General features: G+C 47.4%; 73 protein-coding genes, 8 tRNA genes and 1 pseudogene (1 of these 82 running past the window's edge). 9 read left to right on the top strand and 73 right to left on the bottom strand.

Going from position 1 to position 115,343, the window contains the following annotated elements; all coding sequences use genetic code 11:
- The 7 genes from B1748_RS25470 to B1748_RS25440 all read right to left on the bottom strand — a co-directional run.
- A protein-coding gene (locus B1748_RS25470; protein ID WP_087570754.1) for an S-layer homology domain-containing protein crosses the window boundary here: on the bottom strand, window positions 1–4,606 show its 5' portion. Its footprint begins 80 nt before the window's first position; only the first 4,606 of its 4,686 coding nucleotides appear in the window; the start codon lies at window positions 4,604–4,606; its stop codon lies beyond the left edge, outside the window.
- A 344-nt stretch (window positions 4,607–4,950) separates the two neighbouring features.
- Window positions 4,951–7,653 carry a hypothetical protein gene (locus B1748_RS25465; RefSeq protein WP_143810386.1) on the bottom strand — a complete coding sequence of 901 codons (2,703 nt, stop codon included), beginning with the start codon at window positions 7,651–7,653 and terminating at the stop codon, window positions 4,951–4,953.
- 120 nt (window positions 7,654–7,773) lie between these two features.
- Window positions 7,774–9,285 (bottom strand): extracellular solute-binding protein, encoded by a 1,512-nt coding sequence (locus B1748_RS25460; protein ID WP_087570752.1) that lies wholly within the window; start codon window positions 9,283–9,285, stop codon window positions 7,774–7,776.
- A 76-nt stretch (window positions 9,286–9,361) separates the two neighbouring features.
- Window positions 9,362–10,246, bottom strand: a complete 885-nt coding sequence (locus B1748_RS25455; protein ID WP_087570751.1) for a carbohydrate ABC transporter permease — start codon at window positions 10,244–10,246, stop codon at window positions 9,362–9,364.
- 59 nt (window positions 10,247–10,305) lie between these two features.
- On the bottom strand, window positions 10,306–11,235 hold the full coding sequence (locus B1748_RS25450) for an ABC transporter permease (RefSeq protein WP_087570750.1): 930 nt from the start codon (window positions 11,233–11,235) through the stop codon (window positions 10,306–10,308).
- 187 nt (window positions 11,236–11,422) lie between these two features.
- Window positions 11,423–13,711 carry an AraC family transcriptional regulator gene (locus B1748_RS25445; RefSeq protein WP_087570749.1) on the bottom strand — a complete coding sequence of 763 codons (2,289 nt, stop codon included), beginning with the start codon at window positions 13,709–13,711 and terminating at the stop codon, window positions 11,423–11,425.
- Window positions 13,712–13,830: 119 nt separating this feature from the next.
- A complete protein-coding gene (locus tag B1748_RS25440; protein ID WP_087570748.1) occupies window positions 13,831–14,790 on the bottom strand; it encodes a DUF1861 family protein in 960 nt (319 codons plus the stop codon).
- A 216-nt stretch (window positions 14,791–15,006) separates the two neighbouring features.
- Here B1748_RS25440 and B1748_RS25435 point away from each other — a divergent pair, with 216 nt between their 5' ends.
- On the top strand, window positions 15,007–15,864 hold the full coding sequence (locus tag B1748_RS25435) for an AraC family transcriptional regulator (protein ID WP_087570747.1): 858 nt from the start codon (window positions 15,007–15,009) through the stop codon (window positions 15,862–15,864).
- 52 nt (window positions 15,865–15,916) lie between these two features.
- Here B1748_RS25435 and B1748_RS25430 read toward each other — a convergent pair whose 3' ends face one another.
- From B1748_RS25430 to B1748_RS25420, 3 genes are read right to left on the bottom strand one after another with little or no spacing between them, the layout of a single operon-like run.
- The gene (locus B1748_RS25430; RefSeq protein ID WP_087570746.1) at window positions 15,917–16,846 is read right to left on the bottom strand and encodes a Gfo/Idh/MocA family protein; all 930 of its coding nucleotides are present in this window, start codon (window positions 16,844–16,846) and stop codon (window positions 15,917–15,919) included.
- The gene (locus B1748_RS25425; protein WP_087570745.1) at window positions 16,843–18,156 is read right to left on the bottom strand and encodes an enolase-like domain-containing protein; all 1,314 of its coding nucleotides are present in this window, start codon (window positions 18,154–18,156) and stop codon (window positions 16,843–16,845) included. The genes B1748_RS25430 and B1748_RS25425 overlap by 4 nt, the downstream gene beginning before the upstream one ends.
- Window positions 18,157–18,202: 46 nt before the next feature.
- Window positions 18,203–19,207 carry a Gfo/Idh/MocA family protein gene (locus tag B1748_RS25420; protein ID WP_179215826.1) on the bottom strand — a complete coding sequence of 335 codons (1,005 nt, stop codon included), beginning with the start codon at window positions 19,205–19,207 and terminating at the stop codon, window positions 18,203–18,205.
- 365 nt (window positions 19,208–19,572) lie between these two features.
- Here B1748_RS25420 and B1748_RS25415 point away from each other — a divergent pair, with 365 nt between their 5' ends.
- A complete protein-coding gene (locus B1748_RS25415; protein ID WP_087570743.1) occupies window positions 19,573–20,763 on the top strand; it encodes a coenzyme F420-0:L-glutamate ligase in 1,191 nt (396 codons plus the stop codon).
- Between the two features lie 99 nt (window positions 20,764–20,862).
- Here B1748_RS25415 and B1748_RS25410 read toward each other — a convergent pair whose 3' ends face one another.
- Both B1748_RS25410 and B1748_RS25405 read right to left on the bottom strand, forming a co-directional pair.
- Window positions 20,863–22,473: an S-layer homology domain-containing protein gene (locus tag B1748_RS25410; RefSeq protein WP_179215825.1), complete on the bottom strand. Its 1,611-nt coding sequence runs from the start codon at window positions 22,471–22,473 to the stop codon at window positions 20,863–20,865.
- Between the two features lie 93 nt (window positions 22,474–22,566).
- Entirely contained in the window at window positions 22,567–23,901 is a 1,335-nt protein-coding gene (locus B1748_RS25405) for a sensor domain-containing diguanylate cyclase (RefSeq protein ID WP_256975925.1), read from the bottom strand.
- Between the two features lie 447 nt (window positions 23,902–24,348).
- Between B1748_RS25405 and B1748_RS25400 the strand changes: the two genes are divergently transcribed.
- Together B1748_RS25400 and B1748_RS25395 are read left to right on the top strand one after the other, a co-directional pair.
- The gene (locus B1748_RS25400; RefSeq protein WP_087570741.1) at window positions 24,349–25,779 is read left to right on the top strand and encodes an extracellular solute-binding protein; all 1,431 of its coding nucleotides are present in this window, start codon (window positions 24,349–24,351) and stop codon (window positions 25,777–25,779) included.
- Window positions 25,766–27,343: an extracellular solute-binding protein gene (locus B1748_RS25395; protein WP_087570740.1), complete on the top strand. Its 1,578-nt coding sequence runs from the start codon at window positions 25,766–25,768 to the stop codon at window positions 27,341–27,343. Before B1748_RS25400 ends, B1748_RS25395 begins: the two co-directional genes overlap by 14 nt.
- A gap of 67 nt (window positions 27,344–27,410) precedes the next feature.
- On the opposite strand, the gene B1748_RS25390 is transcribed toward B1748_RS25395, so the two are convergent.
- The 10 genes and pseudogenes from B1748_RS25390 to B1748_RS25350 all read right to left on the bottom strand — a co-directional run bounded on the left by B1748_RS25390 (window position 27,411) and on the right by B1748_RS25350 (window position 45,191).
- A complete protein-coding gene (locus tag B1748_RS25390) occupies window positions 27,411–30,542 on the bottom strand; it encodes a glycosyl hydrolase family 2 protein (protein WP_087570739.1) in 3,132 nt (1,043 codons plus the stop codon).
- Window positions 30,543–30,602: 60 nt separating this feature from the next.
- Window positions 30,603–32,795 (bottom strand): family 78 glycoside hydrolase catalytic domain, encoded by a 2,193-nt coding sequence (locus B1748_RS25385; RefSeq protein WP_087570738.1) that lies wholly within the window; start codon window positions 32,793–32,795, stop codon window positions 30,603–30,605.
- Between the two features lie 14 nt (window positions 32,796–32,809).
- Window positions 32,810–34,255 carry a hypothetical protein gene (locus B1748_RS25380; RefSeq protein WP_087570737.1) on the bottom strand — a complete coding sequence of 482 codons (1,446 nt, stop codon included), beginning with the start codon at window positions 34,253–34,255 and terminating at the stop codon, window positions 32,810–32,812.
- Between the two features lie 111 nt (window positions 34,256–34,366).
- Window positions 34,367–38,005: a DUF4838 domain-containing protein gene (locus B1748_RS25375; protein WP_256975924.1), complete on the bottom strand. Its 3,639-nt coding sequence runs from the start codon at window positions 38,003–38,005 to the stop codon at window positions 34,367–34,369.
- 15 nt (window positions 38,006–38,020) lie between these two features.
- Window positions 38,021–38,257, bottom strand: a pseudogene (locus B1748_RS38130) (S-layer homology domain-containing protein); the annotation flags it as partial.
- A 35-nt stretch (window positions 38,258–38,292) separates the two neighbouring features.
- A complete protein-coding gene (locus B1748_RS25370) occupies window positions 38,293–39,129 on the bottom strand; it encodes a carbohydrate ABC transporter permease (RefSeq protein WP_087570735.1) in 837 nt (278 codons plus the stop codon).
- Window positions 39,130–39,165: 36 nt separating this feature from the next.
- Window positions 39,166–40,113 (bottom strand): carbohydrate ABC transporter permease, encoded by a 948-nt coding sequence (locus B1748_RS25365; protein ID WP_087570734.1) that lies wholly within the window; start codon window positions 40,111–40,113, stop codon window positions 39,166–39,168.
- A 78-nt stretch (window positions 40,114–40,191) separates the two neighbouring features.
- The gene (locus B1748_RS25360) at window positions 40,192–41,694 is read right to left on the bottom strand and encodes an ABC transporter substrate-binding protein (RefSeq protein ID WP_087570733.1); all 1,503 of its coding nucleotides are present in this window, start codon (window positions 41,692–41,694) and stop codon (window positions 40,192–40,194) included.
- Between the two features lie 232 nt (window positions 41,695–41,926).
- Window positions 41,927–44,191 (bottom strand): AraC family transcriptional regulator, encoded by a 2,265-nt coding sequence (locus B1748_RS25355; RefSeq protein ID WP_087570732.1) that lies wholly within the window; start codon window positions 44,189–44,191, stop codon window positions 41,927–41,929.
- 238 nt (window positions 44,192–44,429) lie between these two features.
- Window positions 44,430–45,191 (bottom strand): sugar phosphate isomerase/epimerase family protein, encoded by a 762-nt coding sequence (locus B1748_RS25350; RefSeq protein WP_087570731.1) that lies wholly within the window; start codon window positions 45,189–45,191, stop codon window positions 44,430–44,432.
- A gap of 248 nt (window positions 45,192–45,439) precedes the next feature.
- Between B1748_RS25350 and B1748_RS25345 the strand changes: the two genes are divergently transcribed.
- Window positions 45,440–46,540 (top strand): SGNH/GDSL hydrolase family protein, encoded by a 1,101-nt coding sequence (locus B1748_RS25345; protein ID WP_087570730.1) that lies wholly within the window; start codon window positions 45,440–45,442, stop codon window positions 46,538–46,540.
- 510 nt (window positions 46,541–47,050) lie between these two features.
- Here B1748_RS25345 and B1748_RS25340 read toward each other — a convergent pair.
- From B1748_RS25340 to B1748_RS25250, 19 genes are all read right to left on the bottom strand, one after another.
- A complete protein-coding gene (locus B1748_RS25340) occupies window positions 47,051–48,223 on the bottom strand; it encodes a M24 family metallopeptidase (protein ID WP_087570729.1) in 1,173 nt (390 codons plus the stop codon).
- Between the two features lie 42 nt (window positions 48,224–48,265).
- Complete coding sequence (locus B1748_RS25335) at window positions 48,266–49,171, bottom strand: polysaccharide deacetylase family protein (RefSeq protein ID WP_087570728.1); 906 nt, start codon at window positions 49,169–49,171, stop codon at window positions 48,266–48,268.
- Window positions 49,172–49,219: 48 nt separating this feature from the next.
- Window positions 49,220–49,591, bottom strand: coding sequence for a sensory rhodopsin transducer (locus B1748_RS25330; protein WP_087570727.1), 372 nt, complete (start codon window positions 49,589–49,591; stop codon window positions 49,220–49,222).
- A gap of 25 nt (window positions 49,592–49,616) precedes the next feature.
- Window positions 49,617–50,690 (bottom strand): LacI family DNA-binding transcriptional regulator, encoded by a 1,074-nt coding sequence (locus B1748_RS25325; protein WP_087570726.1) that lies wholly within the window; start codon window positions 50,688–50,690, stop codon window positions 49,617–49,619.
- Window positions 50,691–50,714: 24 nt separating this feature from the next.
- Window positions 50,715–52,859: a hypothetical protein gene (locus B1748_RS25320; RefSeq protein WP_087570725.1), complete on the bottom strand. Its 2,145-nt coding sequence runs from the start codon at window positions 52,857–52,859 to the stop codon at window positions 50,715–50,717.
- Window positions 52,860–52,887: 28 nt separating this feature from the next.
- Window positions 52,888–54,012 carry an ROK family transcriptional regulator gene (locus tag B1748_RS25315; RefSeq protein ID WP_087570724.1) on the bottom strand — a complete coding sequence of 375 codons (1,125 nt, stop codon included), beginning with the start codon at window positions 54,010–54,012 and terminating at the stop codon, window positions 52,888–52,890.
- Between the two features lie 361 nt (window positions 54,013–54,373).
- Complete coding sequence (locus B1748_RS25310) at window positions 54,374–55,231, bottom strand: sugar phosphate isomerase/epimerase family protein (protein WP_087570723.1); 858 nt, start codon at window positions 55,229–55,231, stop codon at window positions 54,374–54,376.
- Window positions 55,232–55,236: 5 nt separating this feature from the next.
- On the bottom strand, window positions 55,237–56,262 hold the full coding sequence (locus B1748_RS25305) for a TIM barrel protein (protein ID WP_087570722.1): 1,026 nt from the start codon (window positions 56,260–56,262) through the stop codon (window positions 55,237–55,239).
- Window positions 56,263–56,301: 39 nt separating this feature from the next.
- Window positions 56,302–57,504: a Gfo/Idh/MocA family protein gene (locus B1748_RS25300; RefSeq protein WP_256975923.1), complete on the bottom strand. Its 1,203-nt coding sequence runs from the start codon at window positions 57,502–57,504 to the stop codon at window positions 56,302–56,304.
- 17 nt (window positions 57,505–57,521) lie between these two features.
- The gene (locus tag B1748_RS25295; RefSeq protein WP_087570721.1) at window positions 57,522–58,778 is read right to left on the bottom strand and encodes a DegT/DnrJ/EryC1/StrS family aminotransferase; all 1,257 of its coding nucleotides are present in this window, start codon (window positions 58,776–58,778) and stop codon (window positions 57,522–57,524) included.
- A gap of 29 nt (window positions 58,779–58,807) precedes the next feature.
- Window positions 58,808–59,995 carry a hypothetical protein gene (locus B1748_RS25290; RefSeq protein ID WP_087570720.1) on the bottom strand — a complete coding sequence of 396 codons (1,188 nt, stop codon included), beginning with the start codon at window positions 59,993–59,995 and terminating at the stop codon, window positions 58,808–58,810.
- An 832-nt stretch (window positions 59,996–60,827) separates the two neighbouring features.
- Window positions 60,828–65,498, bottom strand: coding sequence for a carboxypeptidase regulatory-like domain-containing protein (locus B1748_RS25285; RefSeq protein ID WP_179215823.1), 4,671 nt, complete (start codon window positions 65,496–65,498; stop codon window positions 60,828–60,830).
- Window positions 65,499–65,784: 286 nt separating this feature from the next.
- Complete coding sequence (locus B1748_RS25280; protein WP_087570718.1) at window positions 65,785–66,978, bottom strand: glycoside hydrolase family 88 protein; 1,194 nt, start codon at window positions 66,976–66,978, stop codon at window positions 65,785–65,787.
- Between the two features lie 2 nt (window positions 66,979–66,980).
- A complete protein-coding gene (locus B1748_RS25275; RefSeq protein WP_087570717.1) occupies window positions 66,981–69,053 on the bottom strand; it encodes a family 20 glycosylhydrolase in 2,073 nt (690 codons plus the stop codon).
- Between the two features lie 54 nt (window positions 69,054–69,107).
- A complete protein-coding gene (locus B1748_RS25270) occupies window positions 69,108–70,001 on the bottom strand; it encodes a carbohydrate ABC transporter permease (RefSeq protein ID WP_087570716.1) in 894 nt (297 codons plus the stop codon).
- 49 nt (window positions 70,002–70,050) lie between these two features.
- Entirely contained in the window at window positions 70,051–70,947 is an 897-nt protein-coding gene (locus B1748_RS25265) for an ABC transporter permease (protein WP_256975922.1), read from the bottom strand.
- 171 nt (window positions 70,948–71,118) lie between these two features.
- Entirely contained in the window at window positions 71,119–72,744 is a 1,626-nt protein-coding gene (locus B1748_RS25260) for a type 2 periplasmic-binding domain-containing protein (protein ID WP_087570715.1), read from the bottom strand.
- Between the two features lie 255 nt (window positions 72,745–72,999).
- Entirely contained in the window at window positions 73,000–75,276 is a 2,277-nt protein-coding gene (locus B1748_RS25255) for a helix-turn-helix domain-containing protein (RefSeq protein ID WP_087570714.1), read from the bottom strand.
- A 103-nt stretch (window positions 75,277–75,379) separates the two neighbouring features.
- Window positions 75,380–76,246, bottom strand: a complete 867-nt coding sequence (locus B1748_RS25250) for an AraC family transcriptional regulator (RefSeq protein WP_087570713.1) — start codon at window positions 76,244–76,246, stop codon at window positions 75,380–75,382.
- Between the two features lie 161 nt (window positions 76,247–76,407).
- On the opposite strand from B1748_RS25250, the gene B1748_RS25245 reads away from it, so the two are divergent.
- Complete coding sequence (locus B1748_RS25245) at window positions 76,408–78,087, top strand: DUF4091 domain-containing protein (protein ID WP_087570712.1); 1,680 nt, start codon at window positions 76,408–76,410, stop codon at window positions 78,085–78,087.
- A 440-nt stretch (window positions 78,088–78,527) separates the two neighbouring features.
- On the opposite strand, the gene B1748_RS25240 is transcribed toward B1748_RS25245, so the two are convergent.
- The 23 genes from B1748_RS25240 to B1748_RS25130 all read right to left on the bottom strand — a co-directional run bounded on the left by B1748_RS25240 (window position 78,528) and on the right by B1748_RS25130 (window position 110,390).
- Window positions 78,528–79,406, bottom strand: coding sequence for a carbohydrate ABC transporter permease (locus tag B1748_RS25240; protein ID WP_087570711.1), 879 nt, complete (start codon window positions 79,404–79,406; stop codon window positions 78,528–78,530).
- 12 nt (window positions 79,407–79,418) lie between these two features.
- The gene (locus B1748_RS25235) at window positions 79,419–80,372 is read right to left on the bottom strand and encodes an ABC transporter permease (RefSeq protein ID WP_087570710.1); all 954 of its coding nucleotides are present in this window, start codon (window positions 80,370–80,372) and stop codon (window positions 79,419–79,421) included.
- A gap of 90 nt (window positions 80,373–80,462) precedes the next feature.
- The gene (locus tag B1748_RS25230) at window positions 80,463–82,103 is read right to left on the bottom strand and encodes an extracellular solute-binding protein (RefSeq protein WP_256975928.1); all 1,641 of its coding nucleotides are present in this window, start codon (window positions 82,101–82,103) and stop codon (window positions 80,463–80,465) included.
- Between the two features lie 188 nt (window positions 82,104–82,291).
- Window positions 82,292–84,640, bottom strand: a complete 2,349-nt coding sequence (locus B1748_RS25225) for a helix-turn-helix domain-containing protein (protein ID WP_087570709.1) — start codon at window positions 84,638–84,640, stop codon at window positions 82,292–82,294.
- A 96-nt stretch (window positions 84,641–84,736) separates the two neighbouring features.
- On the bottom strand, window positions 84,737–85,663 hold the full coding sequence (locus B1748_RS25220; protein WP_179215822.1) for an acetylxylan esterase: 927 nt from the start codon (window positions 85,661–85,663) through the stop codon (window positions 84,737–84,739).
- Between the two features lie 97 nt (window positions 85,664–85,760).
- The gene (locus tag B1748_RS25215; RefSeq protein WP_087570708.1) at window positions 85,761–87,860 is read right to left on the bottom strand and encodes a tail fiber domain-containing protein; all 2,100 of its coding nucleotides are present in this window, start codon (window positions 87,858–87,860) and stop codon (window positions 85,761–85,763) included.
- Window positions 87,861–87,865: 5 nt separating this feature from the next.
- Complete coding sequence (locus B1748_RS25210; RefSeq protein ID WP_087570707.1) at window positions 87,866–89,146, bottom strand: right-handed parallel beta-helix repeat-containing protein; 1,281 nt, start codon at window positions 89,144–89,146, stop codon at window positions 87,866–87,868.
- A gap of 23 nt (window positions 89,147–89,169) precedes the next feature.
- On the bottom strand, window positions 89,170–90,357 hold the full coding sequence (locus tag B1748_RS25205; protein WP_087570706.1) for a glycoside hydrolase family 88 protein: 1,188 nt from the start codon (window positions 90,355–90,357) through the stop codon (window positions 89,170–89,172).
- 41 nt (window positions 90,358–90,398) lie between these two features.
- The gene (locus B1748_RS25200; RefSeq protein ID WP_087570705.1) at window positions 90,399–91,220 is read right to left on the bottom strand and encodes an amidohydrolase family protein; all 822 of its coding nucleotides are present in this window, start codon (window positions 91,218–91,220) and stop codon (window positions 90,399–90,401) included.
- Window positions 91,201–91,938, bottom strand: a complete 738-nt coding sequence (locus B1748_RS25195) for an amidohydrolase family protein (protein ID WP_179215821.1) — start codon at window positions 91,936–91,938, stop codon at window positions 91,201–91,203. The genes B1748_RS25200 and B1748_RS25195 overlap by 20 nt, the downstream gene beginning before the upstream one ends.
- A gap of 68 nt (window positions 91,939–92,006) precedes the next feature.
- A complete protein-coding gene (locus B1748_RS25190; RefSeq protein WP_179215820.1) occupies window positions 92,007–92,867 on the bottom strand; it encodes a carbohydrate ABC transporter permease in 861 nt (286 codons plus the stop codon).
- A gap of 1 nt (window position 92,868) precedes the next feature.
- A complete protein-coding gene (locus B1748_RS25185) occupies window positions 92,869–93,771 on the bottom strand; it encodes a carbohydrate ABC transporter permease (RefSeq protein WP_087570702.1) in 903 nt (300 codons plus the stop codon).
- A 57-nt stretch (window positions 93,772–93,828) separates the two neighbouring features.
- A complete protein-coding gene (locus B1748_RS25180; RefSeq protein ID WP_179215819.1) occupies window positions 93,829–95,169 on the bottom strand; it encodes an ABC transporter substrate-binding protein in 1,341 nt (446 codons plus the stop codon).
- Window positions 95,170–95,255: 86 nt separating this feature from the next.
- Complete coding sequence (locus B1748_RS25175) at window positions 95,256–97,010, bottom strand: glycoside hydrolase family 2 protein (protein WP_087570700.1); 1,755 nt, start codon at window positions 97,008–97,010, stop codon at window positions 95,256–95,258.
- A 121-nt stretch (window positions 97,011–97,131) separates the two neighbouring features.
- Entirely contained in the window at window positions 97,132–98,082 is a 951-nt protein-coding gene (locus tag B1748_RS25170) for a carbohydrate ABC transporter permease (protein WP_087570699.1), read from the bottom strand.
- Window positions 98,063–98,914: a carbohydrate ABC transporter permease gene (locus B1748_RS25165; RefSeq protein WP_087570698.1), complete on the bottom strand. Its 852-nt coding sequence runs from the start codon at window positions 98,912–98,914 to the stop codon at window positions 98,063–98,065. The genes B1748_RS25170 and B1748_RS25165 overlap by 20 nt, the downstream gene beginning before the upstream one ends.
- Before the next feature lie 3 nt (window positions 98,915–98,917).
- Window positions 98,918–101,200 carry a DUF5696 domain-containing protein gene (locus B1748_RS25160; RefSeq protein WP_256975927.1) on the bottom strand — a complete coding sequence of 761 codons (2,283 nt, stop codon included), beginning with the start codon at window positions 101,198–101,200 and terminating at the stop codon, window positions 98,918–98,920.
- Complete coding sequence (locus B1748_RS25155) at window positions 101,193–103,277, bottom strand: YIP1 family protein (protein ID WP_087570696.1); 2,085 nt, start codon at window positions 103,275–103,277, stop codon at window positions 101,193–101,195. Before B1748_RS25155 ends, B1748_RS25160 begins: the two co-directional genes overlap by 8 nt.
- A gap of 12 nt (window positions 103,278–103,289) precedes the next feature.
- Complete coding sequence (locus B1748_RS25150) at window positions 103,290–104,150, bottom strand: carbohydrate ABC transporter permease (RefSeq protein WP_087570695.1); 861 nt, start codon at window positions 104,148–104,150, stop codon at window positions 103,290–103,292.
- Window positions 104,147–105,124, bottom strand: a complete 978-nt coding sequence (locus B1748_RS25145; protein ID WP_256975914.1) for a carbohydrate ABC transporter permease — start codon at window positions 105,122–105,124, stop codon at window positions 104,147–104,149. The genes B1748_RS25150 and B1748_RS25145 overlap by 4 nt, the downstream gene beginning before the upstream one ends.
- Window positions 105,121–108,165, bottom strand: a complete 3,045-nt coding sequence (locus B1748_RS25140; RefSeq protein WP_087570694.1) for an extracellular solute-binding protein — start codon at window positions 108,163–108,165, stop codon at window positions 105,121–105,123. The genes B1748_RS25145 and B1748_RS25140 overlap by 4 nt, the downstream gene beginning before the upstream one ends.
- 80 nt (window positions 108,166–108,245) lie before the next feature.
- Window positions 108,246–109,388 carry a Gfo/Idh/MocA family protein gene (locus B1748_RS25135; protein ID WP_256975913.1) on the bottom strand — a complete coding sequence of 381 codons (1,143 nt, stop codon included), beginning with the start codon at window positions 109,386–109,388 and terminating at the stop codon, window positions 108,246–108,248.
- A gap of 36 nt (window positions 109,389–109,424) precedes the next feature.
- The gene (locus B1748_RS25130) at window positions 109,425–110,390 is read right to left on the bottom strand and encodes an aldo/keto reductase (protein WP_087570693.1); all 966 of its coding nucleotides are present in this window, start codon (window positions 110,388–110,390) and stop codon (window positions 109,425–109,427) included.
- A gap of 133 nt (window positions 110,391–110,523) precedes the next feature.
- Here B1748_RS25130 and B1748_RS25125 point away from each other — a divergent pair, with 133 nt between their 5' ends.
- Window positions 110,524–111,390: an AraC family transcriptional regulator gene (locus B1748_RS25125; RefSeq protein ID WP_087570692.1), complete on the top strand. Its 867-nt coding sequence runs from the start codon at window positions 110,524–110,526 to the stop codon at window positions 111,388–111,390.
- A gap of 95 nt (window positions 111,391–111,485) precedes the next feature.
- Here the strand turns inward: B1748_RS25125 and B1748_RS25120 are convergent, their stop codons facing one another.
- Entirely contained in the window at window positions 111,486–112,370 is an 885-nt protein-coding gene (locus B1748_RS25120; protein ID WP_179215818.1) for an AraC family transcriptional regulator, read from the bottom strand.
- A 152-nt stretch (window positions 112,371–112,522) separates the two neighbouring features.
- On the opposite strand from B1748_RS25120, the gene B1748_RS25115 reads away from it, so the two are divergent.
- Entirely contained in the window at window positions 112,523–113,530 is a 1,008-nt protein-coding gene (locus B1748_RS25115; RefSeq protein ID WP_087570690.1) for a Gfo/Idh/MocA family protein, read from the top strand.
- A gap of 27 nt (window positions 113,531–113,557) precedes the next feature.
- A complete protein-coding gene (locus B1748_RS25110; RefSeq protein ID WP_087570689.1) occupies window positions 113,558–114,382 on the top strand; it encodes a sugar phosphate isomerase/epimerase family protein in 825 nt (274 codons plus the stop codon).
- A 238-nt stretch (window positions 114,383–114,620) separates the two neighbouring features.
- Here the strand turns inward: B1748_RS25110 and B1748_RS25105 are convergent.
- The 8 genes from B1748_RS25105 to B1748_RS25070 all read right to left on the bottom strand — a co-directional run bounded on the left by B1748_RS25105 (window position 114,621) and on the right by B1748_RS25070 (window position 115,342).
- A tRNA-Leu gene (locus tag B1748_RS25105) sits at window positions 114,621–114,702 on the bottom strand.
- 15 nt (window positions 114,703–114,717) lie between these two features.
- Window positions 114,718–114,794 (bottom strand) — tRNA-Arg (locus tag B1748_RS25100).
- A 14-nt stretch (window positions 114,795–114,808) separates the two neighbouring features.
- A tRNA-Cys gene (locus B1748_RS25095) sits at window positions 114,809–114,882 on the bottom strand.
- A 12-nt stretch (window positions 114,883–114,894) separates the two neighbouring features.
- Window positions 114,895–114,969: transfer RNA gene (locus tag B1748_RS25090), tRNA-Gly, on the bottom strand.
- A 5-nt stretch (window positions 114,970–114,974) separates the two neighbouring features.
- Window positions 114,975–115,049 (bottom strand) — tRNA-Gln (locus B1748_RS25085).
- Between the two features lie 30 nt (window positions 115,050–115,079).
- Window positions 115,080–115,155, bottom strand: a tRNA-His gene (locus B1748_RS25080).
- A gap of 23 nt (window positions 115,156–115,178) precedes the next feature.
- Window positions 115,179–115,252, bottom strand: a tRNA-Trp gene (locus B1748_RS25075).
- A gap of 6 nt (window positions 115,253–115,258) precedes the next feature.
- Window positions 115,259–115,342: transfer RNA gene (locus tag B1748_RS25070), tRNA-Tyr, on the bottom strand.
- Window position 115,343 lies beyond the last annotated feature (1 nt).

The raw sequence follows: 115,343 nt of genomic DNA, 5'->3' as shown, positions 1-115,343 counted from the left end.
GTTCGGCTGCCGGAACACGTCCCGTCACCCGGTTAAGTATAGCTATCGTCTCGGCTCTCGTAATGGATTGGTCCGGACGGAAGCTGTCATCGCCGTAGCCGTTCCACCAGCCTGCAGCATGTCCGGCCTCAATCGCGGATTGTGCCCAATGTCCATTGGTATCCGCGAACAATTGCACCGGGATCGCAGGAAGGGAAAGATTGTTCCAGCGCGTCAGGATCGTCGCCAGCTCCGCCCTCGTTACAGCTTGATCCGGTCTAAAGGTGTCATCCGGATAACCATGGAATAATCCTTTGGCGGCCCAACGCTCGATCGCGCTCTTGGCCCAGTGGCTTCCCACATCCTTCCACAGCGCCGAACTTTGAGCATCCCCTTCTGTTGTATCGTCCTTTGGATCCTGGCCCCCCAAGCGGTCCAGCAGCACAGCCAACTCCGCCCTTGCGAGGTTGTTATCCGGACGGAAGGTGCCGTCCGCGTAACCGTTAATATAAGCGTCCGGCTTATGCGGAAGAGCAACGACCGTAAAGATGCTGAATTTGTCGACCGTGATTTGCACGCCAGCCGATTGGCCGGATAAATCATTGACAACGGTGCCACGCCGGAACGTAACGTCGCCATCGTTGTGCTCGATATATACGCCTAGTCCCGCTTCCAGCTTCGTATATTGAAGCCGTTCCTGGGCGTTGCGCGGCAGCAAGGCCAGGATGATCGGTTCGCCGCTGAAATTGGTTTCTACAACCAGAGGATCAGAATGCCACAATGGTTCTCTACCGCCCAATTCAGAACGGACTAGCGGCGAGGAGGACATCCGGCTTATCGCAGCTTCGTGCGCGGCAGCATCCAAATCCGCAATATGAATAACTATAGGCTTCTTATGCTCTGCCAGACCTGCCATTGCCTCCAGAGGAATAGTCAGGCTCCAGCCCGGTCCAAGCAGCTCCAGCGTTAAGCCGGCAGTATTCAGCCGCGCCAATGCTCCCGGATCCATTTGCAGCTCCCATCCAGCGGCTTGCCCTTCGCTCTCCCGCTCGCCTACAGCAACTGTCATGCCGCGTAGAGCGGAATTAGACTCGGCCGCTTTGTTTAAGGCATGGCGGACAGCTTCTTCCTTTATGTCAACCTTGCCGATTACGTTTCCATCCTTTTCCGTAAAAGTCACGTGAGGCGTAGCTTGAATTTGTCCCTCTGCCACTTTAACATCCGCGAATGATATCGGAATTACGACGCTGCCCCCGGAATAATCGGATCCTGCGCTTTGCCGTACAACCTCGACGGTATAATGCTGTTCGGTGCCGTCCTGCGCGGTCACATCTATTCGTATCGCCGGATTTTCTCCCAGCTCTAACGGGATTTCTTGCGATGGGGTTCCGCTTAACACCGTTTCGCCATTAACCTCGATGACGGCGTGCTTATTCGTTGCGACAGGCGTAACCGCAATCCGATCAACGCCGCTTACAACCGCCTTATATGCCAGCAGCTCGGGATCGAATGGCGAATCAAGGCTGCCGCTGCTTAGCGCAAGCTTGGAGAGCGTTGCGTCCGAAGATGGATTCACCAGCACATACGGCTGATTGTCAGCATGCTCGCGCGAGTGAAACTGGACCAAAGCACCGGAGGAATTCGGAATATCGTTAATAATGAAACGCAAGGTCACTTTCTGATCGCCCCCGGTCCCCATTCTGCTCTGGACGAATGAGGCGATGTCGAACGAATACCAACCGGCATTCTGCACCTCCATCGTACCCAGCGCTTGGGGCGTTTGCAGCGGCCTGTTGTTGAACACAATCGTATTTTCATTCCAGTTGCTGCCCGGATAACCAATGACATCGATTTTCACTTTTTTGGGAAGCGTTTCAGCTAAATAGACATGCACGTCCGCCGATTGTACGGGCTCCGTATATCCGGTCAAATCGAATTTCAAGTAGGCAAGCTGATCTCCGCCGCCATCCGCATTCAGGATATCCATAACGTTCAAGTATTCCGAAGTGCCATAATTGGTTGATGGATGATTTTGATGCACATGCGCATCCTCGACGGCAACGAATACATTGTCCACCGATGCTTCCGACCGCTGTACGGTGATCGTATAGCTGTCCATAGCCGCATTAGGCGCAGTCGTTTGCACAACGATAATGGTATCTTCTTCTCCCAGCGATATAGGCTGGGATGCGGCGCCGCTTGCAACCGGAACCCCGTTTACCAGAATCGCGGTGTCCGCATCCTCCGCGGTCGGGGTAATACGAATCGATGTTGTTTCGGCGTCTACCTGCAAGTTGTAGTGAGACTGATCCGGCGCGAATCCCTCCGACAGTTCTCCGTCGCTTACGGCCAAGCTCTGAAGGCGAACGCGCGGATACACATTGGCTGCTCGCGGCATGTCGTAGGCTTGCGCCCAGTAATAGCCGCTTGCGGTGACGCGTCTTGGCATAAAGCCTGCCAGATGGTTTTCGCCAATCGTTTCCGAAGTGAAGGATACGGAAGAACCGCCCGTCTGGCCCGATACATAGCGGCCTCCGGCATAAGTAAATCTCCCCTCGACATTGGCCGCGATCGGCGCTCCGGTCGCGTAATCGGAGATTGCGATAGCGGCTGACACCGCAGTCCCCGACCGTTCGACCTTCATCGAGGACACGATCATCGGCTTGAGCTCCGTATGCCGGGTTGTTGCCGCCGCTTGCTCCGATGCAGGACCTACATTGCCTCGCAAGTCTACGGCAGCCACTTTATAATAGTAGGTCGTATCCGGCAGCAGGCCCGTATCTTTATAGGACAACGATCTGGCCGTGCCGATCGCATGTTCGGCGCTTGCCGTGAAATTGGGCACTGTGCTGCGGTATATGACATAATTTTCGATTTCCGAATTATCGTAAGCCCGACCATAGGACAACGTTACGGTCTGATAATCAACAGCCTGCGCGGAGGGTTGGCGACTGACGACAGAGGGAGGTTCAGAGTCGTCAGACGGCATCCATAACACTCCGTCCGGCCCCCAATGCGAAGGCAGCCATCGGATGGAATCATAATGGTGCATGGCAATTCCTCCGAAAGCGGGATTGCCGCCAAAGGCCGTGTGCACCTTGTCGAGCTCGGACTCCATATAGGCTCTGCCTTCTTCGCGGAAGGTGATCGTCTCCGGATCTCCGCTATTGGCAATGTCGAGCGTCTCTACGCCGATCACGACCGAATTCGGCTTGCCGATCGCATTGGCATAATCGATTTCCCCTTGCGCTTGCTCAATCAGCCCGACGGAGCCTTCGGCCTGATCCCTATAGTTCATAATCGAAATATAATCCACCATATCCTGAATATGTTCGGAGAGCCATTTGGTTTCCCCGTTGAATGTTATATCCTTTGCGCGATCCGATGTGTCGTACCATCTCGGAATCGCGGGTCCGAACGATAGATTTAATCCGGATGCATCGCGCCTCTCCATCATTTTTTCGACCAGCTCCAAATACTCCACCTGCAAAAACTTGCTTGCATCCGCAAAATCCGGCGAAATATAAGGTTCGATATCTACGTTGACTCCATCAAAACGTTCGGCCGGGTCGGAAGACAAATTATAGTTCAGCACCTGCTCGAAATGCCCGATCGCTACGTCATGGAACGCTCGATAAGCCCCCATATAAGGCGGTGAAGTTCCTCCCGCGATGCAGGCCTGCACCTCAAAGCCATGCTCGTGCGCCCATGCGATAAAATCGCGCAGCAAATCCGGTCTGTCCTCCATCACATCCATGCCGGCAAACGGGCCAACTGCAAAATACAACACCTTCACGGGCTCGGATTGAAAGGTATCCGTATCCTTGGCCATCTCCAGCAGAACGTTTCTGGAGCCGGGATTCAGCAGCATATTATACGACGCTGCTTCCCAAATCCACATCGCTCTGTCCTGACTGTTAACGCTTACAGTTTCATATATGCCTGACCCAATCTGCGCATAAGTCGTTAAGCTTCTGCCCGTTGCCCCATGCTCGTTAAAAGCCCGAGCCTCTAGGCTCACGATACTATCGGATAAGCTGTCCGTATCCCAGTTCAACGTATAATGCCCGTTATTCTGCCCCGCCTCCTGCCACGGTCCGCCATTGATGCGTACCTCCACGCGACTAATGCCAGCCGTCGATTGGACTTCTACCTCTATCGGCACGACGCCGCTTAGCGAAGTCCCTTCCTGCGGACTTGCAATGGTTACAAGCGGCGCTTCCGATGCGGCATTGCTAACGTTAATGTGCATATCCGGACTCCATATGCCGTATCGGGTCGACGTATCGAGCCCCCGCGCCCTCAACTGAACCATTCCGCTATAACCGGTTGTATCCAAATCATAATGCCAGGTGCCGGAATCGGTGCCGCTTGGATCGTATGTAAGAGCGTCCACCTGTCTTGTACCATTAATGAACAGCTTAATATCATATAGCCCTGTATAAGTACCCGATATTCTAACCGTACCGCTGTTTACCGTTGCGCCGTTCTCCGGCGAATCAATCGTGATTGCCGCAGCCGCGCTTGCCTTCTGCGGCTCTTGCAACAGCCCGGAAAGCGCCATCGTCCAGACGAGAATTGCAGCGACCAGCATTTTTGCTTGCTTCCTATACCTAATACCAACCATGCGAATAACCCCTCCCTGTTATTGTTATCATCGCTGAGCATAACAGAGCCCGGGTGCATGTAAAATAAGCATTATTGCGGGTTTATCCTCCTTTCCTGCCGCACCTGACGTAATGCGTATAAATCCTATGAAATGAATATGGGGACAAGGGAAAATGCTCAAAACAAAAAACCTTAGGATGCACAGGATCCTAAGGTTTAAACCTGTCTACGCTTAATCCACCCGGAAGCCGATCAGCCCCAGAGCAAGCTGTTCGCATCGAATCAGTGCCTTGTCCGGGTCGGAAAGCGCCTGATGAATCAAACAAAGCGTCCCTTTCTTCCTAGGCTTCATGTTTCAATCTCCTAATCAACCGTTACGGCTATGGCAAATGCCCCCACTGCCTCATTCGTCGCCTTAATTCTCAGAATATGGGTCAGCTCGTCAAAGGTATACTCCAGGCCGGCGGTCAGCGGCTGCCCATTCAGTCTTACTTCGGCAAGTCCGGCGCTGCCTGTATACACGCTTAACTCCTCGAACGGCCGATTGAAGCTCATACTCAGCGTTGCTGTTCCGGCATTCCAGCCGATCTGGGTTAATTGAACAGGCTGATGATCATGCGGCGTGTCGGTGCCGATCAGAATCGGGTACACCCCGCCGTATTGTTTCTCCAACGCGTCGAATACGATCTGGCCCCATGCCTGCGACTCGCCCATCCCCGCATAACCCAGCGAATTGCGGATAATCAGGGCGTCCTGCGTGTCCCACTGCGGCAGCTGCAGGAAGTGGCTGAGCGCGTTCAACGCCGCGACGCTGTGCCTGTCCGCATAGCCCAAATACGTCTTGGTGGTGTAGTAACCTTGATTGTTCGCCTCGTTAATGGTTAGCAAATGGGTCTCGTAATTGGCCACTTTGGCATCAAGAATGCCTTTAAATTTGCGGATGCCGTAGATCGCATTGCCCAAACCATCATTATCGACTGCGAACAGCCCCGTTGCCGCGGGCGGCAGCCTGTCGTATACAAACTGGGCAAGCTCTTCGTAGGTTTTGCCGAAGATCAGCGTAACGGAATCCTGCTCGGCCATAACCGCCAGACCGTACAGCAGCGGACCCAGCTCGCCCCAATACAGAGAGCCGTTGTCCTTGTCCTCGAAGGAAGACCAGTTATGGGCAGGATAGCTCAGCATATTTTGATACATAATGCCGATGGCGCTGTCCAGAAGCACCTTGGCTTCCGTATCCGCCGGGTGGCCGACGCTCCAGGATGCCAGTCCCATAACCGGATAGCCGTAATTCATCAGCCGTCCGAACAAATAATTGTCATATGTCGCGGAATCATATTCCGTCGGTTCATAATGATCGGCGGTTCCTCCCAGCATATGGGAGCCAAATCTGATTTTCTCCAAATATTCCTGCCAGGTTTGCCCTTGAGCCAGCGTACCGTTGTATTTGAAGTAAGAGCTGCCGTTGGATTGCAAAATGCCTTCGAAACGGGCCGGGTTGTTTTTGGCCAAATCCTCGCCCCGAACAAAACCTTTGCCGTCATCGTACAACAGCCACGCATCGCTGCCCCATTGCTTGACCGATGCAAAAAAGTCGGAATCGCCGATGCCGTCGTCATTGCGCGCTTTGACAATGAGGCGGGGATTGGATACGGAGCCTTGAATAGGCGTAAGGCTGCCCTCCACCTCAATTACTCCTCCACGAATGCTGACGTCAAACTGAACGCGCACATTATTTTCTTGTTTGGAGAAGCTGACGAGCATCGTATTGGTTTCTTCATCAAAGTCCACCGTCCTGACATCCGGATTCGCGACTTCAATCGGTTCAAGACCGTCATAGCCGTATGCGAAACGAAGCGCTCCAAGCTCCTTGGACCCATATGTGCTTTCGAAGAAGGTCAGCCGCGGTACGGACAAATCTCCCGTCACCTCATAGACGCCGTTGTCAAATCGCAATTGCGGATCGACATATACGCTCGCGCCCTGTCCATACATAAAGTCGGTCCAGCGATGCGTCGGCAATCCCCGCGGCATGCTTTCCTTCACGAAATCGGCCAGCTGCTGCGTCGATGCAAGCGCATAGGTTTCGGGAAGCGTCTTCAGGCTGAGCAATATTTCCGCTGAATCGGTGCTCCAGCGCATGTTGCTCTCAATGTACCCTCTGGTTTCCGTATTGCGGTAATCGCCCAATTGCGGATCGTAATAAAGCCTTTGTCCCCTTTCCTGGGGTTTCACGGTATATCCGGACACATTGCGCGCCTCTAGCTGCTCGGACCGGGCGATAATGTTTCCGCTTACATCAATGACATCGACAATATACACATAACTTTTGTCAGCTTCTATCGAGCTGAGATAGGACAGCGCATTGACATCCGTAACGGTCCGGTCCAAATAATAGGGGTGCAATTGCGGCAAATATTGAAAATTTTTGCTCCAGTCGCCGCCGCTGTAATACTTCAGAGCGGGATACGTTTTCGGAAACTTGTAAATGCGGTAGGAACCGAAGTTGTTGGCCGTGGATTTGGCCCAGCTCACCGCTGCCTGATTGGCGACAGGCGATCCGACGGATGCCGCGTGTTCCGGGTAAGGCACGACCGTAATATCCACCCAGATGCCGAGATTGTTCAGGAACGTTCCGTCCGCCCTGACCGGACGCAGATACATGCGAGTTGTGCCTATCTCTTCCTGACCCGTCACCTTGAATTCAAACCGGCCGATTCCGCCGCTCTGAATGCCCGCATAGTTAGGCGCTGCCGGCCTGCTGTACGTCAGCCAACTATTGTTGCCGCTGTACATGGAGCTTGTTTCATGAGAATAGCTGCTGTCCGTATGGGCCAGCACCACTTCATGGCTCGGCCATCCGAATAGCCACGTCTCTGTACCCGTATTTCTGAGTTCGACCCAAAAGCTTTTTGTTTCACCCGGATGAAGGGTAATCGACGATGTGCTCTCCGCAACGTATTCGGCGGCAAAGCCGTTATTTGCGGAAGCCGCAACGGCAAAAGACAACAGTAGCGCCAAGCCCAATAATCCGGTTATTGCCGCTCGTTTGCATACAGCCATCATTTTCATCCTCCCACTTAATAGTCCTGTTTTCTCCTCGTCTGTCGAGGCGCGCAGCGTCTCCTATTCTCGTCCCGCAAGGTGCAAGGATAAGAGACGCCGCGGAAATCATATACTCTCCTATCATTCAAGAAAGGCGTCAACCTGCTTCTGGAACTCCTCCATCACCTTCGACAGGCCCGCTTTCTTCAGCTCCTCGCTGTATTGCGGAATCGCCTCCTCGGGATCAAGCACGCCCGATGCAATACCGTATTTGTATTTGTTTTCAATCGTGCTGAGCGCGGCAATCTCCGTTTTAACAGGCGTCTGATCGAAGTTAAAGCCCATAATGGGACTCATGAGTTCAGTTGACTTGTCGAAGTCTTGCAGTTGCTGCATAAAGTCGGGAGCATCTGAGGCTTTGGGCTTCAGAAATTGCGGATTTTGCCACATCCACTCCGGCGGCGCATACCCGATCAAGGTCGCGTCCACGCCTTCGGGCACCACAACGGCTCCATCTTTAACGTCGAAATGAACGCCTTTCAAACCGTTGGTCATCATATCGTAGTTTTCTTCATTTTGTTGAATCCAGTTCAGGAACATAATCGCCCGGTCCATATTTTTGGAGGTGGCCGCTATGCTTTGGAAGTTCCATGTCGTGGTCGGCATGTACGGTTCCTCAGTCAGCAAAATCTTGATAAATTCCACCTCGGCTCCTTCCACGGCGATATTGCGATAGTAGTTATTGTATTCATAGACATCGCCGCCGCCAATCGCCGCTTTGCCGGAGTTAAAGTCAGCGCGGATATCGCGGCCCACCATCACGTCCTTGTCAATATAACCTTTGTCGTACAGCATGCGCAGGAAGCTGGCGTCCTCCATTGCGTCCGGGCGTTCATACTTGGCTTCGGCCTTCAAGGTCTCGTAATTGAACACAATTCCGTCAAGGCTTGTGCTTTGCAGCACTTCTCCCATATGGAAGGCCGCTGGCGGCTCATTGAATACAAGCATCTCCGGATTGTTGGTTTTGACTGCCTCCGCGAAGGCAACCAGATCGTCCAGGGTCCGAATTTCCGGCAGCCCGTATTTCTCGCGCAGATCCTTGCGTATTGTAGCGGTGTAGTAGCCCTTTGTTGTACCGAGCGCTCCCGCCGGCACGCCGTATTTCTTTCCGTTCACCGTAACGGGCGGCCAATATTTGGAGTCCAGCGCAGCCATAATATCCGGCCCATATTGCGCTAACGCATCATCCAGCGGGGCGATGGAATTGGACTTGACGAACGTGCCGAGCAAGGCGGGGTCCGTCCACATAATGTCCACCTGATTGCCGGTCGACAGCATAATCGGAAGCTTCTGGAAGTAATCGCCCCAAGGAATATATTGATAGTTCAGCTTGACAGGGATACCGTCCTCAGCCAATTTTTTCTCCAGCTCGGCCGTCACATTGTCCTGATCGGGCTGCGGATCGCCGGGGTATACGATATTTAAGGTAACGGTCTTAAGCTCCTCCTTCTCTCCTCCTGTTGCCTGGCCGCTGTTAGCGGTGCCGGACGGATTATCCGCCGGAGCGCTGTTGCCCGAGCATGCTCCCAAGATAATTGCAAACGACAATACAACCATCAAACAGAACCATTTCTTGCTGACTGACTTTTTCATCCTTTGACCTCCCGAATTATTGTAAAAGCATGATCTATACAAATCCTTGCGGATTGCATATTCGATTGAATCTCTGCTAGCCCTTCACGCTTCCGATTGTCAAGCCCTTAACGAAATAGCGCTGCAGGAACGGATACAGCAAAATGATGGGACCAATCGTCAGCACCGTCGTTGCCATCTTCACGCCTTCCTTCGGAATTGCGGCGGCGGCAATCGAGGAGTTCACCCCGCTGGATGCGGCATACGAAATATTGGACGTAATCGCCCGGATGAGAAGCTGCAACGGGTACAGCTCGCGATCGCTGACGAGCATCAGGGCAAGCCACCAGTCGTTCCAATAGCTGATCGAATAAAACAGGCCAATCGTCGCCAGCCCCGGCATCGCAAGCGGCAAAGCGATGTTGAACAGCAGCTTGATGTCATTCGCCCCGTCTATTCTCGCCGCCTCGAATATAGCGTTGTCAATCGTCGAGAAAAAGCTGCGGAGCACAATCAGATTAAACGCATTGATCGCATACGGCACGATAAGCGCAGCCAGGCTGTCATAAAGATGCAAATACTTGGTGGTCACAATGTACCAGGGTACAATTCCGCCGTTAAACAACATCGTGAAATAGACGAAAAACGAGATCGGCACGCTCATCCTCCATTCGCGCCTGGACAGCGCAAAGGCCATCATCGTCGTAAGCAACAGGCTGAAGGCTGTGCCTGCAAAGGTCACGAACAGCGTAACCTGATAGGCGCCCAGAATCGAGGAGCCGCGGCCAAGCACATATTTGTAGGCGTCCAGCGTAATCGCATGGGGGAAAATATCAAAACCGTTAGCGCGAATATACAGCTCGTCCGTCAAGGACGTAGAAACGATCGTCATAAACGGGATAATGGCGGCAATGACGAACAAACCAATCGCCACATAGGCCAACCACGCCACTAATTTGTCGCTTATCGTGTACGCTTTCATCGGTCACAACTCCAGTCTGATTGCAAGCTATTAGTGCATGTTCAAAAAATCAACCTCTATTAGAATAAGGCGGAATCTTTATCATATTTTCGCACAACGGCATTGGCCGCAAACACAAATAGAAAGCCGATAAACGATTGCAGCAGACCGATCGCCGAAGACATTCCCACATCGTTCAGCGTGCGCAGCGCCCGGAATACATACGTATCGATGACATCCGTTGTGGAGAAGAGCAGGCTGTTATCCCCCACCAGTCCGTATATCATGCCGAAGTCGCCGTAGAAGATGCGTCCGATCGCGAGCAGCAGCAAAATAATAATCGTTTTGGAAATGCCGGGAATCGTAATATGCCGGATTTGCTGCAGTTTGTTCGCCCCGTCAAGCTCGGCCGATTCATATTGCTCCTGATCAATACCCGTAATCGCCGCCAAATAAATAATGCTGCTGAAGCCCGCCGACTTCCAGACATACAATAGCACGAGAATGGCCGGCCACCACTCGGCGCTGCTGTACCAGCTTATACGGGGCAATCCGAGATTGCTCAGCCATCCGTTCAAGATGCCGAAGTCGGTATTCAGGAAATTGTAAGCGAAGACGGCAACAATGATCCAGGATATAAAGTTGGGAAGAATGATCAGCGATTGCGATAATTTTTTGAACCAGGTCAATCGGATCTCATTGATCAGAATAGCCGTGATAACCGCAAGCGATGTGCCGATGCCGATAAACAGAATGTTCAGGAACAACGTATTGAAGATTACCTTGAGCACGGAGGCCGTATCCACCGTAAGAAAACGGAAATTATCGAGGCCGTTAAAAGGGCTTCCGAAGATGCCCAAATCCATGCGGTATTCCTTAAAAGCGACAATAATTCCGGCCATGGGCAAATAATTGAATAATAGAAAAAACACAATTCCCGGCAGAACCAATACGTACAAAAACCTGTTTTTTATCAAATCCGTCATAAACCATTTTGCAGACTTCACCATCCGGCACACCTCATTTTTTGTATCTGCTTGCTGCTGACAGACTAAAATATAGCGCTTCCAGTTGGGGGCAACAAGTTAACAAACTAAATATTGTTTAGAAAACTATAGCTTTTCGCTTTAGAAAATCACAGATTCCGCGGATATATCGCAAAACAAACGAAAAAACGCCCCTGCGGGCGTCTCTCGGTTAGTGCGATTGGCTTTTGCGATATTCGGTAGGCGCCAATCCCGTTTGCTTCTTGTACCATGTGACAAAGTAGGAGGCGTTTAGAAAACCGACCTTTTCCCCGATCTCCTTGACCGTCAGCCTGGAGCCCGTCAGAAATTCGTTCGCCTTGCGAACTCTCAGCTGCGTCACGTATTCCAGAAACAATTGATTAAACAGTTCCTTGAACAATCTGCCGAAATAAATGCCGTTATAACCAAAGCGCTCGGCAACCACCTCAATCGAGAGGTTTGAATTGCCGTATTGCTCCTCCAGAAATTCGGCGATCTTGTCCGCCAAATCCGACCTGCTGTGCTGCTTGCTTTCCTTTGTCCGATGGATGGTATCCTTGCAGAAATGAACAAACCACTCCTCTATCTCTGACAGCGTTTCCATTTGTTGCAGACGCTCAAGCATATTCATAAAGGCGGCAGAGGCGGTGGAAACGACGGAATTGGCATTGGCGCTCACAATCGAAAACAGCAAAAAGTGAACGGAAGTGCGAATCATCGAATACGGAGCCTCGCGAAAAACGTCAAATACTTCCGCAACCGCCGCATCGACAGCCGCTTCCTTGCCCGACCGGATGACTTCAAGCAGTTGCTTCTGCCTGGACTGCGGGTATTCAAATTCCGTCTCCGCCTCTCTAAGCAGTTGCTCGTACACCAATATATGCCCCGTTCCTTGCGTCAAACGATAGTGGACCGCTTCCCTCGCTGTCAAATAGGCTTCTCCGATTCCCGAACCGGCGGCAACAGGGAGGCCGACGCCAACGGTGGTCGATATGCCGTATGCCTCCGCGATCTCTTGCTGCAGGCTCTTCAGCAGCTCCAGCATCGACGGACATTCACTCTCCTCGCCGCCCAACAGAAGCACCGTTTCCTGCTCCAATCTCACAACCTCGCATCGGATTCGGGCATGCATATACTGTTCTGTCAAGCTGTACAGAACTGCGCTTACACGAAAATCCATCTCGGCCCGGTGCTCCTTCAGCTCTCGCAGACTGTCCGGCCTGACTACAACCACGCGCAACTGATCGCTGCCCATAATATCCAGACGCAGCTGGAAGGTATCGCAATCGGACTGCTCGGGCTGCCGATTGCCTTGCAGCAGCTCCTTCAAATATTCTGCTTTCATCGTTACGCGCGACAATCGGTTAGTTGCCTCCAACTGTTCGAACCTTGTCGTTACATTGGCGTAGAAACGGGTCAATATTTCCATTTCGCCCAGCTTCTCGTCCGACATTGCCTCTTCATTCGGCAGTTGAAAGCGCTGCGCCTTCCGCGCAAGCTTCGACAATGGCGAAGACAGCATGCCGCTCAGCACAGCCGATGCTCCCAGAGCCAGCAGCAGCAACAGCAAGCAGGCCGTGATGGCCGTACGGCGTATATCCGATATTTCGGCCGTAGCAGTCTCATAAGGAAGCATCGATACCAGATACCAGCCCAATGACTCCGAATAGATCGAGGATACCAGCGTCTTCTGCTTATTCTCCATGGAAATAAAATTGCCGCCGGTCTGCTCAGACATGATGCGCCTCACATCGCTTCTGCCCGACATGTCCTCCAGAAAGCCGCTCTCATATGGCGAATATACCGCCTGCCCCTGCCCGTCCAGCACTAGTAGATTCATATCAAGGGTCTGCTTATCCCGAACCGGGACAAATCCGTCCAGCGTCACATTGACTATAATCGCGCTTGAGATTTCCCGATTGTTTGCATCCCGGTCATAATAAAATACCGTATAGACATGATCCGCTTCGCCTTCGGCCGGATTGACCCTAAGCTTGCGGGGCAACAGTTGCCCCAGACTTTGCACATTCTCCTCCTGCAGCCAGGCGATCGTATCCGTTTCGGCGTACATTTTATCCCGATCCGTCCCCGTCCATATGCCGCTTTGACCATTGTACAGGGCGATAGAATACAGAGTGGTATTCGTAATCAGCAGATCATTAAGCCTGCGCATCGCCTCCGCCTTCAGGAAGTAGTCGCTGTCCGCCTCTCTCCCGTTTATCACTTGAATAATGTAAGGATCCAATGACAGTTGCAGCGTAATCAGACGAGCCTGCTCGGATATATGCTCCAGAATGGCAGAGCTTTGCTCCAACCGTTTCTGCGCGATATCATTAATTTGCGCTGCCGAACCTTTCGAGAAGGCTTGGAACAGCAACGCGGCAATCGTCAAGGCTACGACAACCAGCAGTACCACGAATGAAATAAAAAACCGAAAAAAAATCGATTTGGGTACTATCTTCTCTCTGATACGTCTCATCTGCTTCTCCCCCGCCTTCCAATGCAACCCAATGTTGGCTTCGCTGCAACTTCAGTCTACCCACCATAATGACACCGTCATGGCTGATTGACAAGAAAAAAGACTATCCTTGCGGACAGTCATCTCGGGCTTATCATTCTCCCATATCCTTCGAACGGATAATCGATCACGATGCGGCCGGCCTCCGTATCGCCGATTCCCGCATACAGATCGCATCTGCCGTCCTCGCGCAGCACAATACCCGAGGTGAAGGTGCAATCGGTCAAATCGGGCTTTTTGCTTGGACCGTCGGGATAGCAGCTCCGAGTGCCAATAATTTTTTGATCCAGAGCCACATGATTGTCTACATCGAATACAAACGAAAAATTCATGTAAACCTGCTGCATCTGACCGTCCGCCGCATATGTCTTATAGCAAATATGTCCGATTACGCCAATCTTCCCGCTGTCCAGGCTGTAAGCTTGATTGCAGCCGCCCCATTCATCCCGGGCGAACAGTCCTGGAATATAGCGCGCACGTTCGATCGACTCCGCCGTCAGCTCGTCCAGATGGTCAATAATCGTAAATCCGATCATCGATTCGCTGCCGAATTCCCGCCGGATGTCCTCGCTCCTTGGCCGTGAAAACACGCCGATTCGTCCATCCATCAATTGCACCAGACGAATATCCTTCATATATTCAGGGCCGGTTGTGAAGTAGTACAGGTCATCCAACTCCGTGCCTCTATAAAAATATCCGAAATAGGTGTCGACCTGGCCTTGCCGATAACGTACATGCGTCCCGCCCATAACGACCCGGTCGTCGATTATGCTTACATACGGGTCCTCAAGCTGATAGCTCATGCTGTCCGGCGCCAGCATCCATTCGTCCGGTCCAATCTGCTCGAACAGACGAACCCACGAACGCGCCCATTCGCCCCGTCTTTCTACACGACCGTAAATATACGACCGGTCCCGCCATACAAAAGGAATCGAAACATTATAAACATCGAAACCTTCCACCCCATGGAAAGTTAGCTTTGCGCTTTCATAGATCACTTTGTTTTGTTCAAATTGCTCGCGTTTTTGCAGCAGCAGCATCTGTCATCGGCCTCCATCTCATCGCTTGAATCAGCTATGATCTTACCATGGCGATGTGTGGGAAATCCTGCCGATATTTCTCATCGACTACGCTAGATTGACATTTGTGTAAACTTTCATTTACGGATATAAGATTTTCCTTTTAAAAACAGGACTTTAAAGCAACGGCACTCATGATAGAATTATACTGTATTGATCGAAGGGAGAGGATGAGCAATGGAGAGCCCCATTCAGCTGTTCAGAGCGGAAGGTGGAATTGACGAGGAAGCGGAAGGACATTATCGCGATCTTAGGGGCATCGGAAATACGGCTGGACCGCATACGCACGACTTCTTTGAATTTTTTCTGATCACGTCAGGCTCGGTCTGTCATTGGATCAATGGAAAAAAGGAGCAGTTGGACGAAGGCTCGCTGGTTTTTATGAGACCTCAGGATATTCATTTCTACGAGAAGCTTCCTGGCCAGGATTTCCGTCTCATCAATCTCTCCTATTACAGCAAGACGGTCATGGAGCTGTTCGCCTATCTGGGCGATGGTTTCCCGCAAGATGCTTTTTTGTCCGCTCCTTATCCCGCTGCCGTTCGGCTTTCCCAACAGGATAAGCTGCTGTTGCAACGCCGTATGGAAAAGCTCTATCGTATCCCCCAGCATGACAAACGGTGGTTTCGTACAGAATTGCGTTCCCTGTTGTCGGAGGTATATGTCAGCCATATGATGCCCAACGTTGTCGCCAAGCCCGACGAACGTCCCCCTTGGTTTGTACAGCTCTGCTTGCAAATAAAAAATCCCGCTTGCTTCCACGAGGGAATCGCTGCCATGTTGAGCTTATCCGGCAAATCCCATGCGCATCTTTGCCGTGTGTTCCAGCAATGGGAGCAGTTGACTCCCCTCCAATACTTGAATCGCGTAAAGCTTCAATATGCGGAAAATCTGCTGCTCCGCTCCGACTGGAGCATTCTCGACATTTCCCTGGAGGCTGGCTTTCATAATTTGGGCTACTTCTACAAATCCTTTAAAGCACTTTATGGACACACGCCGCTTCAATATCGTCGGATTCACCAATCGGCGTTTTAATAACAAAAAGCTCTTAAGATAGGTGGAACCTCATCCTAAGAGCCGCCGAAACTCACTTCTGATCGGGAAATTTCATCGCTTTGTACTGTTGCGCAAACAAACCTCCGTTATAGCCAACTTCGCTTAATGGAATATCTTGAATACGGATAAGCGCCCCGTCCCGTTCCGCAGACATTTTGGCAGCAATTGCTGCCATTTCCGCCTCTGCCAGCTCATCGAGCGAGATCGGCGACGGCGCTTCTCCCGCCATGTAAGGCAGAACGTTTTCCAATATGGCTTGATATAAGCGATTATTGTCCGCCTTTATAAACTCGACTTGTTTTTGCGTCGTTATCGAGGCGTAAAAAGGCAAGTAACCCGAAGTCTTCCCGATGCTCACCATTGCGCGCCTGCCGTCTTTCCAAGCCAGCTCGATCTGTTGCTGTGTGGTCTCCCCCACGTATCTGGCCGATTCGATCCCCGCTCCCATAAGACCATGAAGCATGGCATAAGCATGAATACCGTAGTTAAATTCATCTACCGCGCAGCCGACAAGTCCATACACCCATTCTTCCGTTCCTATGCCTCTTTCTCTCCACTCTTTCACTTCATTGCAATAACGGAGTGCAGATCCGCCTGTAAGTATGGCGCCATCCTTGCCCCAATCGATGAGCTGCTGCAGGTCCCTGGCGTTGCCGGCTAAAGGTTTGTCGATAAATACGGCTTTCCCCGCTTCTATAAAAGGCCTTGCGTGTTGGACATGCAAATCCCAATCGCAGCTGTGAATAAACACCGCATCTACCCGCTCGACCAGCTCTTCTATCGTTTCGCAAGCATGATCAATGCCATGCTCGCGGGCAAATGTAGAAGCATATCCAGGAGGATAGATCGTTCCGCTATCGAACACTCCGGTGACGTGATGTCCCATCTCGCGAACAATGGGGACAAAGCTGCCAGGATGTGATGTATCGAGGTCCACCAAACCGATTTTTAATGATGTCATTTCGTTTGCCCACCTCTGCCATATAAGCGATTTTCGTATTCGGAGCCTATTTCAAGCGCCCCTCCCAGTACGTTAAAAAAAGAATCGTCCAATGTAAAAAGTCCTTTATCAGGTGTAATCCATGACGCATCGGAATAGGGATGCCAGCTTTTCATCCGTTCCCAATTGCGGTAGTTCTGTTGACCGTTCGCTTCTAAAACGCCGATCTTTAATTCGGGAAGCGGAGGCAACTGAGCGGCCAATGTTTTGTTCCAATCCGCTAATACGGGATTAGCGGTTAGATCGGCGCAGAAACAATGAATACCTCTATCGCGAGCTAGCTTAGCGATTTTTAAACTCATGCTCATCGTCTTAGCGATCGGCTTAAGCGCAATCGCCTTATAACCCATCTCAATCCTCAGTTGCGCATCACTTTCGTTATGGATGCTTTCGTCGGCTGCAAATCGAACGGGCAAATCCGACACATCGATAACATTCGTTTCGTTAAACGGCTCCTCAAGCAGCACTATGCTCTCCAGTGCGCCTATCCGATCGGCATGTTCCAGGAAACTTATCATGCGACCTTTCCCGTCATACCTGCCATTGGCATCCAAGTAATAAGCGATTTTCCCGTTCTGCGTGTATGGCGTATCGAAGCGAGAAGCAATGCGGTGGATCTGTGACAGCCTCTGTTTGTCCCATTCCAGCATTTTGGCAGGATCCCCGTTTTGTTCGGGATCGGCGCCGATTTTAATTTTCAAAATAAAATAACCTTCTCCAAGAATCTGTTCAATCTTCTCTTCTGACAGATTGTAAGACACAAGAGGGATGCACCCTAGCTGTTGCTGCCGAGCCGATAAGGCCGAACGGTATGGCTCAGGAACCAACTCCTGGAAGCCGCCTCCCGCGCCCTTGCCTTTGCTGTACAAGGACCAAGCCGCTTGATCCAAGGCAACAAGCGAATTCAGAGCAAAGGTCGCACGAAGATCTTCCCTTCCAACACTTCGTTGCGCGAATGCATGCACTTCCGGAAATAATCGATCCATTAAATCAATTGGCGTATCAAATTCCGAGTGCTCCGCAAGCATCAATGCATATTGGGTCGCATTAGCCATCAAAGCGTTGCCGGTTTGCTCTCCATATTGCGAAAATACCCGGTCGTCGGACCATAAGACGCTTTGAACGCCTACTCCGATGCCGAGGGCGCCGTCTTGAGAACAAAGCCCTGCCACCGATTGCCATAACTCCGTCAAGTAGTCCCCTTTAAATCCGAAAGGTTCCAGCAAAGGTTCTTGGATCGATAGATGCTTGGATTCGGCGATTGTTATCATTTTTTATCCTCCAATCGATAAGCTCTCCCCGTCAATACGACCTTCCCTATCCTTGGTTAACCCTCTCGCTTATGGACTCCTCGACTACGGCTTGAATCAGCTCCGGCTTGCCGCTTTCCAGCGAAGCAATCGCTTGCAAGATCATCAGCGTGGCGTATAAGCCGTCCACATGATCGATTGTCGCTTTGGCGTTTTCCTGCAAGCATTTTAGAAACGCTCGATTTTCTTCCATAAACCCGCTTTCCGTGCCTTGGAATACTTGCGGCTCTTTTCCTGCCTCGGTATAGGTCAAAGTAGTGAGACGATCGGATATGGTAATCGATTTGCCTTCTGCAAACATTTGCATAAAAAACTTGCTCGTTAATGGGGGACAATCGCTATCGCCCTGGACCAAACAGCCCGCCGCGCCGTTGTCGAATCGATAGACGGCAACCAGGTTGTCAACAACGCCGCTCGGTTGATAGTAGTTGCCGCCAGCCGCATATACCTCTACCGGATCGCCTCCTGCCATAAATCGCATAATATCGGTGGAGTGGCATCCTTGGCTGATGACGTTGCCTCCGCCTTTAACGGGATCATTGGGCCATATGCCGTCCCCCCATCTGCTGTCCATCATTTGCATGGTCACCATAATAGGATTAGGGATCAATTCTTTCGCCTTCCACAACATCTCGTAGTATCTCATCTTAAACGCCGTAAATAACATTTTGCCTGTACGCTTTACCGTTTCTCCCACAGCCACACATTCCTCTACCGTCATCGCCAGAGGTTTCTCTACGAGCACATGCTTGCCGCTCTCCATAGCACGGATGCAGTATTCGGCATGCGTATCATGCATGGTACACACATACACAACGTCTATCGATGGATCATTAAACAGTTGATCGGGATCATCCGTCGCATAATCTGCGCCAAACTCCTCCATCAATTTTTCTGCGCTTGGCTTGTAAACGTCGAAACAGCCTGACAGCCTTATTCCCTCAAGCTCAGCGATACATTTGGCATGCGTTCGTCCCAAGTTGCCGCATCCGATCATTCCCACTTTAATCATCGTAAATCCTCCAATCTCTTTTAACTGCTGTATATACGCTTGAAATAAGATAAACAAATCCATATCTGATGTATAAACTGATGTATTTATCTAACATTAAAGTACAGGATTTAAGCTATTTCGTCAATCTATAATCGTATATTTTATATTTTCACTAACATTGATGTACACTAAATGGTTTTTGCGAACGATATACATCAGAGTGGTGGTGAGTGAAACCAAACTAAAATTCGCTTGTCACCATATAATCCCCGCTTATCCCTAGTATTAGGAATATTCATTTTACTTCTACCAATAAACACATGTATAGTACAGTGAGATGCACAACATAACTAAACTTTATATTGTAGTAAGGAGCGATCCATGTGGAAAGAATGGTTGGAACCGTCGTTAGAGGACTACGTTGCCCTATTATAAATCAGGGGGACATTATAGAGGAAATCGTTGTAGAAAGTGTGTTGAAAGCTTCCGAAGCCGAAGGGTTCACAATAAATGATAAAGATATCGTTACGATTACTGAGTCCATTGTTGCTCGTGCGCAAGGTAATTATGCGACTATCGACAATATTGCCAAAGATGTTCGTTCGAAATTTGGAGAAGAGACTGTGGGAGTCATATTCCCGATCTTAAGCCGCAATCGATTTGCGAACTGTCTCAGCGGGATTGCAAAAGGCGCTAAGAAGATTGTTTTAATGCTAAGCTATCCATCTGATGAGGTTGGTAATCACTTAGTTGATATTGACATGCTTGATGAAAAGGGAGTTAATCCATGGACAGATGTTTTGACTGAAAAACAATTCCGCGATTATTTTGGATTTAATAAGCATACGTTTACCGGTGTTGATTATATCGATTATTATAAATCATTAGTTGAAGCATATGGCGTGGAATGCGAGGTTATTTTCTCCAATAATCCAAAAACCATTTTGAATTACACAAAACATGTTCTAGCTTGTGATATACATACACGATTCAGAACAAAGAGAATACTAAAAGCAAATGGCGGAGTCAACGTTTATAGCCTTGACAATATACTGTCTGAGTCTATTGATGGCAGCGGATATAACGAAGCTTATGGTTTGCTGGGCTCAAATAAATCGACAGAAAGCAGCGTGAAGCTTTTCCCGCGTAATTGCCAGCCTGTAGTTGATGCAATACAACAGAGGCTCAAAGAAGTAACTGGAAAAAACCTGGAAGTCATGGTTTATGGAGATGGCGCCTTCAAAGATCCCGTAGGTAAAATATGGGAGCTTGCTGACCCTGTAGTATCGCCCGCCTACACAGCAGGACTGGACGGAACCCCTAATGAAGTGAAGTTAAAATATCTTGCCGATAATAATTTTGCTGAGCTAAGAGGCCAGGAACTGAAAGATGCTATATCGCAATACATTAACAATAAAAATTCAGATCTTACAGGTTCAATGGAAGCGCAAGGCACTACACCCCGAAAGCTTACTGATCTTATTGGATCCTTATCCGATTTAACTTCCGGAAGCGGAGATAAAGGTACGCCTATCGTCTTTATTCAAGGTTATTTCGATAACTATACGAAATAAATACGTTGCGTTATTTAACAATCCTTAAAGAGGGTGTCCCAAAGCCATTAATTTGGCCAGGGCACCCTATCATGTTATAAACCTGATGCGGAGCTCGCCCTACTTTGAGAACGAATAATCATAATAGGTCTCCGCATTGCTTAAGCTTGCCCATATATCCTCACTTTCACCGCCAATATACCAATAGGCTACCCCAGCTAATTTTTTGTCTACGGCTAGGCGATATTTGGTTATTAGGGAACGAGCATCCTCAAACCAGATCGTATGCTTCAAAGACTGCATCATATAACTAGCCACATATTGCCCTATTGCTTCATTCCATACGGGCTTAAGTGCGTAGGTTTTGATCTTCTGATTTTGTTGGGTAAGGGTAATAAATTCGGAGGTTGAAACGGTGCCATTCTCATTTAAGGTCCAATCCCGATTATAGAAAGGGAGGGCGAGAATTACCTTCCCGCTTGGTACGACCTTAAGGAGTGTATCAATGGCATGTTCGTCATACGGCAACGAAGCATTCGAGCCTGGGTATAAGCTTCCCCCATAATGCTCATCGTATCCCATCATCACGACATAATCCGCTTGCTTGCCAAGCGCGGCATAGTCGAATGCTTCCGTCCAATCCGTGCCAAGATCGGGAGACACATCAATGGAGAGCACTGCCCCAAGCGTATGCAGCTGCTCCGCTAAAGAAGTAATGAATGTCGTAAATAATGCGCGATCCTTTGGGGCGACGTTCTCGAAATCAATATTAAGTCCTTCCAGGTCGTAACGCTTCACGATTTCCGATAATTGCTCAACAACTTTATTTCTTACTGTAGAATCAGACAACATAAGGTGGGTAGCTGATTGATCGGATCGATTGCCAACCATTGCCCAAATCTGCTTGTCATTCTGCTTCGCCCATGTAATAAGCTTCGTGTCTGTAGAATCGGACAATTCACCTGTTTCCCCTACGAAATACCAGCGAGGTGATAACGTGTTTACATTCGATTTCAAAATATTGTTCTGATATTGTTCCCTTGTCTGGGCATACTGCCATCCGATAACGATTCTTTTTTCCGGCAACGCCTTAAGCTCCGCAGCCCAGCTCTTATTTTGTAACACTCGATCGATAAGCACGGCTGTTTCCTGCCTTGTTATGGGCTCCGAAGGTCTGAACTTCCCCTTATTATCGCCTTTCATTAATCCTGCTTTATGGACCGCGGCAACGGAGGCGATTGCCCAGTCTGCAATTTCTTTACCATCCTTAAAAGCTGTATGGAGATCAGTAGAGCTTTCCCCGTTCTGTTTCAAAGCTCTTGCTACCCAGACCGCCGCCTCTTGCCGCGTTACCGCCCTCTTTGGAGCAAAGGATGTAGCTGTTATGCCTTTAGCTAGTTCTAGTTGAACAGCAGCCTGTATCCAGCCATAATACCAATCGTCCAGCGCTACATCAGTAAAAGATGTTACGGGACTTACAGCTGGATTAAGCCCCAACAAGCGATCCAATACGGTAATAAATTCAGCTCTAGTAATGGACCTGGTAGGCGAAAAACTAGTTTTCGACGTACCTGTCATCATCTTTTTGTTATATAAATTTATGATTTTATTTTGTGCGTAGCTAGTACTAATATCATCAAAAGGCAGAACTTTATTAGCTGTTGCTGCCTGAAATGCGCCGCTTGCTAAAAAAACGACAATAAATGTCGTTATTGCTAATCTACCCAGCATGGATTTTTTGGAATGCTCCTCTCCCAATCTCAATTCTCGAAGCATACCAAATATTAAGATCGTAGTCATCGCTAAAATAATGGCAAACAAGCATTACGGTTGTTTGAAAACACTTTTGTTTCTTCCGGTATTTTTTGCTTCATATAAGCATTGGTCGGCCAATTCGAATAAATGGGCAAGATGAGTCGCGCTAGCCGGATAAGCTGCAATGCCGGCCGATATAGTAATGGTGTCACCACATGGACTCACGGTGCTTTCTACTAGCATTCGTAGCTTCTCGGCAACTTGATACGCTTCATCGCCACTCCTGTCATGGAGAAGCAACACAAACTCCTCGCCGCCATAGCGGCAACAAATATCTTTTTCTCCTGATACTTCCTTCATTTTTTGGGCTAGAAATATCAAAACTTCGTCACCTTTAGAATGGCCATAGGTATCATTAACCTTCTTAAAATGATCAACATCTAATAGAATGACGGAAAATGCCACCCCATCCTCCGACCACTTCTGAGTTTGTTCATCTAATGTCCGTCGATTTGCAAGCTTCGTCAAAGGATCTGTTTTAGACTGGTAAGTAAAATAGTCGACTCTATCATGGAAAAAACCAAGACTATAGGTAAGTGCTTTTTTTAATTGTATGGCTTCATAATACCAAGTACTAACCTTCTGCATACTTTTCTCTTGATTATTTTCCGTGCTTGACTCCGTAAAATGCGCTAGTTTTTGTAAGGGTTGAGCAATCAGCTTGGAAATAAATGAAATAAGTATTAAAGAAATCAATAAATACGGTAATGATTTAACAATCATTCCATTCATCATGTCCGAGGTGGGGGCTAATGAAACTGCCGCTGGTCTCTGAGATACAATCCCCCATCCAACAGACGGAACATAGGCATATCCTGCAAGCATATCAATGCCTTGTGTGTTTAAGACGCGGGCAGTTCCGCTTTCTTTGTTCATCAGTTTTTGCACGACCGGGTTATGCGACACCAGCTCATTGATCCGATTTGGCATTTGATGATAAATAATACGACCGTCTTCGTCTACAACGTATACATAAGATCCATCATTGTAGAAGTGCTCTCCTAATATCATGTTCAAAATATTGGCTTCCTTTAAATACAAGCTGCCGCCAACTAAACCAAGATATTCCCCATCTTCAGCTACGATCGGATGCGAGATGAAAATAATCAAACGCCCGGTTATGGATAAATAGGGCTTCGATATAAGCGGCCGCTTCCCTTTTAAAGCTTCCTGTCCGCCCGTAGAATCCAGAAGCTTCCCAACTACATCCAGCGTTTGCGGTGACGTCGCGAGAATTTCTCCGTCGGCAGCTACAATCACAACAGAGTTAAACGTGTTTGTTTGCTTTTTCAGACGATCAGCCTCTTGAAGAAGCTTTGTCTTGGAATAATGATCTCCTTTCATGTATGACGAAATGTCCTTGGAGCTTAGTTCCAAGGTTTGTAGAGTCATGTTAAAAAAAACATCCGGTTGTATTGGCAAGTTTTTGTGCGTAGACTCGGTTAGTTTCCAAGGTGTTTTCAATAAGTGTTTGCTGGCTGATCCGATACCCCGATGAGATGCTGCTAAATAGAGTGAAAATCATTGAAAGCAGTGCCGCTGATAAAATTAAATACTTTAACGAGAGCTTCATGGATGTGACCTATCTCCTTTTTCATATCTAGAACAAATATATCATATTCACAGACGAAAAAGAGCCACTCCCCCGTATAATTACGCGGTGTGGCTCTCCGATTCATCGCATTCCGGCACATTCCTGTTCATTCGATGTTGATGCACATTAAATAACATTTGTTGTATGATATACAGTAGATTAACGGAGATTGAGGACAAACTAAAGGATGATGAAAAATGAATCGCGATCAGCCCCAACCAGGACGGAAAAATTATCAGCTTCGGCTGCAAAATATGATCGATCATTTGCGTTCCGATATATTAAACGGGGTGTACGCGCCCGGCGATTTGCTGCCCTCCGAGCTTAAGCTCACAAAACTATTTCAACTTAGCAACAAGTCGGCTCGAAAAGGACTCGACGCTCTGGTTGAGGAAGGTTTGATCGTCAAAGTGGACCGGGTTGGCAGCCGAGTGACGGAGCAATTGCCTGGCTTCTTTCAGTCGATATCATTTGGCTACAGCTCTTCTATCGAGCGGGATTTTGCGCTGCCCTTGCTCATCGAAGACTTCCGCAAGCTGCATCCGACAATCCGGGTCAAGGCGCTGCCCTTGCAATCGGTGTCCAATTATTTGGGCACCGTCAAAGACTATATGAACAGCGGGCTGCTGGATGTGTGCACGATTAACAATCTCGACTTTCAGCATTTGGAGGAAAACGACGACATCGATATGCTGCAGCCTCTCGTTCCGCAAACCCATACATACCGTTTTGCTCAGAGGGCCTTCACCCAGGGACAAACGCTTTTGGCTCAGCCTATCGTCTTTTCTCCGTTAGTGCTGGCCTATCATCGCACGCACTTCCAGGAAGCCAACGTGCCTGAACCCGACGGCAGCTGGACCTGGCAAGATATTATACAGCATGCCCATACGCTTGCTGTCCCTGGCCAGCGGCACGGTTTTTATTTCTATCTGCTGTCGGATAATCGCTGGCCCGTCTTTTTGCTGCAAAGCTGCATGGACTTTGCGATGAAACAGCCGGGCGCATTCCGTCTGCATGGCACTCCTCTGCTAGAAAGTATTCGGCTCTGCAAAGAATTGATTAATAATCGCGAGGTTTTCCCTCGTTATTTGTCCGAAAGCAACGACGATGTCAACGAGCTGTTCCTTCAAGGAAAGGTATCAATGATTTTGACCACCTACACGTCGCTAAACGATTTCAAAGATTTGGATATCCAGTATGATATCTCCCCCGTCCCTTATTTGTTCGAGCCGCGAACGCTTCTAAACGTCATTGGCGTGGCGGTAAACCGGAATTCCAAGCAACCTCAAGCCGCCGCCGCTTTCAGCGACTATCTGGCTTCGGCGCGGGCGCAGCGTATTTTGCGAAATCAAACCATCAGCCTGCCCGCGCTGAAGCCGGTCGCCGAGGAGCCTTTGGAGGATGCCAACAGCCTAAATCGACCTTCGCGCTACGATTTGTTCCGCGAGACGATCTCCTCTTTTCGTATGAATCGGGATTTGAATATGCCTTTACATTCGTTTTTCACTTTAAAAACGATTCTAAAGCAATATTGGTCCGAGTTCATTGACGAAGAGGCGTTATGCGGCCAGGTCGAAGAGTTATTGAATTCGCCATCGGCAAAGGGGGGTGTCTATGCGGAGGAGTAGAATCGGAATCGCAGCAACAGCGGTGATATTGCTGGGCGTTTATGCGCTGTTTCGTTTTGATTTGCTAAACACGAACGATAGGCAGGATGTTTCCGCTAAATCCGAGGGGCTGGATCTTCATTTTTTGATTAGCGGTTCTCCTTCGTCGTATTCGCTTGCATCGGATAGCGATTTTATCAGTGCCATAATCGAAAGCAAATTCAATGTTAATCTTAAGCTCACCGTCATAGCGCCGGATGAAGAATACAACGTTGCGATTGCAAAGATGCTTGCGGCCAACGATCCTCCGGACATGTGGCTGAACATCAGCAGCGACGGCGGCGCCCAGTATATTCTCGACAACGTGCTCGCAGATTTGAATTTTTATGTAACACCTTCCACGATGCCGAACTACTTCCAATATTGGATTGACGAGAAGGAGTTTCGGGAGTATCAAGTGCACAACAAATTCGCACGAGCTCCTCTTCCGTATGATGACAACTCATACCGCGTTTACTACATCCGCAAGGATTGGTTGGATCGATTTCACTTGGCTGTTCCGCAAACATACGATCAATATGTAGAAGCGCTGCGAGCGTTTACCTATCAGGATCCGGACGGCAACGGCATTGACGACACTTACGGATTTACGACATACGGCAACGGGAAAAGCATTTCCCAGGAATGGCCGGAGTATGGGAAGAATGGGCTTGTTTATCCCTATTATTTTGAAAATAATAAATTAGTCGATATGCAAACGGACCCCCGCGTCGGGGATGTCGTCAACGATATTCGAAAAATGATCGACGAAGGACTGGTAGATCCCGATTGGTTTCTAAACTCGGGCAGCAAACATATCGAAAAGGCTGTTCAAGGCAAGGTTGGCGTAATCTTGGGAGATACAGCAGACTTCGCGCTTGATTCCAATCCCGAAAGCCTTCAATCGAGATCAAAGTTTATTAATCCTGAAGCCGACTGGGTACCGTTTAATCCATTGATTAATCAACCCTTGCAAGTAGCGGTTTCCGCTGGCTATCCCTTTGTTTTCTCTAACAATACAGCAGGACTCTATCCGGAGAAATTAAAGAAAACCGCAGCGATTCTGGACTGGCTGGCCAGCGAGGAGGGTTTTCTTTTGACCCATTACGGCTTAGAGGGAACTCATTATTCGCGTAAAGGAAACACCATCTCCATTGTTTCGCCATCCCTTGAGCCAAACGACAAAAATATGGAGACACTAGTAGACATATGGAGCTTCTTCACGCCCAATAGACCCGACGTTCTGGGATTAACCGTCATCGATCCGCTCGTCACCGAACGCGACAAAAGAATGTTGCAGATGATCGGGAAAATCCCGGTATACGAAAGTTTGGGCACGACGCTAACCCCTCCTCTGGGCATCGATGTGGAAGAGATGCGGGCGGCACAAAATAAGATGCAAGTAAAAATGCTCTTTTCGGACAAATCCGGCCACAATTGGCCTGCGTATCGCGAGAAATTAATGACGGAGCACAACGGTGAATTGATATTTAATCAATACGAAAACAAAATACGCTCCTCCAGACGAAATGCCGCTTCAAACTAAACAAAACCGCAGTGATCTTATACAATCACTGCGGTTTATTAGCGTTTTCCTTTTGGCAGCTATGACGTTACGGTTCGACAAGCTTTCGCCGAACAATTTGCGGAGCTTCAAGAAGACCCGATGGAATCAGCTCATAGTTATTCGAGAAATGATCTCCTTCTGTCACAAAGCTGTATGGCCCATATTCGATCGTATACAAGGGAATTTCGTGGAGCGGACCAAACGTATTTCTTCTCGTCAGTACAACTTCAACCTGGGTGGTCTCCCCCTCCCGCCATTCCGAGGTGACATCGGCTTCATACGGACGCCAGGCGATCATCCGCGGCGATTTATTAATCGCGGATTTTATTTTCACGCATGCCCCGGCAAAAGAAGGGAAAGACAACATGACGCTAGCTACATCCTCTTTGGCGACTGTAATGGAATCAAACACATTCTTTTCTATCTGGTAAGTTAGTGCGCCACTATAAAAAGGAAGTCCTTGCCCGGTGAGGCAGCCGACCTCCAGCTTTTCCGGGAGCCTGCCCAGCCGTTTACGATTGCCGTTAAGATATACTCCGAACATACCGACTAAATAGATCGCCTCCAGATCCAAGTCCGCATGGAAGTCCGTGACAAGGGTAATGTCATTGTCCCCTGCCTTCAGCATGTCCAATGGTATTTCCACTTTTTTTAGGCTGAAGTCGATCCACCAATCTGGATGTTTTGGTATGGCCAGCTCATGATTGTTCAATAACACACGGAATCGTTCAGGACGTTCCATGACCAAATAAATACCGTTTGCCCCCAGCTCTTCAACGAAAAAGCTAAATTTCAATTCAAGTCTGCACCGCGCGGCAGTGGCGTCTTTTTCATATTTGCGCTTATACCACGGCTGAATCATAGCGCCTCCCCGATAGGGGAGCTGCAATGTGTCGCGAACGGCACGATCCACCTTTAAAATTTCCGATTCTGTATTCCAATCGCCGCCCTCTATGCGATAGGAGGCTTGGTCAAGCACGCATACGTTAGACTCCTCCAAGGTATAGGCGAATGGCCCATTGATTTCGCCGAGGATATGATCCTCGTATTTCCCCACCAAACGCAAGCCCTCCGTCTTCTCCAGCCTGATGGCATACACATGCTCGCCAGACGGTTCAAAACAAGCTTCGATCTCGATAAAACCGCCACTACGATCAACATTTACCGACCGTCGTTCGCCCGAAGCGCAGTCCCACTCTTCTACTGATCCTTGCGCCTGAACGCCCACTCTAACGTTCGGATACCTACGTTCCCGATTCATATTCATCAGCACGACATAGATGGTGCTATCGTCTCGTCTCATCTGGCCATAGATATCTTCGATTGGCATGCCTGTGTTGGCATCCACAACCGATATGCGATGTTGAGCGGCTTCGCGACAAGCGGATATCAATGGTTCTTTGGCTAGTGGTATCGAGATGCAATCTGCGGACAGCTCCAGACAAGCGCCATCTTCTATAGCGTCGATATAAGCAGGGGGAGCGCCGGCAAAAATGACCTTTCCCCCTGCCTCCCGAAACGAATGAAGAAGCTTTAACGTTGATAAACGCATCGTCGTCATACCCGCCACGACAACAGCCCTGTAAACAGATTGCCCCAATTGCAAGATGGTTCCGTTCGACTCGTCCGCAGCTACCCGGGCCATTCTCCCCATCATCTCCTCGTCCCCGTAGTCGAAGTCGATTTGAGCACCTGCCAGCCACTGAAACGTCTCTTTGTAAACCTCCTCCAACTGCTGTACCTCTGGTGATTGGACAAGTAAGCCCTTGGACCAGCCTGGATACACCTGACACCATAAACTCTCGATTGGATTAAGCACCAAAATATCGCAGATCGGCTTTCCTGTCGTCATGACAACGCCTAACCGGGAAAAGTAGGTCTCCACATAACTATAGTCGCGCCACCATGCGGAATGGTGAGACAGGCTTGCCGGATAGTCTCGCTTTGCTTGGCCTTCCATCGTATACCATGCCAGATGGGGGCAGCGCAAATTGATGCCAAACAGCGCCTGCCAATTGCCTACCGCCTTGTGCGCCTCCAACGGCATTTGCCAGCCCGTACAGCCGTACAATTCCGATAACAGCCACGTTTTGCCTAGTTGTCTGGCTGCCGAGGAAAGCTGTTTTACAATCCAATGACTCGAATTGCTCTCCGATAACACATCAACGCCGGGATACTCCATGTGCTCATAATAACGCATCACCGAACCGCACATCGCAGCCTGCGACGTCAAGTTGTCTTCGTGAAGGACATGCCCCGTAAGGATGAGATTATGGCTTCGGCACCACTCGTTGATCGGCTTTGCGAAGTTGTCCAGAAACATGACCTGCAGCAGCTCCACATAATGCCACTTCACTTGAGAGATCTTTTTCCCTTCCGGCCATAAAAATAGTTCTGGCAAATGCGGGATAAGATCATAACCGAAGGTTTCCTGAAACTGTTGGAACAACGTGTACGTCCAGGGTGCATGCCATTCCGGATTCGCGTTAGTAATGCCGAACCCATCCATGAGGGCGCCCCTATGCGGCTCGTCTGTAAAAATACCTTTAATGGCGTTTCCAAACAGCTCTCCGCATGTTTGCTTATATCGCTCATGAGTCAGCTCCAGAAACTTGTCCGTTGCTTCCCGATTTAACGTATCGACATACGTATGTCCGTTATAGAAGCTCTCTTGCTCCATCTCCGCTATAGAAAACGTCAATACGACATAACCGGACTCTACTGCAGGCAATTCACCGACAGCAAGCTGCCGGCAATTATAATAAGACAACCCTTCCAGTTGACAGGAGAAAGCGGCAATTAATGAATCACGCCATTGAAAGGTTTCTGCCGCTTCCACATGCAAGGAAATAAATTTTAATCGAAAGCGAGGCTCTGTGGTAACCAATCCTCCTGCCGTACCGCTTGGCCATCGATCCTCGTCATAAAGCCATGCTTCCATACCCAGCCTCTCGGCTTCCTCGGCGCAAAGCCGGATAAGCTCAAACCACTCTTCTCCCAAATATTCGGTGGCTAGCCCCGTTCGAGAATGCATAAAAAAACCGCCATAGCCCATTTCTTTAAAAATGTGAATTTGCCTTAACAATTCCTCTCGCTCCAACTGGCCGTTCCATGCCCAAAATGGCTTGCCCCGAAAAGCCGGTGTCGGATTTACAAACAAATCGTATGGGTTTGACATCCTCTTCCCCTCATCCTTAAACGAAATAATGATCCATCCGTTTGATACTTGCATTCACTTTTATTGTTCGATCACCGTTACGCCTTCGGGCACAATCAGCTGAATATCCCCATCATTTGCAGTAAAGGATATTCGGCCGGATGGCGTCTCGAAAGCCAGCTTTACCTCGCAAAGCTCCTTCGGCAAACGGGGAGAAAAGGAGATCGATCTCCATCCCGGCTCCGCAGGCTTTAATCCGATAATATGCTCGATTAAAATCGGAATCGGGGAGCTCGCCCAAGGATGGCATAAGCTCGTATTGGCCTTCAAATCTTTGGACCACGCTTCAAAGCAGGTCGTTGCTCCTTCCTTGATCATGTTTGCCCACGAATGGAGATCATCGGAAGTGATCAGGTTGTAAACCAGCTCATATTCTCCCGCCTCGGCAAGAGCGTTTAAAACAAAATAAGCCATGTATACGCCGCAATTTAATCGCTTGGCCCGGATCAGCTCTACAATCGGCTGTCTTGCTTCTTGCGTTGTCAAGCCGAATAATAACGGCAAAGCATTGGCGTGAAGAGAGGAATGTTTTGAGTCTTCCGAATCTACATAAAGCATGGTTTCGTTATCGTAGAACACCTGGCTAAAGGAACGACAAGTTTGGACCATATTCCGTTGCAGCTCATCGGATACTTCTCCCGCTACCAACCGCTGAATTTCGGCCGTCGTCTTCATCGCCCCATAATAGAACGCATTGAGTACGTTGTGACATCGATCCGGCTGATCAGCACTAAAATCGTAGCCATCACGCATATTTTCCGGCCAATCGATTAAGTTCCACTTGTCCTTAACGCCCGCTATCAAGCCGTCTTCCCGGCGAAATGCAGAAAAATATCGGAGCATATTTTCCGCTACCGGGCACATCTCTCTCAGAAATGCAATATCACCGCTTTGCCTGTAATATTGCAGAAGCTGTATGGGCCACTGAAAGGAAAAATCCGCGATTTCCTGCATGTAACTCCCCGAAGCTACCGCCATTAGGCCGGGGCACACACGTTCTGACAGAGTCGCAAAATCCTGCAGCGACTTGCGAAACAACCGCAAATCGCCGCCCAAATAAGCATGAGCATGCGTAATGACCGTATTGTCGCCCAGATATTGCCCCTTCTCTCTCGACGGACAATCGACGTACGTTTCTTGCGATCCGTATTTGACGCCATTGCTGCAAATCGACCAAATCCCATTAAGCAGCGAACTGGAGGAGCTGAACACACAGGCCTGATCCTGCCATGGATAATGCCTTACGATGGCTTTCACGCTTCCAGTGTCGATCACGATATCCGGATCGGTCAGCACCTCTACATACCTAAAGGCTTTATAGTCAAACCCCTCGAAGCTGTCATCGTTTCCCGACAAGGTCCAAAACTCCTGGAAGAGACAATTGCATCTCATATCGTAACGGACTCGCCCGTTCTCCAGACATTCCTCCCCGTAACGAATCTCGATCCTTCCGCCTTCCCTGCCAATAGCGCTTAAACGGAGTTGACCGGTTACTTCTTGACCAAAATCAATCCAATAACCGTCCTCGATTTGGACGATTGAAGTCGGATCCACTTCATAAACAGACAAGGGCGGGGTTGGCTGTAAAAACAGTTGATAGTCGTTGTCGCCCAGCTCGCACGCCATTTGCCAGGTTTGGTCGTCATCATTAAGGTTCTGCCAGCCCTGCACGCGAAACCGATTATCTAGATGTTCCACAAATTGTGTGTCATAACCGGTCAAATGTCCGTCGCCGTATTGATTTGTCATCCTGTATTTCCAAGACTCGTCTGTCTGGACCGCAACTTTATCACCCAAAACGATTTCTGCGATGAGCCCTTGGCGGTAATCTCCACTATTAAAGGAATGACTGATTAATCCATGGTAATAGACATGCACCGCGATTACATTTAATCCTTCTTGCAGAAAGTTGGAGACCGGAAACCGATTATAGTAATAATGGAAATGAGGCGATTGTGCCGGTCCTTGGCCTACAAATTGTCCATTTATATACACCTTATAATAATCGTCGCCCGATATGTCCAGATATGCTTCGGAGCTGCCCCCCTCCCCCTGCACATCGAATACTTTGCGGAACAACATGTGGCGGTTCCTGAGATCTGCCCTGTGCACGTAAGGCTGAGCGGGAGCCAATTCCTTGCGATACAGATCGATCGGGACCAAACCATCAAACTCGCGATCCGTAATCCATTTGGCCGTCCATTGTTTATCCATCGATTTTTTCACCCTTACAGCTTTCGCAAAATGTCATACGCTTTGTCTTCATAAACCTGCTGCCACTCTGGCCCCAGCATACATTCCGTCACTTCGTAACCGCCTTTATCGTAATGGTAAACGGGAGGCGCATAATGCAAATATCCGTTGGAAAACGCTGCAACGATCGTGTGCGCATGCGGCGAGGCCTTTTTCAAATTTAAGCCGATCTCGGCAAGCAATTCCGCAGGAGCCGTAATAATTGCACAATCCCCAATCTTAATCCCTTGCACCTCGGCCGCTACGGTCGGTTCGTCCGCCTCCTCCGTCAACTGCTTATGGAAGTTCAGCGTATCGATGTCCTCCTGAATCTTCACCAACTGCTCCATCGCGAAGATATTGTTTAAATATTGATCGATATTGCCGCGATTGTGGACATCCATCGTAACCAGCTCATTCGAGCCGATCCGCTCCTCCTGCAAATATCTGTACTTGTAATCAGCTGGATAGTCGCCGTTAAGCGCATATTTCAAATACAAGGGCAAAAACGTTTTGAAATTTAAACAAGTGTTTCTTAAAGAAGCCAGCAGTTCCGCCTGATCGCGCAGTCTCGCCGCAATTCTGTCGTCAAAGTCCGATTTTCTTTGAAGCTGGACCGTCTCGGACATCACGCTGAGACTAACCTCCGCGGTCCGAATCCCGTTAATGGCCTTTAACGCGCTCAGACCCAGCATCATCCCCATCTGCTCACTGTTTCTTGGACGATTGATATCTTTGAAGTGCAATTCCAGGATGTCTCCGCCTGCTCCTTGGAAAAAGAATGCCATCGCGCCGTGGCCCAAGCTTTCTTCGATAACCTTGGAGGAGAAGCCTGGAAAATTGGCTGTTACCCCCTTGTTCGGCACACCGATGAGAAGATGGCAAGCGAAATTGTACACGACCGCCAGCACCGTTCCGTCCAAACGGTCGATTCGAATAATACCGATATCCGGATCGATAGGCCCGACGTCTGCTACGTCCTCGTCCGGGGGACTCGGGAAAGCGTAACGAACCGTCCAATGGCTGCCGTCCTTCATCTTCATATTGCGGTTAAACGTAATACGGTCTTCATAACCGTAACCGGAGCCGGCTCTCGCCTCTGTTCTATTTTCCATCGCTTCTTTTACGGCATCAAACGTACGATTAACCTGCTCGTCATCATCGCATAGCAGTCGGCCCAGCGGGTGCGTGTGAGACGCGTTTACCAGCACATGCGAGCCGGGAATGCCCAGCTCCGCTTCGATTTTGCTTCGCAGCTTCATCATAAAATCATCTTTGACGTCTCCCAAGCCGCCAATCGCAAGCACATCCATCGCGATGATGACCACGATTTTGCTCCCGTCATCCAGCACCAAAGCTTTGGCGTAAAGCGGATCGTTAACTAAAACTCCGACGTCGTTTGTTGTTATATCTCTTTTGGCTGTGCCAGCAAGTAAACTCATAATAAAGCCTCTCCCCATCGGATCATAGGTACAGACGGGCTACTGCTATGGACGTTCAATCCCGTAGACATCAGTCCCGCCTGTATAATTATGCTTAAAAATTATGGAAGTCTATTGATTCTGGTAGAACACCGCATCATCTAGATACAGCGTATTGCCTTCGCCCACTTCATGCACCAATACAACAAATTGTCCTTGCGCAATGTCGACATTGCCAACTGTTTCGGGGATCGAGCCTATCCAGTCGACGGATGCCCATGAGCCGGAAACAGCCTCAATCGGTTTAATTGCCGATCTTAGCGTATCCAGTACATTGCCCTGCTCATCCAGCAGGTTCAAGGTCAACTCGACGTAACCTCCGCTACCTCCGCTTGTTGCGCCTTTCTCGAAGTAATAATGAACTCGCGCTGCAAAAGCTCCCTGACTGACGGGGATTGGTTGGAATGGTCCGCCGTGATACAAATCATTAATACGCAGACTCGCTTGCCCCGTACGGGCTACTTCGATATCCCGTTGCATGCCTCCCACACTATGCACCCAGTACGCCCAAGGCGGTGCGGATACTGTGCCGGACTCGAAAGAAAAGTTGCCGTTAATCGGCAAAGCGTTGCCATCTGCGATATCCATCAGTAAACGAGCATACTCGCGATCTTCGGAAGCTTCAGCGTTTTGAACAAACGATTCCAGATCTTGGCGCAATTCCTCATTTCCCATATCCGATCCCGTAAGTTGATCAAAGCGACTCCAGAATGTATTCGGGAAGTTCCACCCTTCCTGCGCCTGATAGAGCTCTACATCATCGATATAAAGCGGCGTGCCGTCCGTCAAATTATTAACGATAACGACGACTTGAGCAGTTCCTACTTCCTTGCCGTTAATCTCCTCGGGAATACTAATTAATTGATGAAGCGATGCCCACTCTCCTGCCGTATCCTTTAATGCCTCTACATCAAACTTTTGAGCGTACAGAAACGCCCCTTCCGTATCGAACAGATTGAATCCATACTGAATTGAACCATCCGTTTGCGTACCAGCGGGGGTATAGTAGAATGCTCTGGCAGCGAGTAGACCTGGCTTGACTGATGCCATCTGCGCCGGCCCGCCGCGATCAAGATCGCGGATGACCAGACTTGCGTTGCCGGTTCGCGAAAAATCCGTTGTTTTTTGCATGCTGCCACTTTCTCTAATCCAATAAATCCATGATGTTGCTTCGGTGGTTGTTCCAAATTCAAAAGAAGTATTATCATTAACCGGGAACAATCCTTCGCTGCTTGTAAACAGCAATTTGCTATAATCGCGTATGGGCGCAGACTCGCTGCTCTCCATAATTTCATTAAGCCGTTCCGTAACAGGTCCTCCTGAAGGCTCGTTCTCATTCATGTAGTTCGACAAACGCCAGAAGGAATGTGGATTCCATCCCGACCACCTAAGTTCAAACGGCCTGGGATCAAGCTGGTGTATCAATACGGGATCGTTTTTAAATTCGTCAACCAGATCGTACCGGGTATTCGCCCACTCCACTTTTTCTTCTCCATGTTCAACAACGTCTTCCAGCATAGCGAGCGCTGATTCGACATCCGCTGGAGGTGCCGCGTCCTTCGGATAACTAAGCGCCGATGCTTCATAATATTCGAAAGCGCGAAGCAACGAATTGGCTCTTGCTTCCTGCTGATCCGTTTCCGTCTTGCCTACGACCGATTCAAGCAATATTCTGCTTTCGGAAATCTCTTCATCCGTGACCAGCTTTAGATAAGAAGCGGTGTCAAAATAAAAGTAAGTCAACACTTTGTTCACTTGGAACCACGGCGAATCAACAATTCTTTCCGTCCAAAAGTGCTCCCAGTGCTCGTAATACGCAATCAAGTCGGGTGCTGCGGCAGCGCCAACCGCTCTCACTGCCCATTCCTCAAGCAACGCTTCCTCATCCAGGTCCGGATTCCATTGCAACTTGGCTGATATCCATGCCTTCGGCCCTTCGCCCCAGTTCGGATACAGCTCCGAATAATGCGCAATGACCCCTTTATCCCGGGCAAAGCGGTAGTTGTCCGCCATGAGTCCTGTGTAAATACGAGGTAATGTGTAAGGAGCGCCGTAATTGTAGTCGTACCAGCCCAAACTATCGGCAACGAGACTCCACTTCTCCATCTGAGCTTGCCCCGCATCCCTTATATCCTCATCAACCCAGGCCATACGATCTTTTGTAATGAGCGGAACAACTCTGGAATTAAGCTGGATGCCAACAGGCGGGTCCGTTACATTTTCATAAGCCAGCAGGCCAAACCATTTATCCGGGTACACTTCAAGAACACCTTCGACTACCTGGTTTATCCATTCGTAATAAATATCCGACATATCGACCAAACCGACGGAGTTAAGCTTGTCGGGGTAAGCCGGATGTGCGGGATTTGCTTCGCAAAATCCATTGCCATCATTAATGCCTAACGAATAGGAGGATTCGTCCGGATGATCATAAAAATACTGAATGATATTGTCGATTGCCTCTTCGACTATCCCTGGCGCAGTAAAGCATGGTTGCCATCCAATATCGTTGTTGTCATCCGGCACGATACCATTTGGATAAAACTCCGGGTGACTTTCTCGATATTGAGATGGAGGAAACAGGTTCGATAAATTATGATGGAATTCAATTTGCAAATGCATGCGGTTTTTCTCCGCCCATTCACTTTGCAGCGGATACGGACGCTCAGGCGTTGCAGGTGTGTGTATCGGACTAAAGACGCGCGACGCAAAGGCAGGCTCTTCCCTTATATCTTGTTTGGGGACCACAATATTCGACTTCTGCGGCACGTCCTCTCCAGCCGGGCCTGGCATTAGCCACCGCACGTCGACATACCGCTCCAGAAACTCTAGCACTCCATACATGGTGCCCCAAGAAGTAGGACCTACAATACTAATGGCATTGCCGTGAGGATGTATAACAAAGCCATCCCCGCCCAAGCCTTGCATCAGTTCGATAAGTTCTGGGCTAGTCTGGCCGCTTCTCTCACCCACAAAAATGCGAACGTGGCTAATAAGCTCCTCATGATTGCCCGATGACGGTTCTTCCGACAACACTGGCAATAACACACCTGTAGATTTTTCTACATACTCTGCCAAGGTGCTCGCTGCTGCCTGAACGCGCTCATCCGCCTCGGAATCGACGATGATAACCGCATTCGCTTCCTGATTGTTTATAATAGACAATGTTGTTGGCACTGGCACTGGCACCGTAACTGGCACCGGCACGGTTGTTTCTTCTGATTCCGAACCTTCTGCCGGTTGCTCATCTATTGGCTTAGTCGCTATACCGGCTTTCTCTGTATAGTTAAAGAAATTTACGGCAAATTCGTAAGCGAGTCTTGCGACCGCCTGTCTTTGCGCGTTCCCTTGCGGATCAAAGTACAGCAGCCCGTCCGCGCTTGGTATTCCATTAACAAATCCGATATGAAAAGCAAGCGATATATGAGGTTTCGCCCAATCGGATATCCGCTTGTCATCAGAGAACTCAGATGTGGTCGACCGAAAAGCTTTTGCCGTCTCTTCCATACCAAAAGCGCGAATAAAAAAAACGATCAACTGCTCTCTGGTGACAAGTCCCTCTGGCGAAAATCTCGATTTCGATGTTCCGCGTGTTATACCTGCTTCTACAAGCGCTCCGATATACCCGCCATACCAACTCCCTTCTTTCACATCGGTAAAGTGTTTGGTATTTCCAAAGTTTTCCTCCAACTTTAAAAGCTTAGCGATCACTTTAGCCATTTCAGCCCGAGTGATTGGCTTACTCGGTCCGAAAGTTCCATCCGCATAACCCGATAGAACACCCGATTCTACCAAAGCTTCAATTTCACTCTTTGCATAAGATGATGAGATATCCGGAAAACCGGATTTGTCTGATACAGTTCCGCTTTCTGCAACAATTGCCGACGATAGAACAGAAGTAACTAAAGCAACAACAAGAAGACAGACCGCTATATGACGCAGTTTCCTTAAACGCTTCAGCATTAAACTAGCCTCCCATTTTTATACAAATGATGAAACTATCCTTTTACCGCACCTAGCGTCGCGCCTTCCATAATCGACCGCTGAAACAGCATATAGAACACAACCGATGGTGCCAGCGTAATCATAACCCCAGCGAAAAGCGTTACCCAATCTGCGGAGTACTGCATCATACTGTTGGCATGATACATATTGACCGCCATAGTGTATTTGCTCTGATCGCTTAAGTAAATAAATGGACCGAGAAAATTGTTGTATAATTCCAAAAATTTAAAAATGGCGACTGTCACAATGCCGGGCAATGCCAGCGGAACGATAATTTGCAGAAACACACGATACAGAGAAGCGCCATCCATAAATCCGCTCTCCTCGAGCTCTTTTGGCAGCGACTGCATAAAACCGCCAAGCAGCATGAGGTAGAATGCGCTTTCGCCAAAACTATCCAGAATGATAAGTCCAGTCAAGCTGTTGGTCAGGTTCAACTCTCGCATCAATACGTACTGGGGAATCAAGGCAGTAAGCCCAGGCAGAAACAGCGACAGCATGATAATGCCCCAGATCAGCTTGCGTCCTTTAAAAGTGATGCGGGTCAATGCATATGCATTCATCGTCGTAAGGGAGACACTAATGATTAAGCTAAGTCCGACATAATAAGCCGTGTTCAACGCGGCGGAACCCACATGAAATTTGTCCCACGCCTTAACATAGTTCGACCACATCCATACTTCCGGCAGCGACCACACATCCTGAAAAAATTCGCGGTTCGTTTTAAGCGACTCGTAAAGTATCCACATGATAGGAAACAAGATGGTTATAGAAAATGCGATGAGAATACCCCACCAGATAAAATCAACGGCCGTTCTGCGTTCAGCCAAGTTTCTCTCCTCCATTCCAACGCTCACAGCCTAAGGTCAATACTCAGAAGAGCGGTTAGCAAAAAGTTTATCCGTAACAAGTTTAACGATGACAAGAAAAACAAACAAAAACATGCCTATTGCCGAAGCGTATCCATAATTATGAAATTCCTTGCCAAAAGCAAGATTAAACATATAGAGACCGATAACGTCTGTCGACCCCGCCGGCCCGCCATTAGTAAGCACAAGCACGTTCTCGAATCCTTTGAGCGCTCCAAGGGTAAGAAACAACACGCTTACCCGAATAATAGGCATAATCAACGGTATCGTAATCTTAAACAGCCGCGTCATATGGTTTGCTCCTTCCAATATCGCCGATTCGTAAAGCGATTTTGGTATGGTGATCATGGCATTTGAGAAAATGACGACATATAGTCCGACTCCTCCCCATACGGATGGCGGAATAATCGCCCATAACGCCGTGTCCGTATTTCCGATCCAGTAGAAATCCCCGATCTCGATACCGACAAGACGCAGCAGCGAATTAAGCAATCCAAAGCTGCCATCGTAAATAAATGCCCACAACAACGCAATGACGACGCTCGAAAGCACATTCGGGAAAAAGAACAGTACCTTTAAAACCCCGACGCCTTTGTACGATTTGTTTGTCAACAGATAAGCCAGCAGCAAGGAGAATAATATAACCAATGCGGGAACAAAAATCATAAGCACGGCATTGTGCGACAACGCGCGCCATACGTATCGATCTTGGAGCAAGTTGATGTAATTTTCAAAGCCAACAAACTTAGGCGTCGAAATACCATCCCAATTAAGCAAGGAATAATAGACGGATACGAGATTCGGGTAAAGTGTAAACAATAAGTAGCCACCAAAAGCCGGTACAATGGCGATCAACAGAAAAATATATTTTTGCGTCTGCGATCTTTGCGCCCATGCTTGAAGCCATGTATTTTGGCGAATCCCTACTCCAATCCGATCATTCAAAGCTGCAACGCCTCCTTTAATTCCGCGTTGCGAGAAACGAACGTCCCCGCACCGCGCGGCCTTCTTCTTTTCAAGTATTTACTTCTGCTGTGCTTCGAGAGCTTTCTTTAAAAACTCGTCAGCTTCCTCGAGAAGCGGTATTGGATCCAGTTTGCCTTCGGTAACTTCCGTAATCATCTCCTGAATAATTTTCCCCGCTTGCGCCGCGGCAGGATCTGTCAAAGCGATATGATGGGCTTCTGTTTCCCCTTGCACTTTATTTTTATCCATATACGCAAGCATGTTTTTTACGGCATCCTGCAAAGTATCGGCTCTTGCCGTATCCGTCAAATAATCGTTTCGCACAGGCATGGCACCGCCTTTTTCTGCGATCATTTGCTGGACGTCCATGTTCCACAACCACACATTAAACTCTTTGGCCCATTGCTTATTCAGCTCCGGTTTGTCTGCCCAAATATAATTGCCATTGGCGGCAAAAAATCTAAGCCATTTCGTGCTGTCAGGTTTATCCCCCATCGGCACAACCATGAAACCCCACTCAAAACCTTCAGGCGTAGAATCTTTCATTTCGTTGCCTACCCAAACACCCGTGGCAACTGTTGCGGCTTTCCCTTGCAGCACCTGCATCTGCGATTGCGTATGATTGAGCCCTGCAACGCCTTTCGGGAAAAACCCTTTTTTGCCGAGCTCTGCGACGCGGCTCCATACCGCTTTAAATTCCGGGGACGAATAATACGGGAGCTTATAGTTCCGGAACGTATCCTCAAAACTTTCCAAATTACCGTTAATTTCGGCCATCTCGAAAAATTTCCATGCGCCAAATGCATTATGAAGATACTCAGGGTACACGCCCGGATATGAGATTGGAATAATATTTTGTGCTTTTATGTCTTCTCCAAGCTTAACGAATTCCTCCCAAGTGTTCGGGTTTTCATTCCATCCATATTGTTCGAACAGCTTTTTATTGTAGAACAGGCCAGTCCCGTAACCTGCGTTTGGAAGAGCATACGTATCCCCCATAATTCGCGGGGCGCCCTCAAAGTAACCGGGATAAGCAAGCTCCTTCACTGTGTTTCCGCTGCCGTCGTAAACTTTGCGATCCCATAAATCCTCTTGCGATTCCAGCTTGCCCGACTCCACCAACGCGTTAAGCGCGTCGTTCCCGCCCGGCAGACCGCCGGAGAACATATCGAACATATCTTCCGTATTGTTCGCCGAAATTTTCGTACTCGTTATACCAGCGATTTCCGAAGAATATACAACGTCGAAGCTGACGTTCGGAAACTTCTGCTTAAACGTATCCATCGCGTAATCGAACCATCCCCGGCCCATGCCGCCTTCAAAAAAACCAACCTTCAGCGTAACCTTTTGATCTTTAGGAAGACCATTCTCTTCATATACATCTTCCGCCTTGTCATTGCCGCCGGAGTTGTTAGCTCCTGCCGCCGGAGTGCTCGAAGGTTGGTTTGAAGATTGATTTCCGTTGTTCCCCCCGTTGCTGCAAGCAGCGACTACTAAAGTAAGAAGCAGACAAACAATTATTGCTTTTGAAGCTTTCAAAGCGGCTTTGCTTTTTTTCATTTAAACCCCTCCATTTTTTATTTGACACCCTGACTAGTGAGCGCGGCTGTCGTCCATAAAACTAGCACAAGATCGAATGGACCGTAAATCATCGCTATTATAACCATAATCAAATTTCTAATCGCATCAAAAAAAGCCCGAATCCACTGAACTCAAGGGGGGGCCTTGACGAACATTCGATGCAGGCTTGATCAAACAGGCAATAATCGTTTTTGAGGCAATAATCATTATTCTACTGCAGCAATTCCTTGCGATAATTACCCGGAGTATCCCCCATCGTCTTTTTAAATGTCCGTATAAACGTTAACGTATTCGTAAACCCGACGGCAACGGCAATATCCTGCACTGTTATTTCAGTGTTCTCTTTTAGTAAAGGCAATGCGGCATTAATCCTTTCCCGGGCCAAATAGTCGGAGAAGTTTTCGCCAAATTCCTCTTTGAACAACCGGCTTAAATAACCCGACTTTAATCCGAATTCGTCACTCAAACGGGTAAGAGACATATCGGGATCCGCGAAATTTTCGCCGATAAACCATTTGACCTTCTGGATGAGTTGATGATTGTTTTTGCTTTGTCTGAGCTGACGCATCTGCTCGAAGGCGTCTTGCATAACCCGTTGGAATTCCTCACAGCTCTCATCGACCGTTTCCTTCTGATCCAACACCGCTTTTAACCGGTTATGAATATCTCCATTCCAAATCGTCTGGAATTCCAGGGGCAGATCCATCATTTCCTTGTGCAAATGAAAGACAAGGTAGTTCAACAAGCTGTGCAAATCGTCTAGCGAATACATCTGACTTTTAACGGTCCGATAGAGCTCTTGGTAGTGATCCTGCCAATCCTCTTCGCCTGATCGGAACGATTGACAGATGGCCCGAATGTTTTGAAGTTGCCTGAACATTTCTCCTTGCGGCATCGAAATCAAATCTTCCGGTCCAATAAGCCGGTTCATGCCCAGCGAAGCCTTGTATTGGAGTGTGTTCAAAGCGCATGTATACGATTCCTGAACTTTTCCTATGTCATCCTGGCCGTTCCCGATACCGATTGTAATCGTGTACGGCAAGTTTTGTTCCACCCATGACCGAAGCTTTTCGCATAGCTGTACAATTTGATCAACCGACACCTCCGGACTCTCCGACATATAGATAACGGCCATCTGCCTGCGGTTCAACCACTCCGACCAGCTCTGGATGGATTCGATTTCGCCAATCTCCCGGTTCGCTCCGCTTAAAGCAAATTTGAGCAACTGCTGATCTCTATGGTTGTATCGATCGGCAAATTCCATATACCGGTCGATCTCTATAACCGCAACGATTAAGGTATGGACGGAGATGTTCATCCCAAAAAGCTCCACTTCGTCTTTCCAGCTCGAATCGCTTTCGTTTACTCCTCCCTCTAGCAGGTTGAGAAAGATTTGTTTTTTGCGATAGACTCTATTTTTATTATTTTCTTCCTGAAGGATGCTGGAGGTATCCATCAAATCCTCTATCGCTCTGGCTATATAGTTGAACTCGTCTACTCCCTTGTCCCCTGGTAAAACCTGCTTCTTTTGCTTGGAATAATCCGCGATCCGATTTGTAATCGTTTGAATTGGCCGATAGTTTCGTCGCGTAACATAGATAAGCCAGAACACTCCGATGGCGATAATTAGAAAACCGAAAGCGATCCATACGTAAAACAGGGACGAAACCCATTCGGCAATGCCATTTTTGTATACGCCGCTCCGCACGGTCCAGCCTGTATAATCGGATGTCACCTTGGACATCACTTCACCCTGATTCGGATCTCTCTCCATCTCCTCCGCAAGATTGCCCGGCTTGCTGCTCGGCAAATAGCTGGAAGCGATTACATGTCCGTCGTCATTTACCAATTCAATAAAATTGATAGGCGAAGGAGACATTCGCTCTATCATCTCGCTCAAGCTATCCGTTTTGACATTGACAACGACCAGGCTGCGGGTCGACAATTGTACAAACTTTGCCAGACTAATGACACCTCTGCCTGCTTCATGCGATTGCTCGCGATACTCTCTTGTTCCTTCCCATTTAAAAGGTTTTAAATTACCTATTGCACGGCCAATATATTCCTTGTCGTCGAAGTTTTCAATTTCAATAATAGCCGTGGGAGTGAGAACCGTCTCGTCGTTTAAACGATACAAATAGATCGAATCGATAAAGCGATTGCCCTGTAACAGCTCTCCAAAGATGTTGATCGTTTGGTAATCCGTATAGAGCCGTTGCTCGCGAGGGAGGGGTTCAAAAAAAGTGTTGATTATTTGATTGTTAACAATATTGAGGAATAAGGATTCGTCGATGACACGTAGCGTATCATCAATCGTTTGCATAATGGTTTGCGCCAAAAAATCGTTTGCCTTCATAGCTGATCGCTTGGACATCTCGCTTAATGTTAAATACGTGATAAGCAACATGCTCAAACTGATCATAAAGAAAATGGGCAAATAGGATAATAGCAACTTGTTGAACCAGTTTTTTTTCATAGTGCTCCCCTGTCTACTATCACTGCAGAATTAATAGATTGACTAAATCTTACTCTGCTTTTGTCGAAATTGTAAACCAGTTTAAACAATTTTCGCATTTACCACTGCTGTTTCTTCTAGTTTTTTGTTAAGAGTAGGGGGTTAACCCCCGCCATTGTTGCGCGGGGGAACTTTATATCATAGGAAGCCGTGAACGAGGATGGATACAAGGTGGGGGAGTCAGGAGATGGTGACGAAGCTACGATTTAACCAATCGAAGCAACTCGGCGGCATCCTCCAGGAACTGCTCGGGATCGTCGTTCCGCACAAATTCCAGCATCGCAAAGCGAAGGTTCCCCGCTATTGGACGAAAGTGCTGGACATACGCTCCCCATTCCTCCGAGCCAGCGGAGAGCGGAAGCCGCTCGCCAAGCTGCCAATGATACACATGAACATCTGCAAGATACGGCAGTACGCCTTCCAGAGATTCGAGCCGCTGTTCTACCGACAGCGTTGTTGGGGGCTGCCAGTTCGTCCTGACATTAGGATGGTCTGCCGCCTCAAGCAGTGCGATCGTCGATTCAAGGGTATCGGTCAGCGTATTGGCATGGTACTCCAAATGAATGCGAATATTCTCCTTCTGAGCTTGATCGGCAATACGAACGATGTCTGCGGTTACCTGATCCCGCCAGCCTGGATCCGCCGCTTCGCTGCCTTTGTTGCCCGCCCAAATCCGTATGGCCGGCGCACCCAGCGCCACCGCGCTGCCCAGGACATCCTCGAAAGACGGTACATCCGAATCAAGAACGCCGGCCTTGTAGTACGAACCGTAGGATGCGATGATGAGTCCCGCTTCTTCCGTTACTCTTTTTACATGATGCGCAACCTCCACATTGCCATGGGGCACATGGATGTCCCCTCCCCATTCGATGGCATCCAGGCCGGCTTGAACCGTCAGCGCAACGATCTCTTCGGGCTGTAATTGGCGAAACGTAATGGACAACATGCCAGTATGCAGCATTTCAGCTCACTCCTTCTATCATTTTTTCCAATCCGATAGACCTAATATAAGCCGCACGCTCCAAAATGTCTAGAAAACAACGACGCACGAAGCGCATAATCAGCAAGGCCCGCCAAAAACAAGCGTGCATTAACTTCCTTCCTATCAGTCACTATGCCAAAGGGCTTCTCTGTGTTAGTATTTGAGGTATCGTCAGGAAAGCGCACTACATTAGCAATTATAGATGGAAGGGAGATACAAGACTGATCATGAAAATACGGGAGAACAGAATTGAAACTTATGATAGAAATATGAGGCCCGACGAGGCAAATCAAGACAACATGAAATGGCATTCGCCCAAAATGAGTCCCTTCCACGTCTCAGGTCTTGCCTGGTTTGCGGAAGAGGGCAAGTATCGGAGACTGCCAACTGCGCCAAAGGCCGTGCTGCCTGCTGCTGTAGATTATTTGGCCAATCATCCGGCGGGTGCGCAAGTTCGTTTTCAAACTGACTCTCCTTCTTTGTCGGTAAGAGTAAAGCTTGCAGATAAGGCAAATATGTTTCATATGCCAGCGACAGGACAATGCGGAGTGGATTGTTATATCGAAACATCGAATGGACTGCAATACTGCAATACAACGAAATATGATAGCGAACGGACAGAATATGATAGCGTTTTATTCCAAGACTGGCATTCCGAAATGCGCAATATCGTTCTCTATTTACCGTTGTACAAGGGCGTGGAAGAAATAGAGATTGGTTTGGAGGAGAGTGCCTCTATATTGCCCCCGCCAGACTATTTAACGGATAAAAAAATCATTATCTACGGAACTTCCATTACCCAAGGGGGTTGCGCATCGCGTCCGGGTATGGCGTATTCCAACATTTTGAGCCGCAGAATCCCGATGGAATTTTTGAATTTAGGATTTTCGGGAAGCGGCAAAGGCGAACCGGAGGTAGCTGAGGTTATTGCCAGCATCCCTAATCCTGCCTGTTTGGTTCTGGATTACGAAGCGAATTGTGTCAGTACCGAGCTTTTTCAACAAACGCTTCCTGAATTTATCCGAATCTATCGAAGCGTCCACCCTCAAACAATAGTGCTGGTCGTTTCCAAAATCCGTTACGCCAGAGAAATCTTCCCGGATCACAGGGAACTGTATCAGACAAGAATGGAGTGCAAGCAATTTCAGCAGTCACTCGTTCATGAGCTTCGATCCAAAGGCGATCCAAATATTTTCTTTATCGACGGCTCTGACTTGCTCGGCAGTGATTTTCATGAATGTACGGTAGATGGCACGCATCCAACTGACTTAGGTTTTCTCAGGATGGCGGATCGTCTCGAACCAATATTTAAATCTCTGCTGCTATGAGCGGTAGTTCGCTCGCACTCTGTTCGAGGATGAGCGACCGCGTTTAGTAGCAACAAGAGGCTGTCCAATAAGTCTCAAAAATAAAAAGTTGGGCGGAAAAATGTCCGTCCAACTTTTGTGTACCTGCTTTTTCAGGAAAGTGGCGAGGTGGATGCCTGCCACTTTTAAACATTCTACCAAAACGGGGCGTCCAGCATTCCGTTTTCACTGACTTTTGGAATAACCATTTTTCCAGGTGCCGCCTATTTGCTGGATTGTGTATGAATTTACATATACGTTTGGCCAGATGCCGGCCTATTTGGTGAATTGTGTATGAATTTTCATACACGTTTAGCCAGGTGCCGGCCTATTTGCTGGATTGTATATGAAATTTCATTTACGTTTGGCCAGGTGCCTGCCTGTTTGGTGAATTGTATATGAATTTTCATACACGTTTGGCCAGGTGCCACCCTATTTGCTGGATTGTATTTGAAATTTCATACACGTTTGGCCAGATGCCGCCTTATTATTTTAAAACTCCAATTCGTGTATTGTGCCTACCGGCTGGCACATAAGCTCGCAGCCTCCCGGCGTAATGACGACGCCTTTCTCCCAACGGATGCCGAACGTCGGCGTCATGACAAAGGTATCGATCTGGAACGTCATGTTCGGCTCCAGCAAGTACTCGGACGACGTCTCCATCCAAGGCGCTTCCACCTCGATCATTCCCGTGCCGTGGCAAGGACCGTACAGGTAATTGTCCGCATAGCCGTTATCGCCAAAAAATTTAATAAAACCTTTCGCCACATCGCTCGCTACGACGCCCGCTTTGAGCTGGGCTTGCGTCCATTCGTGCGCACGGAGGCCAAATTCGATAACATCGCGGCGCTCCGAAGTCAACTTGCCAAGGCTGATGGGCAGTCCGACTGCCGCCGAATAGCCGTCGACTTTGGCGGACAAGTTCAATTGCACGATGTCTCCCGCGTTAATGACGCGGTGCGAAGAACGGGAAATCGCATGGCTCGTCGACTTTTCGCTGAAAATATACATCGGCAACCCTTCGTATTCGGCGCCATGTTCGTAAATAACGCGCTGGGCGACGCCAACCATCTGTGATTCCGTAACGCCCGGGCGGATCGTCCGGATGACTTCTTCCGTCGCAAGCTCGGCAATACGGTAGCCTTCGCGCATGCACGCCAGCTCGTTGACCGATTTGATCCGGCGCAGCGAAACCATAATGTCGTCCGCACCGACGATTTCCGCCTCAGGGTAGTTGTTCTTCAACCCTTCCATCATAACGACCGTCGTGTCGAGCAGGCTGGCGACGCCGATTTTCAGCTTGTCGCCCGTTAAGCCAAGCGCCTTAAAGACGTCCCGATACGTGTTGGGCTTAAGCTCGGGATACGCAGGGTTGGCCGACTCGCGGTATTCCATGAGCGTGAAAATTTTATCGATTTTGCCGAAGTCCGAAGCATAGACGGTGCTCTCGGGTCCAACAAGCAGCGCGGCGTCTCCCGCAGCCGTAATAACGACGCCAGCCCGCTCGAACAACGGCCAGAAGCCGCTAAAATACCGCGCGTTCGCATAGTCCGCTTCGTTGGAGTTGACAAGAAGCGCGTCCAATCCTTTTTGCTGTACCAGCTTTGCCGCCCGCTGAATTCTTTCCTTATACTCGTAGTCCGGAATACAGATCCTCGTTGACATTGTAATCCTCTCCCTTGTCCTTTTTTTTAGTTGCGTGGGCGATTATCGGATTTCACCCTTGTTCCACAGTCTGGCGAAATCATCTGCGCGATGGAAAGTAGAGCCCATATCCTTAAGCCGGTCGATCAGCAGCGAAAATTCCTTCATCGCTTTATCCCCGCAACCAAGCGTCAGGAAGCGATCCGGCGTAACGGTTGCTTCGCCGTAATGATAGCTTTCCTGAATCGGAATGAACTCCCACGGGTGGAAATAGAAACAAAGCACGACCGGCAAATTTCTATCCTTGAGAAATTTCACAAACCCGTCGATATGCTTCATCAGCGCGTCGGTCCCTTGCGTACGGAACAACGGCCATTGATCGCGGTCGCGCTCCAGTCCCGGGTCATTGCTCTTCATGACCATGTCGGCGAAGTTGGGAATTTCGACGATGTTCATATCGCCTTCCTTCGTCCAGTCGGCCGAGCTTGGATTGTACGGAACATATCGCTCCCGATAGAAGTACATCGGATAAGAGGCGTCCGACACATAATTTAGTTTCTCCAGTGAATTAAGCAACGCCGTGGAGCCCCACAGGCGGGGAGCGCGGAACGAAACCGGCTGCTCTCCGAGAACTTGCTGCACCCACTCCGTTGCTTTCTCGATACGAAACGGAACCTCCTCCGGAAGGAGTGGAACGACCCCGGGAATCGGGAACAACTCATCTCCAACCGTCTCATGGAACAAAGAATGGCAGCCGACTTCGTTGCCGCTTTGCTTTACAAGCTCTACGCTCTCCGGATTTCTCCGTGCCGCATCCCCCGTATAATAGAACGTTCCCTTAATGCCCTTCTTATCAAATAGCTCGACAAGCGGTGCTGTCGCATTCTTAACCCCGTCATAATAGGGCGTAAAGCTTCCTACGTCCGTCTCCATATCGAAGCCGAATATAACTTTGATATTATCACTCATCTATTCATCCACTCTTCTCCGTAAATATAATTGCGAAAATAAAACACTTTACTCGCTGAAGCCCATCGTCGTATAGAAAGCCATATTGTCCTGTCTCGTATCCAGTCTGCCGTATTGAACGACGACCGGCGTGTCGCTTTCGACTTTTAGCGCATACTGCAATTCTCTTGGAATAATAAATCCTTCCAGATCCTCCGGATTATCAAGCCGCAGACAGCGAACCCGCTCTCCGCCGACCTTTACTTTAATCCCCTTAACAGGCTCGCGATCCGTAAAATAAAGCGTCAAGCTAATGTCTGCCTCTTTGCTCCCCAAGTTCAGTACAATAACCGACTCATGTCCTTTCAGCAGGGAATCTCCCGCCGGCGGCAATTCGCAATCCGGGTAGATCCACAACGTATGGCCTTGACCCTTGCTCATCTTTTCACTTCCTCTATGCGTGTTGTCAGCCCTTATTCCCCATGCTTGATTGTTTCAGCAGAAGTACAGGCTCCAGCTCGATTTTCTCGTACTGCTTTCGCCCTTTATCGTGTTCTCTGCGCATAATGATTTCGGCGGCGATCGATCCGATTTCATAAGCGGGTTGAATGATGGCCGTGATGCCCGGCGAGATCAATCCCGTTTCGTCATTGGCATCGAAGCAGGCAACTGCAATATCTTCAGGAATTTTCAGCCCTCTTTCGTAAATCGCCTTTATAGCGCCGTACATGAGGAAATCGTTGGCGGCCAATACCGCAGTCGGCCGATCTTCGTTCAGCAGCCATTCGCGCATCATTCGGTATCCGTACTCCTGCTTAAACGTTCCGACGCCTATCCAACGCTCCTCGGGCGTAATGCCGTTTTCCTCTAGACATTTTCGAAAGCCAAGCATTCGTTCCGAAGATGTGGATTGGTTTAGCGGCCCCGTCATCATCGCTATTTTGCGGTGCCCCTGATCGACTAGATGTTGGGTAATGCTTCTGCTCGCTTTAGCGTTATCGATCGCTACCAAATTAAAATGATCATCTAACGAAGGCAAATTGTCGATAAAAACAAACGGAATGCCGGAATCGATATAAGGCTGGAACAGCCGGACATCCGAACCTACGGTGGCAATGACCAATCCGCTCACCTGATTTTGCAGCAGTACCCGAATGTACTCCTCTTCCTTGCCCACTTCTTCATCCGTATTACATACGAACACGTTATAACTGTTCTCGCTAGCCACCTTTTCGACGCCTTTGATGACTTTGGAATAGAAACTATTGGATAAATCCGCGACTACGACCCCGAGTGTACGAGCGCTCCGACGTTTCAAGCTGCGAGCGACTTCATTCGGTTGATACCCGGTCTGCTTGATCGCATCCAGTATGCGTTCCCGTGTCTTGGCGCCTACCCGCCCCGTTCCGTTAACGGTTCTGGAGACGGTGGACACCGATACATTTAATTGTTTGGCAAGATCTTTGAGCTGCACGGCATCTCTCCACTCCTCTTTTAAAGGTTGAGACAACGTTTGCGCAAACAGCAAAAGTTGGCTCACATCCGCTTCCCATGCGGAATCTCGTTATTGCATGCTATCCGTTAAAGCAAGCGACTTGCGGTATTGTGCAAATTCGCTGTCCAGCACGCTTTGCACTTGGTTCATTTTCCAGCGCAAATGCGCAGTGTCCGTCATATACTCCATGCTCGGTTCCCAGCCAAGCCGCGAATCGGCTTCCACCAGCGGGATCGTAGCCTCCGCATTTGCGATTTCACGGCGGGCCAACTCCTCCATCCGCTCCATCAATGCCAATGCTTTACCGGTATCCCCTTCGCTCAATAGCTGTCGTTTCAGCTTCCACCACTGCTTGACATGGATCGTCGTCTTAATCGACCTGGCAATAAACTGCCCTAGACCAAGCATTCTCACGCCGTCTTCTCTTTTTCTATCCGGAGTCCTTTTTAGCGCTTCTTCCAACAACTCGTTACCGGTCTCCATTAGCTCAAGCATCCGCTCGAGGCTCCTGATTTCCACGTCGATGCGGGTTACGCCAAGCGATTGCCGCGGATCTTCTAGCGGATCGTAATCCGTCAATACGATTTCGTTGCCGAACATCGCATGTTTGACAGCCGGCATTTGCACCGCTTTTTTAAACATAGCATTGCGGAAAACGAGTGGATAAGACGGCCCGACGCGAAACGGTCCGTACTGGTCTTCGTTTGTCGGGATATAATGGGTGATCGCTTCGCTCCATGCGTTCCAAGCTTCCACTGCAAGAGGCGCAGCCGCTTCGCCGAAGTCCCGCTTGGCTATCATCGCGAGCGCTTCCTCATACGAAGGGCTCGGACTCCAGTAAGCCCACTTTGCGAGCTCGCTAACAAAAGACGGCCACCAGCCGAAATGATGGGATTCCATTAGGCCGCTTAAACCCCAATCCTCGCTAGCCTTCTTTAATGCCTCATGTCTTTTGTTCCACTGCCCCGGAAACGGCTCGTAAGGAATGACGCCGAAATCCCAAGTGAGTCCGCCCGTATTGCTCATTGCATGCAGCTTAATGCCGCGTTCGCGAGCCACTTCCGCCTCGCTGCTAAAATACGCGCCAGGTCCGACGTTTGAAAGCGTATAGTCTACGCAAACGTGAGTGACATGCTCATTGCGTATTTGCTCGAACATCTCGAACGTCACTTGCAGCGTAATATTTTCCGGCAGCGCGCGGATAAGCTTCAGGCGATCTTCCTCCGGCGCCCACCCCCAGTTGTACGTCCAAAATACGATGTCCGCATCCGGGTTATGCGCGCGAATCGTTCCCGACAACAGGTTCAGCCACTGCGGAAAGTCTTCACACGGCCACCAACCTGGACTCGGCTTCGTTTGCGGTTGATCGGCCGGCCAATCAAGCCGCAGCTTGCCCGTCGTATTTGTATCCTTGCTCGGGAATTCGCATGATTCCCCGACGAGAATAACGCCTTTGAACCTTGGGCACGCCTTGAACACCCGTCCATAGGTGCTTTCGTAATATTGTTTCGCATCCGGATCATCCGGATGGAGGCGGCTAATCAAGTAGCTGTAAACATAGACATCCAGTCCATAGAGCTCAGCGCGATCGACCAAATAGTTGAAATCCTGATAACCTTCCGGCGTTTCGTCAACGTCCTTCACAAACACCATAATCGCGTCGATTCCCGCATGTGCAAGCGCATTCAAATGCGAATCGGGATAACGATCCAGCCCCCAGCCGGAATGGGCCATACGCGGCGAGAACAGCGGTTCGCGTGTAACATCCGTGCAAGCCAGCACCGGCGCTTCGCGCAAATTCATCTGATCCTCGAGAAAATAGCTGCCCTGCGCCGCCCCGCGTTCATTATAACCGCATATAATAATGCAACTTTGTTGAACAACGATTCGGTAACTTCGCGGCTTCGCAAGTTTAGCGCCAATCGCTGGCAATTGCTCGCTCGTCGCCAGTACGATTACACGCTCTTGCAAAGCAACCGTTTCCGCCATATCCTTTACCCGCAACAAACGAACGGAAACGTTCATGCTTGTAAACAGGTAGTCCTGCAAATCCTTGGCCGTATGGACCAGCAGCGGACTGGCTGCCTCATCGACAACGATGCGCCAGTCTTCCGAAATTTCCAGCTCGCCCGTTTCGGCGCGGACGCTGGAATCACGGCGATTCGGCTTATGAACCACTTCCAGCCGCTTGCGAAAATCGTAATTTCGCTCCATCTTCCGCCCCCTCATCTTTTGTGCTCAGTCATCCAATCAACGAATTTCGAACCAGCGTCAAGGCTCCGATCATCCCCTGCTTATCTCCGAACGAGCTATGCTCCAGTTGCATATCTACTGCAGCATAACGATTTGCTCTAAGCAAGATCGTACGTTTTGTTTCTTCGAAAATGATAGGCAAATGTTCAAAAACGGGGCCTCCCAAATAAATCACTTGCGGGTTAAACAAATTAATAACGTTGCTTAAAGCGATACCGATCGCTTTGCCTGACGCAATACAGACATCAAATGCGATTTTATCATTTATTCGATAAGCTTCTGCAATGGATTCGAGTTGGCCGCCTTGGCGCTTATAAGCATCCTCGATCATCGGATAAGTCACAATATTTTCCAAACAGCCATAATTGCCACACGAACATCGACCAGCTTCTTCATCTGCGGTAATATGTCCGAGCAACCCGCCTACATTATTAGCGCCTCTAAGCAATTGCCCATTAATAAATATGCCGGCCACTATACCGTAAGCAACGTGAACGTTGATAAAGTCCTCGACATCTTTGGCTTTACCTTCTATTTTCTCGGCTAGAGCCATCGTTCGGCCGCTTTCGTCCAAATAAACGGGACAATCAAACCGCCGGTTCAGCCTGGATACAATATCCAGTTCTCCCCAAGCATTGAGGTTTGGAATATTCAATATCCGCTGCATACTCCTATCCACGATACCCGTAACACCGATCCCTATGCCATCAAGGTCATCTGGATTCAATTCCGACTCGGACAAAAATTGTTCAATTTTCTCCAGCACACGCTCTATGACATCCGCTTCTCCGTCAAACTCATCTACAAAGTACTCCCGCTCATGCGTAATTCTCATGAGGTTATCCGCCAATGCAATGCGGATTCGGTATCCCCCAATATCAATTCCCAAAAACCGGAACTTCTCGGGATTTAAGTACAGCAATACTTCTTTTCTTCCCATCCCATTGCCAACACGATCGCCTTCGACAACGTAATGATGCTCGATGAGCATTTTTGTAATATTAGTAATTGTCGCTTGCGAAAGGCCTGTCATTTCCGCTAACGCTTTACGGGAGACTCCTTCGCATTTCTGTATAGCTTTCAGAATTTGATTTTCCAATGGATTCAATTTCATCCTAAACTATCCTCTCACACGCAATAATAAAATCACCTACCCATTCTATCATAAGTATTCGCTGTGCTTACAGGGTAAGGCTTTTGACTGAATGATCATGTTGTCTCCGCTTGAATGGCTGTTTTGCTCTTATATATTTTACTCATTAAATTATATAACTTAAATTCCTTATTGTAAATACATTAAAAAAATTCATTCAATCATTTCCGACTAACCAATTACCTTTACCCAAAGTAAATCGACCATATAATCTACTTGATGAATTATGTTATCGGCATAGTAGCGTGAAATGTGCGGCTTCTATCGGCATAGAACCAGCCACGGCTATTAGCCGTGGCTGTTCTTCTTTCTTATCACGAAATCAGCTTCTCACCGGAATCTTAAGCTCTTGCTCAACAAAATCGCGGCATATTTCCAAGCTGCGTAGAGGCGTATGCACAGAATAGTCGATTTCGACAGTCAGCCATCCATCATAGCCAATTTCATTTAATGCGTCGATAATAGGCGGGAAGTCGATCACCCCCGTACCAAGCTCGCAAAAATCGGTTAATGCTTCATTGCCCATCGACATGGTAGTGGCTTGGCTGCTTGCTTCTTTCGGCGCAAGATCCTTAAGATGCACATAAGCAACCCGCTCCTTATGCCGACGAATCACGCTGGGTACATCCATGCCAGCCCCCGATAAATGTGCCGTATCAGGTGCAAAGAACACTTCGGCGTCGCATAACGCAAGCAAATCATCGAGCTCATTCTCATCTTGAATCTCCGTCCACAAATGAGGATGCACGCACGACTTAACTCCAAATTCCAACGTTCGTTTTGCGGATTCGTTAATTGTAATTGCCGCCTGCTTTAATTGTTCCGGCGTCATAGCTCCTTTACGAGGGGCCCCTGGACCGAACACGATATGTCCAGCTCCGCATTTGGCTATTATTTTGGCTAGCCGAACGTTAAAGTCAATGATACTCTGTTGCTTTGCCGGATCAGCCAAACAACGCCCCGCTTCGCCCGAAGCTCCTCCGTATACTCCTGCAAGGGTAAGACCATATCGATCGAGCAATTGCTGCAGTTCGCTCTCGCGGTTTTCAAACCCTAACACGAAGGAGGGCCACGGCTCGATGGCCTTGTAACCTAACAGCGCTGCTTCCTCAAAGCTTTTTTCGAATTTGTCGCCCCAAGTAATGCCATGGACGGCTACTTTACCTTTAAAAGCGCTCAAGACATTCATCTCCCCATTAAATGTTCTAAAACATGCAAATCCAGTCCTTCATAATCACGCGCCGCAATAAACTGACGCTCTGCTTCTTTGTCGTAAGTACGCACCTTATCAACGAGATGCAAAAACATTTTTTTGCTATTTTCCAAGTGTTTATACGAAATGTCGCACGGCTGCGTCCTCATGACCTTTACATCCAAGCCGACAAATTCGCCGTTTTTGCCATATCCATTCTCTTCAAGCACACGCACCTGATTAAATGCACGCCGTAAATTATCAGATCCGAATGACTTATCCTGATCGTATTTCAGCCCATTCTGGTCATTAAGATGTACGCTCCACAGCTTGTCAAAGGAGAGCGCGTAGCCCATTTCATCCGATGGGTCAAGACCTGCCAGTATGCAATGTGCCGTTTCAATTAACCCGCCCACTCGCTTCGGATCTACCGTCCGATAAGCAAGCGCTAATGTGTGTCCAATAGTCGGTATGTACGCATGATCCATTGGCTCATTTGGTTTCGGTTCAATTAGAATTCGGATATTGCTGTCATATTCGAGCAGTTGATTCATGGCATCTACAATGTAATTAACCGAATCAACCGGATTTTTGGCTTCACGAATATAGGTGCCCTCTCTAGCCAGCCATAACACGAAGTTGTTCGTTCCCATCTCTCGCGCAATATCGACAGCTTGTTTGGAACGTTCGATTGCGTAGGCGCGCTCCTTCGCATCATTGGAAGTAAATGCGCCATCAATCGTGCGCTCGCTTTCCCATAGCCGTGGAGCAACAATTTCCGCGACCAATCCAAGCTCATCTAAACCACGACGTACGGCACCGGCTTCCTTCATGATTTCCGCATAAGATTTCTTTTCAATATCCGGTACAATATCATCATCGTGGAATTGGATGCCTTCGAATCCAAGCTCGCGATAAACGGCTAGTTTCTGTTGAAAATCATAGGATTGACGAACCGCGGGACCAAACGGATCTGCCCCCTCATGAATATTCCAAGGTCCAAATGAAAATCGATACATAGTCAAGCTCCTCTCAAGTGAAAACGGCTATTAACCGTTCTATGGCGTAAGAATAGTTGTTGTCGGTATTTTTACCCAACTTTTGTTTACAGATGAAGTTTCAACTGCTTCCAGGACCAGTTGATTGCGATATCCATCCTCGAAATTAGGCGATGGACTTCTATTTTCGGCAATACCATTTGTTAGCTCATGCAAAAGGTTGATAAAAGTATGCTCATAACCGATAATATGACCTGCAGGCCAGTAGGCCCCCGCATACGGATGGATTCCCTCCGTACAAGTGATGGTGCGGAACCCTTGATTGCCTTGCTCATCATCTTCCAAATATAATTCCAATTCGTTCATACTCTGCATATCCCAACGGACAGAGCCCTTGGATCCATTAATCTCGAACTGGTTCGTATTGCGGTTCCCTTTGCCGAAACGAGTCGCTTCGAAGACGCCGAACGCCCCATTGTCAAAGCGGCCTAGAAACGCTACTGCATCATCAACGTCAACATCGCCCATTTGATCCCCGTGAATCTCGGCATTTAACCCGCCGCTCATTTCTCCCAGAGGACGTTTCTTGATAAAGGTATCCATCATTCCGGACACTTCGCTGATCTCGCCTACCAGATAACGTGCCAGATCAATAGAATGAGCCATCAAATCTCCATGCGTGCCGGATCCGCATACATCCTTGCGCATCCGCCAGACAAGCGGAAAGTTGGGGTCCATAATCCAATCCTGCAAATATCTAGCTCTAAAATGATAAATATGTCCAAGCTTCCCACTGTCGATTAGCTGTTTGGCATATCGAACGGCCGGAGCGAAACGATAATTGTGACAAATCATATGCACAACTCCGGCTTTTTTAACCGCTTCCAACATGCGCCCGGCCTCTTCGACATTCATCGCCAATGGTTTCTCGCATAAAATATGTTTGCCGGCATTTGCTGCCGCGATCACGATTTCCGCATGCGTGTTGTTCGGTGTAACGATATCAATTAAATCGATGTCATCTCTTTCAATCAGACGACGCCAATCCGTTTCATACGAAGCCCATCCCATCTTTTCCGCCGCCTCTTGCACTCCCTCTTGATTGCGTCCCGCAATCGCCTGCATGACAGGTTCGACTTTGGTATCGAAATAGAAAGGCAAGTCGCGATAAGCGTGGCTATGGGCTTTTCCCATAAACTTGTATCCAATCATGCCGACGCGCAATTTCTTTTTCACCGTTCCGCCTGACAGCATTTCACTCATCCTCGCTCACTCACTCCTTATAGGGTGGCTGCAACTTTACGAATCGCTTCAATGACATCGTTACAATCTTCATCCGTCATATTTTGATGCAGATTTATCGCGATAGCACGGTTTAGCCAGTCAATTGTTTGCGGGCACATGTCTTGCGAATATTGGACATTGCCTTTGTAGCTCTGACAGTTCCAAGGGGTATCATTTTCCGAAGCCCCCTGCTTCTCCATTACGTATTTCCAATTTTTAAAAATATGCCGATCGGCAAAACCATTGTTGTTAATCGTGCCGTTTGGAATGCCTTCTTTGACCAACAGCTTCGAAAATTGTTCGGATTGCTCCAATGTATCCAAGTAGAAAACCAAGCTGTAAGAGAGGTCGCCTTGTGGATCCGGAATACGTTGCAGCTGTATTTGTGCGATATCCTTGATCCCATCAACAATGACCGACTTGACCTTCTGAAGTCGAGATACAAGAGAATCGATCCGCTGTGATTGAGCAAGCGCAAGCGCCGCGTTTAGCTCGCTGAGTCTGTAGTTCTCGCCAGCAAAAGGAACGGTTTCGGCCATTTTGTTCATATCCCAGTACACGAAAGCAGAATCATGATAAATCATAGCTCGCGCGTTTATCGATGGATCATTGGTAACGAGCATGCCGCCTTCGCCCGCAGTAACCAGTTTATATTGCTGAAAGCTAAAGCAGCCGGCATTGCCAATCGATCCGAGCGCCTTGCCTTTGTAGGAACCGCCGTTTGCTTGTGCCACATCTTCGATCACAATAAGGTTATGCTTTGTCGCGACCTCCATAATTTCGTCCATCTGGCAAGGAACTCCACGCATATGGACGGGAATAACCGCTTTCGTATAAGGGGTAATGGCCGCCTCCAGCGCTTGCGGATCCATCGTTAATGTGTCATCTACATCTACAATAACTGGAACTGCGCGGGCAATTAAGACGGCAGCCGCAGTAGCAATGTAGGTGTATGCTGGTACGATTACTTCGTCTCCCGGTCCGATGCCTGCTCCAATCAACGCAACTACCAGCGCCGAAGTACCGGCATTAACGCCTAGACAATATTGTACGCCTAGCCGATCACTGTACAATTTCTCCAATTGATACGCTTCCGAAAGCTCGTTATCGCTACCGCTATATCGGAATACTCTCTTTTTGTCCAGGACACGCAGTACATACTCTTTTTCCAGCTCGCCAATTTCCGCTGTACTGACTAAGCCAAAGTCCCATGGTTTCGTACGTACCGGAGTATGATTATCATGTAATTGCATCGAGTTCCCTACTTTCCTACCGTTATTTTTTATAAACTCTCGACTAGCTCTGCCGCAGCCCGAACAAATAGATCAGAAACGGTTTCGTCGTAAGGGGTCACATTCATTTCGTATCCTCCCAGCCCATCACGGAACGCCTCTACGGTCGGAAGATACCCATGGCATCCATTTGCAAGTCCGGACATCAACGTAAACGACGCTGGGGAATACGGTTTGATCAACTTCTCATACCCATTAAAAACCTCGCAGGATACGGCAAGCAGCAGCAAATCCCCAATTCGGAAGCCTTGCAGCGTCACGTCGATCGTTGGCTTATAATATCCTTGACGCGTTGGCAGCGTAACTTGCTTATCTGCCGCTTTCATCGGAAGTATGCCAATCGGCTGCAGGTCTTTCGCTGCGCGAGCAATATCCAGATGCAGCACTTGAGCCATCTCGAGCACCCAAGGATACGTATCTTCTGTTTCTGTCCGGTAATGGTCTCTCGGACCCACATTTCCAGAAAACCCTTGAATGAACAACGACACAAAACCTTCTTTAAACGTCGATTCGTACTCACTCATCGCCAGTCCGACAAATTCGCTGGAAACCCGATTAAACGGATTGGCCAGCAAGGTTGGATGCACCGCACAGTTGACGATCGCCCCCAAAGCCTCGCCGTCTACCGACTCAATCATAATGAGATGGAGCGAAGGATCAATGGGCAATGTATCGTTATGCTGCAGATGAGGTCTACGATTTACCGATACGCTGCATTGTCCGGCAGCCGCACGAATTTGTACGTCCTGCAGCCTTTCGGCCGTTTCTGCAATCAATGCCGCGATTCGGGAAGTATACTTCCCACTAAAATGCTCGGGGGCGCTATGGGTATGCGTGGCATGCACGGATACGGTAAATTCCTCTGTTTGAGCGGCATCCGCCCATAACCGCTTAGTCCCTTCCGGGAACGTTTGGAGCAATTGACGATAAGGCTCCATTTGCCCATCAGGATTAGGTGACAAGTAGTCCTTTTCGTTTGTAAGACAACAGTCGACACTAACAATCACTTGCCGAGATCTTCCATCGTCCAAAATCAAAACCCGCGCATACAGTTCATCCAGTATGTCTTTGTCAGGATTCGCAATGTATAAACCAGGATCATAACCTTGCAGCGGTGCCGGCTCCTCTGGCGTTATCTTTACTTTTCCAAACGCCGCCTTCACTCCTCCATCTTTCATCGCTCGTATCCCTCCCGATTCGGTGCGTGAGTTCTATATAATTCATTAAGTAAATTATATAACCGATATACACGTTTGTAAACCCCTTCATTAAAATATTTATGTGATCAATATAGCAGTTCCAATCCTAGTAACAGTTGATTCTTCTATATAATTTATTAACTGAATTATGTAGCTGAGAATTAAGCAAATTGAGAACTTCAAGATTCAAATAACAAGCTATCGACAAGGGAGTAATGAGAAAAACCGTCAGGGACAAATCACCCTAACGGTCCCTTGCGTCTGCACATTTGTGCATTTCTCCCCAATTTCCGAAACAAATTTGGCCCCTGCACAGCGATTTGTACGAAAACACACAAATTCTCGCTTCACATCGTCGTTCGGAACCCCTCTGAACCAAAATTTAAGTATATATGTACAAATATATGAATGAATGGCTCTTACCTCACCATAATTGTGTATTTTCGCTCAATTGTTGCGTAAACAGCGCAAACGAATCTGCATCTGAGAGCGCGCGTTTTAACGACGATCAACCGTTTAACCATCGAAATAGAAGATAACGGCAAGGGTGTTTCACCCTGAGCATATGGGAATTCCCCCTCAGGAGTACAGACAGAACAATTCATAGACAATTAACAGCAAAGCTTTGCGGACTTTTCAAGCAAAACGCCGCCCAATTCTCCCTTTTTCGGAAAATACGGACGGCGTATGCTTTACGACCGTTTATAATGAATTGTACTATTAGGTTCATTACTCCGGTCAACAGTATTGGATAAGCCTTGCCAAGAGTACCGTTTGAAACGGAATTCAATGAGGCACACCCGGATATCGTTTACCAGTCTTCTACAGCTTCTACCTCCGTCTTCAACACATCAAAGCGAATAAGTTTATCGGAGGACAGCTCGTTTTTATATCCAGTTCTGACCATTTTAATCGTATGAATACCAAGCGGAAGCTCTCCTGTATCCCACATCAGCGCTTGTCGTATCACAGTAGCCGAATAGTTATCATGTTGTCCCTTCAATTCTCCATCGACGTAAACGTCCGCGATCCCTCCGTTAAATGCGGTACTTCCGTACAAAGTAGCCCGCGTACCATAAAACATAATCTCAACGGATCCGCCATCATCCAGCGCATAACGCTCACTTCCCCCATGCAATGAGGCGTTAGCTAGTGTAGACCAACGTTTGCTGTAAGTAACGAATGGGCTTGTATCGTCAATAACTGCAGGCTCAGAGCTTAATACTGTTATTGGAGCTGATCCCGGCGAAACAATGCCTGCCATGTTTACTGCGTATAGCTGGTACTTCCCAGGCTCCATATGCGAAGTGTCGAACGATACTTCTATCCCCGCTGACGCATCTGCCTTCAATCCGTATACCGTGCCATCTACTGCCGACAAGACGACTTGTTCAAGCTCGCTTTCGGAAGCATACGCTTTTGCCGGCACCAAGTATAACTTGCCTGGCACCGAGCTTGTAGCCGTCACCGCAGTTCCGGTAACGATTAGTGCAGCGGAGTCGGATGTGACGGCCGGCGGCAACATTGTTGTTAACGTGATGAATACAGCAGCGGTCTCTCCATACGCAGCGTACACCGACGTTGACACTGCTCTCGCATAGCCATTCGCTGAAACTGTAACACGATGCTGTCCTGCCGGAACCTGGAGCACAAATGTCCCATCTGCATTCGTAGTCGTTACAATATTGGCATATCCGCTCAAATTGACAACAGCTCCTGACAATGGACTGCCATCTCCATCCGTTACCGTGCCAGAGATAACACTGTCTCTGACGGGGGGAGCGCCAATCACTTCAGCGCTTTCCTTGCCGGATATTCTCACCGTATGAGTTCCCGTCCAACGACGCCCCGGGTAATAGGTTTGCTCTGAAGTGCCGTTATCCCCGATCGAAAATCCCGGATCATGTTCGGCCAGAAGGAGAACCGAATTTCCAGCTTCATACTGAACAGCTCCGACTTTATATCCCGACGTACTTTGATCAGGATGACGCACGATAGCGTATTGTCCCGCGATATCTTCTGGTATATGACCATTTACGACTAGCGCGTCCATATCGTCTCCATGCGCTGCGCTTCTTGTCTCCATGATCTCCCCCGTCACATAACCGTCGCCCTCGATTTGCTGCTCTCCCATTCTGAGCAGCGTACCGCCAACAAGCGACATGCTCCGCACCTCTCCGTCCACAAGACGGATGAACCCCATCTCTCCTACCATCGTCACACCCGCCGCCGTCACAGGTTCATTCGGATAATCCGGATTGCTCAGAATAATGTCTGTCGTATTGCCGTAAACCACTTTAACTGCGACAGCTCCTGCCGGTGCCCCGTTCAGTTGAAGGCGGTCGATCGCCTCTACACGAGACTGCTCACCGCTGTATGGCTCCATAAGCGTTACAAAGGTGCTGTTCAAATTCGTGCCTTCTCTGCGCAATACGAGCTTCGGCATTGTGTGTTTCACTGCTTCGTCATTATTGTCTACCGAGGTTCCTTGCAGACGAATGGATCGGAGTGACGGCGAACGTCCCAAGAACAGCTCGTTCTGACCGGGTTCAAGCAAGCCGGTCACCTTCATCCTCGCCCCTTGTACGCCTTTATCCTCCGTTACAAGCGTCAATTCATACTGCTCGCCGTCGAGCTCCGCTTGCTGCACGTCCCGGACATAGATATAGCCAGGATAATGCCCTTCCGCGCTGCCGCTATCGCTATTATTCGCCGGCAGTACAACCTCAGTACCCGGAGGCAGCAAGTATGGACCGTAGTCCGTGAGCTGCGCATTGGTCTCGAAACGGGCATCGCGATTCGCATCGCCTTGCAGCGTATATTCGTGTCGGCTGCCCCCTTGAATGCGGAACAAATCCAATACATACCCTTGCTCACCGCTTCCATCCGCGAACGGGACGAACCATGGCTCGCGACTGTACTTCTCCGTTACTTCGTAGGCGGAATCATATTCGGCGCGCAGCATCCGAAACGGATATCCTTCCGATACGAAAGCCGAAATATTGCCTCCGTGCTTGGTCTCTTCCCCTCTCGCCATATTCGCGCTGTCCACAACAACCGTGTTGTGCGCCATCGTAGACAAGGAAAACCAGCGATAGAAGGTATTGTGCGTATAGCCGAGATCCGGCATCAGCTCCTGCCCTTGCGAATACAAGCTAAGATTGAGCGGATCATTGTGAGCGTGTCCGTACTTCGGTTGGAAGCCCATATACAATTGCGTCTGCTCTGCTCCGAATCCTCCGGTTAATCTCCCGACCTTGGCTGCCGGCAGCAGGAAGGAGCCTGCATCCAACAGCGGGTTCGGTCGCACTTGGTTCGCCCATGTGTCAGTGATAGGTAGCACTTTCCCATCCGGGTATGCCAGCTTATCGGCATTTTCGATGATGCGGCCAATACTTGGGAACTGCTGCAGCACATTCAAATTATCGAATCGCTTACCGCTTCGAGGCGATACATAACCCGCAGGATCGCTCCATCCCTGCAGCATTTCCGCTACTGCCAACAGTCCGTTCATGGTCTGATTATGATAGCTTGGAGTAACCTCCTGCCAGTAGCCATCGGAGAGGAACATTTTGTTCACAAGTTCCTGTACCGATTCCAGGACAAGATGAATATAATCTGGCTCGTCTAGCGCCATCCCAACCTCAATCAGTCCTTTCCACGTCTGAAACGACATATTGCCTAAGTATTCGGGACGCGACAGCACGAATTCCGCTGAAGGCACAATCATGTTCTGAACGATGCGCTGTTCGACATCCTCGCCGTACTCCTCGCTGAGCAATTGGAATGCATTCGTTCCTTTCAGTTCCTTATAGAGATGAAGCAATGTTGTGATTCTCGGTAGTTCGTTATACCACCAACGCTCCCATATCCCACCCCAATATGGAAACGGCGGTCCGGATCGCTTGTCAAGAGACAAGTTAGCATGATTGTTCCCGCCAACCCGGTCAACGGTCGGATTGTAGCCCTCATAAGCTTCCGTGAAAGCATATAGCAAGCGAGCTGCCCCAAGCGGATCGGTCTGTCCTAGCGCCCCAGCCTGACCAATCGCCCGAGCCTTCTGCAAGTACCACATATGGGCAGTGATAAAAAACTTTCTTCCTTCATTGTCCTCGTAATAAGGGATTGTAACGGTTTCACCCTTTCCGTTCTCCAAGGTTAGCGACTTATCTTCCGCATATTGAGCATTCGGATAGACAGTGCCTGTACGAGGAGCTTTCAAGCTATGCCCGTCTTCCGAAAGCTGATATAACCCGTTTGGATAAAGCTCCGGCATTTCAGGCAAGCCGACAAAAAGGAAGCCGGGCTGCGGCGGGATGAGAGCCTTGATTTGTTCTACTTTTTGGGACGGAGCGCTCCATGCCAGTTGTTCTAGCGGCCCGGCATCTCCGCTGCCGCCTCCCATGTCGTACGCGGCTTCTCCGGCAGCGATGATGGCTTCCCGGTCGAAGCTTAGTACAGCAATCTTTCGCGCAGTCGGATGATTCGGCAATAAATGGATTCGCAACTGGTATAAGCCACGCTTCACAGGGGCGGGATGCTCGAATTCCAGTTTTAATGTTTGCCCACTCCAGTTCAATCCACCATGCTCCAGCCTGCTCCAGGACTGCCCAGGTTCTTTCCACTGAAGCTCCACATCCATATGCTTCGTCTTTTTCAATCCGTTCAGTCTTTTCTCCCTCTGAAACAGGGAACTCAGATCCATAGAAAACTGTTTTTCTGTAAAACCATTATACAAAAGCTGCAATTGATCTGATTGTTCTGCAAGGAAACGATCTCCGGTATCATCAACCAAGCTGTCAGATAAACTTGAAAATACAATACTGCCGAATCGCTCTTCATTAACAAGACCAATACGGACTAGTACATCATTCGGCTGATTCTCATGCCATTGATCGGAAAGGCGTATCGGCACCCAAGAGCTAAGCGGGCGAGTGTAAAGATTATGCAGATGTACGATATTCATCTGCCACTCATCACCCGGCCCGACTCCTGCAGGCATAATATCCGCAATGGGAACAGCCAGCTCTACGTATACCTCTTCCCCATCTGTGGACGAAGCATGTTCAGCGGCGTCAATGGCCACTTTACCTGCATCTTCCCACAGCTTGGCCACATCGGGCGAAGGATTCCAAATCGGCAATAAACTTGGAGCCTCAGCCGTATTCATCGGAATTTCAACGGTGTAGAAACTCTCACTGCCCTGCGGCTTCAGAATGACTGCAATTTGTGCCAGGCTATCTGCTTCCTCCTTTGCAATCCGGCCCCCGATGTAAACGTAGCCTTGATCGTATGCCACTTGATACTTCACGCTTTCGTGCAACGATTGATTGTAAAAAGCCGTTTGAAAATTTCCGATTTCCTCCGCATTTGCCCACATTCCCTCATCAAGTACACCATCAATTACTGGCGCGCTATTCACTTGAGGCAGGACAGCCCATTTGTCCGCTTCATAAGAAATCGGCTGCGGAACTAACTCCATTGTCTGAGCTTCATTTCCAGCATTTGCGTCAGCGTTCACATTTGGAGCAAGTCCGAACGATGATAGAAGCAGGATACAGCTCAAACATGACATTATACTGATTTTTAGATACTTTTCCATATTGCCACTTACCTTTCTTTTTATAATTTTTTAATTCCAATGTTACAGCCCTTCTTTTATCACCTCCCATCATTTGTAAGCGCTTTTATAAAATTGCGATAATAACCTGTAAGCCAGGTTAGTCTGGAGCAACTGCTCTGCCTGAGCAGTTGCTCTATCTACCTACCTACCAGTACAACTCCCACTCCCTTGTCACTCTTACCAGAGCCTCAAGGTAATAGTAGCACCCAAACAGGCATGCTTCATCAATGCCCATATTGTGCGGTATACTCCCTACCACATGCAAAAGCAGCGCATTGGAATCTTCATTATGGATTGTAGAGTAATTGTCAACCAAACTCTTCAATATCTTAAAGGCCGCATTAGTGTAATACTGCTTTTCCTCTCCTTCCGGAAGCCACTTGGCCAGCTCCAGAAGACCGCACACCGTAATCGCCGAAGCCGATGTATCCCTCAATTCGCCACTGCCGTCAGTAAAATCAAAATCCCAGTAAACGACCAGGTCTGAAGGACTCCTGTTCAGGAAATAATTCGCCAAGGCCTTGCAGCTCATGAGTAAATCTTCATTTTTTGTATACCTATAATTCAGTATTGAACCGTAAATGGCCCATGCCTGTCCCCGTGTCCAGCAGGATGTATCCGAATGTCCCTGAGCCGTTCTTCCAAATCTCGGTTCACCCGTCTCCGAATCAAATAAAAACATATGGTAGGTTGAAGCATCCTCCCTGACGATGTTATCCAATGTTCTTTCTGCGTGGGATTCCGCTCTTTCCCTGTATTCCGGATTTCCGGTAACCTCTGAAGCCCAATACATGAGGGGCATATTCATCATGGAATCAATGATCACATTCCCTCGTTTATCCGGTTCATCAAATTCTCCCCCTGACCAGGAGCGTATGATCCCGGCTGGCTCCAGATAGCGGTTCGAGAGCTGGTCTGCTGCTTTCAAGGCTGCCGTTTTTGCCTTTTCGCTTCCTGTCAGTTTGAATGCCGCAACACAAGAGAGACTATATAAAAATCCCATATCATGGTGATCGACCGCTATTTTATTGTCTATTCTATGAATAAACCTATCCACTTGCACTTCCGTGGCTTTTCTGTATCTTTCATCTGCGGTGATTTCCCAGGCAAGCCACATCATCCCCGTCCAGAAGCCTTCCGTCCAGTTTCTATTCTCCTCTTTAGGATAATAAACATTATTTTTACTCCAGGCATGCGGGAAAAAATCAGTGAATTGTTCCACATTGCCTTCCAATTTTTTTAGAGCAGCCTCTAGCGCTTCTTGAAATACTCCTTTATCAAAATCTGGCGCCGTTTTAAATACATCCATTTTCAAGCCTTCATCCAAAACTTTTTTCATGCTTACTTCTCCTCCGAATGAATAAATCTATCATTCCAGTTTGTTAATTGCTCAACTTGCTTCCGCATCGCTTCGCGCAAATACATATATTCTCTCCAGCTAACAGCCACCAAGTAGTCAGGCAAGATGTCCTGCACCTCGATCAGAAAGGCATCCAGCTTATCTAATTCCAACTGCAATTGTGCGCCTATGTCTGCAACAAGCTCGCTTCGTTTCTCCACAGGAGAGTCCTGCGTGTCTTCCAGTGCCTGCACAGCATCTGCAAGTCCAAGCAGCGCGTCAATCAACGCAATCACTCTTCTGCACTCGAAACGAATGACTTGCAGCTCATACTCCCGTCCCGCTACCGCTTTCCCTTGCTCAAACAATGGCAAAATATTGTGAGCCAACGTCCGGGTGATCCGATACGCTTTGTGAGTTCCATCCGTCGAAAGTATACTGCGGATGATCGGTTCAGGATACAGATGCGCTTTTTTCGGTTGACCGAAAAGCACACCGATCTCCATCAACAAAGCAAATGTAGAAGAGTACTCAAACAACTTCCGCATATCGCCCATGCCCTTCGCCCACCGCTGTGTCTCGTCCGCTACAATCCAGTTCGCATACAACCGATCAAATTCGGTTGCATCCCGTCTTTGCGCATTCCAGCCTTTCTCTGCCAAACTGGCAACATTCCTCCGATAATTTGGAGAATAGACATGATAGGCCATCACCCCTTGGAACGAATGCTTCATCCCTTCATTAATGCGGTTCTCTATGTTCTCCACATGATCCTGGTAGATCATCCAAGGCAACCATCCAGTACTCGGCGCCGTCCAGCCTTCAGCTCCGCGAACGGCTCGAACAGGACATACGGGCATCGTATAGTCCCACCAATGAATGACAACTTTCCCAGACAGTTTATGCTGTTCCAAAAAGACTTCAAATGATGAATCAAACTCTGTCAAATTTTTCGCCATGTCATGCCAAATAATAATCTTTTCCATACCGCTCGACAGCAAATATTGGCTGATTTCCAGCATATACAGTTCAAACAACTGGCGCTTTGAATAAACAGCCAAATCCGCAGCGCTCCACTCTTCTATTTCATCCATGCCGATATGGAACCATGTCTGACCGTACGGCAACATATAACGTTCGACGATCCGTCCCAGTAGCCGCTTCAATGTAGGAAAGGTATCCGGATGCGTTAAAGAATAACCTTTGTACGTAGGTTCCCCCTGCTCATTGACCGACGAAATATTCGGGTACAACCTCGGCAGCAGCGACGAATGACCAGGTCCGTTAAATTGCGGAACGACGCGAATTCCCCGCTCCGTCGCATAGGCAATAAGCTGCTCCAGTCCATCCCCCTCGTAAATAGGTGCCTGGTATGTCTTCGTAGTCAGCTGCTTGGCGACAGGATCAAAATAATGAATCTGTCTTTCCTGCAACTGCTCCGGATCATCGAGAACGGGGGCGAACAAAAATTCCGAACGGCTATTACTATCCGTAGGATAGCAGTGCCCGTGGGGCCAGCAGCCGTATATACCGATGCCGAATATGTTCAGCTTGAACGACACCATATCATCGATCATGCTTTTCCAATCACTGAGCTCCATCCTGTCAGATCCCCAGTAGCTTTCCGCAAAGAAACCTCTGATCGGCACATCCGGTGTATCTTCGATCTCCACAAGCGGCACACTCAGCAAATTGCTGCTTGCCCCGGGCTGAAGTAACTGAATAAGCGTTTGTACGCCATGAAGTAACCCGACCGGCGACCCGGAGATACGCAATTCCTTGTTCTGTGCGATGAGGTTGTATCTCTCGGATTCCTCCTTCGTATCTTCCAGTCTAATTCGGTAGGCAGGCCCGCTTTCTATCTTTTCATCCCTATTCCTGCCGTTTTCACGGGCAAGTGCAGTTCCGTGCCAACGCTCCGCAAACCAGGCGATCAGTTGGCGAACAGCCACTTGTATGATCGTCGATGCCGACGTATCTGGTTCAACCGTAATCGTATAACTTTTGTCCAACTCTAGCATTCCGTTACAGCGCATCTTCTTCGGCGCCGGTATCAAAATCGGAAGCGCATTCATATATTCAACCTCACTTCATATCCATATCCATCTTCATGCGAACTTTCTTTCAACTTATCCTTTAATTGCCCCTAAGAGCATACCTTTGATAAAATACTTTTGCAGAAACGGATAGACGATAATAACCGGCAAAATTGCTACGGTCACGGTCGCCATCTTGATAGTCTCCGGCGGCAATTGCTCTACTATCTGCACAACGCCCAATTGAAGTTCGCCCGAAAGATCCGTTGATTGGATCATATTGCGAAGCACAACTTGCATCGGCTCCAAATGTTTGTCGTTCAAGTACATAATTCCTTTAAAATATTCATTCCAGTGGCCAACTCCATAAAATAGCCCTATTGTCGCGACCATCGGCATAGACAGCGGAAGCACAATGCTGACAAGCGTGCGTATATCGCCGCAGCCGTCTACCTTGGCCGCCTCCTCTACCTCGTCCGGCAAATTCTCGAAATAGGTTTTCATAATGAGCAAGTTGAATGTACTGACCATGCCCGGAACAATCATCGCCCATACGGTGTTATACAATCCAACTCCCCGCACAACCAGGTAAGTCGGAATAATTCCACCGGTGAACAGCATCGTGAATACGACTGCCATTAACACAATATTTCTACCTTCAAGATGTTTTTTGGATAAAGGATACGCGAGCAGAACGGTTACCACCAAATTAAGCAAGGTACCGACAACCGTGATGAACACCGTTATTTTGATCGCATTCGGTACGCGCACACTGCCGAAAATTTCCTTGTACGCGGACCAGGTAACTTCACTCGGCCAAATAATAAATCCACCGTTGCGCAACACCTCCGAATACGGAGTAATGGATACAATAACGACGTAATACAGTGGAAATAAAGTAGCCAGCGCAAACAGCCCCAGAACAATATACATAACAGCATCCACAATGCGATCCGAGAGTGTGTTGTTTACATTCAAGTGATTCATGATTGATTCTCCCTATGTTTCATGGTTTCGAGATTCGCAGTGATATGCGTCACCAGATACCTGAGCCACCGAGCTTTTTCGCAAACTTATTGGCGCCGATGACAAGCACCAATCCGATGACAGATTTAAACAAGCCGGCAGTAGCCGCAATACTGAACTCCAGATTTTCCAAGCCGCGGCGGAACACCCAGGTATCGATAATATCTCCGACATCGTACACCCTTGCGTTCAAGAAGATATAAACCTGGTCGAATCCGGCGTCCAGTATATGTCCCAATCTGATTATCAGCAACAGGACGAACACCTCTCGAATACCCGGCAATGTAATATGCCACATGCGTCTCCAGCGCCCGGCTCCATCCACAATAGCTGCTTCATACAACTCCGGGCTGATAGATGCTAGAGCCGCCAAGTAGATAATGGCTCCGAAACCGGTACTTTTCCATAACTCGGTCATAATAAGCAACGGCCTGAACCAATCCGAATTCGTCAGAAACTCAGGAGTCGCCCAACCCATATCGCGGAAAAAAGTAGTAATTAATCCCGATCCGGGGGCGAGAAAAGAAAACACAAGTCCGTAAACAATAATCCATGACAAAAAGTGCGGTCCATACGTAATCGTCTGCACGACCCGCTTGAACCAGCGAACGCGAATTTCGTTGAGCATAAGCGCGAGAATGACGTCCGGCAGCATATTAAACAACAATCTGTAAACGCTAATAATGAGCGTGTTTTTCATAATAATAGGAAAATCATCAGACTCGAACAAAATCCGGAAGTTTTCTAACCCTACCCAAGAGCTGCCCCAAATTCCTTTGAACAAATTATAATCCTTGAAAGCGATCAGAAGACCGCCCATCGGCAAGTAGTGAAATATCAAATAATAGAGTAAACCAGGTATCATCATGGCATATAACCAGCGTTTACGAATGAGCGTCTCCAACACCCTGATCTCCTCTTCCTATGCGCTGCCCCCTGCACTCACGATTCAGAGGGCAGCGTTTTACTTAAAATATAGGAAAGTATATAATTTTGCTGCACTTTCTCTATATTTCTCGGAACGAAACGCACCCCGCCGCCAAATGACGGCGTAGCCGTTTCGCCTTGCTTTTGTTTATTATTTCAGTGCGCCTGCTGCCCGCAGATCTTCTGTATATTTGTCAAGCAACTCCTGCGCTCTGTACTTTGTAAGCAATTCTTCGCGGTACGCCATCCAGTTCTTACCTGACTTATCATCAAAGATCGCCTTAGAGAACAACTCGTTCTGTCTCTTACGGAAAGCGGAAATATCAAAGTCTTGCGGCGGCAACAATGGAGCTCCTATATAAGGATTAAGCGGCTGCTTCAGCAAAAATTTAACAATTTCACGGTCACGATCAGTCTCGTTCGGATCAATCACAGTTAAGCCATATACTTCAGGCTGTACGATAGGCTGCGTGAAGAAAGACCATATTTGCAAGAAGTTACCTTGATTCAAAATATCATTCTGATAAGCTTCCTTGTTCAGCGTAACTGTTCTGCCTTCCATCTTATAATGCTTACCTTCTTGTCCGAAGTGCGTAAGCAAATAACCTTCCTCTGATGCCAGCCAGTCAAGAATTTCAATGGTACGTTTTACTTTCTCCGGATTTTTCTCTGCTACCGTTTTAGGGAACAAAAACGGAGCGCTCGGAGCAGACTGATTGGCCAGCGGTGTATCTCCAACCATCGTGAATGGACGCCATTCCGCTTGCGGATGAATTTGCTTCGTCCGATATTGAATGCTGGTCGGTGCATTATCAAACGCGAAATCTATCGTTTGACCCATTACAACGCCAACCTTTCCTTGAATCGCTTTCTCGATATGCTGCGGAGATTTGTTCAAATACCAGTCCGGATCGACAACCTTCATATCGATCAACTTGGTCACATCATCCAAAACCGCTGTCATATTTTCGCTCATCGTTCCGTCAACCCACTTGCCATCCTCGAAGTAAGACGGGAATTTCACACCATTTTTCGCAAGCTCCGGCCAATCCCAGCCGAGATTCGCTCCTCCGCCCGAAGTGGAGAATCCATAAGTATCCGGCTTGCCATTTTGATCCGGATCATTGAATGTGAATGCCTTCAGTACCTCTATATATTCCTCATACGTTGTCGGCATTTTCAATTTCAAGTTATCCAGCCAGTCCTGACGGATGTAAAAAATCCGGTAGCTTTGCTTGGCATAAGGAATCGGCGCGCGATAAAACGCTCCTTGAACTTGGTAACGACCTAATAGTTCTTCCGTCATCCAATACTTGAAATAATTCGGCATCGTCTCTGGAGAAAGGAACGGCGTTAAATCTGCAAGCAAACCGTCAATCGCGTATTTGATACCGCCATCCGCATTTCTGTCTACCCACATATCGGGCGGTGTCGATGCCAGCAAAGTGTTCAGTTTCGTATTGTAGTCGCCTCCGGCAACCATATACGTCAATTTCAAATCAACATTAAACTTGTCCTGTATCATCTGAAGGACGAAATCTTTGCTCGCGTCCGGTAATGACGTATTAGCCGGAGCGCTTACAAACCAATTCAACTCTATTTTTTCTTTTTTGACTTCCTGATTAACCTCCTCGGCAGGCTTCGAGCTTGCACTTGCATTCGGTTCCTTACTTGCACTTATCGGCGGTTGCTCCGCTGTCTTTCCGCATGCGCTCAGTATGCCGGACAATAACAACACTACCGCGACCATGCTTTTCATCAAAGTCTTTTTCTTCATTGATTCAATACCCCTTCCGCATAATTGTAAATATCATTTCCGGCCGAATCGATCTGCCGACAGAATCAGCATGGCATGCAGCGCAACACACTGCAATTATCACTTGGTAAGTCCTTTGGGAACGAAAAGATAAGCTGCTGAACAAAAAGATAATCGGGCAGAAACAACAAAAAGAGGGCGGTCAAAGTCAGTATCTACTGACTATTAGACAGCCCCCTATCTTTCCTATATTCAACATAATTCTTTTCGATTCGATTAATCGCTCTCTCCACGAAGCAAGTTGCGACAAGCGCCCGGTGTCATGCCCGTAGACTGCTTAAAGATTCTGGAGAAATTCGGAACAGACGTGTAACGCAAGCGCTCAGAGATTTCTTTGATCGACATCTCCGAATGCTGCAGCCATTCCTTCGCTTTCTCCATCCTGATGCGGATAAGATACTCGCGGAAATCTTCCTCTGTTTCTTCCTTAAACCACTTGCTGAGTGTAGGTCGGGAAACTTGCAAATCATCCGCGATTTGCTGCAAGGATAAATCGCTTTCAAGTTGTTCCTGGATAATCGCCAGCGCGGATTGAACTGTTTTTCTGCGCTTTGGAACCTGAAGTTGTTCCACATGCAGCCTGATTGGTTCAATTATTCGTTCATCCATCCAAACCATTAGCTGCTCGGATCGATCCAATCCATAAATTTGCATTATCGCATCAGAATCGACGATCTCTGCGAGCTCTACTCCATTATCCTGAAATGCCGTCTCGATCTCGCCAATCAAATGAACAAGCAATCCCGCCATCGATTCCAAACTATGGAGCGACTGCATCGCTTCCCGAACCAACTCTCCAACGCCAGCGCTTGCTTGATCGTAAGCGCCTTGTACCATGCTGGATACAATCATTCGTTCAATTTTGGTCAGTTCGCGAAGGGAATGATTCATCGTTGTTCGAATCTGCTCCGGCAGCAACAAGGCATCCGGCCCCATCGTCAGTCGATAGATCATAAAAGAATGAGCCTCTCGATAGGAAACATGAATGTTTTCATATCCATGTCTCGGTTCTGCTAAAGCAACGGATACGGAGTAGGAGAAAAACTTTTTGACCTGCTCGCCAATATTTTTGGCAAACTGTCTAGTAAGCTTGTCTGCTTCTTCTCCCGGCTCATCTAGTCCCACCAAAAAAGCAATCTGGCCAGGTTTGGTTGAAATACCAAGCACGGGGCGATAGGCTTCGCCGATCTCTTCTACCATCTTCCGGAGAGCATACATAATCAGCCATAAATCATTCTCTTTATACTGCTGCTTTAATTCCAGCATTTGATCAATTTCTACGATACCAACACAGAACCAGTCTCCTTGCAGTGATTCCACATGGGTTCGCCAGTTGTGCTTCGCATCACTATCGCTAGAAAGCACTCCTCGCATCAAACTGAGCAATGCGTGCTCCTTCAGAATAGGCGTCTGCTCATTGATCTGCAACATCAGCCGCTCATTTACATGTTTCATATCCTGCATAGTCCGGTCAAGAGTCGTAATGATGTCATGCTTGTGATGTCTCTCGTCTTGCCCGGTAAATTTGGCGACCAGTCTCTGCAACGGATTAAACAATGTTCTGGTACCCCATACAGCAACGGCACCCCATACTAAACAGATGCCCAGTATAAGCGCCAACGACACTTTTTCAATTTGATTCGATTTGGCCGACAACTCTTGCGCGGAAGTTACCGCCACATATGTCCAACCGTTAGCTATTGATTGGATAGATGTCAGTAAATATGTTTTCCCTTTCTCCTCAATGCGGTCAGGCAATTGTTTCATTCCGGCAAAAAGAGGCATGATGGCTTCCTTCAAATCAACTCCGTCATCCGTCCTCTCCCAGCCCCCGCCGCTGGCGATAAGACCACCCTGATCGTCGAAAACGAGCAGTCCGCGACTGGCGGCAGGCAACGTCTGCTCAACCATTTCAACGAGACGAGCCATATTTAGATGAAGCACCAGAATTCCATTCGGAGACGGGGAATTGATTGGAATAGGGCGCACAATTAACAGATCGCTTTGGTTTTGATAGGTAAAGGGCGGAATTTTGTAAAAGGTGTTGCTGCCCGTCCATCGCAGTTTGAGAATTTCACTATTCGGATATTCAATTTGCCTCATTATGCCGGTAAGATGAGAATAAACTGCATTATGCCTGTTCAGGATAACGGTTATGTTGATCGGGATATCCGTATTGGTAACCATATTTTGAATTTCGTTAATAAATTGCACGGAAGTATTTATCGAATCAGCCGAAACTCCCTCTTCAGCACCTTTGAGAATGAGCGCATTGGTAGCAAGTGAAACCGACATATGATCAAGACGGGTTATGTATGAATCAAGCTGAGTTTGAAAATGCTTTAAAATGCTCTGCTGATGCAAATCAACTTCTTCCTGCATGAAGCTAGCAAAAAGTTTGAGCGATACACCACCCAAAATAAGCACAGGAAAAATACCTATCAAGAGCGAAAAAACAAGCAGTTTCTGTTTGTATGATAAATTTTTAGGCATCTATATACTGCTTCCCCCTATGAAACTAACGCTCTTTCGATTCGCTTCATTTCTAATATACTATAAGTTGCCTGTTGGAGTGAACAAGCGATACATCTGATAATCAGTCCAAATAAATCGTATCAAATGGATAATTCACTCTTTGCACGCGATATGCGCGGGGGGAGAAGCCGAGATAAGCTTTGAAGATTTTACTGAAGTAGCTGGGACTTTCGAAGCCACATTGTTTGCCAATATCCTGTGCGCTCATTTCTGTTGTACGTAGCATGGTGACAGCAGCTTCAATTCGGCGCCGACGCAAATATTCCAGCGGCGAAGAAAGTTTGTTCCGTTGGAACAAGCGGCATAAATAGGCGCCTGATACCCCGCAATATGCCGCAATATCCTCCAAAGTGACCGGAGTGGTAAGGTTTTCTTTGATATAATGTTTGGCTTTTTCTACTATAGAAGAATTCTCTGCCTGTGTATTCAAGCCTGCATCGGGAGTAAATAAGGAGAGCATGAAGCGGTATAACATAACGGACAGCTCTGCACAATCAGAAAGTTTTTCTTCGGATACAGCTTTATACATGTCCCAGAAACTGGACAATGACAAGCTGCGTTCGCGCAAGGCAATAACTTCACCTCCATGTTCGATAATGCGGTCCCACATGCGAAACGCATCTTCACCTTTGGCATTCAGCCATATAAACTCCCACGGTTCCCCTGTATCCACCGGATAGTAATAGCGGTGATCACTCGGAATTTTTACGATAAAAGCTTTTCCAGGCGTGAGTCTGTATGTCTGGCCATCCAATTCAAGCCTGCCTTCCCCACTCAAGGTATATTGAAAAATAACATGACCATTGTCGGTGCGGGTATGCCCATTATTGCCGTAATAGGGTGAATCAGTAGATTGCCAACCAATAGAATCGAGCAGCAAGTAAGGGAGAGCTTCTGTATATCTGAATGCAAACGCGCCTTGTTCCATGGTTAAACCCTGCCTTTCTGCAATCTTTCTCTATTTGAGTATACCGCAAATTTTTTCTGAAATTAAGGTCATTATTGTTATAGTTTATTCAATATTCTTAGATTGCGAACAATAAGGTCTATTGATATGATGAAACCATCATAGCTAGAGGAGGTCATATCGTGACCAATATTTCACCAGTATTCGAGACACGCTGTCTAAGTTCTCTGAGTAAAGTGTTTGCAGACTCGGATCTACTTGATACAGAGATCAATAGCGGAACAGCTTTGTGGAATGAAGTATACTCCTTTCAAGTAGCTTATCGCAGTGGCACCTTGTCAAGGTTTCTTGAAGTATCTGTCAAATCCGAAATGAAGCCTTACATCACTTTGCGGTCGGTAGGCTTGGCACCGTCGGATATGCCGACTTTCGCGCAAACAGATGATGATTATACACGCACAACTCCCGGTCTGTATCCGGATATTTTGTATCCTGTCGAGCAAGGTGTGCATGCACTTCCGCATCAATGGCGTTCGATTTGGGTAACGGTTGCGTTGCCGTCTATCGCAGCGGTGGATGCAGCGCAAGACAAGAAATCTTTTGCTATCACACTTGCCTTTGCAAGCAGCGAGGGTACTCACTTGGGAGAAGAACAGTTTACACTGGAAGTTCTTCCGGCTGAGCTGCCGCCACAGCAACTGATTCATACAGAATGGTTCCATACGGATTGCATAGCAACACAATATAAGGTAGAGATGCTCGGCGAGGAGCATTGGGAGCTTATCGAGAAATATGCGAGCAATGCTGCCAGACATGGTGTGAACTTGTTACTTACCCCGCTATTTACACCGCCGCTTGATACGGCAATTGGAGGAGAACGTCCGACAATTCAATTGATTGGCGTGAAGCAAGTCGCAGAACATACGTATGAGTTCAATTTTGAGAAGCTTGAGCGCTGGATTGCGATGTGTGAGAGAGTCGGCATTCTCTATTACGAGTTCTCACATTTGTTCACCCAGTGGGGGGCGAAGCATGCTCCTAAAATTATCGCGGAAGTGGATGGAGAGGAACAGCGCATTTTCGGATGGGATACGGATGCTGGCGGAGAAGCCTATTGCGCGTTCCTTGATCAATTTTTACAGGAACTTGTTGCGTTTATTGAAAAGCGCGGTATCGAGAAGCAAGTGTACTTTCATATTTCGGATGAGCCGCATAAAGAACATTTGGAGCCTTACCGCCAAGCCAGCGAAATGCTGAAGAAGCACTTGGGTAATTTTGCTTTCCTTGATGCTTTGTCCGACTATGATTTTTACCAACATGGATTGGTAGATGTGCCTATTCCGGCGACTAATCATATCGAGCCGTTTATTGAGAATCAAGTGGAGCCGCTATGGACGTACTATTGCTGCGGACAATATATCGACGTAGCCAATCGTTTCTTCGGCATGCCATCTTATCGTAACCGAATTATCGGTGCACAAATGTACAAATTTAATGTAAAAGGTTTCCTGCATTGGGGCTTTAACTTCTGGTACAGCCAGCATTCCCTTAAAGCGATTGATCCGTTCCGCGTGACGGATGCCGATTGCGGTTTCCCTTCCGGTGATGCCTTTGTTGTGTATCCGGGCGCTGACGGTCCGCTGGACTCCTTGCGTTGGGAAGTGTTCTATGAAGGATTGCAGGATATGCGCGCGCTTCAATTGCTGGAGAAGCTTGTGGGCAGAGAGCAAACAATGACGTTGTTAGAGCAGGGTTTGCAGGAAAAGCTTGCTTTCGATCAATATCCAAAAAGTTTGGACTGGCTGCTTCAGACTCGTCAGTGTATTAATGCCGCAATAGCAGATGCCGTGGTCTTAGCATAATAAGGACTTTGGGAAATTGTAGACTAACCGCATGAAAATTTTCTTATTTTACATTGCCGGAATCAAGTAAGAGGGGGCGTCTAGCCCCCGTCTCCGGGTAGTAGGACCACCCAACTGGTGGCCCGAACCCCCACAGAACCCGGCTTGCGGCTTTCCCGCACCGGGCTCTTCAGAAATGGATTCACAGCATAGCGTAGGTCTTCAATCGATTATAAGGGATGAAGAGTTTCGGTCGCTTAAGGGGAAATAATGTGCGAATGTGGCGGTATTCTATGATTCCCATTCCTTGCGCATGCGATTGATTTCCGATTGCAGTTCCTTGGCTCTTAACTGATCCGCCTTCGAAGATTATTGCTCGCGACTGGCTGACGCGGTGGGGCGGTACGGGTGTCACCACTCCCAGGAAGAACCGGACGGTCAATATACTGACTGATGCTTAGCTACTCCTTAAGCGCACCGATTAATACACCCTTATTAAAATATTTTTGTAAAAACGGATAGATAAAAAGAATCGGCAAAGTAGACACGATAATGGTCGCGTATTTAATCGTCATCCCAATGGAAGCCTTATCACCGGCGATCTTGGTCATCATCGCCCTGGTATCATTGGTGATTAAAATTTCGCGAAGCAACAGCTGGAGGGGAAACAATTCCCTCGTTCGTAAATAAACAAGAGCGCTAAACCAGGAGTTCCAGTGTCCTACTCCATAAAACAATAACATGACCGCAATAACAGGAAGAGATAAGGGAAGGATTACCTTATACAAGATAACGAAATCATTCGCGCCATCTATTCGTGCTGCTTCCTCAAGACTGACAGGGATCGACTGAAAGGATGTTCGCATAATAATTAGATTGTAAGCACTCATCGCCGCGGGTAATATCAATGCCCAACGCGTATCCATCAAGCCAATATTCCCGATAAGAAGATAGGAAGGGATAAGTCCTCCCTGAAAAAACATTGTAAATACAATCAAGAACATAATCGGGTTTCTCCACAACACGCCTTTTCTCGATAGGGCATACGCTCCCAAGGCAGTCATCACTATGTTCAATAAAGTACCCAGGATCACATAAAACATTGTATTCATGTATCCAATACGAATCATTGGATTATCAAATACATGTACATAAGAAGATAATGAAAATCCTTGGGGGAATAACAGAAGTCCCCTGTGTCGCATCATCAGGTCGGGATCACTTAAAGAAGCAAACAATACATATAATAATGGATATAAGGATACGATGGACAAAACGATCATGAACATCATGTTGCCGATATCAAATATACGTTCGCCAGCAGATCTTTTCATCAGCATGTAAGCCTCACCTCACCATAATCGATTTCCCGTATACTTCTTGCTTGTTTGATTGGCTATGACGAGCAGAACAAAATTGATAACTGAGTTAAACAGACCGACAGCTGCGCTGTAACCGAAATCCGCTCCCAAAACACCTTTACGGTATACATAAGTGCCGATTACATCTGCCGTCTCATACGTAGAAGGTTTGTACATTAATAAGATTTTCTCATCGCTAACAGCCATCAGCATGCCAACTTCCAAAATTAACAAGATTGTAATGATAGGCATTATTCCGGGTAATGTAATATGGAGCAACTGCCGCCATCTTCCGGCGCCATCCATTTTTCCTGCCTCATATAATGTTGGATCGATACTGGCTATCGCCGCTATAAATATAATGGAGTTCCATCCAACATTTTGCCAAATACCCGAGCTAATAAACAACGTCCGGAACCATCCCGGCTCAAGGAAAAAAGAAATCGGTTCAATTCCAAATACGAAAGACAAAATTTGATTGATCAAACCATCCCTTGATAGAAAATCAACCATCATGCCTACAACGACTACGAGCGAAATAAAGTGAGGTACATAAGTAATGGATTGAACGGTACGTTTGAAAACCTGATTCTGAATCAAGTTAAGTAATAAAGCTAAAATAATACCCGCTGGAAATGCCAGAAGCAGATTGTATAGACTCAGCAAAACCGTATTACGAGTGACCCGCCAAAAATAATAGCTGTCAAAAAATTCAATAAAATACTTAAATCCGACCCAGTCGCTATTGGTTATTCCCTGAAGTGGCGAAAAATCTTTAAAGGCAATTTGCACACCATACATCGGTACATAATAAAATAGGAGGTAATAAGAAACGACGGGTAGTAACATCAGATATATATATTTATTGATTCTGAAATCTCTGAAAATCCGTTGCATCAGATTGCCGTTAGTCATGTTCGTATTTCGTTTATTTATTACTGCCATTCTCACACCCCCTGGATCTCAATGATGCCGCTAAAAAAATAGTCGTGTTCAGGGATAGGCCTGAACACGAATAATAACAAAGAGATTACATTAACGTTTGTTATACCGATCCAATGCAGCCTGTTGCAGTTCGACAGCCTCTTCAATCCCCATCCTGGTAATCGTCTCGATAAAGTCATCAAACTGATCGATCGGTTCAGCGCCCATAATAAATTTATCAATCATTTCTGTATAATAGGTGCTTACATCGTTCATAATGGAAGCGAATTTCGAACCGTCATCTGCAGTTAATGTAACCGGCGGCATTAACTTCTCGTTTGAAGGCTGCGTCCACGTACTAATGGCTGCCTTCTGCTCCGGTGAACCTGCATATTGTTCATAATAACGGCGATCTTTAACAAACGGACCGGAGAAACTGGCCAGAACATACTTCGCCATAGCCTGTCCGATCGGTAAACCATCAGGGCTCTTCATGATGACATCTGTATAAGTCGGATAGTTGTCTACTAACGTGTAGCTTTCTCCTTCAATCCCAAAGTTGAACAGCATATGTCCTGCTTCGCTATACTTGTAATCCAACCACTTTACTATTTGTTCAGGGTTTTTGGCACTGGTCGTAATCGCCGCTCCGATTCCTGAGAAGAATGCATCCCTTTGACCAATTTCAGCCTTTTCTCCTGCGTTTAACGAAGGGTATGTCGCCCCTGCCAAACTAAAGCTCCCATTAGGTGGATTCGTATCAAATTTACCAGCCTGGTTGCCGCCGATCATTAACGATCCGACCTGGTCGTTGATTACCCTTGAGTTCGTCACGTTATAGTCAGCCGCCGCATACTCCCTATCAATCAAGCCCTCTTTGTACCATCTGCTCATCGTTTCCAGATATTCTTTAAACTGGGGTTGAATCGGTCCATATTTGACCTTTCCATTTTCTTGATAAAATCCAGTTGTAATTCCCCATGCGCCTACAAATGCACCAGAAAAAGAAATAAACCAATTATCTAGAAAAAAGGGAATCTCGTCTTTCTTATTATTGCCGTTAGGATCCTGATCACGAAATGCAGTAAGCACTTCTTCCCATTCGTTGATTGTAGTCGGCATCTGCAAATGAAGTTTATCTAACCAATCTTGTCGAATCCCTGGACCGATGTAAGTCAACAAGTATTTGTCGCCGTTGATGTAAGGGAATACATATATATTCCCATCATCCGACGTAACCATTTTTCTGAATTCAGGATTATCTTGTAACACTTTAGACAGATTCGGTGCATGTTCTTCAATTAATTCATTTAGACGAATGATTCGCTTTTCCTTGATTGCATTATCCGGCCCTTTGGGGACACTAACCCAGTCGGCCTCGATGACATCTGGAAGCTTGCCGGAAGCTAATAGCAGATTTAACTGATCCGCTACTTGATCCGCAGATACATGCTGAAACTTGACCTTAGTTCCCGTCGCTTTTTCCAATTCCTTGTATGCCGCAATGTCATTATACGTTGTCATCGTTGCCGCAACGTTCGTATTCAAGCCTGCCCAATAGGTGAGGGACTCCGGGTATCCGCTCTCGCCGTTTACTGTCGCTTGACTGGCTTCAGGCGAATTCCCCTTGTTCTCCCCAGTGCTTGCATTGCCATTTCCATTCGTGCCGCTACAGCCCGCCACTACACTACTGCATAGAGCGAAAATCAGACAACTGGCGACAATCCGTTTTTCAGCCATTTTTCTAATCATTTTCAACTTCCATAAACCTCCCTTTTTATCGTTAGCAGTCTCTCGACTGTCCCTAATAATAAAGAAATGACGACTATCTTTCTATGGACAATACATAATATTAACTATCATTAGATAAGATATGGAATAACAATTTTGCAACAACAAAGCCGAGCTCATTCTATCTGAATAAACTCGGCGCTCCAGCTTCAATTTTCATCTATCAATTCTCTGTATTTTCCAGGAGTAATCCCTTCGATTTTTTTAAACGTTCGAATTAATCCAATATCGTAAGAATATCCAAGCTTCTGCGCGATCATGGAGATGGTAAGCGATCGATCGGCGAGCATTTCCTTTGACCGTTCGATTCTCAAACGAGAGATATAGTCCGATATGGTCTGTCCACTATGTTTTCTAAAAAAATTGGATAAATATTGTGGTGTAATACGTACATGATCGGCGATAACGATGACAGTTAATGAACTTTCTTTATAATTTGCATCAATAAACTGTTTAATTCTGTTGTATAGCCTGTCACTATGATCTACTTTCTCTTCATTAAAATAACTGCAAACCAGGTGAAACAATTCTTTCATCCGTTCAAGCATTTCCGTAGTCGAATTACAACTCATAATCAATTTAATGGGAGCTTCTCCCTCCGCAAATAGAACCTTGCCGCTTAAATGCAATGTGTTTTGTAACTTAAGGATCGTGCCAAGCAAATCAAATATAAAACATTTCCCCATCTCCGGAGAAACGCTCCTTGTGAGAAAGTTGAGCTCAAATAGATCTTCCAGCTGTTTTTTTACAGCGTTAAAGTCACCACTTTTGGCCAAATTCAACAGTTGGGTTTCCAACTCATGCGGATAATGGTAATGACCTCGATCCAGATCCTTGATCTCCTCAAATGCAATATTCGTGCCCTCTCCCCGGATCATCTTATAATCCATAGCAATTCGTGCTTCTCTATAGCAATGGCCTATCATGTCCATTCCCAGGTGAAAATTGCTTATCGCCGTTGTCATTTTGATATTAAATCTTCTCTCGACGATCCCTCTCAACTCCGCTATGAAGTTCTCTGTCTCGGAACACTGCCGCTCCTGTTGTGTGTCAGAATTAATGAGCACTGCCAATTGGTTGCTGTCTAATTCTACGATGTACCCTCTGTCCCCCAAAATTTCCGAGCCAATATTCGTGATGATAAACGGAATTAAAGTAGAGTCACCCACTCGACTTCCATCTAAATGATCGTCGGAATCCCCAATGTCTATCAGAATAATACGGAAAGCTTCCGAAGTGAAACAAATACCCAAGCTTTCGAGTTTCCTCCTTGCTTCCTCTTCTACATCCATCTGGCCCTTAATTAAGCGAATGAGATAGTTGGCTTTAATAACGGGTGCCTGCAAGTGCAAGGCGGTTCGCATTTTCTCTTCTTCTTCAAATGAGTTTTTAATTGTATTCTTAATAAAATCAAGTTCATTTACAATTCTATTTGGCTCCTTGTGTTTGCCTGACATAATGGACGTTACCACCTCCCTGAGTGGACGATAATATCTTTGCGTCAGGGAAAAACATGCAGCCACTCCAACAATCAAATAAACGAGCAGGATCGCAAAAGCTATCACTTTCATTTCATTCACTTTAGACATCAGTTTATCTTTCGGAGTAACCGCTATATATTTCCATCCATTTTCGCTCGATGAAGTGTAAGTCAGAAGCATTACCCCGTCATTCTCATCTTCAAACGTTTGGAATCCTGAGGAAATACGCGATAGAACCTGATCGATAGGTTTAGTTGACTCATTTGTTGTCATAATCAGTTGATTATTCTCATCCACTATATAAATGATCGAATCGCTTGCCGACTCGATCTGTTTCATTAATTCATTAAAGTGCTGCTCGTCAATCAGCAGGACGAGAGACCCTTTTATGTCCTCAACTTCACCCATCGGCAGCGATTGAATGAGTGGAATATAGCGATTTTCGGCACCGGTTTGGTTAGAGATCGTGACGGAAGGAAGAAATGTCCGATTATGGTATCCTGTTAACATCGTTTCTTTAATCTCAGCAAATTCCATTCCCTGATAAACTTGACTCAGCTTGAAGTAGTCCTCTGCAACCGTTTTCGCTTTTGGCGTCAACACCATATTGGTATTGGCCAAGTAGATGAAGAAATTTCCTAACGTGCCATTAACCTGGCGATAGCGGTTTAACTCATTGATGTATTCAATAAATTTATACAAATCTTTTGCAGATTTCGCGCTGTCCCCATTGCGCAACAGCCAGTCAAGCTTAGGATTATAGGAGAGTTGAACAATATCCTGATTGAGTTCCCGAATTTTAAGATCAACGACTTGTTTAACTTGCTCCAACATCGCCGCATTGGAACGATTTACATTTTCCACCATACCGCTGCTCATACGCGTATAAAGAAATGAACCAAAGACCACAGGAGAAATCAATACTGTAAGGAAAGATAAAAATAGCGCCCAAAAAATGCTTGTTCTCCATCTTCTGATAGCTGACTTATTGTGCCACCAATGCCGCATGATCCCCATCCTTCCTCATTCCTCCTGTGCTCAAAGAGACAGTGTTTGGCAGCACATGCGTGCTGCCCAAGCTATTGCTTTATGACATCAGCTTCAATCCATAGATCAGGCGTAGATCCGAAACCATGCTGATGCCAAGTGCATAAATTCTCGCGTGTATCGATGACCGGTGTTCTGCAGCATCGTATAAGATCGGGTGCCCGGCAGACGTTCAAATAAGGACTCTATCGTATCTGCTGGCGTACTTAGATCTTCTCCTCCGCCAGTCAGAAGAACCGGCATCGTCAATCGTCTCACATGGGAAAGCGTATCGATAAACCCCAAGCTTCGCCAACCGGCAGCAGGGTTTTGGAGTTTAGTGAAACCAGGGGCAGTTAGCGCATAGGCGCCTCGACCTGCGGCAAGTGGGAAATTGGTCAAGAAAGGTACATCCGCTGCTACACAGCGCACACCTCGATCACGGAATATAGATCCGAGCAAGAGCGCCCCTCCGCCCCCTTGACTCGTACCAAAAAAAGAAAGGCGCCCCTTTACCGTACCTTCCAGCTCCTCCGCCCAATTTATTGCCTGAATACAATTCAATAGCCAGCTTCTGTATCCCTCCTTTGCCCCGCTGCTTACAGTGTCGGGAAGCACCGGCCACTCTCCGTCCACCTGCAAAGCTTCGTTAGGCCCATCGGGAGTAGTATAGCCGAGTGGAGAAATATGCAGGACATGATAACCTTGCTGAACTAAATCCGGGTGCGTGCTCATTTCGGCGCCATAGCCCGGTACATGGATCAGCAGAGGGGCGGGTTGAGACCACGCGGGTTGCCAATACCCATAGAACGGCGTCCCCTGCTTCGGCGTGAACTTGACATAGCGAAACTCATTACTGGCGTAATGAACCCCCAGATGATGTGAAAAGCTGTTGCGACCCAGAACTTCGACTGTGCAGGAATTTACTTCAGCCTCGTCCATAAGAGAATCAATCCAATCATCTACTTCTTCTATTGTTGGATAATGCTCAAACCCATTCTTTTGCTGGGACAATTTATATTCCTCCTTGCAGACTGGTTGTGAGGGCAGTTGACCCCAATCCCGACTCCCCGAAGGGGTTGTTGAGATTGGGGCAACAGGCCCTAAGTAATTATTGACGATTAAGCTTAAGGGCATCCACTTCTGCCTTTAACTCCTGAATCGCTTTGATAAGCGGTCCAATCAATTCGGTATAACCAATAGAGAGAACGTCCTCCCCTCCATTGACGGTATGATCTTGATAGCCGCCCCAATCGACGCCCATCCCATCCAGAACCTCTTTGACCTCTTGGGCGATAAGTCCCTCATGGAACCTCTTCCGCTGCTTGCTTCCATCCTTTGAAAGCTCCGTGAACGATCCATCCTCGTTAAGCTTGACATAATCCTGACGATAATCCCAATTGAATTGTCTGGGTCGAAGCTTCATAATAAACGGCAGACCGAGCTGCGTATCCCTGATATTGGCCTTGTCTCTTGCATCCGAACGATCTTGTACCGCACCGTATGCATATGAAGTTATGCTGCTATCACCCAATTGAAGCTGATTGCTTCCCGTGACTTGGGAGCCGACGCCTAGACAAGTTATATTTCCGTATGACACCGGGGTTGCAGAATAACCGGCGGCAAATCCGAGGAAGGTGCCATAACTGCCCATTTGATTCGTTCCGGACTGCGCCCCTATCGATGTTGTATAACCCGCATTGGATGTCGCGCGAAATCCGACAGACACCCCCTGATCGGATGAAGAAAAAGCCCCTTGTCCGATTACGCTTGCCCGCAAACCGTGCTTATCTATGTGTGCTGCATCCCCCACTGCCGTTGCACTCTGAGCCTCGACCCGCACACTTGTGCCGATTCCCACCGAGTTGCTGACCGGAGTCTCAGCCGTCCCAACACGCGAACGCCACCCAAGCGCAACTGTTTCACTGCCATGAGCCAAAGATTCAGCGCCTACAGAAGTTGTATATTCATACTTATAAGTCACATTCACATTGCTATTTAAGCAACCAGACAAAGCGCCAACGAACGTATTGGCTTTCCCGCCTCGACAGTTTAACCCTGCCTGACTTCCGAAGGCGGTATTGTAGGAGTCTGTCCAACTATTGTACATGGCCTGAAACCCGACTGTCGTATTTTGATGGCCAGTTGTATTTTGGAATGCAGCGTGAAAACCGACGGCGGTATTATAGGAGCCCTCCGTATTCATTACACAGGCTTTATAGCCGATCCCCGTGTTCGATATTCCATTTCCGTTGTATCTCAGTGCGCTGTACCCATAAGCGCTGTTGCGATGCGCTTGATTGAATTGCAACGAGAAAGCCCCGACAGCAGTATTTTGGAACCCGTGCTGAGAGAACTGCTGCGCCCTGCCGCCGATTGCAACATTAAAGGCTGCGTCATTGTACCAGCATGAAGCAGTCAAACGATCGCCTACCGCAACGCTTCCTGATAAATAAGGACCAAACTTAATCATGTTAGGCACTCTCATCGGGCTATCTCCCGTGGAAACATTGATCTGGCGATCTCCCTCTGAAACATTGAGAAAAGCAGGTTCCGTTTCTTTGGCAACTTTGATAAATGATATGCTCGTTATCGTACCAGCCCAACTTGTATCCGTCGAAAGCTTAAACAACATAGAGCCGTCATCAATAGGGAAGCAACCTACGTTTACGACTTGACTCCCTACTTCCAAGTAGTATTCCGGAATCGAATCCAATATGGAGGAGCCGCCCAAGCTAGGCGCAATACTCCCGGCTTCGGTCGTTGTAATTTCTATCAACAGAATATAGGTCGCATAGGAATCAATTGTCGCATACTGCTCTGCAGCACCGACAGTCCCAGCGGTATGTGTGATGCTATTGGACCCGTAACTGAAATTATGGAGTGTCCAGCCTGTTGTGCCACCGGTAAAACCGGGATTGGTCAACCTCTCATCTGTGCCAATTTCCGCACCATTGCTGTGGCTGACAGTAACATCAATAGAAGGTATTACTCCGTACTGATACGCAATTCTTCCACTTTGCCGCATGACCCCTCCAGCGCCCACTGCATTCAATGTGGTCGCTAAAGCAGTCGTATCATTGCTGGTACCATCTGCAGCGCCGCCAAAATCCTTAATACTTAGATTTTCTGCATTTTTGTCTTGCTGAGTTCGAGGGATCGCGCCTGTAAACGGTTGCAATACAACAACATCATTATCCGGAATAGTCATTTGCTTCAACTCCCTATTTTTTTTAGATGCAGGGTTGCTTCATGCGGTATGCTTTGATGTTCTACTGGAAGCGGGGTTTGAGGATTTTCAAACACCACGCCGCTTAAGAAGGATGTTTCGGAAGCCCGAACGAGCTCCAACCCGGAGAGCGGATTTTCATGCAGATGCAATACATTCCCCGGCTCTTTAATATAAACAGCAGTACGCGGATGCTCCGGTTTAGTTGAGTTCATAAATTGATTGCGAACAATATGCATATCGACTGATGCGGCTTCGAGCATGATCTCCGCACTTTCGTGACCGTTATCCCGAAACACATTTTCACAGATCAGGGTTCGATCCCCCGAACGACCCGCTGCGTCATAACGGGTAACCAATCCAAAACCGCCATTATTCGAAATCGTATTATGACGAATGATTGCATCCGTGTCTGCATGCCCGATAGAGATTCCATTCCGTTTATTGTTTTCGAACAAACACTCTTCGCATAATGAATACGAGACTCTAAGACAATAAAAAAGTCCGTCATGCTCATTGTCAATACTGACAATACGCCTCATAATGAACCCGACTGAGCCGCTGCCAGGGTGAAGTCCGCTTCCTTTATTGCTCTGTATGAGACTATTTTCAACACTTGTATGGACACAAGCTTGAAAGCTGATTCCATCTCCATTATAGTTTCTGACTGTCAAATTCCGCATGTCAATGTTACGGCCACGAAGAAAATAAACGCCTCCTCCGCGACAACCGTTAATAAATTCATTCTCCTCAGCATTTCCATCTACAATAAAATTGTCCAAGACAACATCTTCCACATCACATCCGCTAACGATCGGATAGATGGAAACCGCCGAGCCATCAGAAACTTCAGCTATATCATGATTCAGTTGCCGAGATATTCCCAGTTCATTTCCCCGCTTCCAACACACCGTCGCAACTGTTGTATAGAAGGCTGTGGCAAACTTGTCAGAGATATGAATGCCCATACCGATTGAGAACTTCTCCGGCTCCTTCACCTTAATGGAATACATACCGTATCCATTTACTTCTATGACTGGTGTTGAAACACTGGCAGGCTTCCATAGTATGGTTTCGTCCCCGCTCCCCTGAATATGTACATGGGATCGAAGATGTAACGAATCGTGCATGATGTAGGTACCTGGCAGTAATCTTACCACTCCCCCGCCAAGACTAGCTACCCGATCTACTGCCATTTGAATACTAGTATTTGTTGTTCCGACAATATCGGCATTTTGATGCCCCACTGTTACCTCAACAATCTCCATCACTATGCGCCTCCTCGTTGTTCCTACCAGTAACAATTCCAATCCTTTTTCAGTCGCACAAGAGATTCCAAATAATAGTAATCGCCGAACACATTCCCTTCGTCTATCCCCGAATCATGGGGTACGCTGCCTACGCCATGAAGAAGCAGGCATCGATCTTGAGAAGAAGGACTGCTGGCATAATTCTCCGTCAGACTTTTAACAATATGTTCTGCCGCATTTCTATAATACGTCTTGTCTTCTTCATTTGTAACCCACTTTGCCAGTTCCAGCAAGCCGCAAACCGCAACCGCAGAAGCTGAGCTATCTTTAAGCTGACCACTTCCTTCCGTAAACTCGAAATCCCAATAGGCAACCATGTCCTCCGGAGATCTATTTAAAAAATAATGAGCCAGTCTCTCGGCAACCTTAAGAATATGTTCATCCTTCGTGTAAGAATAATTAATAGCGAGTCCATAAATTCCCCATGCCTGCCCGCGTGACCAGCAAGAAGAATGGGAATATCCCTGTGCCGTCTCTCCGAATTTGGGTTTCCCCTTCTCATCGAAAACATAGACATGAAAGGTCGATGCATCTTCTCGAATAATATGGTTAATGGCCTTCGTCATATGGCGCTGTACGGCATCCCTGTATTCTAAATGTCCCGTTTGCTCGTAAGCCCATTCCATTAAAGGCATATTCATTAGAGAATCAATGATCATATTGAATCGATATTCATCTTCATCAAACTTTCCGCCCGACCAGCATCGGATAATACCTGCTTGTTGTTCATATCTGGCATCGTACAAATGTTGGGCTGCTCGAAGCGCAACCTCTCTTGCCCCAGGATCTCCGGTTATCTTATTTGCCGCTACGCATGATGGGCTGTACAGAAAACCAATATCGTGATGATCTAGGTCGACACGCTGATCGAGACGGTCACTAAAGCTTATCACTTGCTTCTCGGCAGCTTGTTTATATTTAGGATTCATCGTGAGCTCATAAGAAAGCCATAAAATTCCTGTCCAAAAGCCGGTTGTCCAACCTATGTTCGCAGAGTGCAAATAGCGATTTTCACTTGTTACTGGACTAACAAATCCATCCCCATACATGTCCATGATCTGATCTACTTTAATAAGCGCCTTTGTGATCGCTTCATCTATCTTTAATTCTTCTCGGCTGACCCTTGAGTAAAAACGGGTTTCCCTTTTGTCTTCATCTCTAATTAGCATTCCGTTCTCTCCCAAAAGATATATATTGCACCTCTTATTTTTTACGGTATAGCAATGAATTTACTAAGCAATCTCTTCGCATTCAAACCCAACACTTTTAATTTAATTTCATCGGAAACTCGCGAATACAATATGTTTCCAATTTCCCATGCCACATTATTATAAATACTATCGCTTGAAAATAAGAGCTTGTCAGAACTGGTCTGCTGGACAAAAAAATCGAGAGACTTTCCGGAGTATATAAAAGCGCCTGTTAGATCCAGGTACACATTATCGTATTTATTGGACAAATCAATTGCAGTTGTAATCCCATGCCCCATGCCGCCGGAATGCCCGACCAGTATGGTTGCATCCTTGTATGTCCTCGCGATGTCATGCAGTAATTCAGGATTAGCAAACGGACTTTGATTCCAGGTATGAACGAGTACGATCAGCTCTTTCTCATTGGCGTACTCCCACAAGGGCGTATACCCGCTTCCGTTGATTGGGTATTTATTTACATCAGGATGGATTTTCATGCCTACAAACCGATCGGATAGACGAAAGCATTGTTCTGCAATCGTTAAACTTTCGCCAATCATCGAAGGGATATAAGTAATATAGCCCAAAATTTTGCGATAGGTCTGCATCAATTCAGCCAAATATAGATTGGCCTCCAGCTCACCGATATTAAGCCCCTTCAACATAGACACAATGATATAATCTACCCCTACTCTTTTAAGTATGGGATTCAATAATCCAGCCTGAATCTTCTCGTCATGTTCCGGAACAAACGGATCCGGATGTACGCCCAGATGACCATGAACATCTATGACCAAAACATCGTTCAAGGGAATTCCATGTTTACCGGCATCCTTTATCACTCCCTTCCCCCCCTCCTTCTATTAACCTTTGCAAATTGCCATAAGCGATCTTCTCTTTATCACGTTCGGATATATCTGCGTAAGACAACATGGTAATCGCGGACCCCGGTTTGTTGAATGGCATATTGCTTCCCCAGAGTATCCGGTCAGACCCATAGCGATCTATCGCTTGTTCATAAGCCTTCCAATTGTCGCATAGTGAAAGCTCTGTGTAGAAATTAGAGTGATTTTCCAAATAGCTATACATCATCATGTTTCGACGATGCCGAAATGCCGTAACAATAACTTGAACGGACGGAAAATCACTCAATAACCTGTCAAATTCCGGCATTTCTCTGTCATCTGATGAAGTGATCTCCTCATAATCGATAATCATATGTGTGCCCAACTTCTCTGCCATACCGAATATTTCATGCGTAAGCTTGCTGCCGAGCGTATATCCTTGCTCCTTGGGGAAGATACGAATAAATTGGATCTTTTCCTTAACTAGCAGATCCTCAAGGAAAGACCATCCATGGACGTATTTATAATGCGGCGATACGACCATGCAAGGAATCATACTTTGATTGCTCCGACAATAATCCAATAGCCGTTCGTTTCCGTACATCGGGTTGGAGCTTCTGGCCGTTCCATGATACGCAATGACTCTGTCAATATCATAATAATGCAGCTCATCTTGAACCTGATTTTCCAGTAATGGCTCCACATCCTGCTTCACCCAATTACCGATCATACAGTTGACATCAATCTTTCGCATTGTTCACCGCCGCTCGATTTCGTATTCTTTTACCCTTTGATTCCGGTTGATACGACGGCACCTGATATGAGTTTTTTCTGGGCCACCATAAAGATCGTTATAACCGGCAAAATAGTTAGTGAGCAAATCGCCATAACATGGGCAGTATTGGCATATGGTGCAACACCAACCCCGGCTGGAGATATGCTAAGCAGTCCTAAAGCAAGCGTAAATTTATCTTCACTGTTCAAGTAAATAAGCGGCCCCATAAAATCATCCCAAGCTCCCTTGAATGCCAATACCATGACTACTGTGAGCGCAGGGGCACATAACGGCATGCATATGCGCCAAAATATCGTCCACGTGCTAGAACCATCCACCCTTGCCGCTTCGTCAAAATCCCTAGGCAAAGATGCAAAAAACTGTCTAAGCAAAAAGATATTAAACGCTCCTCCGCCAAAAAATGCGGGAACGGTGAGCGGATACAACGTATTAATCCAGCCTAAATTACTGAAAAGCACATAGAGCGGAATAATGGTTACCGCTGCGGGAAGCATCATGGTTGCGAGTACCATCCCGAAAATCATATTGCGTCCGGGAAAGTTTAATCGCGCAAAACCAAATGCACAAATCGCAGATGTTAATGCAGCGCCAATAACCGTAAACAGCACAACAATCATCGTATTTTTGAAATATAACAAGAACGGCTTTATACTCCAAATTTCAGAATAGGCCTGAAAGCTAACCTGTGTCGGAAAAATAAGTGGTGGATGCGTATATAGATCCGCGAGTCCCATGAAACTTCTTGAGACCATCCAAACGAGCGGAAACATAAAAACAAGCGCTCCGAGTGACATACATGCATATTGGAGTACAAAAGATAACGTTATCCTGGATCTGATGGATTTCAAATTATCTCGCGCCTCCTTCATAATGCACCCACGAACGGCTTGATCGGAAAATGATTGCGGTGCATATGCTAATCAGAAGAAATAGTATCCAGGAAATAGCTGACGCATAACCCATGTTCAATCTTCCGAATGCTTCGCTGTATATCATGACCATAAGGAAGTTGCTTGCATTTAATGGACCCCCGCCTGTTGTAACCGCCACTTGTCCGAACACTTGAAGGGCTGATATTACACCCATGACAAGGTTGAAAAAAATAACGGGCGTGACCATCGGAATCGTAATATGCCAGAATCTTCGAATGGGCGATGCCCCGTCTACAATGGCCGCTTCATACAGATGTGCAGGGACCCCTTCAAGTCCGGCTATCCAAATGATCATAGCTCCGCCAGCCTGCCATAATGACATGACGATCAGGGAAGTCATAACGGTGTCGGGGTTAGAGAACCAAGGATATGGGGAAAGACCAAGCCACCCCAAAAGCTGATTGGCAAGACCTGCGTCCGGACTGTAAATTTGCTTCCAAAGTACGCCCAAGGCCACAACCGGCACAACAACCGGCAAATAAAAGATGGCGCGAAACCATTGGATTCCCAGCACTGTTCTCTTAAGCAGCAACGCCAGAAAAAAACCTGCTATCAATCCAAAAGGAACGGACAAAAACGTATAAATAAAGGTGATTTTCAGTGAATGCCAAAACAGACTATTCTGCATCAACTGGCTATAGTTTTCAATACCGATCCATTCCGGGGATTTTATTACACTGTAGCGGGTGAAACTATAATAAAAAGATTGGATGATCGGCCACAACATAAAAATTAATATGCCTAAAACAACGGGAGAAACAAATAAATAACCTTCTACCGTCTCTATTCGCTTCCTTGAATACGAATTTGATTTGATCATCAGGCAGCCCCCATTTGTTTTGTAAGGGCGGAAACGTGATTTCCGCCCGGGAAACTACTATTCGGCAGCGTTTGCTTTCTCATCTACTTCTTTTAATGCATCTTCTAACGTGGCAGCACCTAACATGTATTTCGTAAATGCATTGCCGACCTCTAAATTAATCGTATTCGCCTTATTTGTAGAGAGTACGAGCTCATGTTCACGCAAGACATCATTTTCAGGAAAGGCTACGAACGCATCTGTATTTTTACCTGGAACCGGATTGTCTCTCCATGTCGTATCACTTTCCATTGATTTCAATACAGGTACTGCGTTTCCAGTTTTCCCGAATTCGATTTGTCCTTCTTGTTTAACGAACATAGCTACAATGCCTGCCGCTTCTTTTTTATGCTTGGATTTGGCACTTACACCATATCCGCTCGTACCTGTACCTACAGCAGCTTTTACGGGAAACTGAGGGAAAGTCGTTACATCCCATTCAAATCCCTTCGCCTCGGCAGCAGCATGGATTCCTGCGGCAAATGGCTTTGCCCCCGCCATGAATGCGGTTTTCCCAGCATAAAATGGATCTTCAGAATATTGCCCCATCGGATCCTGCGCATTGCCGTTTTTCACTAGATCCCAGCAATCTCTTAATCCAGCAACAACTTTAGGATCCGAAAAGTTAACGGTTTTCTCTTCTTTATTTAAATACTGCCCGCCTCGTCCTTGAGCACATGCCATCCACGTTCCTATTGCAGTTGGGTTCAAAGAAACGGCCCATTGGGTTGTTTTTCCAGAAGCATCCTTCTTCGTGAGCTTATCGGAGTATTCCATAAAAGTATCCCATGTCCAGCCGTTCTCAGGCAGTGTCAGTCCTTCTTGTGCCAGCAAGGTGGTATTTGCATAAAACACAATATGATTATAATCACGGGGGAGCATATAGGTCTGACCATCGATAATGCCATAACCAAGCATAGCCGGATAAATATCATTGACATCAACATTGTTTTCTTCCAAATAACCATCCAGCGGCTCTAAAACTCCCGCTTCAGCGAATTCCTTCACGTATCCATCCGCCAGCCACGTCACATCCGGCAGGTCTCCAGAAGCCGCTTGAGCCAACACTTTGGTTTTAGGATCGCCCACATATGGTTCTATCTTTATCGTTACATGCGGATGATCTTTTACATACAATTCGGCAACGGCTCTAGCTGTTTCTTGTTCAAATGGATCATCAAACGTTCCTATCCGAATGGTAATCGATTTTGCAGCTTCCTCCTGGTTTCCGGGACTCGGGGAAAGCGAGCTTGAGCTCTCCCCATTGTTGTTGTTACCGCTGCAACCTGCAAGAACAGCAGTCATAGTAAACACAAGCAACATCCATGGTATTAATTTTCGGCTTGTTTTTTTATTCATTGCTTGACGCCTCCTTGTTTGATAAGCCATATTGTCGAACGGTTTTACACACTTCAATTGCACACAATGTCTTAGATCCCGAGCTGCTATTCACCTCCTTTAATCGAGTCTGCAGTTAGAAACAACTCCTGCAGCATCTTAAACGATTCTTTCTCTTGCCGATCAACTGTGAGCACGCCATATCTTCCCAGCGGAACATCCCAATACTTTCTGCGATGGTAATAATCCGCCCAGCACCACAAGATACCACCCTGTACTCCATTTACTCCCATGATGGCCTCCCAGACCACACGTAAATATTGAGCCTGAAACGTTTCGGAGTGGCGTTGATCTCCCTTTAATCCTTGCAAACCAAGTGTGCCGAACTCCGTAATCAACAGGGGCTTTCCCGGGAACTCTCTGACAAAACGCTGAAGGTGCTCCATAGTCGGTTGCATGACCTTGTGGTGGATCTCGCTCAGTTTCAGTGCAGGATCACCATACATGGCTCCATAATATACATTGAAACAGACGATATCCGCTTCTTCGAAAGCGAGATGCCCCGGTTTATTGCCTTCGGCTACAAAGCTCACTAGACGACTCTGATCCTCCTCGCGAGCGAGTCTCATCAGTCCCCGCATAACATCAATGCCGAGCGGCGTGTTTGTTTCCGATTCGTTGCACATGCTCCAGATCACAATGCTGGGATGGTTGCAATGTTGCTTGATCATATCCCGCAACGCCCGTTCCGCGTCCTTGGCAATTTCTTCGTTAAGCTCTTCATTTGCCGGAGCGGTAGGATGCCAGTTGTTCATCCACCAGTTCAGCGGAATTTCCTCCATAACGAGCAATCCTAACTCATCCATCAAATTCAGCTGAATGGAATCCAGTGGATAATGCGTACGGATCAAGTTAACCCCTGCCTCTTTGGCTTTAATCAAGTCATCGCGGATTACACTGGCCGGTGCTGACGGACCATAGTCTAAAATTTCGTCATAGCGATTAATCCCTTTTATGATCAAGGGTTGTCCGTTTAATAAGATATGATGGTCATTGACCTCTACCGTCCGAACTCCGAAACGACTTGCTGTGCGATCTGAAAACCTCCCCTTTGTTTCCATAAAAACAGCTTCAACTTCGTATAAATTGGGGGTGTCCGGCGACCAATATTGAGCCTGCGGCACACTGTACGATCGTTCAATCTTTTTGAATCCAGGCTCTACGACGATGTAGTTCTCCTTGTCGCAACTGAAATCAAGCTGCGGGATGTTTAGTATCAGATTTCCCTCCACTGGATCCTGTGAGTGATTAACAAGATGAACATCGAACGTCAATACATGGTCTGCAACAAATCCATGAGTTCGCACACCCACCCGGTCAATATAGCAGTGCGGCGTAGAGATGAAAGAAACCTCCCGAAGTATGCCGCCATATTGCATCCATTCTACGACTGCGTTGCCTGGCAATCTGTTGCCCTTCGGTTCATTGTCCACACTCATCACGATGTAATTCGTCATTCCTGCCCTTAAATAATGGCTTGCTACAAACTCAAAAGGAAGATAGCCCCCCACATGCTCTCCTACCCATTGTCCGTTAATCCATACCTTGGCATGACCGCTTACCCTTTCGAACATCAGCCTCTGCAATAAATAAATATCAACATTTTGGGCAGGCAATTCAAGGCAAAACCAACCCGTTCCTTCATAGCTCCACAGCGACCGGTTATATAAGTCCCAGCAACCTGGGACATCCACCTTCATCCATTGCTCTCTGTCATATTCTGGAGAAAACCACTTCTCAGCCTCGCCATGGCGATCTATATCAAGCTGAAACAATGCCTCTCGGAAAAAAAACGGATCCATTATTCCAATCTCCTTCCACTAATGTAAGCGCTAACTGCACCTTCTTTAGTTAGAATTATAGCAATGAGTGCAGTGCTGGTGTTTAAAAATAGAGCGATGAAATGTTGTAATCGTGCGTTTATTATTCGCCACCAAAACCTGTACGTTCAATACTTTCCGATAAGTAGCGCTGCCCGACTAGATACAAAATAAATACGGGGAGCACGACCATCAAACACGCAGCCATATGTATCGGCAAATTCAAACCGCCATCCGCATCCAAGCCTAGAGCTCGGTTAAACACGGAGCTAAGCGATTCCAAACGCAGGGGCAATGTAAAGAACTCTTCCCGATTCAAGTAGATCATCGGCTGGTAGTTATCGTTCCAATGCCATACGAACGAGAACATCGCGACGATTACGATTGCCGGTTTAGCCAGCGGCAGCATAATCTGTACGAATAGTCGAATTGGACCTGCGCCGTCAATACGCGCCGCTTCTTCAAGCTCTCGAGGCATATTGCGAAAAAATTGCCGGAAGATGAGCACGAATAACGCGCCCCGCAGTCCCTGGCCAAAAAACGCAGGTATGATAAACGGCAAATACGAATTAAGCCAACCGAATTTATGAAACAGCGTAAATAAGGCGATGATGATGGTCTGCGGCGGTATAAGCAAGCTCAATAAAACGAGTAAAAACAAGATGTTGATCCCCGGAAATTTGTACCGCCCAAAACCATAACCGGCGATCGCACACGATAGCACCTGACCCAGACAAGCCAGCACGGTAATCATGAGTGAATTCGTCACCGCTTCTGTGAATTTGATCAAGTGAAAAGCTTTAACAAAATTATCCCAGTGAATGCCACTCGGCACCCAAACAATCGTCGAGTCGAGCAAGTCTTGAGGTGACTTGATAGCCGTTACAAACATATAAAACACCGGCAGCAGAAAAATGAACGACAGTTCCAGCAGCACAAGGTACGTCAGCATTTTCATCAACAAGGTGCGCGTTTTGCGGCCATACCGTTGAACGAAATTGCGATTCTTGTATTTCTCGAGCATTTGCTTATAATTAACGGACGTCCCCGCCATAGTATACGAACCTCCTTCCAATGATCATAATAAAGGCGATAAACAGCAAGACGACCCCGAAGTACATCCAGCTTAATGAAGCGGCATAGCCGAAATCCAACTGTTCAAACACTTTCATCTGCATAAACTTCATGATCGGATTCGTAGATTCGGTAAAAGAATCGATCGTGGCATAAATGAAGTTCAACAATATTACACCTGAGAGATATGGCAACGTGATTTTCCAAAAACATTCCCAAGCCGTCGCTCCATCCACTTGAGCCGCTTCATATTGCGTTCGCGGAATACTTTGCAGTCCAGCCAAGAAGATAAGGATCTCAACGCTGCTTCGCCAAAATAAGAGGCCAATCCGGTTGAATACATCGGAACCGATCATATCGCTCACAACCATCATGCCGCCGGCCAGTTTGTCGAAGATGCTATAGTCGGTCGGATTGTTTGCAAAAAGCAAGTTCATGACTGCACCGGCAATAAACACAGGTACAAAGAAAAAGGCGCGAAAGTAGCTTTGTCCGATAATTTTGCTGTTAAGGAGTACCGCAATAAAAAGAGCAAAAATAACGACGACAGGAATGTCAATCAGCGACCGGGTAATGGTACCCAAAAACAGTTTCCCAAAATTGGGATCGATGGTAACATTTTTATAGTTGGTTATCCCAACGTAATTACCGCCCATGAGATTAGACAGCGTGGACGATGTAAAGCTGATCTTCAGGGAAGAGTAGAGCGGGTACAACATAAAAACCGCAAAGCCTAAAACCCATGGCGAAACAAAAAACATGCCTTCGAACATGCGTCTGCGTTCATAGCCGAACAACTTTTTTTTGCGCATGGATTAACTCCCCCCCGCCCGAACTGTGTAATGACCCGGTTCGACTCTTATGTTATCCGCCATAAACACAGACTCGCCATAATTCACCCAGACAGTAGTTCCGTCCTCATACATCGTGCGAGATACGTCTTTGTTCAGTTTTAAATGATCAATCATCTCCTGCCTCACCGTTCGCGCCCCTACATCCTGCCACATCTTGTAGGCAAGCAGCACCGTATCCCTCCATTCTTCATATTGGGCGCTGAATAATTTGTCATAGTATGTAAACTTCAAATCAGTCGTGGCCAAATAGGTCAGTTCAAAAGACGGGAGTGCTCCATATTCCACAGCGCGCAGCAGCTCTGTTTGCGGCAGATCCGCCAGGTTGATCGCGCTCGTATAATAAGGTTTAACGCCGTGATAAATGAGTTGGACAAACGGAATTTGTTCATCCAGCAAGTAGTCAAACGAGGTCGCTTGCGTCATGTCGAGAATGCGATCGGCATGCTTTAATGCATATACATGACCGCCATACACGCCTGCCGATCCAAGCTTCTCTTTATCCTGCGCCAGCCATTGTTCGAAGTACGCGGCCGTCTGCGAACGGCGCAAAGGCTCATGCATGCTGTAATCGCTAAACAATTGTTCGCCTAGATTACGTTCATTGATAGAACTTATACCAAGCATTTTCAGTTTCTCCAGGTTGTTGATACGCTCCTTGTCTGCCATTTCCGGACGTAAAGTGTGCCAATCCACCTCACTGCGATACCAACCTGTTGTACCTATCGGATGATAGGAGTAGACGCTGCCATCCGGTTTTCGCACCACATCATTACGCAAACTCACATTTGCTTTCTTCTCGTGGTACACATCCAAATCGTTATTTTCAACCGACAACGGAATGTTTGATTCGTTCGCCCACTCGATCAACTTTTTCATTCCGGAGTTTCCGCCAATCTTACTTTCTACTGGAAATTTACCAGGGAGTCTGCCAAAGTAACCGCCATCGTACCAGCCCTTCAGCTCCAGCTCGAAATGCTCAACTCCTTGAGCTTTGTAAAATTCAGCGATGGTTTGCGCCTCGCCGAACGTCGTAGCCGTCTTAAGCTTCTTAGAAAGTCCGCCACCGCGAGTCTCGACGCTCATAAACAGACGAAGCAGCACAGCATTGTTTAGTGAATCTTTTGATAGATTGACTTGATTTGCCGAACTGGCCAGCCCCAATAGTGGAAGTAAACGGTTTTTGACTGCCTTGGCCAGTTGAACGTAGGATACTTCTTTACCGGAGACGAAATCGAACCGCAGCTCCCGGTTGGCGATAATCATGTTCTGTTCAATGCGAAGAATGTTATTTTGTACACCGCCCACACGAGTGTAATACGACTTCCGGATAATAAACTCAACTCCGCCGCGGTAATAGTCCAGACCTAAGACTCCGGGAGGATTCATATAAAGCTTCGCATCTTCCGAGCCTTGCGTTGCTGTCTGCACATATCCGACATGTTCCTTTACCATGCCGATAGCGGGAATTAAGATTTGTTCCCCTTGAATCGGCGCAGTTTGCGTATCGAATGTCGGGTCGATTCCATAAATCCATTTTTCATAACCTCGGTTATCATACAGCTTATGTGATTGATCAAAATGAGTAATCGCACCTGAGCCATCAGGAATGACCATATAACCGCTCTCGCCTTGCTTTGCCGCACCGAACATCGGGAAAGCGATAATCGAAGTCAAGAAGTTGCCTTCCTCAACGATGCTTTCATGGGGGAAGCGAACACTTAACCCGTCATCCTCCAATACAACCTCCATCACAAACGAGATACCCAATTGATCTAATCTGTAATGAATCTGAAGCCCCTTATCGATCGCATTTACTTGATAGGATGTCTTTTCTGCGAATAAGCTCGTCGTTTTCAATTCTTTGAACTTAGTCGTATAAGTAAACATGACCGGTGAGTTGGCAATATGGCGTGACGCCTCTCCCACCGTACTTTCTTGGCTTAAATCCGGACTGCTTGTCCAGACATAACCGCTTTGCTTATCCGTAATCATAAATAGTTGTGCGCCGAGATCGGCGGATAAACGATGTCGGTCATCTTCGGCATACACGATAAGCCCATCTTTCTGGGACAGATCGGCTCTTACATGCTTCGCAGCGGGAAGAAGATCAGATTGTTCGTGGGTGAACACAATTGTTTTTTCCCCCTGCGGCACCATGTTCCAAATCATGATTGACAGCACAAGCAGAAAGATGACCGTTTTGACAGCCACTCCAATCCGTTTGCGAGATAAAAAATTATGCACCAATATACGACACCTCCTTGACAATCTGTTGCGCAAAGTCAGCCAAATTGATTGCCATTCCATACAGGACAATGTACAAAGTGATGACGATGACGCAACCTATTGCTGTTGCTAACGTAACCCCTATTGCTTTTCCGGTGTCGTAACTGTGAGTTTCACGGACTTTGATGAAAATCAGTAAGATCGTCCAGAGCAGCATCACTTGTTGAAACAAATCATAAAATTTCATTTCGTTTAATGACAGCACATGAGTCAGCAGCAAGAGCGGCACCGAAAAAAATACGAATGGCGTAAAGCAGTACGCTGTACCAATAAACACATCACGAATGCGCCCTTCCCCGGAAGAAATCGACGTAATTCCGTAGTTTACGACACTCCATAACACCCAGGGCAACAGCGCATTACGGATGACCGCTTGCCAGTTGACGGATTGAAGCGGCATAGGCTCATACAAGAAGCTCGGAATTAAATATCCAAGAACACTGATGACTAAATAAGCGCCAATAATGATAAACGCATCGCCTAACCTCCCTTTGCCTTCGTATCTGAGAGCCTCGAAGCCTTGCACGGGATGCATCATGACAAAGAACATCTGCTTGATAAGCCGCGGCATGCGTAAGAGAGGTTTGCTTTCCGGTCGTACTCGCCATCTGCGTGCATTCCATTTGTAAAACAGATAGATAAGCATCATGACGATCACTGATGTTGTGGCGATTGTCCCAAAATGTTCACGTGCAATAATTCGACGCGCTTCATAATAAGCATCCGAAAAACCACTTTTGTCATAAGCAGCTTTAAAATATTCCATAGCCGCTGTATACTCTTCCTGGCGCAGCTTCGACTGTCCCATCGCCTGCAGCGCAAGCTCGTAAAAGCTATCGACTTGACGTACTCGCTTCCAAGGCTCAAACGATTCTGTGTATTTCCCTTGCACATAGAGCTCATTGGCCTCGTGCACCAAATTGGCGAATGGGGTCGGACTAAAGGTCTGGATCAAGTTGCGGACTTCGTCGAGCACATATAAATTCCCTTGTTCATCGACCTCTAATGCAACGGGAGCACTAGTCATACCGTAGCCGCTGCCGTTCGAGCCGAACGCGTAAAGCATCCTCCCCATCTCGTCGTATTGATACATCCGTCCATACTGTTTGTCTATAATCGTCATGTTGCTTCTGCGATCGATTGCTACGTCGACGAAGTTCTGAATGAGCGTGCCATAATGGAACGATTTGTCTGAAAAGTCGCGGCTGTCGTTCGGAAATATATCGCCGCCAACTGCATTAAGCTTCCTCACCTGCTTGCTTGCTTGCCCGGTTGTTGTCGTATAAATGAATCCATTAGGCGACAGCGCCACGTTATTGAACGAATAAGGTAAATTGACGATTTTTCCTTTACGCTGATCTTTTGAATAGAACGTGTGCACCAGCGCATCAACGAAGCTGATTTGCACTTTATTCGCGCCAAAAAAACCTCGGAACTTCCCTTCCGGATCCAGCATCATCAGCCCTTTTTGTGTGCCTTGGCTGACAACGTAAAAAAAACCTCTGGAATCCATGACGACTTTAACGGGCTGATAGACAAAATCCGCGCCAAGCAATTCGGAGTCCGGCTGCTCAAACGAGCGCACAAAAGTACCGTTCGGGTCAAATTCTGCGAGTCTCTTGTTCCCCGTGTCGGCTACAAATAACGTACCGTCATCAGCAACGAATACGCCACGCGGCTCGCTCAGCTTGCCGCTTTCCTTCGTCAAGCTCTCATCGGTTCCGTATGTACGCAGAACGTTGCCCTGATCATCCATCATGACAATTCGGTTATTGCCAGTATCGGCTACATATAGCCGATTGTTCTTATCAATAAACAAATCTTGCGGTTTCTTGAAGGCACCCTCCGTTTTGTCGTCCAATAGAATCATGGAATCCGGTACGTACGGTGCCGGAACCGGTAAAAACAATCCATCCGGGCTAAGCAAATAGTTCGGATAAGGTACCTTCGCCTGGACTTCCTCTGCCGGCTGCATGATGGCCAGGATAACCAGAACCATTAAAAGCAGCGCTTGCTTGCCCCATAATCGTCTCATGCTCCGGCCCCCTTACGATTTAATTCCTGAGTGTGCCATAGTTGACAACACTCGGCGTTGAAACAGCACGAAGATGAGCACTGTCGGCACCGTCATCAGGAAAGTAGCAGCAGCATTCGCGCCGGCACGCGCAATTCCTTGTCCATTGACAGTCGACAAATAGTAAGGCAATGTTTTCATTTGCTCCGACTGTGTAAACAGTGCCGGCGAACCCGCGTCGTTCCATATCGCTGTAAAGCTTAGAATGACAATCGTGGCCCAAGCTGGGCGAATAAGCGGCAACGCAATTTTTTGAAACAGCGTCCACTCCGTCGCACCGTCGATTTTACCTGCCTCAAAAATTTCATCAGGCACTTGCTCCAAAAACTGCTTCATAAGAAACAATCCGATCGGAAAGGCCAGACTGGGCAGGATCAATGCTCCGTATGTATCGATTAATCCTAACTTCGTGACGATCAAATAGCGCGGAATCTCAACCACTTCCGGAGCAAACATCAGAGATACAATAATGAGACCAAACAGCATATTACGTCCCGGAAACGGGTGCTTAGCCAATGGATAGCAGGCAAGCGAACCGATAATGACTGTCAAAAATACGGTGATGCCTGTCACGAACAAACTATTAAACAAATATCTGATAAAAGGTATTCTGCTGTCTGTTGTGGAAACGATCAGGCTCCGGAAGCTTTCCAATGTCGGATTCTGCACAAAAAAGCGCGGCGGATAAAGAAACAATTCCTCGGTCGGCTTGAAGGCAGTACTTATAAGAAACACTAAGGGCAACGACATTAATAGGCCAAGTAACGTCAGAAAAATCATAGTGCCGGTTAGGCCAAGATCGAGTTTTTTAAACTTGCGTCGTTTTCCCATCATAATTCTCCCTTCGAGGCAAATATACGGAAGCACAATTTACCTAGAACGTAGATGAGAACGAACAAAACGACGGAAATCGCTGCAGCATAGCCCATCTCATAGCGAAGCACGGCGTAGTCGTGCAAATGCAGCACTATAGTATGACCGGCATATAAAGGACTCGGAAAGCCGGCAACAGCACTGCTTATTTCACCGACTTTAAATGCGCCTACCACGGCCAAAACAGCGCCAAACAGCATTTGCGGTTTCATAGAAGGAATCGTAATCCACCATAATTCCTGAAATCGGGAACGGATACCGTCGATCTTGCCTGCCTCGTACAATTCCGTATTGATCGTCTCGAAACCCGCCAAGAAGGCAAGAAAGCTCGTTCCGAAACTCATCCATAAGGAGATCACGATGATGACGGGCATTATCAGCTTGACATCCGCCAGCCACTGAACCGGCTCATCAATTAATCCGTAATTCATCAAAAATGTATTTAAATAACCATAGCTGTCATTTGCGAACAGGACGAGCCATACGACTGACATCGCCACGCCGCTCGTGAGGGAAGGGACATAAAAGACGGTTGTATAATAAGGCCTTAAACGTTTCGGGATTTGATGAATGAGCCAGGCGAAAAAAAAGGCGAGAATATATCCGATCGGCCCGGTAACCAATGCAAAATAGAGCGTGTTTACCAGAGCTGTAATAAAGATGTCATCATCTACGAACAGCATTTTGAAGTTTGACCACCCGGTAAATCGCGCTGGTTCTAAAATATTGTAATAAGTAAAACTGAGTCCGATAGACGTCAGTGTCGGCGCAATAATAAAAATGGCAAACAGGATAAAGAAGGGGGCGAGAAATAAGTATGAAATCCGCCATTTCCATATCGCTTTCATTATTTGCATTAAATTTCGTAAAGCGATTAGACCACGACTCATTGGAACATCGTTCATGTGTGCGCTAACAATCTTATTGAGCTTCATCCATTAGCTCCGCCTTCCCCCAATTGCTGAGCCGCTGTTTCAGGCTTTTTGCCAGAACCCTTCTTACCGGCGAATTCTTCTTGTTTGCGCAGCAGCTCTTTATTTATTTCTTTATAAGCATCCTCAAGCGCGATCCTTGCATTATCCCCGGTAATGACCGTTCGATTCCATGCGTTCATGAGATGACGCGAAGTATAATATCCGCCTAATACGACGGGTTGTTCTTTAAACCATGACCACTGCTCCAATATCGCCGCCAACTCTTCCTTGCTCCACGCCATCCCCTTCATCGCCTCAACGTTTGCCGTATTCCAACGTGAGCCGGCGCCGAGCAGACCCTCCAGCTCAATCCCATAACGAATCTGAGTGTTATCCTCCGTCCACCACTTCAGCAGCTCCCAAGACGCTTCCTTGTTTCTCGAAGATGCAAGGATAACTGCTGTTTGTCCGGAGCCTCCGGTTGATCGATCGATCCCACCATCGTCTCTCACTATTCCCGGAATCGGCGCCATTTTCCATAGTCCGCTCAATTCAGGCGCAGCAGTCATAAGACGGACGTACAGGTCATAGCCGGCGATGCCCACAGGCATCTGACCCGTGCGGAAACGCTGGTAGAAGTCCGCTTTTAAAGGCAACTTATAATTGTTCATCAAGTCCGTCCATTCCTTAAATGCGTCTAGCGCTTCCGGTGTATCCAACGCAGACTTCAAACCGTGTTTCGTATAAAAATCCCCGCCACGCTGGAACAAAAACGGGGAATATCCCCCCGCCCCATCGGGATAATAGAACTCCATTTCATACTCCTGCAAGATAGGCAGTATTTTATACACGTCTTTCCAGGTTTGCGGAGGTTCGATCCCCAACGAGTTAAATATATCTTCCCGATAGAACATCATTTGGAAATCTTGCGTTTCTGGCAGCGCATACAAACCGTTGTTATACTCGTACGGAATAAACGCCGACTTCACAAAACGTTCTTTTACCTTTTGCAGATCCGAAAATTGATTCAAATCCACTAGCGCATTCCGTATTGCGAATTCAACAGGCGTCTGAGGAGATATGCCCAGAGCCACATCCGGTGCTTTGTCCGCAGTATAAGCAAGCAGCAGGAGATGTTCAGAGCCCATCGGAACCGTATTGATGTTCACTTGAATCCCTGTCTTTGGCGTAAAATCTTCATCAATCAAATCTTTCACGATGCTCACCCACTCGCGGCCGCGGGCAACCCACACGTTTAGCACGGGCTGATCATCGCTGTTCGACTGATTGTATACATCGCCAACCTGGCTGCCGTCTTCCCGAAATGAATAAACAAATTGATTGGCAATGCCGATCAGATTTTCTCCATAAGTTGATGCTCCGCGCGGCAGGGCATGGGAGGGATCGCCATATGCAATATAGTCTATAAACAACGGCTGCTCCGTAATATTGGTGATGGCTGATCCGAGCGCTCCGAGCGCTGTAGAGAGCTCGTTCAATTGATAAGGGATCGTTTCCGTATCTTTAATCATGCCATCGAGCAAATGCGACATCGATGAAAATGCAGTCATATAGGTTGGGCGTTTGTTCCCGTTCGCTTCGACAACTGCATCAGCAATGTTTGCGATCGCTTCCTTCGCAGTCGTCAAGGTCTCCATCAAGTTCGAAATTTTGGCTTCCAGATCCCAATCCTGGTATTTGTCGCTTGTGATTTTTCCTGTTGCATCCTTCGTTGCCGCAGTCACTTGAACGACTTGACGACTCAGTTCATTCATCATATTAGCGACTTCATTAATCTGAAAAACCGTTTCTCTTAATGGGCCAACCTTGGATACGAGTGTGAGGCGATGCTTGCCCTTGGATAAATAAAACTGGTACGGTGTGTCAGTAGGATCCTTCACTGCTTCTGTTCTCCAGCCCTTAACGAATGGGAAGGCGTATTCTTCCATCTCCGCAAACGGGATTTCGCCATCAATGAGAAGGGTTCTATAGCTAGCCGTATTAAACGCCGGCGTCATGTAGCGGAATGCCAGTTGATATAAACCGTCTGCGGGAACATCGAGTTCCCATGTCACCGACTGTCCCCCACGTTTCCAACGATCCCCGCCGAACGTATTGTAGATGATGTTTTTGGTCGCATTCGGCTCGCTCAGCGGATCGTTACTCCATTCCGAACGCAATGACATTTCCGATTTATCAACGGGATGCTCAGCCTGCTTTTTAATGATCCCAGCTGCGCCAGCTTTGTAGCTTGCGCTCAAATATTCGGCTTTCTTTATCTCATAAGTAGGCAATGCAGTGGGCTTTTTTAACGTCAGTCTGGAAATAGCCATCGGTTCTTTAATATCTGTAAGACGAAGCACATGCGTACCTGCCGTCAAATAAAACTTGTAAGGGCGTTTGTAAAAACCTTCAGGGTGATCGAAGCTTTTCGTTTGCCAAGCAACCTTCTCCGTCTGGGGGGATCTAATCTCATTCCCTTGGTTGTCCAGCGCGAGACTTGGATCGTCCGTCCAGAGCCGGGGGAACAGCAGCCGGGAAGCTTCGTCAAATGGACTTATTCCATCAATCGTCAACGACCTTTCCACCCCAACATTTTTCCCCGCTAACGCCAAATAACGGATTTCAATCTCATACATGGCAGACTCGGGAACCTGAATGCTCCATTCTAGAAATGAATCGACTCCTTCTGACACTGCGGCTTGGTTACCCAGTATGGTCTTGTTCTCAATTTCTCCTTTCGAGTTCGAATAGTCCATGCCGCCAATGATGATGTCATTACCTTCGTAATCACTGTATCCGCCCGCCATGTAAGCGTTTAATATTCGGCCGTAAGGTTCATGCTTTTGCAACAAGGATTGTACTGTAAATATGGGCTTGCTAAGTACATCTTCATTGATAGGAGCGATAAATGGCTCGCCATCATCGGGCACATAAGTCAATCCATATCCGACTGCTCCAAGCATGAGGACGGCAAAGACCATGTACATGATGATTTTTCTGTTTTTTTTCTTGCTACCCCTTGTGAATCCTGTTGATCGTTCCGTTTTCCCCTTCATCATTAACGTATCTCCTCTCCCCCCCGTTTATCGATGACATGCTGCCGTTTGTTATTGAAGCAAAGCTTTCAGACAAGCAACCGTCAACTCGGCCATATGACTTCCTGAAACTCTCTTGTTTCAGCCGACTTTTTAGCCTTCATGCACAGCAAGGCACTCAGCAGTGCTTCTTCAAAAGGGGTTTTGGATGGCGCACCGAATCTGATCGTATCCAATAGACTTTCGCAGACAACGATGTCGCCACCGCCATGGGTATCATTCCCAGGGGGGATTTCATACGTTTCCATTCGATTCGTGTGATGCATATAGACTTCAATCTTATTGGTGTAGTAGTCAAATTCCAATGTACCTTTGTAGCCCAAAAAACGAAATTTACGCGTCGCCGCATGATTCCGGGCAAAAAAGTTTTGTGAATAACTGGCATGCATGCCGCTCTCATATTCAATAAGCGCGCTTCCGGAATCTTCATTTCCCGTATCCGATGCGAAGCAGCACATGTCCCCGTGTACAGGCTCTCCTCTTCTTCGATGCAGGGTAGCGCTTTCAGGGCAGACATCCTCTTCTTCACAGGATTCGCATGTCAATCCGGCGGGTTTGTTCCCTTTAAATATTTGCTTGGATTTCATCGCGCTGACCCAGGTCGGTTTCAGTCCTACAATAGATTGAATAAGATCAAAATCATGTGTTGCCTTCTGCAGAAACATCCCGCCCGTTTCATTCTCATCCCGGTACCAATTCTGATAATAGACAGATCCATACGAGACATTGTTGATTGCCTGAACATGCTCGATTTTTCCCAGCTTTCCGGAGCTCACAATTTCCTTGGCTGCTTGACCAAGCGGGCTTAGCCGCAATGAAAATGGAACAGCGACAGCTGTCTTGCATCGTTCATATGCCGATTTTAGCGCCATTAAATCTGCTGCATTTGTGGAGACTGGCTTTTCAAGAATAATCGGAATTTTCTTCTCTAATACTTTTATTGCAATTTGTGCATGTGTCGAACATCTAGTTGCTATAATTACGCCGTCCAGTTGCTCGCGCTCTAACAATTCATCCTCTGTATCGTAAAAACGGATATGAGCGGCCGCGACTCCCAGTTCATCAATTATCTCTTGCTTGCGGGGATCAACGATTGCACTGATTTTTACATTTTCATTTAACTTTACGATAAGGTCACTCAATACTTTCCCTCTGTATCCATATCCAATTACTGCTATATTAATCATTTTATTTTCCCCCAATTTTGTGATTATAGTGATAGCCTATATCCCGTCTATGTACCGCCATGTATCGGCATCCAAACGGAAGTCGCCTGCAGCGCAGCTTTCTGTCAACTGACTGGTCGTATAAGAGCCTATGATCGGAAACACCGCAAAAGGTTGCGACAACAAATAAGAAAGTGCGATCACAACAGGTGATTTCTGATACTGTCTCGCCACTTCCAAAACCCGTTCAAGCTTATTAAAATTTTTCTCATTGTAATAAAGCTTGGAGAAACAATCCTTGTCTGGATGAACTGCCTCGCCACGACGATAACGTCCGCTAAAAAAACCGCCGGCTTGTGAAGCAAACGGTATGGCTGGCATTTCATGGAGCTCATGATATTTTTTCATCTCGTTATCCATGTGCACGATGGTTTGATCCTCGAGATATTCGAGATTGGGTTGGGCCAAGCTCCACATCGGCTGATTCGCGCAAAATCCTTGTTTGTTATGTTGCTCAGCGTATGTTTGTGCTGCTTGAATCCGAGGCAGAGTCCAGTTAGAGCAACCGAAATAACGAATTTTCCCGGCCTGGACCTGTTCATTCAATAAGTCAATCACCTCTTCTACCGGTCTGGCAGGATCATCGCGATGGAGCCAATACAGATCCAAGCAATCCGTTTGCAGGTTTTCAAGGCTATTATGCAGATCAGATAGAATATCCGTTCGCGACAATCGGAAGAAGCGTTCCGTTGTTGGGCAAGCTCCTTTCGTGCCGACTATGATCCGCCCATGGCGCTTGTTTAGCTTCAGCCATTTGCCGATTGTTTTTTCACTAGCCGCTTTAGCTGGCCCACTCCACCCTCCATATGCCAGAGCAGTATCGAGAAAATTACCTCCAAGATCAACATAAGAGTCCAATAAACGGAATGATTCTTTCTCATTGACCTTATCTCCGAGTAAGGCTGTTCCAAGACAAATAACGGAGACATGCAAATCAGTCTTGTACATCGTTTGCTTGATCATCTTGAACGACTCCTGTTTCGAGGATGAGCATTTGCGAAGTATACGTAATCAACAATATAATTATATCCATGCAAATAAATGGTGAGTTACAATAAGATGTGAATAAATGTCGTAATCGTGCGGAGGATGAAACGTGAATCTACTGTTTGCAGAGGTGAAATTGGGGGAACGAACCATCAATTGGGCCTATAATGGCCGGTTGGATATGCACTTTGAAGGTTACTATCACTGGCATCAGCATTGCGAGATCCTGTTTATTCACGAAGGAACCGGCTCAGTTATCGTTAATCAGCAAACCTACGATATTCGATCAGGAATGTTATTTCTATTTCCGCCTTATAAACTTCATCGAGTGTATATGAAGGCAGGACCTGAGAATCCATATATCCGCACAAGCATTCATTTTGATCAAAATATTGTCATGCATAATTTAACGGAATTCCCTTCGCGCCAGGCTTATTTCAAAAAATTATGGCAGGGCCACATAGGAGCAACTGTTTTTGATCTTTCAGGCGTCATTGAACAGATTGAACATTGTCTGTATTCCTTCAACAAATCCAAAGCAACGTTTGAAGATGAATCTGAGGAAGAAAACACTTTTTTGTTTTTACAGCTGCTATCGATCATTCGCGATGCAGATACAGATGGAAGCTACAATTCTTACTCAAAGGATATGGCCAAGCCGGTATTCTATTCAGAAATGATCATGCGGTGGATTGAAGAGCATTATGCTGAGGAAGTGACCTTGGATCGTATCGCTGAATATGTACACCTATCTAAATTTTACGCAGCTCGCATATTTCGTGATGAAACAGGAAGCAGTATCGGAGAATATTTGACAGTTCGGAGAATACGTCAAGCATGCCGTTTGCTCCATACTACAGATTTATCCGTGGAGCAGATTGGAATCAAGGTTGGGTTGCCAAGCCCCCCGTACTTCATCCAATTATTTAAAAAAGCGATTGGAACGACTCCCTTAAAATACAGAAAAAATAATTAGGGAGCGTCAGAAAACTCTGACACTCCCCACAATAGCTATTCCTGACGGCTCCCGACAACCATAGTTACTCTAGCCGTTATCAAGTGACGCTTTACCTATGAAACAGGCTCATTTCTTGCCTTAATCGTTCTCGCATACTCCGACGGCGTCATCCCAACCGTTTTCTTGAAGTGGCGCGAGAAGTAATGGACGCTGCTGTACCCGAGCAGATTCGATATTTCGGTCAAATTGAAGCTCTCTTCACGGATGTATTTTTTTGCATGTTCGATTTTCATTTGATTGAGGTATGCGATAATCCCAATGCCGACAGATCGCTTGAACAGTATATTTATTTGCGTTCGGCTTATGTTGAAATGATCGCATAAGTCGTCCAGCGTTATTTTGCTCGATATATTCCGTTCCAAATATTGTATTATTTGTTTACTCAAATTTACACTCTGATTTTCACTCGTGGTTGATAAGAGTGAGGATTGGGGGGTGTTCGTTCGTTCATTGCGAATAATCAAGATAAGCAACTGCTCCAGATAAATTTTGAATAGCTGCTCCGAGGCGAACAATGCATCCGGTTTAGAAGTGATCGGGTACAGATTCAAGCCGAAGGCATACAAACTTTCTTTCATCAACCGCGCTAACACCCCGTGCTCGACTTGTCCTATGCGAAACAGCTTGTGTTCATCAAAAAACGTCATAGCCTCATTATCGCATCGAAACGTAACGATGAACAAATTTGGGGCTTTGTTGCCGGTGCTCTCCAGCTGATGGTATTCATTCGGACTATGAACGAGAATATTGCCCTGATTAAGCCGATAATAGCCCGATTCCGTATTGGCGTTCACTTCACCTTTATCCACGTAAACCATTTCCCAGAAATCATGACTTTCCCCAGTATATTGTTGTCGGTTCGACAACTCAAAATAGTAGCAGGTGTAAATATCGTGAACGACAATTTGTTCATTCAGCCTGTAAGGTATAACGTCCATCATCTGCCCCCTCTGAGTTAAAGTATACATACTCCGTTCTATAATGCAATATAAAGTGCAAATATACCAACCCATTATCTAAATCAAGAACATGATTTAAGCGCTATCATGGTGACTGTCAGTTGAATACCAGATAAGGAGTTGACGGTACAATGATTAAAGTCGGATTGATCGGTTTAGGATCGATCGGACATGTGCACCTGGATGCCTACGCTCAGTTAGAGCGCGAGGGATTTCCGATTAAGCTGGTTGCCATATTCGATACCGATGAGCAAAAGTTTAAGGGGAACAAGCAAGATAGCAACGTAGTCGATTCTAACGGGACGTACGACTTGTCCAAGGTTTCCACGTTCACGGATGCAGATCTTTTTTTTCAGGAAGACATGGATATGGTAGATATAACGCTGCCCACTTATTTGCATGACGAGTTTACGATTCGGTCCTTGAACAAGGGACTTCACGTCCTGTGCGAGAAGCCGATTGCACTGAATTCGGACAACGGGGGGGCTATGCTGGAGGCGGCGGCAGCTACGGGGAAAAAGCTGATGATCGCGCATTGCCTTCGTTTCTGGCCGGAATATGAATATTTAAAAAGCGTGGTAGACAGCGCAACATATGGACAAGTAAAGGCGGCTACCTTCTTTAGAGGCGGCGGAGCGCCGACATGGTCTTACGAAAACTGGATGCTGCAAGTCGATAAGAGCGGCGGTGCGCTCGTTGATTTGCATATTCACGATGTAGATATGATCAACTTTTTATTCGGCAAGCCAGAGTCGGTATCGGCGCTGTGCAGCGATCACTATGATATCGTTTCCGCGCACTTCCGTTATTCCGACGGGAAGATCATTCACGCTGATGCCGATTTGTCGCTTCCGGGAGAATTCGGGTTCGCAATGACTTTCCGTGTTCATATGGATACGGCAACTCTCGTGTTTGAAGCTGGCCGATTAACCGTCTATCCGGCGAATGAGCCTGCCTGGGTCTATGAGCATGATGGGAATCTCGGCTATTATCGTGAAATTAAATATTTCGCTGAGCGTCTGTTGAACGACGAGGACATCATCACCTCTACTCCGGAGGATTCTCTTCTTGCGTTGCGTATCGTCGAAGCAGAGCGAAAATCAGCCAGCTCGGGCGGACAGTTTATACAAATCGACTAACTTATTACATTGAAGGAGGCAGTTAAGATGGATATCGGCGTTATTCATTTGCTTGATACAAGCAAAAAGGAAAATATGTTTCAGGTTGTCAGCCAATACGACTTTCGTGTCTGCCAGCTTTGCGGTTGGGACACGGCGCTTTGCACACCAGAGGTGGCCGAACGTGTCGTGAAGGAAGCGCGCGAGGCGAACGTGCGCATATGTGCTGTGTGGGCAGGTGTTCCAGGTCCGGGGGTTTGGAACTTTATTGAAGGTCCCATCACGCTGGGGCTTGTACCGGAGCAGTATCGCGAGGAAAGGATCAAAGCGCTAAAGGGATGGGCGGACTTTGCGACATGGATCGGCGCTCCTGCGATTATTACACATTGCGGCTTTATTCCGGAGAATATGACAGATCCAGCATATCCGCAAGTCGTAGAAGCCATTCGAGAGGTGGCCGAATATTGCGAAAGCAAAGGAATCGGTTTCTGGTTCGAGACGGGTCAAGAAACGCCAATCGTGCTGCTTCGCACCATTGAGCGAGTAGGCACATCCAATCTCGGCATTAACTTTGATCCCGCGAATCTGATTCTATACGGAAAAGGAAACCCGGTTGACGCGCTTGATACGATTGGCCCCTATGTGCGCAATATTCACGTAAAGGACGGGCTGTATCCGACGAATGGCGACCATCTGGGACAAGAAGTGCAAGCAGGCGAAGGAAAAGTCAATTATCCGGTGTTCATGCGTAAGCTAAAAGAACTCGGATTCACTGGCGAATACATCATCGAACGCGAAATTTCGGGAGAAGAGCAGCGTAAAGATATATTGCAGACGACAAGCAACTTGAAACTGTGGATGCAGGAGGCTTAACCTGACCATTTATTCAAGCTAACAGGACATTCTGCCCTCGCATATCTTCGATTATTCAACTATCCTGGAGGGAACCACGCTCGTAGCCCCCTCCAGGTAGTTGCTCCCAGTTGGTCACCCTAACCGTCGCATGGAACCCGGTATGATCCCATCTGCGCTACCCCGGGCGTTTGTGCAAAGTCCCAAAATATGCAAAAAACTCTCAGGATTGTTCATCCCAAGAGCTTCATTTCGTAGTTGGTGCCGGTGAGAGGACTCGAACCTCCACGGTTTCCCTCACGATTTTGAGTCGCGCGCGTCTGCCATTCCGCCACACCGGCATTTTGAGAAGATAATGGCGCGGCCTAAGAGATTCGAACTCCTGACCTTTTGATTCGTAGTCAAACGCTCTATCCAGCTGAGCTAAGGCCGCACATTATGGTATTGTGGAGGCGCCACCCAGACTCGAACTGGGGGTAGAGCTTTTGCAGAGCTCTGCCTTACCACTTGGCTATGGCGCCAGAATAAATCAATGGAGCGGAAGACGGGAATCGAACCCGCGACCCTCGCCTTGGCAAGGCGATGCTCTACCGCTGAGCCACTTCCGCATTGATGGCTGGGGATCTAGGGATCGAACCTAGGAATGACGGAGTCAAAGTCCGTTGCCTTACCGCTTGGCTAATCCCCAACACTAGATACTTCGTTTGTGTGTGAGTTATGGGGCGATCGAGGGGAATTGAACCCCCGAATGTCGGATCCACAAACCGATGCGTTAACCACTTCGCCACGACCGCCACGCTACACACTAGATTAAATCTGGCAGGGGCAGCAGGAATTGAACCCACACCAAAGGTTTTGGAGACCTTTGTTCTACCTTTAAACTATGCCCCTACAAACTGGTGGAGGATGATGGATTCGAACCACCGAACCCGAAGGAAGAGATTTACAGTCTCCCGCGTTTGGCCACTTCGCTAATCCTCCA

The sequence above is a fragment of the Paenibacillus sp. MY03 genome (assembly GCF_002165585.1).
Classification (GTDB): Bacteria; Bacillota; Bacilli; order Paenibacillales; family Paenibacillaceae; genus Pristimantibacillus; species Pristimantibacillus agaridevorans.
This window is presented reverse-complemented; position numbering and strand designations above follow the sequence as displayed.

Coding starts and splice junctions, on each gene's coding strand:
- B1748_RS25425 (WP_087570745.1), bottom strand. CDS start 18,156: ATGATAACAATCGCCGAATCCAAGCATCTATCGATCCAAGAACCTTTG.
- B1748_RS25455 (WP_087570751.1), bottom strand. CDS start 10,246: ATGAAAGCGTACACGATAAGCGACAAATTAGTGGCGTGGTTGGCCTAT.
- B1748_RS25275 (WP_087570717.1), bottom strand. CDS start 69,053: ATGAATGCGCTTCCGATTTTGATACCGGCGCCGAAGAAGATGCGCTGT.
- B1748_RS25135 (WP_256975913.1), bottom strand. CDS start 109,388: ATGATTAATATAGCAGTAATTGGATATGGATACAGAGGGAAAGTATTG.
- B1748_RS25435 (WP_087570747.1), top strand. CDS start 15,007: ATGGAGAGCCCCATTCAGCTGTTCAGAGCGGAAGGTGGAATTGACGAG.
- B1748_RS25140 (WP_087570694.1), bottom strand. CDS start 108,165: ATGATGAAGGGGAAAACGGAACGATCAACAGGATTCACAAGGGGTAGC.
- B1748_RS25390 (WP_087570739.1), bottom strand. CDS start 30,542: ATGTCAAACCCATACGATTTGTTTGTAAATCCGACACCGGCTTTTCGG.
- B1748_RS25460 (WP_087570752.1), bottom strand. CDS start 9,285: ATGAAAAAGTCAGTCAGCAAGAAATGGTTCTGTTTGATGGTTGTATTG.
- B1748_RS25260 (WP_087570715.1), bottom strand. CDS start 72,744: ATGAAGAAAAAGACTTTGATGAAAAGCATGGTCGCGGTAGTGTTGTTA.
- B1748_RS25290 (WP_087570720.1), bottom strand. CDS start 59,995: ATGAAAGATGGAGGAGTGAAGGCGGCGTTTGGAAAAGTAAAGATAACG.
- B1748_RS25280 (WP_087570718.1), bottom strand. CDS start 66,978: ATGAAAAAAGTTTTGGATGAAGGCTTGAAAATGGATGTATTTAAAACG.
- B1748_RS25400 (WP_087570741.1), top strand. CDS start 24,349: ATGAATCGCGATCAGCCCCAACCAGGACGGAAAAATTATCAGCTTCGG.
- B1748_RS25445 (WP_087570749.1), bottom strand. CDS start 13,711: ATGAGACGTATCAGAGAGAAGATAGTACCCAAATCGATTTTTTTTCGG.
- B1748_RS25150 (WP_087570695.1), bottom strand. CDS start 104,150: ATGATGGGAAAACGACGCAAGTTTAAAAAACTCGATCTTGGCCTAACC.
- B1748_RS25395 (WP_087570740.1), top strand. CDS start 25,766: ATGCGGAGGAGTAGAATCGGAATCGCAGCAACAGCGGTGATATTGCTG.
- B1748_RS25340 (WP_087570729.1), bottom strand. CDS start 48,223: ATGTCAACGAGGATCTGTATTCCGGACTACGAGTATAAGGAAAGAATT.
- B1748_RS25130 (WP_087570693.1), bottom strand. CDS start 110,390: ATGATCAAGCAAACGATGTACAAGACTGATTTGCATGTCTCCGTTATT.
- B1748_RS25145 (WP_256975914.1), bottom strand. CDS start 105,124: ATGAAGCTCAATAAGATTGTTAGCGCACACATGAACGATGTTCCAATG.
- B1748_RS25115 (WP_087570690.1), top strand. CDS start 112,523: ATGATTAAAGTCGGATTGATCGGTTTAGGATCGATCGGACATGTGCAC.
- B1748_RS25345 (WP_087570730.1), top strand. CDS start 45,440: ATGAAAATACGGGAGAACAGAATTGAAACTTATGATAGAAATATGAGG.
- B1748_RS25350 (WP_087570731.1), bottom strand. CDS start 45,191: ATGCTGCATACTGGCATGTTGTCCATTACGTTTCGCCAATTACAGCCC.
- B1748_RS25405 (WP_256975925.1), bottom strand. CDS start 23,901: ATGAAAGGAGATCATTATTCCAAGACAAAGCTTCTTCAAGAGGCTGAT.
- B1748_RS25410 (WP_179215825.1), bottom strand. CDS start 22,473: ATGCTGGGTAGATTAGCAATAACGACATTTATTGTCGTTTTTTTAGCA.
- B1748_RS25320 (WP_087570725.1), bottom strand. CDS start 52,859: ATGGAGCGAAATTACGATTTTCGCAAGCGGCTGGAAGTGGTTCATAAG.
- B1748_RS25205 (WP_087570706.1), bottom strand. CDS start 90,357: ATGCTAATTAGAGATGAAGACAAAAGGGAAACCCGTTTTTACTCAAGG.
- B1748_RS25240 (WP_087570711.1), bottom strand. CDS start 79,406: ATGCTGATGAAAAGATCTGCTGGCGAACGTATATTTGATATCGGCAAC.
- B1748_RS25360 (WP_087570733.1), bottom strand. CDS start 41,694: ATGAAAAAAAGCAAAGCCGCTTTGAAAGCTTCAAAAGCAATAATTGTT.
- B1748_RS25230 (WP_256975928.1), bottom strand. CDS start 82,103: ATGATTAGAAAAATGGCTGAAAAACGGATTGTCGCCAGTTGTCTGATT.
- B1748_RS25295 (WP_087570721.1), bottom strand. CDS start 58,778: ATGCAATTACATGATAATCATACTCCGGTACGTACGAAACCATGGGAC.
- B1748_RS25155 (WP_087570696.1), bottom strand. CDS start 103,277: ATGAGACGATTATGGGGCAAGCAAGCGCTGCTTTTAATGGTTCTGGTT.
- B1748_RS25215 (WP_087570708.1), bottom strand. CDS start 87,860: ATGACTATTCCGGATAATGATGTTGTTGTATTGCAACCGTTTACAGGC.
- B1748_RS25270 (WP_087570716.1), bottom strand. CDS start 70,001: ATGAATCACTTGAATGTAAACAACACACTCTCGGATCGCATTGTGGAT.
- B1748_RS25165 (WP_087570698.1), bottom strand. CDS start 98,914: ATGCGCAAAAAAAAGTTGTTCGGCTATGAACGCAGACGCATGTTCGAA.
- B1748_RS25450 (WP_087570750.1), bottom strand. CDS start 11,235: ATGGTGAAGTCTGCAAAATGGTTTATGACGGATTTGATAAAAAACAGG.
- B1748_RS25465 (WP_143810386.1), bottom strand. CDS start 7,653: ATGATGGCTGTATGCAAACGAGCGGCAATAACCGGATTATTGGGCTTG.
- B1748_RS25440 (WP_087570748.1), bottom strand. CDS start 14,790: ATGCTGCTGCTGCAAAAACGCGAGCAATTTGAACAAAACAAAGTGATC.
- B1748_RS25285 (WP_179215823.1), bottom strand. CDS start 65,498: ATGGAGTTAGTTCCGCAGCCGATTTCTTATGAAGCGGACAAATGGGCT.
- B1748_RS25430 (WP_087570746.1), bottom strand. CDS start 16,846: ATGACATCATTAAAAATCGGTTTGGTGGACCTCGATACATCACATCCT.
- B1748_RS25210 (WP_087570707.1), bottom strand. CDS start 89,146: ATGGAGATTGTTGAGGTAACAGTGGGGCATCAAAATGCCGATATTGTC.
- B1748_RS25175 (WP_087570700.1), bottom strand. CDS start 97,010: ATGGATCCGTTTTTTTTCCGAGAGGCATTGTTTCAGCTTGATATAGAT.
- B1748_RS25305 (WP_087570722.1), bottom strand. CDS start 56,262: ATGTATCGATTTTCATTTGGACCTTGGAATATTCATGAGGGGGCAGAT.
- B1748_RS25420 (WP_179215826.1), bottom strand. CDS start 19,207: ATGATTAAAGTGGGAATGATCGGATGCGGCAACTTGGGACGAACGCAT.
- B1748_RS25235 (WP_087570710.1), bottom strand. CDS start 80,372: ATGGCAGTAATAAATAAACGAAATACGAACATGACTAACGGCAATCTG.
- B1748_RS25315 (WP_087570724.1), bottom strand. CDS start 54,012: ATGAAATTGAATCCATTGGAAAATCAAATTCTGAAAGCTATACAGAAA.
- B1748_RS25355 (WP_087570732.1), bottom strand. CDS start 44,191: ATGAAAAAAAACTGGTTCAACAAGTTGCTATTATCCTATTTGCCCATT.
- B1748_RS25300 (WP_256975923.1), bottom strand. CDS start 57,504: ATGAGTGAAATGCTGTCAGGCGGAACGGTGAAAAAGAAATTGCGCGTC.
- B1748_RS25250 (WP_087570713.1), bottom strand. CDS start 76,246: ATGGAACAAGGCGCGTTTGCATTCAGATATACAGAAGCTCTCCCTTAC.
- B1748_RS25225 (WP_087570709.1), bottom strand. CDS start 84,640: ATGGGGATCATGCGGCATTGGTGGCACAATAAGTCAGCTATCAGAAGA.
- B1748_RS25335 (WP_087570728.1), bottom strand. CDS start 49,171: ATGAGTGATAATATCAAAGTTATATTCGGCTTCGATATGGAGACGGAC.
- B1748_RS25120 (WP_179215818.1), bottom strand. CDS start 112,370: ATGGACGTTATACCTTACAGGCTGAATGAACAAATTGTCGTTCACGAT.
- B1748_RS25385 (WP_087570738.1), bottom strand. CDS start 32,795: ATGGATAAACAATGGACGGCCAAATGGATTACGGATCGCGAGTTTGAT.
- B1748_RS25380 (WP_087570737.1), bottom strand. CDS start 34,255: ATGAGTTTACTTGCTGGCACAGCCAAAAGAGATATAACAACAAACGAC.
- B1748_RS25110 (WP_087570689.1), top strand. CDS start 113,558: ATGGATATCGGCGTTATTCATTTGCTTGATACAAGCAAAAAGGAAAAT.
- B1748_RS25255 (WP_087570714.1), bottom strand. CDS start 75,276: ATGCCTAAAAATTTATCATACAAACAGAAACTGCTTGTTTTTTCGCTC.
- B1748_RS25330 (WP_087570727.1), bottom strand. CDS start 49,591: ATGAGCAAGGGTCAAGGCCATACGTTGTGGATCTACCCGGATTGCGAA.
- B1748_RS25170 (WP_087570699.1), bottom strand. CDS start 98,082: ATGGCGGGGACGTCCGTTAATTATAAGCAAATGCTCGAGAAATACAAG.
- B1748_RS25180 (WP_179215819.1), bottom strand. CDS start 95,169: ATGAATAAAAAAACAAGCCGAAAATTAATACCATGGATGTTGCTTGTG.
- B1748_RS25185 (WP_087570702.1), bottom strand. CDS start 93,771: ATGATCAAATCAAATTCGTATTCAAGGAAGCGAATAGAGACGGTAGAA.